At 64.4% G+C, this 83,450-nt stretch carries 82 protein-coding genes (1 of these 82 running past the window's edge); 39 read left to right on the top strand and 43 right to left on the bottom strand.

The genetic code is table 11. The annotated features are described in order from the left end of the window. Window positions 1-44 precede the first annotated feature (44 nt). Window positions 45-488 (bottom strand): hypothetical protein, encoded by a 444-nt coding sequence (locus tag ACP7B7_RS07435; protein WP_426076214.1) that lies wholly within the window; start codon window positions 486-488, stop codon window positions 45-47. 438 nt (window positions 489-926) lie between these two features. Between ACP7B7_RS07435 and ACP7B7_RS07430 the strand changes: the two genes are divergently transcribed. Together ACP7B7_RS07430 and ACP7B7_RS07425 are read left to right on the top strand one after the other, a co-directional pair. Continuing rightward, complete coding sequence (locus ACP7B7_RS07430; RefSeq protein WP_426076213.1) at window positions 927-1,373, top strand: META domain-containing protein; 447 nt, start codon at window positions 927-929, stop codon at window positions 1,371-1,373. Window positions 1,374-1,422: 49 nt separating this feature from the next. Beyond that, window positions 1,423-2,145: an HAD-IA family hydrolase gene (locus ACP7B7_RS07425; RefSeq protein WP_308921960.1), complete on the top strand. Its 723-nt coding sequence runs from the start codon at window positions 1,423-1,425 to the stop codon at window positions 2,143-2,145. Here the strand turns inward: ACP7B7_RS07425 and ACP7B7_RS07420 are convergent. From ACP7B7_RS07420 to ssuE, 5 genes are read right to left on the bottom strand one after another with little or no spacing between them, the layout of a single operon-like run. After that, a complete protein-coding gene (locus ACP7B7_RS07420) occupies window positions 2,090-2,929 on the bottom strand; it encodes an ATP-binding cassette domain-containing protein (protein ID WP_308921961.1) in 840 nt (279 codons plus the stop codon). The two genes, ACP7B7_RS07425 and ACP7B7_RS07420, sit on opposite strands and share 56 nt — an antisense overlap. Window positions 2,930-2,943: 14 nt before the next feature. Continuing rightward, the gene (gene ssuC / locus ACP7B7_RS07415; RefSeq protein WP_308921962.1) at window positions 2,944-3,732 is read right to left on the bottom strand and encodes an aliphatic sulfonate ABC transporter permease SsuC; all 789 of its coding nucleotides are present in this window, start codon (window positions 3,730-3,732) and stop codon (window positions 2,944-2,946) included. A 1-nt stretch (window position 3,733) separates the two neighbouring features. Further along, a complete protein-coding gene (ssuD, locus tag ACP7B7_RS07410; protein WP_308921963.1) occupies window positions 3,734-4,894 on the bottom strand; it encodes an FMNH2-dependent alkanesulfonate monooxygenase in 1,161 nt (386 codons plus the stop codon). A gap of 17 nt (window positions 4,895-4,911) precedes the next feature. Continuing rightward, the gene (locus ACP7B7_RS07405) at window positions 4,912-5,904 is read right to left on the bottom strand and encodes a sulfonate ABC transporter substrate-binding protein (protein ID WP_308921964.1); all 993 of its coding nucleotides are present in this window, start codon (window positions 5,902-5,904) and stop codon (window positions 4,912-4,914) included. 30 nt (window positions 5,905-5,934) lie between these two features. Then, window positions 5,935-6,579, bottom strand: a complete 645-nt coding sequence (gene ssuE, locus ACP7B7_RS07400) for an NADPH-dependent FMN reductase (RefSeq protein WP_308921965.1) — start codon at window positions 6,577-6,579, stop codon at window positions 5,935-5,937. A gap of 254 nt (window positions 6,580-6,833) precedes the next feature. Between ssuE and ACP7B7_RS07395 the strand changes: the two genes are divergently transcribed. The 8 genes from ACP7B7_RS07395 to ACP7B7_RS07360 all read left to right on the top strand — a co-directional run bounded on the left by ACP7B7_RS07395 (window position 6,834) and on the right by ACP7B7_RS07360 (window position 14,353). Then, entirely contained in the window at window positions 6,834-8,042 is a 1,209-nt protein-coding gene (locus ACP7B7_RS07395) for an acyl-CoA dehydrogenase family protein (protein WP_308921966.1), read from the top strand. Between the two features lie 29 nt (window positions 8,043-8,071). Then, the gene (locus ACP7B7_RS07390) at window positions 8,072-8,899 is read left to right on the top strand and encodes a MetQ/NlpA family ABC transporter substrate-binding protein (RefSeq protein WP_308921967.1); all 828 of its coding nucleotides are present in this window, start codon (window positions 8,072-8,074) and stop codon (window positions 8,897-8,899) included. Next, window positions 8,899-10,287, top strand: coding sequence for an LLM class flavin-dependent oxidoreductase (locus tag ACP7B7_RS07385; RefSeq protein ID WP_308921968.1), 1,389 nt, complete (start codon window positions 8,899-8,901; stop codon window positions 10,285-10,287). The genes ACP7B7_RS07390 and ACP7B7_RS07385 overlap by 1 nt, the downstream gene beginning before the upstream one ends. A 25-nt stretch (window positions 10,288-10,312) precedes the next feature. Further along, the gene (locus ACP7B7_RS07380) at window positions 10,313-11,302 is read left to right on the top strand and encodes an aliphatic sulfonate ABC transporter substrate-binding protein (protein ID WP_308921969.1); all 990 of its coding nucleotides are present in this window, start codon (window positions 10,313-10,315) and stop codon (window positions 11,300-11,302) included. Window positions 11,303-11,310: 8 nt separating this feature from the next. Continuing rightward, complete coding sequence (locus ACP7B7_RS07375) at window positions 11,311-12,132, top strand: ABC transporter permease (RefSeq protein WP_308921970.1); 822 nt, start codon at window positions 11,311-11,313, stop codon at window positions 12,130-12,132. A 15-nt stretch (window positions 12,133-12,147) separates the two neighbouring features. Next, complete coding sequence (locus tag ACP7B7_RS07370; protein WP_308921971.1) at window positions 12,148-12,882, top strand: ABC transporter ATP-binding protein; 735 nt, start codon at window positions 12,148-12,150, stop codon at window positions 12,880-12,882. A 72-nt stretch (window positions 12,883-12,954) separates the two neighbouring features. Further along, window positions 12,955-13,809, top strand: a complete 855-nt coding sequence (bla, locus tag ACP7B7_RS07365; RefSeq protein ID WP_308921972.1) for a subclass B3 metallo-beta-lactamase — start codon at window positions 12,955-12,957, stop codon at window positions 13,807-13,809. 73 nt (window positions 13,810-13,882) lie between these two features. Continuing rightward, the gene (locus tag ACP7B7_RS07360) at window positions 13,883-14,353 is read left to right on the top strand and encodes an META domain-containing protein (protein ID WP_308921973.1); all 471 of its coding nucleotides are present in this window, start codon (window positions 13,883-13,885) and stop codon (window positions 14,351-14,353) included. Here the strand turns inward: ACP7B7_RS07360 and epsC are convergent, their stop codons facing one another. Beyond that, the gene (gene epsC / locus ACP7B7_RS07355; protein ID WP_308921974.1) at window positions 14,354-15,289 is read right to left on the bottom strand and encodes a serine O-acetyltransferase EpsC; all 936 of its coding nucleotides are present in this window, start codon (window positions 15,287-15,289) and stop codon (window positions 14,354-14,356) included. It lies immediately after the preceding gene. A gap of 191 nt (window positions 15,290-15,480) precedes the next feature. On the opposite strand from epsC, the gene ACP7B7_RS07350 reads away from it, so the two are divergent. Then, the gene (locus tag ACP7B7_RS07350; RefSeq protein WP_308921975.1) at window positions 15,481-16,659 is read left to right on the top strand and encodes a multidrug effflux MFS transporter; all 1,179 of its coding nucleotides are present in this window, start codon (window positions 15,481-15,483) and stop codon (window positions 16,657-16,659) included. Window positions 16,660-16,712: 53 nt separating this feature from the next. Here the strand turns inward: ACP7B7_RS07350 and ACP7B7_RS07345 are convergent, their stop codons facing one another. Both ACP7B7_RS07345 and ACP7B7_RS07340 read right to left on the bottom strand, forming a co-directional pair. Further along, a complete protein-coding gene (locus tag ACP7B7_RS07345) occupies window positions 16,713-17,009 on the bottom strand; it encodes a hypothetical protein (protein ID WP_308921976.1) in 297 nt (98 codons plus the stop codon). A 79-nt stretch (window positions 17,010-17,088) separates the two neighbouring features. Beyond that, on the bottom strand, window positions 17,089-17,529 hold the full coding sequence (locus ACP7B7_RS07340) for a carboxymuconolactone decarboxylase family protein (protein ID WP_308921977.1): 441 nt from the start codon (window positions 17,527-17,529) through the stop codon (window positions 17,089-17,091). 96 nt (window positions 17,530-17,625) lie between these two features. Here ACP7B7_RS07340 and ACP7B7_RS07335 point away from each other — a divergent pair, with 96 nt between their 5' ends. After that, a complete protein-coding gene (locus tag ACP7B7_RS07335) occupies window positions 17,626-19,068 on the top strand; it encodes a PLP-dependent aminotransferase family protein (protein WP_308921978.1) in 1,443 nt (480 codons plus the stop codon). Here ACP7B7_RS07335 and ACP7B7_RS07330 read toward each other — a convergent pair whose 3' ends face one another. Further along, entirely contained in the window at window positions 19,069-19,656 is a 588-nt protein-coding gene (locus tag ACP7B7_RS07330) for a DUF1287 domain-containing protein (protein WP_308921979.1), read from the bottom strand. 130 nt (window positions 19,657-19,786) lie between these two features. On the opposite strand from ACP7B7_RS07330, the gene ACP7B7_RS07325 reads away from it, so the two are divergent. Both ACP7B7_RS07325 and ACP7B7_RS07320 read left to right on the top strand, forming a co-directional pair. After that, on the top strand, window positions 19,787-20,266 hold the full coding sequence (locus tag ACP7B7_RS07325; protein ID WP_308921980.1) for a hypothetical protein: 480 nt from the start codon (window positions 19,787-19,789) through the stop codon (window positions 20,264-20,266). Window positions 20,267-20,364: 98 nt separating this feature from the next. Beyond that, window positions 20,365-20,769, top strand: a complete 405-nt coding sequence (locus ACP7B7_RS07320; RefSeq protein WP_308921981.1) for a barstar family protein — start codon at window positions 20,365-20,367, stop codon at window positions 20,767-20,769. Between the two features lie 16 nt (window positions 20,770-20,785). Here the strand turns inward: ACP7B7_RS07320 and trxC are convergent, their stop codons facing one another. Then, window positions 20,786-21,235 (bottom strand): thioredoxin TrxC, encoded by a 450-nt coding sequence (gene trxC, locus ACP7B7_RS07315; RefSeq protein WP_308921982.1) that lies wholly within the window; start codon window positions 21,233-21,235, stop codon window positions 20,786-20,788. A 72-nt stretch (window positions 21,236-21,307) separates the two neighbouring features. Next, a complete protein-coding gene (locus ACP7B7_RS07310) occupies window positions 21,308-21,913 on the bottom strand; it encodes a LysE/ArgO family amino acid transporter (RefSeq protein ID WP_308921983.1) in 606 nt (201 codons plus the stop codon). Window positions 21,914-22,140: 227 nt separating this feature from the next. On the opposite strand from ACP7B7_RS07310, the gene ACP7B7_RS07305 reads away from it, so the two are divergent. Then, on the top strand, window positions 22,141-23,031 hold the full coding sequence (locus ACP7B7_RS07305; RefSeq protein ID WP_426076212.1) for a LysR family transcriptional regulator ArgP: 891 nt from the start codon (window positions 22,141-22,143) through the stop codon (window positions 23,029-23,031). An 80-nt stretch (window positions 23,032-23,111) separates the two neighbouring features. Continuing rightward, window positions 23,112-24,056, top strand: a complete 945-nt coding sequence (locus tag ACP7B7_RS07300) for an alpha/beta hydrolase (protein WP_308921985.1) — start codon at window positions 23,112-23,114, stop codon at window positions 24,054-24,056. Window positions 24,057-24,151: 95 nt separating this feature from the next. Here ACP7B7_RS07300 and phaP read toward each other — a convergent pair whose 3' ends face one another. The 7 genes from phaP to ACP7B7_RS07265 form a co-directional block, all read right to left on the bottom strand. Further along, window positions 24,152-24,775 carry a TIGR01841 family phasin gene (gene phaP / locus ACP7B7_RS07295; RefSeq protein ID WP_308921986.1) on the bottom strand — a complete coding sequence of 208 codons (624 nt, stop codon included), beginning with the start codon at window positions 24,773-24,775 and terminating at the stop codon, window positions 24,152-24,154. A 249-nt stretch (window positions 24,776-25,024) separates the two neighbouring features. Continuing rightward, on the bottom strand, window positions 25,025-25,339 hold the full coding sequence (locus ACP7B7_RS07290) for a DUF2628 domain-containing protein (RefSeq protein WP_308921987.1): 315 nt from the start codon (window positions 25,337-25,339) through the stop codon (window positions 25,025-25,027). Window positions 25,340-25,346: 7 nt separating this feature from the next. After that, complete coding sequence (locus ACP7B7_RS07285; protein WP_308921988.1) at window positions 25,347-26,621, bottom strand: YncE family protein; 1,275 nt, start codon at window positions 26,619-26,621, stop codon at window positions 25,347-25,349. A 60-nt stretch (window positions 26,622-26,681) separates the two neighbouring features. Beyond that, complete coding sequence (locus ACP7B7_RS07280; RefSeq protein WP_308921989.1) at window positions 26,682-27,530, bottom strand: creatininase family protein; 849 nt, start codon at window positions 27,528-27,530, stop codon at window positions 26,682-26,684. Window positions 27,531-27,673: 143 nt separating this feature from the next. Further along, window positions 27,674-29,311 (bottom strand): methyl-accepting chemotaxis protein, encoded by a 1,638-nt coding sequence (locus ACP7B7_RS07275; protein ID WP_308921990.1) that lies wholly within the window; start codon window positions 29,309-29,311, stop codon window positions 27,674-27,676. A gap of 73 nt (window positions 29,312-29,384) precedes the next feature. Further along, window positions 29,385-30,494 carry a patatin-like phospholipase family protein gene (locus ACP7B7_RS07270; RefSeq protein WP_426076211.1) on the bottom strand — a complete coding sequence of 370 codons (1,110 nt, stop codon included), beginning with the start codon at window positions 30,492-30,494 and terminating at the stop codon, window positions 29,385-29,387. A gap of 303 nt (window positions 30,495-30,797) precedes the next feature. Then, on the bottom strand, window positions 30,798-31,715 hold the full coding sequence (locus ACP7B7_RS07265; RefSeq protein ID WP_426076217.1) for a LysR family transcriptional regulator: 918 nt from the start codon (window positions 31,713-31,715) through the stop codon (window positions 30,798-30,800). A 105-nt stretch (window positions 31,716-31,820) separates the two neighbouring features. Here ACP7B7_RS07265 and ACP7B7_RS07260 point away from each other — a divergent pair, with 105 nt between their 5' ends. The 11 genes from ACP7B7_RS07260 to ACP7B7_RS07210 all read left to right on the top strand — a co-directional run bounded on the left by ACP7B7_RS07260 (window position 31,821) and on the right by ACP7B7_RS07210 (window position 46,871). Further along, the gene (locus ACP7B7_RS07260; RefSeq protein ID WP_426076210.1) at window positions 31,821-33,332 is read left to right on the top strand and encodes an MFS transporter; all 1,512 of its coding nucleotides are present in this window, start codon (window positions 31,821-31,823) and stop codon (window positions 33,330-33,332) included. A gap of 169 nt (window positions 33,333-33,501) precedes the next feature. Beyond that, window positions 33,502-34,722, top strand: coding sequence for a maltoporin (locus ACP7B7_RS07255; protein WP_426076209.1), 1,221 nt, complete (start codon window positions 33,502-33,504; stop codon window positions 34,720-34,722). 270 nt (window positions 34,723-34,992) lie between these two features. Next, window positions 34,993-36,006 (top strand): substrate-binding domain-containing protein, encoded by a 1,014-nt coding sequence (locus ACP7B7_RS07250; protein WP_426076208.1) that lies wholly within the window; start codon window positions 34,993-34,995, stop codon window positions 36,004-36,006. 238 nt (window positions 36,007-36,244) lie between these two features. Next, window positions 36,245-37,885, top strand: a complete 1,641-nt coding sequence (locus tag ACP7B7_RS07245) for an alpha-amylase family glycosyl hydrolase (RefSeq protein WP_426076207.1) — start codon at window positions 36,245-36,247, stop codon at window positions 37,883-37,885. 81 nt (window positions 37,886-37,966) lie between these two features. After that, window positions 37,967-39,055, top strand: a complete 1,089-nt coding sequence (locus ACP7B7_RS07240; RefSeq protein ID WP_426076206.1) for an ABC transporter ATP-binding protein — start codon at window positions 37,967-37,969, stop codon at window positions 39,053-39,055. A 101-nt stretch (window positions 39,056-39,156) separates the two neighbouring features. Then, window positions 39,157-40,377: a maltose/maltodextrin ABC transporter substrate-binding protein MalE gene (malE, locus tag ACP7B7_RS07235; RefSeq protein ID WP_426076205.1), complete on the top strand. Its 1,221-nt coding sequence runs from the start codon at window positions 39,157-39,159 to the stop codon at window positions 40,375-40,377. Between the two features lie 152 nt (window positions 40,378-40,529). Next, the gene (malF, locus tag ACP7B7_RS07230; RefSeq protein ID WP_308921998.1) at window positions 40,530-42,041 is read left to right on the top strand and encodes a maltose ABC transporter permease MalF; all 1,512 of its coding nucleotides are present in this window, start codon (window positions 40,530-40,532) and stop codon (window positions 42,039-42,041) included. 10 nt (window positions 42,042-42,051) lie between these two features. Further along, a complete protein-coding gene (gene malG / locus ACP7B7_RS07225; protein ID WP_308921999.1) occupies window positions 42,052-42,942 on the top strand; it encodes a maltose ABC transporter permease MalG in 891 nt (296 codons plus the stop codon). Between the two features lies 1 nt (window position 42,943). Further along, a complete protein-coding gene (locus tag ACP7B7_RS07220; RefSeq protein ID WP_426076204.1) occupies window positions 42,944-44,572 on the top strand; it encodes an alpha-amylase family glycosyl hydrolase in 1,629 nt (542 codons plus the stop codon). Beyond that, window positions 44,569-45,480, top strand: a complete 912-nt coding sequence (locus ACP7B7_RS07215; protein WP_308922001.1) for a carbohydrate kinase family protein — start codon at window positions 44,569-44,571, stop codon at window positions 45,478-45,480. The genes ACP7B7_RS07220 and ACP7B7_RS07215 overlap by 4 nt, the downstream gene beginning before the upstream one ends. Window positions 45,481-45,572: 92 nt before the next feature. After that, window positions 45,573-46,871, top strand: a complete 1,299-nt coding sequence (locus ACP7B7_RS07210; RefSeq protein WP_426076203.1) for an O-acetylhomoserine aminocarboxypropyltransferase/cysteine synthase family protein — start codon at window positions 45,573-45,575, stop codon at window positions 46,869-46,871. Window positions 46,872-46,875: 4 nt separating this feature from the next. Here the strand turns inward: ACP7B7_RS07210 and ACP7B7_RS07205 are convergent, their stop codons facing one another. The 13 genes from ACP7B7_RS07205 to ACP7B7_RS07145 all read right to left on the bottom strand — a co-directional run bounded on the left by ACP7B7_RS07205 (window position 46,876) and on the right by ACP7B7_RS07145 (window position 61,051). Further along, a complete protein-coding gene (locus tag ACP7B7_RS07205) occupies window positions 46,876-47,676 on the bottom strand; it encodes an SDR family NAD(P)-dependent oxidoreductase (protein WP_426076202.1) in 801 nt (266 codons plus the stop codon). Window positions 47,677-47,769: 93 nt separating this feature from the next. Next, entirely contained in the window at window positions 47,770-48,801 is a 1,032-nt protein-coding gene (locus tag ACP7B7_RS07200; RefSeq protein WP_426076201.1) for an AAA family ATPase, read from the bottom strand. Continuing rightward, the gene (locus ACP7B7_RS07195) at window positions 48,798-50,165 is read right to left on the bottom strand and encodes a capsule biosynthesis protein CapK (RefSeq protein WP_426076200.1); all 1,368 of its coding nucleotides are present in this window, start codon (window positions 50,163-50,165) and stop codon (window positions 48,798-48,800) included. The genes ACP7B7_RS07200 and ACP7B7_RS07195 overlap by 4 nt, the downstream gene beginning before the upstream one ends. Window positions 50,166-50,170: 5 nt before the next feature. Further along, window positions 50,171-50,764, bottom strand: coding sequence for a hypothetical protein (locus ACP7B7_RS07190; protein ID WP_426076199.1), 594 nt, complete (start codon window positions 50,762-50,764; stop codon window positions 50,171-50,173). 3 nt (window positions 50,765-50,767) lie between these two features. Then, window positions 50,768-52,546, bottom strand: a complete 1,779-nt coding sequence (locus ACP7B7_RS07185) for a vWA domain-containing protein (RefSeq protein ID WP_426076198.1) — start codon at window positions 52,544-52,546, stop codon at window positions 50,768-50,770. Continuing rightward, on the bottom strand, window positions 52,543-53,493 hold the full coding sequence (locus tag ACP7B7_RS07180) for a hypothetical protein (RefSeq protein ID WP_426076197.1): 951 nt from the start codon (window positions 53,491-53,493) through the stop codon (window positions 52,543-52,545). Before ACP7B7_RS07180 ends, ACP7B7_RS07185 begins: the two co-directional genes overlap by 4 nt. 3 nt (window positions 53,494-53,496) lie before the next feature. Next, entirely contained in the window at window positions 53,497-53,964 is a 468-nt protein-coding gene (locus ACP7B7_RS07175) for a hypothetical protein (protein ID WP_426076196.1), read from the bottom strand. Continuing rightward, window positions 53,961-55,541, bottom strand: a complete 1,581-nt coding sequence (locus ACP7B7_RS07170; protein WP_426076195.1) for an AAA family ATPase — start codon at window positions 55,539-55,541, stop codon at window positions 53,961-53,963. Before ACP7B7_RS07170 ends, ACP7B7_RS07175 begins: the two co-directional genes overlap by 4 nt. Window positions 55,542-55,615: 74 nt before the next feature. Next, on the bottom strand, window positions 55,616-56,230 hold the full coding sequence (locus ACP7B7_RS07165) for a DUF1906 domain-containing protein (protein ID WP_426076194.1): 615 nt from the start codon (window positions 56,228-56,230) through the stop codon (window positions 55,616-55,618). 131 nt (window positions 56,231-56,361) lie between these two features. Continuing rightward, the gene (locus tag ACP7B7_RS07160; protein ID WP_426076193.1) at window positions 56,362-57,495 is read right to left on the bottom strand and encodes an ABC transporter permease; all 1,134 of its coding nucleotides are present in this window, start codon (window positions 57,493-57,495) and stop codon (window positions 56,362-56,364) included. Further along, window positions 57,492-58,673 (bottom strand): ABC transporter permease, encoded by a 1,182-nt coding sequence (locus ACP7B7_RS07155; RefSeq protein WP_426076192.1) that lies wholly within the window; start codon window positions 58,671-58,673, stop codon window positions 57,492-57,494. The genes ACP7B7_RS07160 and ACP7B7_RS07155 overlap by 4 nt, the downstream gene beginning before the upstream one ends. Window positions 58,674-58,679: 6 nt before the next feature. Continuing rightward, complete coding sequence (locus tag ACP7B7_RS07150) at window positions 58,680-59,654, bottom strand: HlyD family secretion protein (protein WP_426076191.1); 975 nt, start codon at window positions 59,652-59,654, stop codon at window positions 58,680-58,682. Beyond that, entirely contained in the window at window positions 59,651-61,051 is a 1,401-nt protein-coding gene (locus ACP7B7_RS07145; protein ID WP_426076190.1) for a TolC family protein, read from the bottom strand. The genes ACP7B7_RS07150 and ACP7B7_RS07145 overlap by 4 nt, the downstream gene beginning before the upstream one ends. A 200-nt stretch (window positions 61,052-61,251) precedes the next feature. Here ACP7B7_RS07145 and ACP7B7_RS07140 point away from each other — a divergent pair, with 200 nt between their 5' ends. Further along, window positions 61,252-61,581: a heavy-metal-associated domain-containing protein gene (locus tag ACP7B7_RS07140; protein ID WP_426076189.1), complete on the top strand. Its 330-nt coding sequence runs from the start codon at window positions 61,252-61,254 to the stop codon at window positions 61,579-61,581. Here the strand turns inward: ACP7B7_RS07140 and ubiT are convergent. The 3 genes from ubiT to ubiU all read right to left on the bottom strand — a co-directional run bounded on the left by ubiT (window position 61,578) and on the right by ubiU (window position 64,160). Continuing rightward, entirely contained in the window at window positions 61,578-62,066 is a 489-nt protein-coding gene (gene ubiT / locus ACP7B7_RS07135; RefSeq protein WP_426076188.1) for a ubiquinone anaerobic biosynthesis accessory factor UbiT, read from the bottom strand. The two genes, ACP7B7_RS07140 and ubiT, sit on opposite strands and share 4 nt — an antisense overlap. A 16-nt stretch (window positions 62,067-62,082) precedes the next feature. Then, window positions 62,083-62,997 (bottom strand): U32 family peptidase, encoded by a 915-nt coding sequence (locus ACP7B7_RS07130; RefSeq protein ID WP_426076187.1) that lies wholly within the window; start codon window positions 62,995-62,997, stop codon window positions 62,083-62,085. A 125-nt stretch (window positions 62,998-63,122) separates the two neighbouring features. Next, window positions 63,123-64,160 (bottom strand): ubiquinone anaerobic biosynthesis protein UbiU, encoded by a 1,038-nt coding sequence (gene ubiU / locus ACP7B7_RS07125; RefSeq protein WP_426076186.1) that lies wholly within the window; start codon window positions 64,158-64,160, stop codon window positions 63,123-63,125. A 161-nt stretch (window positions 64,161-64,321) separates the two neighbouring features. On the opposite strand from ubiU, the gene ACP7B7_RS07120 reads away from it, so the two are divergent. The 4 genes from ACP7B7_RS07120 to ACP7B7_RS07105 all read left to right on the top strand — a co-directional run bounded on the left by ACP7B7_RS07120 (window position 64,322) and on the right by ACP7B7_RS07105 (window position 67,519). Next, window positions 64,322-64,735 carry a hypothetical protein gene (locus ACP7B7_RS07120; protein ID WP_308922019.1) on the top strand — a complete coding sequence of 138 codons (414 nt, stop codon included), beginning with the start codon at window positions 64,322-64,324 and terminating at the stop codon, window positions 64,733-64,735. A 122-nt stretch (window positions 64,736-64,857) separates the two neighbouring features. Then, complete coding sequence (locus ACP7B7_RS07115) at window positions 64,858-66,618, top strand: ribonucleoside triphosphate reductase (protein WP_426076185.1); 1,761 nt, start codon at window positions 64,858-64,860, stop codon at window positions 66,616-66,618. Continuing rightward, window positions 66,615-66,812, top strand: a complete 198-nt coding sequence (nrdD, locus tag ACP7B7_RS07110) for an anaerobic ribonucleoside-triphosphate reductase (RefSeq protein WP_308922021.1) — start codon at window positions 66,615-66,617, stop codon at window positions 66,810-66,812. Before ACP7B7_RS07115 ends, nrdD begins: the two co-directional genes overlap by 4 nt. Next, complete coding sequence (locus ACP7B7_RS07105) at window positions 66,812-67,519, top strand: anaerobic ribonucleoside-triphosphate reductase activating protein (protein WP_426076184.1); 708 nt, start codon at window positions 66,812-66,814, stop codon at window positions 67,517-67,519. The genes nrdD and ACP7B7_RS07105 overlap by 1 nt, the downstream gene beginning before the upstream one ends. Here the strand turns inward: ACP7B7_RS07105 and ACP7B7_RS07100 are convergent. Beyond that, entirely contained in the window at window positions 67,510-68,079 is a 570-nt protein-coding gene (locus ACP7B7_RS07100; protein ID WP_426076183.1) for a TetR/AcrR family transcriptional regulator C-terminal ligand-binding domain-containing protein, read from the bottom strand. The genes ACP7B7_RS07105 and ACP7B7_RS07100 overlap by 10 nt on opposite strands. Before the next feature lie 96 nt (window positions 68,080-68,175). On the opposite strand from ACP7B7_RS07100, the gene ACP7B7_RS07095 reads away from it, so the two are divergent. The 3 genes from ACP7B7_RS07095 (at window position 68,176) to ACP7B7_RS07085 (ending at window position 74,142) form a co-directional block, all read left to right on the top strand. Next, complete coding sequence (locus tag ACP7B7_RS07095; RefSeq protein ID WP_426076182.1) at window positions 68,176-69,336, top strand: MFS transporter; 1,161 nt, start codon at window positions 68,176-68,178, stop codon at window positions 69,334-69,336. Window positions 69,337-69,571: 235 nt separating this feature from the next. Further along, window positions 69,572-73,618, top strand: coding sequence for a Pls/PosA family non-ribosomal peptide synthetase (locus ACP7B7_RS07090; RefSeq protein ID WP_426076181.1), 4,047 nt, complete (start codon window positions 69,572-69,574; stop codon window positions 73,616-73,618). Beyond that, window positions 73,615-74,142, top strand: coding sequence for a 4'-phosphopantetheinyl transferase family protein (locus tag ACP7B7_RS07085; protein WP_426076180.1), 528 nt, complete (start codon window positions 73,615-73,617; stop codon window positions 74,140-74,142). The genes ACP7B7_RS07090 and ACP7B7_RS07085 overlap by 4 nt, the downstream gene beginning before the upstream one ends. Here the strand turns inward: ACP7B7_RS07085 and ACP7B7_RS07080 are convergent. After that, window positions 74,139-74,339 carry a hypothetical protein gene (locus tag ACP7B7_RS07080; protein ID WP_426076179.1) on the bottom strand — a complete coding sequence of 67 codons (201 nt, stop codon included), beginning with the start codon at window positions 74,337-74,339 and terminating at the stop codon, window positions 74,139-74,141. The two genes, ACP7B7_RS07085 and ACP7B7_RS07080, sit on opposite strands and share 4 nt — an antisense overlap. Here ACP7B7_RS07080 and ACP7B7_RS07075 point away from each other — a divergent pair. Next, window positions 74,338-75,246: a LysR family transcriptional regulator gene (locus tag ACP7B7_RS07075; protein ID WP_426076178.1), complete on the top strand. Its 909-nt coding sequence runs from the start codon at window positions 74,338-74,340 to the stop codon at window positions 75,244-75,246. The genes ACP7B7_RS07080 and ACP7B7_RS07075 overlap by 2 nt on opposite strands. Here ACP7B7_RS07075 and ACP7B7_RS07070 read toward each other — a convergent pair. Both ACP7B7_RS07070 and ACP7B7_RS07065 read right to left on the bottom strand, forming a co-directional pair. Next, complete coding sequence (locus ACP7B7_RS07070; protein ID WP_426076177.1) at window positions 75,243-76,022, bottom strand: ATP-grasp domain-containing protein; 780 nt, start codon at window positions 76,020-76,022, stop codon at window positions 75,243-75,245. The genes ACP7B7_RS07075 and ACP7B7_RS07070 overlap by 4 nt on opposite strands. A 67-nt stretch (window positions 76,023-76,089) precedes the next feature. Then, entirely contained in the window at window positions 76,090-76,767 is a 678-nt protein-coding gene (locus ACP7B7_RS07065; RefSeq protein WP_426076176.1) for a phosphoribosylanthranilate isomerase, read from the bottom strand. 141 nt (window positions 76,768-76,908) lie between these two features. Here ACP7B7_RS07065 and ACP7B7_RS07060 point away from each other — a divergent pair, with 141 nt between their 5' ends. Further along, entirely contained in the window at window positions 76,909-77,319 is a 411-nt protein-coding gene (locus tag ACP7B7_RS07060; protein ID WP_426076175.1) for a hypothetical protein, read from the top strand. Window positions 77,320-77,399: 80 nt separating this feature from the next. Here ACP7B7_RS07060 and ACP7B7_RS07055 read toward each other — a convergent pair whose 3' ends face one another. Continuing rightward, window positions 77,400-78,428: an RNA methyltransferase gene (locus tag ACP7B7_RS07055; RefSeq protein WP_426076174.1), complete on the bottom strand. Its 1,029-nt coding sequence runs from the start codon at window positions 78,426-78,428 to the stop codon at window positions 77,400-77,402. Between the two features lie 19 nt (window positions 78,429-78,447). Next, window positions 78,448-78,789 (bottom strand): zinc ribbon domain-containing protein YjdM, encoded by a 342-nt coding sequence (locus ACP7B7_RS07050; protein WP_065308841.1) that lies wholly within the window; start codon window positions 78,787-78,789, stop codon window positions 78,448-78,450. Window positions 78,790-79,032: 243 nt separating this feature from the next. On the opposite strand from ACP7B7_RS07050, the gene ACP7B7_RS07045 reads away from it, so the two are divergent. After that, window positions 79,033-80,478, top strand: a complete 1,446-nt coding sequence (locus ACP7B7_RS07045; RefSeq protein WP_426076173.1) for an NAD-dependent succinate-semialdehyde dehydrogenase — start codon at window positions 79,033-79,035, stop codon at window positions 80,476-80,478. 22 nt (window positions 80,479-80,500) lie between these two features. Here the strand turns inward: ACP7B7_RS07045 and dmeF are convergent, their stop codons facing one another. Next, a complete protein-coding gene (dmeF, locus tag ACP7B7_RS07040) occupies window positions 80,501-81,466 on the bottom strand; it encodes a CDF family Co(II)/Ni(II) efflux transporter DmeF (RefSeq protein WP_426076172.1) in 966 nt (321 codons plus the stop codon). A gap of 13 nt (window positions 81,467-81,479) precedes the next feature. Continuing rightward, on the bottom strand, window positions 81,480-81,758 hold the full coding sequence (locus ACP7B7_RS07035; protein WP_308922029.1) for a metal/formaldehyde-sensitive transcriptional repressor: 279 nt from the start codon (window positions 81,756-81,758) through the stop codon (window positions 81,480-81,482). Window positions 81,759-81,962: 204 nt separating this feature from the next. On the opposite strand from ACP7B7_RS07035, the gene ACP7B7_RS07030 reads away from it, so the two are divergent. Next, window positions 81,963-83,450 carry the 5' portion of a methyl-accepting chemotaxis protein gene (locus ACP7B7_RS07030; protein WP_426076171.1) on the top strand. The gene runs 81 nt beyond the window's last position, so the window shows 1,488 of its 1,569 coding nt (coding positions 1-1,488); its start codon is at window positions 81,963-81,965; the stop codon falls past the right edge of the window.

The following is an 83,450-nucleotide window of genomic DNA, read 5'->3' as shown; positions in this document are numbered from 1 at the left end:
CGATGGGGGACAGTGGGGATGCCGTTATTGTCTCAGGTCGGACCTCAGCAGGGAACGGTGCCAAATGAATAAATCAGTGCTTCCTTAGCAGTTTCAATCGGCCCGTTTCCCACCTTATTTAAATCAGCAAGATTTTGAATTCTTTCATGTGTTCGTATTAGATATTTTTCAAACTCCTCCATATGCTTATGGTAATTCGCGAATGTATTCTGGATAGAAGCTGTTCGTATTTGCTCTCTTGTTTGCTCTGACCGATGATTTTTCGCCAACAAAGCGACAACAGGGATGGACAATGCGCATATTGATATTGGTACGCCGAAATACTCAATCGCAAACTTCAGACCAACATAATCCAGCCTAAATATCATATTCTGGCCGTTTATAACCACAAAAAAAGAAAAAATAGCCGCTATAAATATCATGGCAATACTTAATCTAACCACCCCAAGATTAATCAAACTTTTATTCGGATCAAATATTTTTTCCATTATTAAATCCATTTAACAACTATTCCAGTTTAAAAATAAAAATAACCCATGTTTCAATCAATTATTTTTACTAAACTGTAAGACTACCACTTAAAGTTGGCTGACAATTCTCAGGCAACGCCATTAACGAAATTTTCCATCGCCGAAGTACAAAAAAATCGACACTGACTTGCGCAGTTTTTCAAATTAGAGCATGAACATTTCGGCCATTTTTATTTTTAAAATAATATATTAGCAATTAATAACAAGGAGACAAGGAGACAAGGAGAAACTTATTGGTTTTCGCAAAGACATAGGTGTTAGATCGGAAATTTATCTATTTGTTCTATATCTCAGAAGGTGTAAAAGGCACTTCAAGTTCCGCTCCGTCAAACCGGCGCTGAACATCCTCGTTTCTTGTTAGGCTGACCTCTCCACTATCTGACAGAAGGAAGGTCCATGTTCCCCGTTTTCAAATTTGCCCGGCTGCTGCCGCTTGCCGCCGCCATCAGCCTGGCCGCCGGCTGCGCCAGTACCGCCCCTGTCGCATCGACGGCTTCCTTGACGAATACCTACTGGAAGCTGGTGGAACTCCATGGCGCCCGCGTCGCGATGACGCCGGAACAGGAGCGCGAGGTGCGCATCACCTTGAGCGACGATGGCAAGGTCAGTGGTTTCACGGGCTGCAACCGCGTGATGGGCGGCTACACGGTGGCCGCCGATGTGCTGCGCTTTACGCAACTGGGCGGCACACGCATGATGTGCCCACCGCCCGCGATGCAGCTGGAAAGCGCCGTGCTGGCGCATCTGAACAGCGTGACCGGCTTTCGCATCGAAGGCGAGCAGTTGATACTGCTCAAGGATGGTGCGCCGGTGGCCCGCTATGAGTCCGTCTACCTGAAATAAAAACGCACTGCCGTTACAATGGCTTCCACCCTACTTTTGGAAGGAAGCCATGTCCGCCGTTCCCGCATCAACCTCCGCTGCCGTCACAAACAAGCATGGCCGCTATCGCGCTTTTCTGTTCGACATGGACGGCACGGTGATCAATTCGATCGCCGCCGCCGAACGTATCTGGGGCCTGTGGGCCAAGCGCCAGGGCCTGGACGTGGCGACCTTTTTACCCACCATCCACGGCGCGCGCTCGGTCGACACCATCGCCAAGCTGGCCCTGCCCGGCCTCGATCCGCGCCAGGAAGCGCAGGGCATCACGGATGCCGAGATCATCGATGTGGAAGGGATTATTGAAATCACCGGCGCGCAGCGCTTTTTGCAATCGCTGCCGCCCGCGCAGTGGGCCATCGTCACCTCGGCGCCGCGCGCGCTGGCCGTGGCGCGATTAAAGGCGGCCGGCATGCCGGTGCCCGCCGTGATGGTGACGGCCGAAGACGTCAAGGCCGGCAAGCCAAAGCCGGACTGCTACCTGCTGGCGGCGGAAAAACTGGGCGTGTCGCCCGCCGACTGCCTGGTGTTCGAAGACGCCTCGGTCGGCATCGAAGCCGGTGAAGCGGCCGGCGCCAAGGTGATGGTGATCACGGCCACGCACGCCCATCCGCTGGCCACGCGCCACCCCAGCATCGCCAGCTATGAAGCGATGCTGGCCACCATCGACGAAGAAGGCTTTATCGTGCTGGCGCAGTCGCCGCTGCCGCCGGCCGCAATACGCGCCCAAGAATAGTCTGCTCCAGCGCCGCGAACGCCGCGCTGCCGCGCTGGCGCGGACGCGGCAGGTCGACCTGCACGTCGAGCGTGATCTGGCCGTCCTCGATCAGCAGCACCCTGTCGGCCAGCGCCACCGCTTCGGCCACGTCATGCGTGACCAGCACGGCCGTGAAACCGCGCGCCAGCCACAGCGACTCGATCAGCTGCTGCATCTCGATGCGCGTCAAGGCATCGAGCGCCCCCAGCGGCTCGTCGAGCAGCAGCAGCTGCGGTTCGTGCACGAGGGCGCGCGCCAGCGCCACGCGCTGTTTCTGGCCGCCCGACAGGGCCGCCGGCCACTCGTCGGCCCGCTCCGCCAGGCCTACCGTCCACAACGACGCCGCGGCAGCCCCCACGCCACGCGGCAGGCCCAGCGCCACGTTTTCCAGCACCGTCTTCCACGGCAGCAGCCGCGCTTCCTGGAACATGATGCGGATATCGGGTTCAAGCTTGCCCGAGCCGACCGTGATCGATCCTTCGTCGATGCTTTCCAGGCCGGCGATCGAGCGCAGCAAGGTGCTCTTGCCGCAGCCACTGCGCCCGACGATGGCGACGAATTCACCGGCTTCCAGCTTCAGGTCGACGTTTTTCAGTACCGGCCGCGTGGTGTAGGTCTTGCTCAGGTTGATCAAGGCCAGCGGCACGCCACTGCGTTCACTGGCAGGACGGGGCGCCAGCTTCGCTTTCGCAGGCGTCGCAGAGTCATCCTGTGCGAAATGGGAAAACAAATCCGTTTCAATCTGGATCGGGGCTAGCAGCATGATGATTCCTTCTCTTATCGGTAGGCAGGGTTCCAGCGCAGGCAGTGGCGTTCGAGCCGGCGCGAGAACAGGTCGGCAAATTTGCCCAGCAAGGCGTACAGCAGGATGCCGACCAGTACGACGTCCGTTTGCAGGAACTCACGCGCATTCATGGTCATGTAGCCGATACCGGCCTGCGCCGAAATGGTCTCGGCGACGATCAGGAGCACCCACACCAGGCCCAGCGAAAAGCGCACGCCGACCAAAATCGATGGCATGGCGGCCGGCAGGATCACGTCGCGGTACAGGGGCCAGCCGGACAGGCCATAGCTCCTGGCCATTTCGATCAGGCCCTGGTCGGCCGAGCGGATGCCGTGGAAGGTGTTCAAATAAACGGGAAAGAACACGCCGACCGCCAGCAAAAACAGCTTGGCCGTTTCGTCGATGCCGAACCATAGAATCACCAGCGGAATCAGGGCCAGCGCCGGGATATTGCGCACCATCTGCAAGGTGGTGTCGAGCAGGGTTTCGGCATGGCGGAAGCTGCCCGTCAATAGCCCCAGCAGCAAGCCCAGGCCGGCGCCCACGCCAAAACCGACCGTGGCCCGCCACAAACTGGTTTTCAGGTGCAGCCACAGCTCGCCCGACTCCGCCAGGGTCCAGAAGGCCTTTGCCACCGCCCACGGTTCGGGCAGGATGCGGCTGGACAGCCAGCCCAGCTGCGAAGCCAGTTGCCAGCCCAGCAGCAGCGCCACCGGCAAGGCCCACGGCGCCAGGTTGTCGCGCCATGGATTCGGCGCAGCCTTGAGGGTAGCCGCCGCCATCTCAGGCCGCCTTTTTCTGGCTTGCCGCCGGCACGATATTGCTGGCCATGACTTCGCCGAAAGGACCGGAGAGCGACTGCTCGCCGACGGCCTTGCCCTTGCCCAGCAGCGGGAACACCAGCTCGGCGAAGCGGTACGATTCTTCCAGGTGCGGGTAGCCCGAGAAAATAAAGGTATCGATGCCCAGGTCCGCGTACTCCTTGATGCGCGCCACCACCGTTTCGGCGTCGCCCACCAGGGCCGTGCCGGCGCCGCCGCGCACCAGGCCGACGCCGGCCCACAAGTTCGGCGACACTTCGAGCTTGTCGCGGTTGCCGCCGTGCAGGGCCGCCATGCGCTGCTGGCCCACCGAATCCATCTTGGAAAACGCCGCCTGCGCCTTGGCGATGACTTCGTCGTCCAGGTGGCTGATCAGCTCATCGGCCGCGCGCCAGGCCAGCTCGTTGGTTTCGCGCACGATCACGTGCAGGCGGATGCCGAAGCGCACCGTGCGGCCTTTTTTAGCGGCGCGCGCGCGGATATCGGCGATCTTTTCGGCCACGGCGGCAGGCGGCTCGCCCCAGGTCAGGTAGACGTCCATCTGCTCGGCCGCCAGTTCATGCGCCGGCTCCGACGAGCCGCCGAAATACAGCGGCGGATACGGTTTCTGCACCGGCGGATACAGGGTTTTCGAACCCTTGACCTGGATATGCTTGCCCTCGAAATCGTAGCCAGCTGCGCCGCCCTCGCCAGCCAGGGTGGCGCGCCAGACCTTGATGAATTCATCCGAGATTTCATAGCGCTTGGCGTGGTCGGCAAACAGGCCGTCCGCTTCCAATTCGCCCTGGTCGCCGCCGGTGACCACATTGATCAGCAGGCGCCCGTTCGACAGGCGGTCGAAGGTCGAGGCCATGCGCACCGCCAGGCCGGGTGTCGACAGGCCGGGGCGCACGGCGACCAGGAATTTGAGCTTTTGCGTCACGCTGATCAGGGACGACGCCACCACCCATGCGTCTTCGCACGAGCGGCCGGTCGGCAGCAGCACGCCGTCGTAGCCCAGCGTATCGGCGGCCACGGCCACCTGGCGCAGGTAGTCGGCATCGACGGCGCGCGCGCCCTGCGAGGTGCCCAGGTAACGGCTGTCGCCGTGGGTAGGAATGAACCAGAATATATTCAATGACATGTGCTATCTCTCTTGTTTTATTTGGTGGCGACTTGCTTGGCAGGCAGCAGCGCGTCCTTGACGACGATGGGTTTCGGGATCAGCTTCAGGTTGGAAAACGCGTCGGCCACTTTTTGCTGGGCCGCGATCACATCGACCGACACCGGCTTGACGCCGTAGGCATAGCGCGAGGCGGCCAGCGCCACCACATCTTTGCTCAAACCCGTCTGCGCCGACAGGATGGTCGCCACTTCGTCCGGGTTGTTGCGGCCCCAGTCATCGACCTTGGCCACTTCGTCGAGCACGATGCGCAGGATCTCGGGATTTTTTTCAGCGTAGGTGCGCGACGCCAGGTAGAACTGGTAGTTGGCGACCAGGCCCTTGCCGTCGGCCAGCACGCGCGCACCGATCTGTTTTTCGGCGGCCGCCAGGAACGGGTCCCAGATGGCCCAGGCGTCGACGCTGCCGCGTTCGAAGGCGGCGCGCGCATCGGCCGGCGGCAGGAACACGGGCTGGATATCGGCATAGGCCACGCCCGCTTTTTCAAGCGCCTTCAACAGCAGGTAATGCACGTTCGAGCCCTTGTTCAGGGCGATTTTCTTGCCCTTCAAATCGGCCAGCGTGCGCAAGGAAGAACCCTTGGGCACGACAATCGCTTCGCTGGCCGGCGACGGCGGTTCATTGCCGACGTAGACCAGGTTGGCGCCAGCCGCCTGTGCGAAGATCGGCGGCGCTTCGCCAACGGTGCCGAAGTCGATGCTGCCCACGTTCAGGCCTTCGAGCAGCACCGGGCCGGCCGGAAATTCCGTCCATTTCACGCTCACGCCCTGCTCTGCCAGGCGTTTTTCCAGGGTGCCGCGGCCTTTCAGCAAGGTCAATGTGCCGTATTTCTGATAGCCGATACGCACCTCGCCCTTGGCTTGCGCCTGCGCCATGGTCGGCATGCCGGCCGTCATCACACCGGCGACGGCGGCAAACAGCAAGCCCACGGTGGTGCGGCGGGAAAGGCGTTTTTCTTGGCGATCGGTCATGGCGGTTTCCTGTGAAATAAAAATGGTGAATCAGGCGGTTTGCAAAGAGGCGGTGTACGGTTGCTGCTGCAGCGAGCGTTCAGGCTGGGCCGGGGTGTCGTCCACCGCCCTGTCGCTATTGGCGGCCAGCGGGCGGCGTGCGCCCTGCAGGATGAACAGGCCGGCCGACACTTCGGCGATGCCGGCCTGCACCCGCAGTTCGATCGGCGCGTCCAGGCTCAGGCCGCGCTCTTCATGCCAGTCCAGCTGCTGCGCATTGGCGTAGATGCTGGTAAACACCTGCTTGGCGCCCAGTGCGTGCAGCACCGGCCGCAGAGCATAGTCGAGCGCCAGGGTGTGGGCGTGGCCGCCTCCGGTGGCCAGCGGCAGCACCAGCTTGCCGGCCAGGCCGTCTTGCGGCAGCAGGTCGAGGAAGGCTTTCAGCAGGCCCGTGTACGACGCTTTGTAAATGGGCGTGGCGATCACGATGGCGTCCGCTTCGGCCACGGCGCGCACGGCGCCGGCGATGTCCGCATCGCTGTAGTCGGCCTGCAGCAGCGCGCGCGCCGGCAGGTCGCGTACATCGAGCTTGCTGTACGTGTGGCCATGCAGCGCCAGCTGTTCGCCGATATGCAGCAGCAAGCGGCTGGAGCTCGAAGGTATGTGCGGGCTGCCGCCCAGTAAAAGGATGCTCATGTGATGTCCGTCCCCTGAAGGTTGTCGATAGGCGTTGCTGGATATGCATGCAGCCTATCGCCATCAACGGCCGGATAAAACGAATGCTTTCACGCTTCGATATGTGTTTTTCGACTAACGCGCTACTACGCCCCGCAAACCTCACGCAATGTCGCAGGTCAAATTTTTTCGCATATCCATGTGCGCTTTTCTTCGTGTACGACGGCTGAATTCCGATGCAATACTGGCTGCATCGATTTTCTGGAATGACCGCCATGTCCGCTGCCTTTATCTATGCCACCGCGCCGCAAGCGCCTGTCTCGCCACCTGACGCCATCTCCGTCGCCACCGCCCTTGCCGCACGCCTGGCCGACACCGCCAACGCCCGCGACCAGGCCGGCGGCCATGCGGCCCAGGAGCGTGAATGGATACGCGAGTCCGGCCTGCTGACCCTGTCGATCCCCACGCAGTTCGGCGGCCAGGGCGCATCCTGGCCGCTGGTGTACCAGGTGATCCGCATCCTGGCGCGCGCCGACAGCGCGCTGGCCCACGTCTTCGGCTTTCACCATTTGCAGCTGGCCGGATTGCAGCTGTATGGCAGCGCCCAGCAGCAGCGCCGTTTGCTGACCCTGACCGTCGAAGAGCGCCTGTTCTGGGGCAATGCCCTCAATCCGCTGGACAAGCGCGTGACGGCGACCGACAGCGTCGACGGCTTTGTTTTAGAGGGCATCAAGAGTTTTTCTTCCGGCTCGGTGGGTTCCGACTGGCTGACGGTATCGGCCTGGCATGCGCCCACGCAAACGGCGCTGATCGCCGCCCTGCCCACGGGGCAGACCGGCATCACCGTGCAGCCGGACTGGGATGCGTTCGGCCAGCGCCAGACCGACAGCGGCAATGTGCATTTCGAGCAGGTGTCGCTGCCGGCGGACCTGGTGCTGCAGGCGCCCGCGCAAGCGGCCACGCCACAGGCCACCGTGCGCTCGCAGATCGCGCAGCTGATCATGACCAATCTCTACCTGGGCATCGCCGAAGGCGCCTTCGAAGCGGCGCGCGCCTACACCAGCGAGCAGGCGAAAGCCTGGTTTGCCTCGGGCGTGGCGCAGGCGGCGGACGATCCGCTGGTGCAGCACCGCTACGGCCAGCTATGGCTGCTGCTGCGCCCCGCGCAAGTGCTGGCCGACCTGGCCGCGCAGGAGCTGGACACGGTATTCCGCAAGGGCGCGCTGGTGACGGCGCAGGAGCGGGGCCAGTTGGCCGTGGCCGTGGCCGAAGCCAAGGTCTTGTCGCACAAGGCGGGGCTGGAAATCAGCAGCCAGATGTTCGAACTGACGGGCGCGCGCTCGACCTCGGCCCAATATGGCTACGACCGCTACTGGCGCAACGTGCGCGTGCATACCCTGCACGATCCGGTCGACTACAAGCTGCGCGACCTGGGGCGCTATGCGCTGTCGGGCACTTTGTCTGAGCCGACCGCTTATTCCTGATACCACCACAACCATACGGAGACACCGCCATGACCACCACCCGCCGCACCCTTCTTCTCAGCGCATTGACGCTTGCCCTGGCCACCAATTTCGCCCACGCCAAGGACCCGAAAGACATCACCATCGGCGCCAGCGCCGGTCCGTATGCGGACCAGATCAAGCTGGGCATCAAGCCCATCCTGGAAAAGCAGGGCTACAAGGTCAAGCTGGTGGAATTCAATGACTATATCCAGCCGAACTTCGCGCTGGCCGAAGGGTCGCTGGACGCGAATGCCTTCCAGCATATCGTCTACCTGAAAAAATTCGCGCTCGAGCACAAGCTGGCCCTGACGGACCTGATCCAGGTGCCGACGGCGCCGATCGCCCTGTACAGCAAGAAGCACAAGTCGCTGGCGGAAGTGAAGGAAGGCTCGACCGTCGGCCTGCCGAACGATCCGACCAACCAGGCGCGCGCGCTGGTGCTGCTCGACCAGCTGGGCTGGGTCAAGCTGCGCGAGAATATCGATCCGGTGCGCGCCTCCGAAAAGGATATCGCCGTCAATATCAAGAAGATCAAGATCCTGCCGCTGGAAGCGGCGCAGCTGCCACGTTCGCTGGGCGACACCGACTACTCCTTTATCAACGGTAATTTCGCGCTGGCCTCGGGCCTGAAGCTGACGGAGGCGCTGGTGGCCGAGAAAATTCCGCCCAACTACATCAACCTGGTGGCGGTGCGCACGGCCGACAAGGACAAGCAGTTCGCCAAAGACCTGGCGGCCGCCTACCGCTCGCGTGAATTCCTCGAGATCACCAACAAGCACTTTGCCGGCTATGTCAAACCGGACTATCAGCAGGCGCTGCAAACGGCATCGAAATAATGAGCAAAACCATCCGCTTCAACGCCTTCCAGATGAACACCGTCGGCCACCAGTCGCCGGGACTGTGGACACATGCGCGCGACCGCAGTCACCGCTATACGGACCCCGCCCACTGGACCGAACTGGCGCGGCTGCTGGAAAAAGGCCTGTTCGACGCGGTGTTCCTGGCCGATGTGCTGGGCGTGTATGACGTGTACCAGGGCAGCCTGGACGCGGCGCTGACGCACGGCGTGCAAGTGCCGCTCAACGACCCTCTGGCGCTGGTGCCGCTGATGGCGCAGGCCACCACCCACCTCGGTTTTGGCGTCACCTGCGCCCTCACCTACGAGCATCCGTATACCTTCGCGCGGCGCATCTCCACCCTCGATCACCTGACCAAAGGGCGCATAGGCTGGAATATCGTCACCGGCTACCTGGACAGCGCGGCGCGCAACCTGGGCCTGAACCAGCAACTGGGGCACGACGAGCGCTATGACCTGGCCGACGAATATCTCGACGTGGTCTACAAGCTGTGGGAAAAAAGCTGGGATGACGATGCGGTGGTGAACGACAAGGCGCGCGGCGTCTACGCCGATCCGGCCCGCGTACACGCGATCAACCACGTGGGCCGCCATTACAAAGTGCCGGGCATTCACTTGTGCGAACCATCGCCGCAGCGCACGCCCCTGCTGTACCAGGCCGGCACCTCGCCGCGCGGTACGCGCTTTGCGGCGCGCCATGCGGAAGCGACCTTTGTCAGTGGCCCCAGCAAGACGGTGGTGAAACGCTATGCGGACGACTTGCGCGCGGCCGTGCGGCAAGCCGGGCGCGACGGCGACGCGCTGGTGATCTATGCGCAGGCGCTGATTATCACGGCCGCCACCGAAGCCGAGGCGCGCGCCAAATACGAGGACTACGCCAGCCATATCAATATCGAAGCGGCGCTGGTGCTGCTGTCCGGCTGGACCGGCGTGGATTTCAGCCGCTTTCCGCTCGACGCCACCATCGAATATATCGACTCGGAAGCGGGCCGCTCGGCGCTGGCCTCGTTCAGCCAGGCCGACCCGGACCGGACCTGGACCGTGCGCGAAGCGGCGCAGTATATCGGCCTCGGTGGCCGCGGCCCCGTGATTGTCGGCGACGCCGTGCAGGTAGCGGACCAGCTGGAAAGCTGGCTGGAGGACACCGGCATCGACGGCTTCAACCTGGCGTTTGCCGTCGCCCACGACAGCATGGCGGACGTGGTCGAACATATCGTGCCCGAACTGCAGCGGCGCGGGCGCTACCGCACCGAATATGACGAGGGCAGCCTGCGCCACAAGGTCTTCGGCCAGGGTCCGCGCCTGCCGGTCAGCCATGCGGGCCGGCAGGTCAGCATCACGAACGACACCGCCGCGCTGGCGGCCTGACTTTCCATTTCTACCCAAGGACTTCATGAAACGCAGAACCGTATTACAGCTGGCCGCGGCCGGCGCCGCCATCGGCAGCTTGCCCAACCTGGCCCGCGCCGCCGCGCAGGCGCCGCTCAAAGAACTGCGCCTGGACTACGCCTACTATTCGCCCACCAGCCTGGTGCTGCGCCGCTTCGGCTGGCTGGAAGAAGCGTTCAAAGGGGACGGCACCAGCATCAAGTGGGTGCTAAGCGCCGGCAGCAACCGCGCATTGGAATACCTGAACGCCAACAGCATCGATATCGGTTCGAGCGCCGGCCTGGCCGCCCTGCTGGCGCGCGCCAACGGCAATCCGATCCGCGCGCCGTATATCTTTTCGCGCCCCGAATGGACGGCGCTGGTGGTGCGCAAGGACAGCCCTATCCGCAGCATCGCCGACCTGAAAGGAAAAAAAGTCGCCGCCACCAAGGGTACCGACCCGTATCTGTTTTTACTGCGCGCCCTGAAAACGGCGGGCCTGAAACGCAATGACATCGAACACGTGGGCCTGCAGCATGCCGATGGACGCGCGGCGCTGGAACAGGGCAAGGTCGATGCCTGGGCGGGTCTCGATCCGCATATGGCGGCCAGCGAACTGGAAGCGGGCTCGCGCCTGATCTACCGCAACGTGGCCTTCAATACCTACGGTTTCCTGAACGTGCGCGAAGACTTTTTAGCCAGCCGGCCGGCCGAAGTGGGCAAGGTCATCCAGGCCTATGAACGGGCGCGCGCCTGGACCATCGCCAATCCGGCCGAAGCGGCAAAAATCCTCGCCGAGGAAGCCAAGGTCAGCCTGCCGGTGGCGCTGCTGCAAGTCAAATTGCGCAGTGACTTCAGCAATCCGCAGCCGTCGACCGAGCATGTAAAAGCCTTGCTGGTGGCCGCCCCCATCCTGGTCGAAGAAGCGCTGGTCAAGCCGGGCGCGGACCTGAACCGCGCCATCACGGACCTGGTCGATACGCGCTTTGCCATCCCCTATATCAAGAAGGCATAGGACCCGTCATGGCCAGAGACACGCTCACCGCACCGGCGTCCGAATCTGATACCGGCGCGCGCCGCACGCTGAGATTGCCACGCGCGGCGGTTGGCCTGCTGCTGCCCCTGCTGGCCTTGATCGCGGCGGAAGCCGGCGTGCGCACGGGCCTGATACCGGCCAATCTGCTGCCGGCGCCCTCGGAGATTGCCGCCACCATCGCCGGCCTGGCGCAGCAGGGACTGGCCGGCCATGTGCTGGCCAGTACCGTGCGCGTGGCCATCGGTTTTACCGGTGGCGCGCTGCTGGCGATACTATTGGGCGCGGCAGTGGGCCTGAACCGCACGGCGGAAGCGCTGCTGGACCCCACCTTCCAGGCGCTGCGCGCGATTCCGTCGCTGGCCTGGGTGCCCTTGCTGCTGCTGTGGCTGGGCATCGACGAAGCGCCCAAGCTGGTCCTGATCGGCATCGGCGCCTTTTTTCCCGTGTATATGGGCGTGGCCTCGGGCATCCGCGACGTCGACCGCAAGCTGATCGACGCGGCCCGCATGTACCGCTTGAGCCGGCCCGCGCTGGCGCGGCGCGTGTTGCTGCCGGCCGCCCTGCCCGCGATTTTCACGGGCCTGCGCAATGGCCTGAGCCTGGCCTGGATGTTCATGGTGGCGGCCGAACTGATCGCCGCCAGCCAGGGCCTGGGCTATCTGCTCAGCGACGGGCGCGAAACCAGCCGCGCCGATATCGTGCTGGCCGCCATCGTGCTGCTGGCCCTGCTGGGCAAGGCCAGCGACAGCCTGATGCAGCGCCTGGAAAACCGCTTGCTGGCCTGGCGCGACAGCTATGCCCCTGCCTGAAGAAAGCCTCGACACATGACCGCACTGCTCGACATCACCATTCATGAAAAGGCCTATGGCGCGCGCCGCGTGCTGCATAACCTGCAGCTGCAGCTGCGGCAAGGCGAGATCGTCAGCCTGATCGGCGCCAGCGGCTGCGGCAAGAGCAGCCTGCTGTCCATCGTGGCCGGCCTCGATGGCGACTTTCGCGGCAGCTTGCGCCTGGACGGCAAGCCGCTCTCCGGCGTGCATGGCGATATCGGCCTGATCTTCCAGGAACCGCGCTTGTTCCCCTGGCTGACGGTGGCGCAAAATATCGCCTTTGGCCTGGGCCCGAAAGGCGAGCACGATCCGAAGGTGGCGCAACTGCTTGACGAAACGGGCCTGCACGGCCTGGCAAACAGCCTGCCCAAGCAACTGTCGGGCGGGCAGGCGCAGCGGGCGGCGATTGCGCGCGGCCTGTTCGGCCAGCCGCGCATCCTGCTGCTGGACGAGCCGTTTTCCGCCGTCGACGCGTTTACCCGCATGAAGCTGCAGGACCTGCTGGCCGATGTCGCCGCGCGCCACGGCTTGACGGTGCTGCTGGTGACGCATGATATCGACGAAGCGCTGTACCTGAGCGACCGCATCGTCATGCTCGATACGCGCGCCGGCCCGCCGCGCGCCCATTACGACGTGACGGCGCCCCGCCCGCGCTCGCGCGCCCCTGCCGCGCAGGCCGCGCTGAAAGACGCCATCCTCGGCGAACTGCACGCGGCGCACGCGATCTGAACGGGCGCCGCATTTGCGCGGCGCCCTTTTCCATGTCAGCATAGGCCACCCTGGCCACTGACAAGGACCGCAATGCCCCCTTTCCTTCCACGCCTGCTTGCGCTGTTGCTGACCGCGCCACTGGCTGCACCGCTGCCGGCGCAGGCGCAAAGCCTGGCGCCGTTTCGGCTGTACGCCAATACCTATTATGTGGGCACGCAGGATGCCAGTTCCGTGCTGATCACCTCGAACGAAGGCCATGTGCTGATCGACGCCGGCCTGCCCGAGTCTGCCGGCACCATCATCGCCAATATCGCCGCGCTGGGCTTTCGCATCGAAGACGTCAGGATGATCATGAATTCGCATGGCCATGCCGAGCATGCGGGCGGCCTGGCCGAACTGCAGCGGCGCAGCGATGCGCTGGTCTTTGCCAGCCCGTCGTCGGCACTCGACCTGGCCGCCGGCGAGGTGGGGCCGGACGATCCGCAATACCATGCGGCCGCCACATTCCCTCCCGTGAGCGACATGCGCCTGGCGCGCGACGGCAACCATTTTACGGCGGGCCCACTCAAGCTGACGGCGCATGCCACGCCCGGCCATACGCCGGGCGGCCTGTCGTGGAGCTGGCAATCGTGCGAGGCCGGCCGCTGCCTGGAGATGGTGTATGCGGACAGTCTGGAACCCGTGTCGCGCCCCGGCTTCAAGTTCAGCGCCAGCAGCGAATATCCGAACGCGCTGGACGACTTCGCGCACAGTTTTGACCTGCTGGAAAAGCTGCCCTGCGATGTGCTGGTGTCGGCGCTGCCGCAAGCATCGACGCTGTGGCAAAGGCTGGCGGCGAGCGCCGACAAAGGGGTTGACGCGTTTGTCGATGCCGGCGCCTGCCGCGCCTATGCGGCAGCCGCGCGCAGCGCGCTGGCCACGCGCCTGGACAGCGAAAAACAATAAGCGCCGGGCAAGCGTACGCACCTGCAGGCGCACTTCTGCTAATCTGCCGCCATTCTTTACACTGAGGACCGCCATGTTGACGTTTTCCCGCACCCTGTCCCTGCTTGCCGCAGCCGCCCTGATCGCCGGCTGCGCGCAAACCCCGCCCGCCGGCCAGGCCGCCGGCGCGCCTGTCGCCAATACTCCCGCCAAGCCGGCGCCGCCGCTGGCCGGCACCATCTGGAAGCTCAAGCAGTTCAATGGCCAGCCGGTGACGCGCACGCCGCCGCGCCAGCGCGACGTGACCATCGTCTTCAACGACGGCCGTGTCAGCGGCCACAGCGGCTGCAACCAGATGATGGGCGCCTACGGCACCAACGGCAGCAGCACGCTGACGTTCTCGCAGTTCGCCGGCACCATGATGGCCTGTGAAAAAGCCGACATGGACCTGGAAAACCAGCTGCTGAAAAGCCTGGGCACCGTCAATGGCTACCGCTTTGACGGCCAGCAGCTGCTGCTGTTGAAGGATGGCGTGGCGGTGGCGCGCTATGAGGCGGTGAAATAATCAATCATGCCGTGACTGGGCCTGCGACACATTGCTGTTCGCCGGCACGCTATGCGTCAGCCACACATTGCCGCCCACGGTGCTGCCGGCGCCGATCGTGATGCGCCCCAGCACCGTGGCGCCCGCGTAGATCACCACGTCGTCTTCGACGATGGGGTGGCGCGGCGTGCCCTTGATCAGCACGCCCGATGCGTCGGCCGGGAAGCGCTTGGCGCCCAGGGTCACGGCCTGGTACAGGCGCACGCGCTCGCCGATGATGGCCGTCTCGCCGATCACCACGCCGGTGCCATGGTCGATGAAGAAGCTCGCGCCGATCCGCGCGCCAGGGTGGATGTCGATGCCGGTCAGGGTATGGGCGATATCGGCCACCAGGCGCGCCAGGAACGGTGAGCCGAGCGTGTGCAGCCGGTGCGCCAGGCGGTGGTACAAGATGGCGATGGTGCCCGGATAGCACAGCATGATCTCGGCCACCGAGGTGGCGGCCGGGTCGCCCGCGTAGGCGGCCTGCACGTCGGACACCAGCAGCGCGCGTATGTCGGGCAGGCTGGCGGCGAACTCGCGCGTGATGTCGCGCGCTTTTGATGCCAGCGCGTCGTCGCTGGCCTCGGTGTGTGGATCCCCCGGCGCCACGGAAAACAGCAGGCCGCGCCGCACTTGCTCGCTCAAGCGGTTGAGCGTGGTGTTGAGCGTGTCGCCGACAAAATAATCGATGCTTTCATCGGTCAGGTTGGGCCGCCCGTAATGGGTGGGAAACAGCGCCGCCGACAGGCCGTTGACGATGGTGGTCAGGGCCTCGCGCGACGGCAGTTCGCGCACGCGGCCATTGTGGCGGATCTTGTGCTTTTCTTCGCGCGACACGCGCAGCGCGGCGATCACGGGACCTAGGTTCCACTGGACCGTGTCGTCGACGCCGGCCGGAGTATCAATGCTGTGCATGGCTGTTCATTTCAAATAAAACGGCGCGCAGGCCGGGTCGCCCCAGCTTAGCGGCTGCGGGCCGCAAGTCCAAGGAAGCATTTCATGCATCGATATGCGAAAAACGCATATCGGCAGCCGGAACAAGGCGGCCGCCAACAGCATCCGGCCCGCTAGCGTAAAATGGCGGACTAACAAAATCACTGTAGAACATGACTAAATTATTAACCTGGATACTGGCGGGCCTGGCGATGGTCGGACCGCTGGCCATCGATACCTATCTGCCGTCTTTCCCCGCCATCGTCCACGACTTCAACGCCAGCCCCTTGCTGGTGCAGCAGACCCTGAGCTTTTTCCTGTTTTGCTTTGCCTTCATGATGCTGTTCTACGGCACCCTGTCAGACTCGTTCGGCCGCCGCCCGGTGATCCTGGTGTCGCTGGTGCTGTACGTGATCGCCTCGGTCGGCGCCGCGCTGGCGCCCTCGCTGGGCGCTCTGCTGGCCTGGCGCGTGCTGCAGGGCCTGTCGGCCGGCGCCGGTTCCGTCATCGGCCGCGCCATCGTGCAGGACCGCTACTCGGGCGCCGAAGCGCAAAAAATCCTCTCGCACATCATGATGGTGTTTGCGCTGGCGCCGGCGATCGCGCCCGTGCTGGGCGGCTGGCTGCAGGTGGGCCTGGGCTGGCGCTGGATCTTCTGGTTCCTGACTGCCTTCGGCGTGCTGATGTTTGTCGTCGTCTGGCGCGCCCTGCCGGAAAGCCTGCCGAAGGAACAGCGCCACGCCTTCCACCTGGGCAGCATCGCCGTCAACTACTGGAATGTGCTGCGCCACCGCCAGTTCCTGCTGCTGTCGACGGCCATCGGCGCGGCCTTCGGCGGCTTCGCCCTGTATATCGGTTCGGCCGCCTACTTCATCATCAATATCCTGCACCTGCCGGAAACGGCGTTTGCCTGGCTGTTCATTCCCTTGATCAGCGGCATGGTGTTCGGTTCGGCCCTGTCGAGCAAGGTCGCCCACCGCTACAGCCAGCGCCAGATGGTGTGGGCCGGCTTTGCCCTGATGCTGGTGGCGGCCGCCGTCAATATCGTCTATAACTATTTCTTTGCCGCCGAAGTGCCATGGGCCGTGCTGCCCTTGTTCTTCTACTCGTTCGCCCTGTCGCTGGCGATGCCGCCGATGACCCTGATGGCGCTGAACCACTTCCCCAACAACAGCGGCCTGGCGTCGTCGATGCAGTCATTCATCCAGATGCTGCTGTTCGCGCTGGTGTCGGGATTGGTCGCGCCGCTGCTGTTCGACAGCGCCTTGAACCTGGCGTATGGGGTGATGGGTGGACTGGTGGTGGCGCTGGCGTGCTGGGTGCTGGCGCAGGGAATGCGTAGGTCGGATTAGCGCTACGCGCGTAATCCGACAACATTGTTAACGCGGCCAACGGTGGTGTCGGATTACGGCCAGGGCGCCGGTGTCACATCGCGGTACTGCGCCCCGCCATCCTCCGGCTCCGCTTCGCCCTGTTGCGACGGCTGGCCCAAGGGCCCGGCCGGCGAGCGCAGGCCGAGGATTTCCTTGCGCGACTCGACGAAGTCGGCCGAACTCAGGGGATGCTGCTGGTCGGGCCAGTGGCCCACCGCCCATTCCTGCAAGGCTTCGAAGCGCCGCCACAGTTCGGCGATGAACTCGCGGCGTGCCGCTTCCTGCTGCTCGGACGTCTTTTCGGTAACGTCGCCCACATTTGCTTCCATGGCTGCTCCTGGCTGATAAGTCGTGCCCTCAGCTTAAGCACGGCCACGGCCAGCGTCTGTACGCGAACGAACGCTCAGCTTATGCCGGCATCTTGCCGAAACCCACGGCCAGGCGATTCCAGGTATTGATGGCGCCGATGGCCAGGGTGACGTTGACCATTTCGGCCGGCGTCAGTTCGGCCGCCAGCGCCGCATACGCCTCGTCGGACGGATGGGCTTGCGCGATCAGGGTCTGCGCTTCGGTCCAGGCCAGCACCGCCCGTTCGCGCGCGGTGAAGAACGGCGTTTCGTGCCAGACCGAGACGGCGTACAGGCGACGCTCGGTTTCGCCGGCCTTGCGCGCGTCGTTGGTATGCATGTCGACGCAAAAGGCGCAGCCATTGATTTGCGAGGCGCGCAGGCGGATCAGTTCCATCAGCGAATGCTCGATACCGAGTTTGGCGATGGCCGCTTCGAGCGCATACATGGCCTTGTTGGCGTCGGGCGAAGCCTGGGCAAAATCGTGTCGTTGCTGTGTCATGATGGCTTTCCTTGATAAAGTAGAGATGCACCATTGTAGAAGCGCGGCCACTGGCCGCGGCAGGCCAATTTCCCCTGAAAACAGCAGACCATCACCATGGAATTACATATCAGCCTGGAAGGCAGGCGCGACCTGGGCGGCCAGTTGTACCGCCAGTTGAGCGAGGCGATACGCGGCGGGCGCCTGGCCGACGGCCAGCAACTGCCGCCGTCGCGCCTGCTGGCCAGCCAGCTGGGGCTGTCACGCAAGACCGTCTCGGACGTGTATGACAGGCTGGGCTATGAACAGCTGCTGGTGGGCAAGGTCGGCGTCGGCAGCTTCGTGCAGGCGCCGCCAGCTTCACCGCCGCCCCGCCCTTCCGGCGCCCCGCTTGCCAGCAGCGCACGCCTGGCGCACTGGGACGCCATGCCGCTGCCGCTGGTGCAGGGCCCGCGCAGCGAATTTCCGCGCTACACCTTTATCGGCGGACGCGCCACGCCGGCCCTGTTTCCGCACGACGAATGGCGGCGCTGCGTGCAACACGCGCTGCGCGAGGAGCGCGGCGAGCGCGGCAACTACGCGCCGGTGGCCGGGCTGCCGGTGCTGCGCACGGCCATCGCCGGCCACGCGGCATTCAGCCGCGGCATCGTCTGCACTCCCGAACAGATCGTGGTCACCAATGGCGCCCAGCAAGCCTTGTCGCTACTGGCACAGGCCCTGCTGGAAGCGGGCGACATGGTGGTGGTGGAAGAGCCGGGCTATCCGATGGCGCGCCAGCTGTTCGAGGCCATGGGCGCGCATGTGGTGGGCGTGGAGGTGGACGAGGAAGGCATGGTGGTGGCGCAAATTCCCGATGGCGCCAGGCTGATCTATGCGACGCCGACCCACCAGTTCCCGCTCGGCATGCCGATGAGCACGGCGCGCCGCCAGGCGCTGCTGGCGCGCGCGGGCGAGTTGGGCGCCATCATTATCGAAGACGATTACGACAGCGCCTTCCGCTACGAAGGCCGGCCCACCGACGCGCTGCAAAGCATGGACCGCCACGGCCTGGTGGCCCATGTGGGCAGTTTTTCCAAGACCATGCTGCCGGAATTGCGCATGGGTTATGTGGTGCTGCCGCCAGCGCTGGTGCGCGCCGTGCAGACCGTGAAACACCTGACGGACTGGCACACGCCCAGCCTGGTGCAACTGGCGCTGGCCCGCTTTATCGAGGACGGCCACTTGCTGCGCCATATCCGCCGCTGCCACGATGTGTATGCGGGCCGGCGCGAACGGCTGCGGCACTGGTTCGACGGCCCGCTGGCGCCGTGGTTTGCACTGGTGCCGGCCACGGCCGGCTTTCACGTGGCCGCGCTGGTCAACGAACACGTGCCGCTCGATGTGGCGCAACTGCTGCGCCGCGCGCGCCGGGACGGCGTGGGGCTGCTGTCGATCGCGCCGTTTTATCACGGCGTGCCACACCGGCAAGGGCTGTACCTGGGTTATGGCGCCATCGACACGCTGGACATCGATGCGGCGCTGGGCATACTGATGGGCATCTTGCAGGACATGGCGCCCTGATTATTTGCCCTGCCAGCGGTAATGGCCGGTGACGGGATAGGCGAACAGGATGTTTTCTTCCCTGGCGCCGGCGCCGATATTGTGGATCACCAGCGGCACGCCGCCAGCGGCCTGTTTGTCGCTGACGATGCCGATATGCGTGAGGTTGCCCGGCAACATCCAGGTCACGATATCGCCCGGCTTGTAGTTGCCGCCATCCTTGCTGACCGGCAGGCTGCTGCCGTGGCGGCCGAAAAACGTCGCCAGGTTCGGTACGCGGCGGTGATCGATATTGCGGTCCGGCGCCTTCATCTGCCAACGCCCCTTCTTCTGGTAGACCTCCCACGCCTGTTTCATGTCCTGGTGCACCAGCACCTGCAAGTCGGCCCCCAGCTTGCGGTAGGCGCGCACCACCACGTCGGTGCACACGCCGCGCTCGAGCGGCACGTCGCCACCCGGATAGGCCAGCCGTTCGTAGCGCGGATCGTAAGACAGGGTCACGCCGACCTGGCTGCGGGCGGCGGCCACCAGGCCAGTGGCGGAGGTGCTTGCCAGCGCGCCAGACGACAGCACTGCCAGCAGGATCATCGGTAACAGTTTGACGCGCATAAATGTGCTTGACCGGTAAAGGAAACAGGCGGACTGTACACCATCGGCCCGGCATGCGGCGCACCACGCCAGCCCGAGGCGCCTGGGCTATACTCCCAGCCTTTACTTCATGCCAGAAAGTTTTTCACCCATGTCAACAGCGGCCGAATTTTTCCACGCGATACTGCGCGCGGCGATCGACGATATCAAGTCGCGCAACGTCCCCGTGTACACCTTTGCGTTTTACCATGACCATGCAGCGCGCGCCGTCTCGGTCTGCGTCGATACGAAAGCGAGCTCGCAACGCGCGGTGCAGGAATCGAACTCGGTCAGCCTCGAGTATTTCCTGGAAGCGCTGGCCGACGGCGACCTCAAGGAGGCAAGCCAGTGGCCGGCCAATGGCGGCAGAAGCCTGACGCTGGGCGACTTCGCCCTGGTCAATGTCGCGCGCCAGGAGATCGTCGACCTGCGTGTCAACAAACAGTTTCATGGCCAGATGATACGGGCGGTGATGGCGTTCCAGGATGAAATCGCCACCTTGTCGCAGGAACCCGCGGAGCTGCTGCTGACATGCTCGGGCGTTGACGAAGAAGTCGAGTATGTCTGGTCGCTGCCGCCGGCCGGCCAGTAATGGCTGGTCCCTGCGCAGGCAGTGATGCCGGCCAGGGCACGGATACGGCCGACAAGCAGGCCTTACACACACACTGCATGTCCAGGAAATGAACACCCATGAAACCCGCTATTTATATCGATGGCGAACGCTTTTCCACGCTTGACGAGTTTTTCAGGCATTTTCAGGAGCAGGCGCTGGGAGGCGCACGCTGGGGCAGCAATCTCGATGCGTTCCACGATGTCCTGCGCGGCGGCTTCGGCACGCCTGAAGACGGCTTTTTGCTCATCTGGAAAAACCATCTGTTATCCGGAAGCCGTCTTGGATATGCCGAGACGCAACGGGTACTGCGGCGGCGGCTCACGACCTGTCATCCAGCCAATCTTGACCATGTGCAGGCAGAGCTGGCGCTCGCGGAACAGCATCAGGGGGAGACTGTGTTCGACTGGCTGGTGGAGATCATCAGGATGCACGGCCCTGGCGGGTTGGAACAGGAAGACGGCGTCGAACTATTCCTGCAGTGAATCACTCCGGCCATGCCTACCGCGCCTTCGACCGTGCCCAGCTGATGATGGTATTGGCATCGACCGCCCCGGGCTGGCGCGCCACTTCCATGCCGTTCTGAAACAGTGCCAAGGTGGGAATGCTGCGGATGGCGAAGCGGGCGGCGATATCCTGCGACGCTTCGGTATTGACTTTGACCACGCGAAAGGCCGGCTCCAGGGTCTTGGCGGCCTGGGCGTAGAACGGGGTCATGGTGCGGCACGGGCCACACCATGGGGCCCAGAAGTCGACCAGCACGGGAATGTCGGTGCGCTCGATATGCTTCAAAAAGCGTGCGCTGGACAGGTCGACCGGCAGGCCGGTGAACAGGTCCTTCTGGCATTTGCCGCAGGTGGGCTGTTCACGCAGGCGCGCCGGTGGCAGGCGGTTGACGGCGTCGCAATGGGGGCAGACGATATGCAGGGCTTCTGGCGGGGTCGGGGTCATGATAATGGAGCCGTTGGCTGATTCATAAAACCCTACCTTAGCAGAAATCCCTGCCGCCTTCCGCAGGCGTGCTTACAGGAACAGCGAAGCGGCAATCGCCCACATCACCAGCGCGATGATGCCGTCGAGCACGCGCCAGGCCACGGGCTTGGCGAACACGGGCGCGAGGTAGCGCGCGCCAAAACCCAGCACGAAAAACCACAGGGCCGAGGCCATGATGGCGCCGCCGGCAAAATACACGCGGCCGCTGCCTTCGTGCTGGCCGCCGATCGAACCGAGCAAGATCACCGTGTCGAGAAAGGCGTGCGGGTTCAGCAGGCTGAACGCCAGCGCCGCGCCGATCACGGCCCAGTAGCCGTCCGGCGCCTTGGCGGTCGAGGCCGTCAGGGCGGCGGGACGCCAGGCCGATTTCGCCGCCCGCAGCCCGTAGGCGATCAGGAAGGTGGCGCCGCCAGCCTTGGCCCACAGCAGGAAGCTGGGGTTGTTGGCGATCACCGTGCCCATGCCGGCCACGCCGGCCGAGATCAGCAAGGCGTCGCACACCAGGCAGACCAGGATGCAGGTCAGCACATAATGGCGTTTCAGGCCCTGTTTCAGCAAGAACGCGTTTTGCGTGCCGATGGCCACGATCAGGCTGGCGCCCAGGCCCATGCCTTTCAAGAAGATTGCGCTATCCATGATAATTCCTTTATCGATGCTTTCCCCTGGCGCGCAGCTGCCCACGCCCGGCCGGCAAGACGCTCGGCGAGGCTGTAAAAGGTAGAAGACGGTGGGCGCGAATGTCAGCGTTGCCGGCAGTGCCGGCGGTGCCGCGCGCGGAGGAAGTTGTTACCCTAAGACAGCAGTGTAAAGAAAAAGTAAATATAAGTATAATCAATGATTCTAACTATATATAAGAGATACTTATGCGCGTGGTCGATTACCGTGGGCTGGCGGCGCTCGACGCCGTGATCGGCCTAGGCAGTTTTGAAAAGGCCGCGCAGTCGCTGGCGATCAGCCAGCCGGCCGTGTCGCAGCGCATCCGCACCCTGGAAAACCTGGAAGGCACTTTGCTGGTCATCCGCAGCCACCCGCCGCTGCCGACCGAAGCGGGCCAGCGCCTGATCGCCCACTACCGCCAGGTCAAGCTGCTGGAGGCGGCGCTCGACGCCCAGCCCGGCCCCTCTACCCGCTTGCCCGAGCTGGCGATCGCCGTCAACGCCGACAGCGCCGCCACCTGGATACCGGAAGCGCTGGGGCCGCTGTTGACGCCGCCATCGTGCCTGCTCGATATTCGCCTCGATGACCAGGATCACACCCTGAGCCAGTTGCGCGAGGGACGCGTATTTGCCTGCGTTACCAGCGCCACCGACCTGGTGGCGGGCACCACCGCCACCCCGCTGGGCGGCATGCGCTATCTGTGCGTGGCCGCGCCCGCGTTTGCCCAGCGCTGGTTCGGCGACGGATTTACCGCCGAGGCCGTCAGCCAGGCGCCCGCCATCACCTTCGGCAGCAAGGACGCGCTGCACGAGCGCTACCTGGAACACCGGCTCGGCTATACGGGCCGCTACCCGCACCATGTGCTGGGCTCGGCGCGCGACTTCGTGCGCCTGATCGAAATGGGCTACGCCTATGGCATGGTGCCGCTGCTGCAGGCGGAAACGGCGCTGGCCGCCGGCCGGCTGGTCGACGTGGCGGCCGGCCAGGCGCTCGACGTGCCTTTGACCTGGCATGCCTGGGATATCCAGACGCCGCTCACGCGCACCCTGTCCGACGCGGTGATCGTCACGGCCCGCAAATGGCTGCTGCAACCGTGAGTGTGCAGTATGCCCAGCAGTGTGCGCTTGCGGCCCCGCTTGACCTACACTGAGGCAACAATGACAAACAGGCGGATCCCATGAGCATTGCGCGCACCTCCATGCTGGCTTTGCTGGCCATCCTTCCCCTGACGGCCAGCCTGGTCGCCTGTACACCGCTGACCGCCATCAACGCGCTGTCCTCCAGCAGCGAGTCGAGCGTCACGCCTGAGCTGCCGTACGGCCCCCTGCCGCGGCAAAAACTCGATGTGTATGCGCCGAAAAGCCATGCGGGCCTGGCACCGGTGGTGGTGTTTTTTTACGGCGGCAACTGGAGCACCGGCGAGCGGGCCGACTACGCCTTTGTCGGCCATGCGCTGGCCTCGCGCGGCTATGTGGCCGTGATCGCCGACTACCGTTTGTATCCCGAGGTGCATTACCCGGAAATATTGCAGGACGCGGCGCGCGCGGTGGCCTGGACGGCGGTCGAAGTACGCCGTTATGGTGGCGACCCGGCCCGCCTGTTCGTGATGGGCCATAGCGCGGGCGCCTATAACGCGGCCATGGTGGCGCTCGACGCCAGTCTGCTGGGCCGCCACGGCATGCGCCCGCAAGACTTGCGCGGCTGGATCGGCCTGGCCGGCCCGTATGACTTTTTGCCGATCGAAAACCCGGACGCCAGGCCCGTGTTTTTCTTCCCCGACACCCCCGCTTCCTCGCAGCCGATCAACCATGTGACGGCGGGGGCGCCGCCGGCGCTGTTGATCGCGCCCCAGCCCGGCCACGACAAGCTGGTCAATCCGCAGCGCAATACCGGTGGCCTGGCCGCCGCCCTGCGCGCGCAAGGCCGGCCCGTGACGGAACAGTATCTCGATGGCGTCAGCCACGCCACCCTGGTCGCCTCGCTGGCCAGTCCCCTGCGCATGCTGGCGCCCACCCTGGACCGGGTCAGCACCTTTATCGACGCCAACAGCACACCCGAGGCGAACGCCGGCAACAGCACCCTGGCCCAGCCGGCGCCGCAAACAAAAACGCCCGTCCGGTAAGGGACGGGCGTACGAGGTCAGGCATCGCCTATGGACTTGCACCGCCAGTCCGGGTCTCGGCCCCCGTGCAGGCGGTTCAGTCCTGGCCGGCAGGATTACTCCTTGCGGCTGCTGGCCTTGCTTTGCGTGCCGGTAGCCTGGCTGGCCGACGCTTGCGCACCTTCACTGGCCGACTGGGCGCTGCCCTGGCTGCCGCTTTGCAGGCTTTGACCTTCACGGCCCTGTGCGCCGCGCTGGTCACGGCTGAAGCCGTTGCCATTCTGGAAGCCCTGGAAAGGCTCGGCGATGCGCTGCATGGTTTCCTGCTGCTTGCGCAGGTTTTTTTCCGTTTCTTCCGATGCCGTACGGGCTACTTCCTCGGCCAGCGCCTTGGCCGTGCGGCTGGTTTCGGACACATGCTGTTCAGCCACATTGGCCAGTTCCACCTGGGCGTCGGCAGCCACGCGCGACAGTTGTTGCTGATACACACGCAGCTGTTCGGCGGCCGGCTGGCCGGCGGCGGCGGCCACGCGGAACGCATCTTCCGGACGTTCCACCGTGATCAGGTTATGCGTGGCGATGGTGGCTTCTTCCAGCAGGCTTTGCGCCAGTTGCACATGCAGGTCGCTGATTTGCTGCACCGAATGGAACAACGATTTCGAGATACCGTTAAAGAACGACAATTGGGCTTCCAGGTGGTTTTTGGCGGCAGGGGTGACATTACGCGAGTATGGATACATGGAGTTTCCTTTAACGTGAACATGGGGTTGAGATGCCAAAGCGGCATCAGGCAATACGCGAGAAACATGACTGCTGTTGGAGGACAGCTGCTTGGCAACGCGAGTCCCAAGGCTACGTGAGCACGACTGGCGCGGGATGATCTATATCAAAGATGCGCAGGGCTGCGCAAAGAATGTTGAGGAGGCGGCACGCCCTTGGCGCGGCGCAAAATAGTGGAGGAGAAACTATGCGAACCGGGTAGAAACTTCTCAGGCGACCCGCGTGTAGCCCTGGCGCATGAGTGATGCTTCCAGCCAGCGGTTGCCATACCAGCCGCGCAGCAGCAGGTAGGACAGTTGCACGCTGCTGGCCAGCAGCATCGCCGCCTCCCTGCCCTGGATGTCGGCCAGCCCGCTGCAGGCCGACAAGGCCAGGTCCAGGCACAACATCGGCAGCAGCCACCACCAGCGCCGCTTGGCGATCGCCCACAGGGTGCCGAGGAAAAACGCGGGCCAGGAAAAGCCCGCGTGCACATAGGCATAACGGCCGGCGCCGTCAGCGTACAGGGTACTGCCTGGTTTCATGCCATCCTTAACGCAGGTTGCCCGTATGGCCCAGCGAATAGCGGCCCGGCTGCGGCCACACGGTCAGGCCGTGCGGCTCCTGGCCCACTTTCACTTTCGACACCTCGCCGCTGGTGGTATTGATGCGGTAGACCACGTCGTCGAAGCGGCCGGACAGCCACAGGTATTTGCCGTCGGCCGACACATTGCCCATGTCGGGACTGCCGCCGCCCGGGATCACCCACTGCGTCACCACTTTTTCGGTGGCGAAATCGATCACGCTGACGCTGCCCTTGCCATTGCGCTTGCCATGGATGCGGTGCGTGCCGCGGTTGGCCACATACAGCTTCTTGCCGTCGCGGCTCGGGTACAGGCCGTGCGCACCGACGCCGGTCTGGATAAAGCCGATTTCCTTCAGGGTGGCGCCATCGACGATGTGCACGCCGTCGGCGTCCATGTCGGCGATAAAGAATTTCTTGCCGTCAGGCGAGATGCGTATGTCTTGCGGCATGCCCTTCTTGACGCTGCAGATTTCATTCGCCGGGCCGCCCACCGGGCCGGACTCGGCAAAACGCTTGGCCGGCATCTGCAGTTTCAGGTAGCCATCGACCTTGCGATTGACCAGGTCGATCTTGGCGATGGTGCCGTCGAACTCGCAGGTAAACATGGCATAGCGGCCGTCGTTCGAGAAATCGGCATGGTTGATGCCGCCGCACTGGGGCGTGTCGATCGAATACTGCACTGCCATGGTCTTCGGATCCCTGAAGTCCAGGCGGTGGCGCGCTTCGGCCACCACGATGGCCGACTTGCCGTCCGGCGTGTAATACATATTATACGGGTCGTCGACCGCCACTTCCTTGCCGTGCTTGCCCGTCAGCGGGTCGATCGGCGTCAGGCTGCCCTTGTCGGTACGCTCGGCATTGTTGGCCACCCACAGGGTGCGCAAGTCCCACGACGGCACCACGTGCTGCGGGCCCAGGCCGACCTTGAACTTGTCGACCACTTTCAGGCTTTCCTGGTCGATCACGTACACATCGTTCGAACGCAGGTTGGGCACATAGACGCGCGGCAAATGGTCCTTCACCACGGCGCTCATGTTGGACGGGCCGATGCTGCCGTAGACATTTTTCGGGTCGACCAGCGGCGGCATGCCGGGCAGCGGAGAATAGGCTGGCGCGGCGGCAGGCGCCGCTGCAGGCCCGGGAACCGCCGCGCCGATGACCTGGCTGGCCACGCCCAGGCCGGCGAGTGCGGCGGCCAGGGCGGAAACGGTGACGATGGTGCGTCGTTGGAGTGTTTTCATGTCAGTTCGCGTGTTTTCGTTGCAAATGCCGGACGCCCACTGGCGTCCGGGTGGAAAAAGTTATTTGTGCTGCAGCAATTGCTTGATGGCCGCCACCGAGGTGTCGACCTGCAGCTTGATGCCGATCTGGCCCAGTTCGGCCGTGGCCCGCGTGGCGTCGCCGCGCACGCCGTCGGCCACGCCTGGTTTGATGCCATGGGCCATGGCCTCACTGCGCACCATGGTGGGATCGGTTGCCAGCATCAGCGCCGCGTCGGCCAGGCCCGCATGCAGGCCGATGTCGGCCGCGCTGAAACCGCGCTTCTGCAGTTCGGCAATATATTTTGTCTGGGTAATGTCATAGTAGTCGAGCAAGGCCCAGGCGCGCGCATCTTGCCCTTTGCCGCCCTTGCTCCAGGCACGGTTCAGTTTGGCGGCGACATTCTGTTCGTTCTTCTGGTAGCCGCCATGGTCGCCGATAAAAATAATGTCGCGAAAGCCATGCTGGCGCAGGCTGGCGGCCGCGCCCTCGAGCACGGCCTCAAACGCGGCCGGCGGTATCGAGATGGTCCCCGCATGGCGCATATGGCCGGCCGGCGGGGAAATGCCGCCTTCCGGCACGTAGCTCACGACCGGCGCGACGATGGTATTGCCCAGCTTTTGCGCGATCTGGCGCGCCAGCATGCCGGCACGTACATTGTGCTTGCCCAGCGCGATATACGGACCGCTCTGCTCGACGCCGCCGATCGGAATCAGCACCGTGGTGGCGCCGTGATTGATGCGATCGCGCAATTCGGTACTGGTCAGTTCTTCCAGCACCACGCTGGACGACGGCGCGGCCAGGCACGACAAGGGCAAGGCAAAGGTCAGGGAGAGGGCAAGCAGGCAGGCGCGTGGCGCCAATGGCAGGCGGTACTGCAAATTCATCATCAAACTTCTTTCGTGGTCATCAAGCGTGACGCCCTGCCTGGCGAGACCAGGCAAGCTGCTGCCACGAGGAATTGTATTCCATCGGGGCAGCAACAGCACGTTAATTTGACACGATTTGGTGCGAATTGACTACAGGCAAACTTTTAGGCCAGCAGGCGCTGCGCAGGCTCCGAGGGACGGCGTGGCGCCTGTTGCTCCGGCAAACCACCCGCCACGCTCAGCTTGCGGCCACCCGCTTCGCCGCGCAGGCGGAACACGGCCACCACGTCGACCAGTTCCACGGCGCGATCCTGCAGCGAAGCGGCGGCAGCGGCGGCCTCTTCCACCAGCGAGGCGTTCTGCTGGGTGACCTGGTCCATCTGCGAGATGGCCTGGTTGACCTGCTCGATGCCGGCGCTCTGCTCGTGGCTGGCGTTGGCGATCTCGCCCATGATATCGGTGACGCGGCGGATGCTGATGACGATCTCTTCCATCGTGGCGCCGGCCTGGTCGACCAGCGCGCTGCCGGTGTTGACTTTCTCGACCGAATCCTCGATCAGTCCCTTGATTTCCTTGGCCGCCGCCGCGCTGCGCTGCGCCAGGTTGCGCACTTCGGTGGCGACCACGGCAAAGCCACGGCCCTGTTCGCCGGCTCGCGCCGCTTCGACCGCCGCATTCAGCGCCAGAATATTGGTCTGGAAGGCAATGCCGTCGATCACGCCGATAATGTCGGCGATCTTCTTCGCCGACGCGTTGATCGAGCCCATCGTGCCGACCACTTGCGCCACCACGGCGCCGCCCTTGCTGGCCACTTCCGAGGCCGACACGGCCAGGGTATTGGCCTGGCGCGCATTGTCCGTGTTCTGGCGCACGGCCGAGGTCAGTTCCTCCAGGCTGGACGCGGTTTCTTCCAGCGACGAGGCTTGCTGCTCGGTACGTACCGACAGGTCGGCATTGCCGGCCGTGATCTGGCCGGCGGCCACGCTGACCGTATCGGCCGAGGTGCGCACGGTGGCGATCACGTCGACGATGCGCTCGAGGAACTGGTTGAAGGCGGTCGCCGTGCGGCCCACTTCATCCATGCGCGCCACGGGCATGGCCGACGACAGGTCCAGGGTCGAGCTGACGCGCTCGAGCGTGCTCTGGATATTGCCCAGGCCGCCACTGATGGTGCGGTAGATATGCCAGGCCAGGGTGCCGGTCAGCAGCATGGCCACGGCCAGCACGGCCAGCATGGTGTACAAGGAGGTATCGTAGGCGGCCAGGCTTTCGGCCTTGACGTCCGACACCAGTTTGTTGTTGTAGGCAATATGATCATCCAGGCTTTTCTTGGCGGCGGCGGCCGTCAGGGCCAGCGGCGTACCGGCGAGCAAGGTGGCGCGCACGCCCTCGATGTCGTCCGCATAGGCGGCGGCAAAGAACGGCACCAGCGCGCGGCGATACGCTTCCATCGCGGCCTGGTCGGCGTCGAGCATCTTGCGGTCGGTTTCATCGTAGATGCGTTCGGCGCGGTATTTGGCGACCAGGTCGTCGAAATCCTTGTTGGCGGCGGCCAGCGACTTGTCCAGCGCGGTCTTGTCGGCCAGGTTCGAAAACACCGACAGGCGGTAGCCGGCCAGGCGCGAGTCGGTCAGAGCGGCCTTGGCCGCGTTCAAGCCCTGGATGCTGGGAATAATGCGGTTTTGCACGGTGTCAAAACGCTCTTGCGCGCGCTTGAGCTGGACGGCGCCGCCGGCGCCCAGCAACAGCAGGGCCAGCAAGGCGATGGATAAAGTCAGTATTAATTGCTTGGTGATATTCATGGTGTGCTCATCAGTGAAGCAGAACTAGGTAAATGAAGTAACTACGTAAAGTGACTCAGTGACATTGAATGCATCATGCCGCCAGCGCCGAGTCTTCGGCTGTGCGGCGCAGCAGATCGCCATGTTCGCGGCAGAAGGCGGCGCCCGCCTTGTAGCCCACGTCGAACAGCAGTTGCATGTTCGAACTGGACCAGTCCAGCGTATCGGGCCAGTGCTGTTCCGGGATGCCGCCCATCAGGTCGAGCTTGAGCAGGCGGCGCTTGGGCTGGCCCGTGCGCGCGTCCGTGTTGTGCTCGAGCTCGAACAGGCGCAGCTCGGTCTTGGAAATTTTCACCAGGGGCGTGATGATGGAACGCACCCAGGCGTCATACAGGTTGCGCGGCTTGCGCAACAGGCGTTCATCGCCGAGGATATCGAGGATGACCAGGGTATCGGCGTCGTGGTGTTCGCCTTTGCCTTCGATAAAAGGGTCGAAATTGAGCGTGTCGAGCGCCGCGCCTTCGATATAGTCGCTGCCGGCGATGTTGGTCGGCGCGTACAGGAAGGGAAACGACAGCGCCGCGCGCACGTGCTCGGGGGCGATTTCATGCTTGCCCCAGTTCTGCATGCGGTGTTCGGTCAGGTTGTAGGCATTGATGTAGAACTGCGGGCGCATGGTTTTCACGCCGGAAAAATCCACCGCCTTTTCCAGGAAGGGCAGATGCGCGCACAGGCCCAGGCTTTTCGACGACAGGTCCGATGGCGACAGCGACGACAGCATCAGCTTGCCCCAGTCCGACCAGGCCGTCGGCGCACCCGCAAACGTTTGCTTGAACGCTTGCACGAAGGGGTTGCTGGCCGGTGGCTGGAACGCGTCGCGGAAGGTGCTTGCCTGCATGCCCGGCTTCTGGAAAATCTTGTAGTTAATCGGGATCATCTTGTAGATGCTGTCGGCCACGCCCGTATCGGCCCAGCTCTGCAGCGCCTGGCGTGGCGTGGCCTCGTGCGGCGTGGTGTACAGCAAACCCATCAACACGCCCGCACCCGAGGCCGAAATCACGTCGAACTCCAGGCCGTCGTCGACAAAGGCGGCCAGCGCACCGGCGATCAGGGTGGAATTGGGCGCACCACCACCGAGCAGCAAACCGGTCTTGCGGGCCGGCATCGAGCTCACGGCGGGGGCTTTTACATTGACTGATTTCATGCACACTCCTGTATGGCGGAGCAGACCTGCGCCCCTGGGATCAAACATCGCTCGACTTGTACACCACATTATTCCAGCGGAACAATGTTGCAAAATGAGATATTAAATTAACATAAATAAATTCCACATGGCAATTTAGTTAACGTATATGTGACATTCAGAAAGGACATAAGTCGTGCCCATGCGGCTTGCGGGTGCTGCGGTGCAGCAAAAAAAAATTATAAAAGACTGATAATAAGTGTTGCTACATAGAAAATTTAACAACTTCGGGCAAGCACGCGAACGTGGTGTCGGGACACCGCCTCAACGACGGGCGGAAAAATGCAGATGGGTGCACAGGAAGTCGACAAAAACCCGCAACTTGGGCGACAGGTGACGGCTCGATGGCCACAGTACCCAGAATTTGCTCGACGTTAGCAGATATTGTTGCAATACAGGCTGTAGTTCGCCGCGCGCGACGGCGTCCGCCACGATAAAGTCGGGCAGGTAGGCCAGGCCGACGCCCTGGCTGGCCGCGCCGATCAGCGCCTCGATATTGTTGCAGGTGAGCGCGGTACGCAGGCGCAACTCCGGTGCGCCCGCGCTTTCCGCATCGCCCTGCCGCAGCGCCCACTCCTGCAATTTGCCGGTACTGGGAAATTTGTAGCGCACGCAGGCATGCGATTCCGCTTCCAGTGCCTGCGGCGTGGCCGGCACGCCATGGCGGGCAAAATAGGCCGGGGAACCGACGATGGAAAACGCGAACGGCCCCAACTCGCGCGCCATCAGGCGCGAATCGGTCAGGGTGCCGCTGCGCACGGCCACGTCGACGCCCTCGGCCACCACGTCGACCAGGCGGTCGTTGAAATCGAGGTCGAGTTCGATCTCGGGATACTGGCGCGTAAATTCGGCCAGCAGCGGCAGGATGATGCGGTAGCCGATCACCGGCAGGCTGACCTTGAGCTTGCCGCGCGGCGCCTCGGCCAGGTGCGACAGTTCCGCCTGCGCGTCGTCGATATCGGCCAGGATGCGCAGGCAGCGCTCGTAGAACAGCGCGCCTTCATTGCTGAGACTGATCCTGCGCGTGCTGCGGTTGAGCAGCCGCACGCCCAGCTTTTCTTCCAGCCGCGCCACGCTCTTGCCCACCGCCGAGGCCGATACACCAAGCAGGCGCCCGGCCGCCACAAAGCTGCAGGTCTGCGCCGCCTGCACGAAGGCGGCAATGCCGTTGAGCTGATCGATTGCCATGATTAGAGCGTTTTTGTCCGTTATGAGTGGATTTACAGCCACTTTTTCTATGATTCCAGCCATCCTATCATGGAATCCCCCTCTTACCGGATGTTTCCCATGACCCATATTTCCCACAAGGCGCGCCGCCTGCTGGTGCTGGCCGCCGTCTGCCTGGCCGCGCTATGCATGCCGTTCAGCTTTACCGGCCCCGCGATTGCCATCCCGGCGATTGCCCTTGACCTGCACGGCAGCCCACTGGCGCTGGCCTGGATCAGCAATGCCTTCATGCTCAGCTTTGGCGGCTGCCTGATGGCGGCCGGCGCCCTGGCCGACCGCTATGGCCGCAAGCGTTTGTTCCTGCTCGGCTTGTCCGTATTCACCGCCGCCGCCCTGGCCCTGGCGTGCGCGCCGACCATCGAAGCGCTCGGCCTGCTGCGCGCGGTGCAAGGCCTCGGCTGCGCGCTGGCCCTGTCCAGCGGCCTGGCGGCGCTGGCCCAGGAATTCGACGGCGCGGCCAGGGCGCGCGCCTTCAGCCTGATCGGCACGGCGTTCGGCGCCGGCCTGGCCTTCGGCCCCATCGTCGCCGGCACCCTGGTTGCGGCCAGCGGCTGGCGCAGCCTGTTTGCCGTCACGGCGCTGGTGGGCCTCTCGGCGCTGCTGCTGGCGGCACGCACCCTGCGCGAATCGCGCGATCCGCATGCGGCCGGGCTGGACTGGGCCGGCGCGCTCGGCTTTACGGGCGCCCTGTCGCTCCTGACCTATGGCCTGCTGCAGGCGCCGCACAGCGGCTGGACCAGCCTGGCCAGTTGTGCCCTGCTGGGCGGCGCGGCGCTGCTGCTGGCCGTTTTTGTCGCGCTCGAAAAACGCCAGCCGCAGCCCATGCTGGACCTGTCGCTGTTCCGCCTGCCCGCGTTTGCCGGCGTGCAGCTGCTGGCGGCCGCGCCCGCGTTTTCCTATGTGGTGCTGCTGGTGCTGCTGCCGGCGCGCCTGATCGGCATCGAAGGCTACAGCGCAACGCAGGCCGGCGGCATGATGCTGGCCCTGTCGGCGCCGATGCTGGTGCTGCCGATGCTGGCCGGCCTGGCAGCGCAACGCATCGCCGCCGCCCATATCTGCGGCGCCGGCCTCCTGATCACCGGCGGCGGCCTGCTGTGGCTGTCCCACTGTGCGCCGGGCCTGCCCGCCACTACCCTGCTCGGCCCGCTGCTGCTGATCGGCGCCGGCATCAGCCTGCCCTGGGGCCTGATGGATGGGCTGGGCGTCAGCGTGGTGCCGGTGGAACGGGCCGGCATGGCGGCCGGCATCTTCAACACCACGCGCGTGGCTGGCGAAGGCATTGCGCTGGCCATCGTCGCCGCGCTGCTGGCGACATTGACCGTGACGGCACTGCACGCGCTGCCCGGCGTGACGGCGCAGGACGCCACCCTGGCGGCGCCCTTGCTGGCGATCGGCGAACTGCGCCAGGCTGGCGTGCTGCTGCCGCACGCCAGCGTGCAGGAGCTGTCGCAGGCCTATGGCGCGGCGTTTCGCCAGTTGCTGCAGGTGCTGGCAGGCATCAGCACGGCCTCGGCGCTGCTGATCCTGGTCTTCCTGCGCCAGAGCGCCGGCGCCCCGGCCACCGCGCGCTGACGTTTCTTCGCAACACGCATCGCAATCTCCGGGCTTAAACGAGTTTACTTATCAAAGCGCTTTGAACTATACTCCAAAGCGCTTTGAAACATAACTAAAGCGCTTTGGCTACGCCAGTTCATGCAATGAACGGCGCCGGCCCTGCCCCTATAAAAATACTGGAGATACGATGAACAAGCATTTCTTGAAAACCTTGCCGGCCGCCGTCGCCCTGGCCCTGAGCACCTCCGCTGCCCAGGCCGCATTGCCGATCGATTTCGGCGGCTACTTCCGCTCGGGCTTCGGCACCAGCAGCGAAGGCGGCAAGGAATCATGCTTCGGCCTGGCCGGCGCCTCGTCGAAATACCGCCTGGGTAACGAGTGCGAAACCTACGGCGAATTGAAATTCGGCGGCGAAGCCTTCAAGGCCGCCAACGGCACCACCTTCCGCATCAATACCCTGGTGGCGTTTTCCGTCAACCAGAACTTCGACTGGGAACAATCGGACCCGGCCTGGCGCGAAATGAACGTGGTGGCCGACAAGATCGGCACCGGCGCCTTCGCCGAAGCGCGCGCCTGGGTCGGCAAGCGCTACTACGACCGCCAGGACGTGCATATCACCGATTACTACTTCTGGAATAACAGCGGCCCAGGCGCCGGCCTGGAAAACATCGACCTGGGCGCGGCCAAGCTGGCCTACGCCATCGTGCGCACCGCCGACGACACCGACAGCAAGCGCATGGCGCTGTCGCACGACCTGCGCTTTTCCGGCATCAAGGTCAACCCGGACGGCGAGCTGACAGTCGGCGCGCAGTTCAACCAGAAGCGCAACGCCGACGGCGCCGCGCCGGTCGCCAGCGGCCATCTGCTGACCCTGATGCACACGCAGGGCAATCTGCTGGGCGGCTACAACAAGGTCGCGCTGCAGTACGGCAAGGGCAGCGGCGCCAACACGGGCGGCGCCACCCTCTCCGCCAACCGCGACGACAAGGTCGTGCGCCTGACCGAGCAACTGATGGTGCAGCCGAAAGGCGCCTGGTCCGGCATGGCCACCTTTGTCTACGAAGACAAGGAAACGGCCGGCGTCAGCAGCAAATGGACCTCGCTCGGCGCGCGTCCGATCTACCACTTCAGCGACAACTACAGCCTGGCGGTGGAACTGGGCCATGACATCGTCAAGCCGGAAGGCGACAAGACGCGCAATCTCACCAAGCTGACCATCGCGCCGCAACTGTCGGCCGGCAACAGCTTCTGGTCGCGCCCGGTGCTGCGCGCCTTCTACACCTATGCCAAATGGAACAAGGCGGCCCAGTCGGCGGCCGTGGCCGAGTCCGCCCTGTCGTCGACCGGCGTGTTTGGCGGCAAGACCAATGGCAGCTCGATGGGTTTCCAGGTCGAGAGCTGGTGGTAAGAACACAGGCCGCGTTTTCATAAGCGGCCAGTGGCAGCAACACCGCAGTCACCGGAACCACCATCGCAACGCTGCATGCCATGGCCGGCAGTTTCATTGTAGTGATTCAGCAATCCTCTTTTTGCGCGGGCGCCCTCGGGTTGGCCCGCGTTTTTTTTTGCGCCCGCCTCTGCAACGGTTCCCTGATCACGCGCGCCATTATCAGATAAACTACCTGCCATTCCACCGCGCCGGCCACCGGCCGCGGCATTCACCCCTGACGCAGCATCCATGAACCTCAAAAATCTCGCCAAAACGCTAGGAATATCCGAAACCACCGTCAGCCGCGCCTTGAATGGCTATCCGGAAGTGAGTGAACGCACGCGCGAACGGGTGCTCGCCGCCGCGCAGGCGGCCGGCTACCGGCCCAATCCGATGGCACGCAGCCTGGCCGTGGGCCGCACCAATATCGTCGGCATCATCTACCCGCTGCTGCCGAACGACCTGGCCGACCCGATGTTCATCGATATCGTCGGCGGCATGTCGGAAGCGCTGGAAGCGCAGCAGATGGACATGATGATCTCGCCCGCCTCGGCCACCAACGAGTTCCATACCTATGAACGGATGGTCAAGGGCCGCCGCATCGACGGCCTGATCGTCGGGCGCACCAAGCCGTTCGACGAGCGCATTGCCTACCTGGCGCAGCAGAACATGCCGTTCGTGGCCCACGGCCGCACCCAGCTGAACCAGCCGCACGCCTGGTTCGACTACGACAACGAGGCCGGCATGCGCCTGGCCGTCGAACGGCTGATGTCGCTGGGGCATCAACGTATTGGCCTGATCAGCGCCACGCCGGACCTGAACTTCGTGCGCCAGCGGGTGGAGAGCTTTCAACATGTGATGCGCGACGGCGGCCTGGCGGTCGATCCCGACAACCTGGTCGACAATGCCCACGACCGTCGCGCCGGCTACCAGGCCATGCAGCGCCTGCTGGCCCGCTCGCCGCGCCCCACCGCCATCATCGTCGACAACCATATGTCGGGCGTGGGCGCCGTGCGCGCCCTGCTCGACGCCGGCGTGGCCATCGGCAGCGACATGTCGCTGATCGTCTGGGGCGTGATGGAGGATTCCCTGGCCGGCCACAACGTCACCACCGTGGTCCAGCCCGACCCGCGCGGCGCTGGCGCAAAGATGATACAGATGCTGCTGGCCCTGCTGGACGGCACGCCAGCGACCGACTTGCAGGAGCTGTGGCCTTGCGAGTTGCTGCCGGGGGAGTCGGCGGGAGCTGTCGTAAAAACCTGATTTACCTCTTCACTGCGAAACCCGCGAACAGCCGGGGTCGGACCCTAGGGACTAGGCGTCCCCGTCCGGCCCCAGTCTTCGTTCAGGGTTTCGACTTACCATCATCTAAAAATTTCCCAAGTTCTGGTACCTATTCGCTTTACTTTTCAAAGCGCTTTGAACTATACTCATTTCACACCCAAAGCGCTTTGAATTTATAATAAGACGCCGCCTTCCAACCAGCGTTCAGAAATCATCCATGCCGACCATCAAGAACAATCTCGCCAACCTGCCCGCCGACTGGTGGCGCAGCGCCGTCATCTACCAGGTGTATCCACGCAGCTTCCTCGACAGCAATGGCGACGGCATCGGCGACCTGCCCGGCATTACCAGCAAACTCGATTACATTGCCGCCCTGGGCGCCGACATTGTCTGGATCTCGCCCTTCTTTACCTCGCCGATGAAGGACTTCGGCTACGACGTGGCCGACTTCTGCGATGTCGACCCGATGTTCGGTACCCTGGCCGACTTCGACCGCCTGGTGGGGCGCGCCCATGAACTGGGCCTGAAAGTGATGATCGACCAGGTGCTGTCGCACTCGTCGGACGACCACCCGTGGTTCGTCGAAAGCCGCGAAAGCCGCGACAATCCCAAGGCCGACTGGTATGTCTGGGCCGACCAGCAAGCCGACGGCACGGCGCCGAACAACTGGTTGTCCGTGTTTGGCGGTTCCGCCTGGCAATGGGAGCCGCGTCGCGGCCAGTATTTCCTGCACGACTTCCTGGCCAGCCAGCCCGACCTGAATTTCCATAACCCGGCCGTGCAGCAGGCGCAGCTGGACAACCTGCGCTTCTGGCTGGAGCGCGGTGTCGACGGTTTCCGTTTCGATTCCTGCAATTACCCCTACCACGACCAGTTGCTGCGCAATAATCCGCCGGCCGTCCAGCGCGATGCCAGCACCGTCTCGGCCATCAATCCGTATGGCATGCAGTCCCACGTGTACGACAAGACCCAGCCGGAAAACATCGCCTACCTGCAGCGCGTGCGCGCCGTGCTCGATGAATACCAGGCCATCTCGATCGGCGAAGTGGGCGACGACGATGCGCTGACCACCATGGCCGCCTACACCACCGGCGGCGACAAGCTGCATATGGCCTACAGTTTCAACCTGCTGACGGCCGAATTTTCGGCCGCGCATATCCGCAAGCAGGTGGAAGAATTCGAAGCCAAGGTCACCGACGGCTGGGCCTCCTGGTCGGTGGGCAACCACGACAGCGTCCGCGTGATGACGCGCTGGGGCGGCAGCAACCCCGCGCCATCGCTGGCCAAGGTGGTGCTGGCGGTGCAGGCCGCGCTGAAAGGCACGCCCTGCCTGTACCAGGGCGACGAACTGGCGCTGACGGAAGCGGACATTCCTTTCGAGGCCTTGCAAGACCCGTACGGCATTCCGTTCTGGCCGCAGTTCAAGGGCCGCGATGGCTGCCGCACACCGATACCCTGGGTTGCCGATGCCGCCAACGGCGGCTTCAGCACGGCCAAACCGTGGCTGCCGGTGCCGCCGGAACACCTGGCGCGCGCAGCCGATGTGGAAGAAAGCGACGCCGCGTCGCCACTGCAATTTGCACGGCAGATCCTGGCCTGGCGCCGCACCCAGCCGCAGCTGCTGCGCGGTGAAATCGCATTCTTCGACGCGCCGGAGCCGGTGCTGGCCTTCAGGCGCGACCTGGACGGCCACCCCGCCATCCTGGCCGCCTTCAACCTGGGCACCGAGGCCGTGACGTTCGACTGGCCGGCCGCTGCCGCTGCGACTGAGCTCGCCGGCCACGGCCTGGCGGGCGGCGCGCAAGGCGCCAGCATCACCCTGCCGGCACACGGTGGCTGGTTCGGCACGCTGGACTGAAGACACCTTGGCGGCAGGGCCGCCGACTACAATAATGAGCCCCGCGTTTCAGCGGGGCCGGATTGACATAGTGAGGACGACATGGCTGGACTGAAATTAACGGGCTTGAAAAAAGCCTATGGCGACGTGCAGACCTTGCACGGCATCGACCTGGAGATCGCCGACGGCGAATTCATGGTCTTCGTGGGGCCGTCCGGTTGCGGCAAATCGACCCTGCTGCGCAGCATCTGCGGGCTGGAGGAAATCAGCGGCGGCGACCTGTATATCGGCAAGACGCGCATGAACGACGTGCCGCCCGCCAAGCGCGGCATCGCCATGGTGTTCCAGAGCTACGCGCTGTACCCCCACATGAGCGTGGCGCAGAACATGGCCTTCGGTCTGAAACTGGCCGGCATGAACAAGGTGCAGATTGCCGACGCCGTGCAGCGCGCGGCGCAGATCCTGCGCATCGAGCCGCTGCTGGAACGCAAACCGAAAGACCTGTCCGGCGGCCAGCGCCAGCGCGTGGCCATCGGCCGCGCCATCGTGCGCAAACCCGACGTGTTCCTGTTCGACGAGCCGCTGTCCAACCTGGACGCCTCGCTGCGCGTGCAGATGCGCATCGAACTGGCGAACCTGCACCGCGAACTGCGCTCGACCATGATCTACGTGACGCATGATCAGGTCGAAGCGATGACCTTGGCCGACCGCATCGTGGTGCTGAACGCGGGACGCATCGAGCAGGTGGGCGCACCTCTGGAACTGTATCACCACCCCGCCAACCTGTTCGTGGCCGGCTTCCTCGGTTCGCCGCGCATGAATTTCTTGAAAGGCAAAATCCAGTCGCACGCCGATGGCGTGGCGACGATTGCCACCACGGCCGGCGGCCTGCTGCAGGCCAACCTGGCGCAGCCGCTGCCGAACGGCGCGGCCGTGACGGTCGGCGCGCGTCCCGAACATGTGCAGGCCTGCGCGCCGGGCACGGTGGCCTCGGCCATCACGGCGCAGGTGCAAGCGGTGGAAAAACTGGGCGATATCAGCTACCTGTATGTGGCGGTGCCGGGTAGCGACGAGCCGCTGGTGGTGCGCGCCGACGCCGAAACCGACTGGGCCATCGGCCAGCAGGTGGCGCTGCAGGTGGCCGCCTCGCGCGTGCACGTGTTCGACGAACACGGCCAGACGCGCACCTGATTTACCTCTTTTCGGGCCGGGCACCATGGGCGCCGCCTGGCCGGTTTTATTTCAGCCTTGATGTAACTTGACACACCATAAAAACAGCACTGGAGATCGACATGTCCTTACAGAACACCAAACGCAGCCTCATCAAAACCACCCTGCTCGCCGCCGCGCTGGCCGGCATCGGCAACCTGGCCACCGTCACCATGGCCCACGCGGCCGAAGCGGGCACCCTGCTGATCTGGATCAATGGCGACAAGGGCTACAAAGGCCTGGCCAAGGTCGGCGAGGAATTCACCAAAAAGACCGGCGTGAAAGTCGTGGTCGAGCACCCGGAAGACGCACCGAACAAATTCCAGCAGGCCGCCGCCGCCGGCAAGGGTCCGGACATCTGGATCTGGCCGCATGACCGCCTGGGCGGCTGGATCGACGCCGGCCTGCTGCAACCGGTCACGCCAAGCAAGGACGCGCGCGCCGCCATCCTGCCGCTGGCGTGGAACGCCTTTACGGTCGGCGGCAAGACCTGGGGCTACCCGATGTCGATCGAAGCGGTGGCCCTGGTCTACAACAAGGACCTGGTGCCGACCCCGCCAAAAACGTTTGAAGAAATCGCCGCGCTGGACAAAAAATTGTCCGCGCAGGGCAAGAAAGCCATCCTGTGGGATTACACGAACACCTATTTCACCTGGCCGCTGCTGGGCGCCGGTGGCGGCTTCCCGTTTGAAGTCAAGGCCGATGGCCGCTACGACGCGTCGAAAACGGGCGTCAACAACGCCGGCTCGGTGGCGGGCGTGAATGCCGTCATGAACCTGATCAACAGCGGCGCCATGGCCAAGGGCGCCGGCTACGCCGAAATGGAAGCGGGCTTCAACCAGGGCAAGATCGCCATGATGATCAACGGTCCATGGTCGTGGGACAATGCGCGCAAATCGAAGATCAACTTCGGCGTGGCGACCATTCCTACCGTGGCCGGCAAAACCGCCACGCCATTCGTGGGCGTGCTCGGCGCGATGATCTCGAAAGCCAGCCCGAACAAGGACCTGGCCGTCGAATTCCTGGAAAACCAGATGTTGCAGATCAATGGCCTGAAAACCATCAACGCCGACGTCCCGCTGGGCACGCCCGCCAACAAGGCGCTGTTCGCGGAACTGAAGTCGAATCCGAACATCCAGGCCACCATGGAAAGCGCGCAGGCCGGCCGCCCGATGCCGAACAACCCGGAAATGGGCCGCTTCTGGTCGTCGATGCAGTCGGCGCTGGAAAATATCACGCAGGGCCGCCAGTCGACCAAGGAAGGCCTTGATGCGGCGGCGAAGCGCATTACCACCGCCAATTAAGACATATTTTGATTGAGCGTAGGTCGGATTAGCGCGTAGCGCGTAATCCGACATGTGCCGCCAACAATGTTGTCGGATTACGGCCCTTCGGGCCTAATCCGACCTACGCCAAAACGCATCATATTCAGCACCATTCTCACAGGTATCCCATCGTGCGCAAGTTTATCGGCCCTACGGTACTGACCATCAGCATGGCGCTGGGTCTGTACCTGCTGTTCCTGTTGTATCTCTCCGGCCAGACCATGCTGGCCGCCGTCTTCCTCGGCCTGCTGACCCTGACGACGTTTGTCTTCACGTCGCCGCGGGCCTATGCCTACCGCTATCTGTTCCCCGGCATCACGGCGGTGATCGTCTTCGTGCTGCTGCCGCTGGTGTACACGGTGTCGATCGGCTTTACCAACTTCAGTTCGCGCAATCTGCTGACCTACGAACGCGCCACGCAATACCTGCTGGACGAAACCCAGCGCGTGGAAAGCGCCGGCTATGCGATGACGGTGCACCGCGACGACAATCAATACCGTTTGCGGCTGGAAAGCCCGGACACGGGCGAAGTGCTGCTCACCGCCCCGCTGGCGCTGAAGCGCGCCGTGCCACTGAACGTGGACGTCGCTCCTGCCGATCCTGTGCAAGCGCCCGTGCTGGCCGAGCCGCTGGGTATCAAGGACATTATCGCCCTGCAAAAAGATTTGAAGATGCTCACCTTGGTCTTGCCCAACAAGATAGAGCTGCGCATGGTGGGCCTGCGCGAATTCGGCCCGGTCGCGCATGTCTACAAGCAACTGCCGGACGAGACCCTGAAAAAAGTCGCCACCGGCGAGCTGGTCAAACCCAATTTCAAGACGGGTTTTTATGAAATGCCGGATGGCACAAAACTGGAGCCGGGCTTCAAGGTCAATGTGGGCTTCGCCAACTTCGTCAAGATCTTCTCGGACGAAGCGTTCCGTGGCCCCTTCCTGCGCATTTTCGTGTGGACCATCGTGTTCGCCCTGATCAGCGTGGCCACCACCACCGGTCTCGGCATGGTGCTGGCCGTGCTGCTGAACTGGGACGCGCTGCGCTTCCGTGGCCTGTACCGCACCCTGCTGTTCCTGCCGTATGCCGTGCCGGGCTTTATTTCCATCCTGGTGTTCAAGGGCCTGTTCAACAATAACTTCGGCGAGATCAACCTGGTGCTCGACGCCCTGTTCGGCATCAAGCCGGCCTGGTTCTCCGACACCACCCTGGCCAAGGCCATGATTTTGATCGTCAATACCTGGCTGGGCTACCCCTACATGATGGTGGTGTGCATGGGCCTGATCAAGGCGATTCCGGCCGACCTGTACGAAGCGTCGGCGCTGGCCGGCGCCGGGCCGCTGACCAACTTCTTCAAGATCACCCTGCCCCTGATCATCAAGCCGTTGATGCCGCTGATGGTGGCCAGCCTGGGCTTCAATTTCAATAATTTCGTCTTGATCAGTTTGCTCACCGGCGGCCGCCCCGACTTCCTCGACACCACCCTGCCGGCCGGCACCACCGACCTGCTGGTGTCCTACACCTACCGCATCGCGTTCGAGGATTCGGGCCAGAACTTCGGTTTGGCCGCCGCCATCTCGACCCTGATTTTCTTCCTCGTGGCCGCGATTTCGCTGGTCAACATGCGCCTGACACGCATGAACAAAGCATAAAGGACAGCATATGGCTATCGTTGTCGACCGTTCCAACCGCTGGCGCATCGTCGCGGCCCACGTCGCCGTGATCGCGCTGATCGCGCTGGTGATGTTTCCCTTCCTGATGATCCTGTCGATCTCTCTGCGCCCGGGCAATTTCGCCTCGGGCAGTTTGATCCCGCCCGAGATCAGCTTCGAACACTGGCGCCTGGCGCTGGGCATGTCCTACCAGGCGCCCAACGGCACCCTGGTCGAACCCGACTTCCCTGTGCTGCTGTGGCTGTGGAATTCGATCAAGGTGGCCACCATGAGCGCCACACTCACCGTGCTGCTGTCGACCACCTGCGCCTATGCGTTTGCGCGCATGCAGTTCCGCTTCAAGTCGCAGACCCTGTCCGCGCTGCTGCTGTTGCAGATGTTCCCGGCCGTGCTGGCGCTGGTGGCCATCTATGCCATTTTCGACCTGCTGGGCAGCTATGTGCCGTGGCTGGGCATCGACCACCACGGCAGCCTGGTGCTGGCCTACACGGGCGGCATCGCCATGCATATCTGGACCATCAAGGGCTATTACCAGACCATCCCGATCGAGATCGAGGAAGCGGCCAAGGTCGACGGCGCCTCGCAGTGGCAGGCCTTTGTCTACGTGCTGCTGCCGATGACGGTGCCGATTTTGATGGTGGTGTTTTTGCTGTCATTTATCGGCGCCATCATCGAATACCCGATCGCCTCCGTGCTGCTGCATGAACAGAACAACCTGACCTTGGCGGTCGGCTCCAAGCTGTTCCTGTACGAGCAAAAATACCTGTGGGGCGACTTCGCCGCGGCGGCCATTTTGTCCGGCCTGCCGATCACGGCCGTGTTCCTGCTGGCGCAGAAATGGATGATTTCCGGCCTGACGGCTGGCGGCGTGAAAGGCTGACATGAAGACCGTCCTGACCACCCTCGCCGTCCTGCTTGCCAGCCTGCCGGCGCAGGCGGCCAGCTTCTCCGACAATCCCATCGTCTACTTTGCGGTGACCGACCGTTTTGCCAACGGCAATCCCGGCAACGACCATGCTTATGGCCGCAGCGCGGACCCGGAAGGCGGCGATATCGGCAGCTTCCATGGCGGCGATATCGCCGGCATCACGGAGAAACTGAAAGCTGGCTGGTTCAAGGAGCTGGGCGTCAACGCGCTATGGATCACGGCGCCGTATGAACAGATCCACGGCTGGGTGGTGGGCGGCAAGCAGCAATTCAGGCACTATGCCTACCATGGCTACTGGGCGCTCGACTACACCACCATGGACGCCAATATGGGCACGCGCGAAGAACTGCGCGAGATGATCAATACTGCCCATGCACAGGGCATCCGCGTGCTGTTCGACGTAGTGCTCAACCACCCCGGCTACGCCGACCTGCGCACCCTGGCCGAGTACAAGGTGCCGGTGCTGTGGCCGGGCCACGAGCAGGCCACCCTGCGCGACTATCACAGCTTTATCGACTATAACAATTTCGAGTTCAAACAATGGTGGGGGCCGGACTGGGTGCGCGCCGGCCTGCCCGGCTATCGCGAGGGTGGCCAGGATGACTATACGATGCAGCTGGCTTACCTGCCCGACTTCCGCACGGAGAGCGGCAAGGCGGTCGACCTGCCGCCCATCCTGCAGCGGAAAAACGATACCCGCGCCGTGGCCAGGCCTGATACGACCGTGCGCTCTTACCTGGTCGGCTGGCTGGCCGACTGGGTGCGCGAATTCGGCGTCGACGGTTTCAGGGCCGACACCGTCAAGCATGTGGAACCGGCAAGCTGGCTGGCCCTGCGCGCGGCCGCCACCGAAGCGCTGGCCGACTGGAAGGCGCGCCACCCGAAACAGGCCATCGATGATGCGCCGTTCTGGATGACGGGCGAAGCCTGGGGCCATGGTCCCGAGCGCAGCAGCTGGCACGACGCCGGCTTCGATTCGATGATCAATTTCGACTTTCAACACCGCGCTGGCGGCGGCTGGAAAGCCATCGACGGCGTGTATCGCCAGTATGCGCAGCTGCTGGGCCAAGGTCCTCGGTACGATATCCTGTCGTATATCTCCTCGCACGACACCAGCCTGTTCCCGCGCGATCAATTGAAGCATGGCCTGTCGGCCCTGCTGCTGGCGCCCGGCGGCGTGCAGCTATTCTATGGCGATGAAAGCGGCCGCCTGCCGGGCACGGCGCCTGCGGGCGACGAGCAGCAGGCGACCAGGTCTGACATGAACTGGACCTCACTCGACAGCGCCATGCTGGCCCATGCCCACAAACTGGGCCAGTTCCGCCTGCGCCATGCTGCGCTGGCGCGTGGCGAGCATCGCTTGAACAGTGAAGCGCCGTATGCGTTTGCCCGCGTGACGGCCGATGACCGCGTGATCGTCGCGCCCGACGCGCAGGGCGCCATCACGTTGAAAGTGCACGGCGTGTTCGCCGATGGCGCCACCGTGCGCGATGCCTATTCCAATCAAATCTACACCGTAAGCAACGGCGCCGTCGCCATTAACGCGACCGGCACCGTCCTGCTGGAGACAACAACACCATGAGCAACTACGATATTTTAGTGGTCGGCGGCGCCGGCATCGACACCATCGTGCGCGTCCCCGACCTGCGCCTGCCCGTCACCGACTCCGTGCATGTGCCGCCGATTATTGATTACGTGGCCCATACGGGCAACGGCGTGGCGCTGGCCAGCCATGCGCTGGGGCTGCGCTGCAAATTCATCGATTTTATCGGCGACGATGCGCAGGGCGCAGCCATCCTGCGGCGCTACCAGGAGGCCAGGCTCGATTTCAGCCATCTGGTCGAACCGTCCGGCACGCGCCGCAGCGTCAACCTGGTCGATCCGCAAGGGCGGCGCTTGTCGCTGTACGACGGGCGCCATCCCGATGATCTGCGCATGCCGGCCAACTTCTACCTGCCCTACCTGGGCCCGGCGCGCCATGCGCACTTTTCCATCATGGCGTGGGTGGCGCATCTGTATGACGATGCTGTGGCCAGCGGCACCACCGTCTCGACCGACCTGCACGACTGGGACGGCCTCAACCCGCACCATCGGGTGTTTGCGCTGCGCTCGGACCTGGTCTTTCTCAGCACGGCGGCATTGGGAGAGCGGCGCGACGAGGTCATGCGCAGCATCGTGGACCAAGGCCGTGCGCTGGCCGTGATCGCCATGGCCGGCGGCGACGGCGCGTATCTGCTGGAACGCGGCAGCGATACGGTACGCCATTTTCCGTGCGCCGACCTCGGCCTGCCGGTGGTCGACACGAATGGCGCCGGCGACTCGTTTGTGGCCGCCTTTTTGCACGCCTGGCTGGCTGGGGAAAGCGTGGACACGGCCATGCGCCAGGGCGCCATCGGCGGCGCGTTTGCCTGCGCCCAGCATGGCACGCATGAGCGTTTCCTGACCGGATCTGAAATGGTTCGCTTAGATCAAGACCGCACTAGCTTATGACTTAAAATTCTATCAAGCATGGCGGCATGCTAACGCCCTCATGGCACAATGGCTGCGGATTTCACCACCTTAGACTTGAAACCGGAGACCCCATGAGAATCGAAACCCTGGCCGTGCATGCCGGCTATTCCCCCGACCCCACCACCAAGGCCGCCGCCGTCCCCATCTACCAGACGGTGGCCTATGCCTTCGACAATGCCCAGCATGGCGCCGACCTGTTCGACCTCAAGGTCGCTGGCAATATCTACACGCGCATCATGAACCCGACCCAGGACGTGCTGGAAAAGCGCGTCGCCGCGCTCGAAGGCGGCGTGGCGGCACTGGCCGTGGCGTCGGGCATGGCGGCGATTACCTATGCGATCCAGACCATCGCCGAAGCGGGCGACAATTTTCTGTCCGCCAGCCAGCTGTACGGCGGCACCTACAATCTGTTTGCCCATACGCTGCCGCAGATCGGCATCGAGGTGCGCTTTGCCGATGCGCGCCAGCCGGAGACTTTCGCCGCGCTGATCGACAGCCGCACCAAGGCGATTTTCTGCGAATCGATCGGCAACCCGCTGGGCAATGTGACCGACGTGGCCAAGCTGGCCGAGATCGCCCATGCGCACGGCATTCCGCTGATCGTCGATAACACCGTGCCGAGTCCCTATCTGTTCCGCCCGATCGAGCACGGCCCCGACATCGTGGTGCACTCGCTGACCAAATACCTGGGCGGCCATGGCACCACGGTGGGCGGCGCCATTGTCGACAGCGGCAAGTTCCCGTGGGCCGAACATAAAGAGCGCTTCAAGCGCCTGAACGAACCGGACGTGTCGTATCACGGCGTGGTCTACACGGAAGCGTTCGGCCCGGCCGCCTTTATCGGCCGCGCCAGGGTCGTCCCGCTGCGCAATATGGGCGCGGCGATTTCGCCGCTGAGCGCCTTCCAGCTGATCCAGGGCATCGAAACCCTGGCCCTGCGCATGGACCGCATCTGCGGCAACACGCTGGCGCTGGCCAAACATCTGAAGCACCATCCGAAAGTCGCGTGGGTCAACTACGCCGGGTTGGAAGACCATGCCGACTACGCGCTGGTGCAGAAATACATGCAGGGCCGGGCCTCGGGCATCCTGTCGTTCGGGCTGAAACTGGCCGGGGGCGCGAATGTCAACCCGGACCCGCGCGCGGCCGGCGCCCGCGTGCTCGACGCGCTGCAGCTGTTTACGCGCCTGGTCAATATCGGCGACGCCAAGTCGCTGGCCACGCATCCGGCATCGACCACCCACCGCCAGCTGAACCCGGAAGAACTGGCCAAGGCGGGCGTGTCGGAAGACATGCTGCGCCTGTCGGTCGGCATCGAGCATATCGACGATCTGCTCGAAGATCTGGAACAGGCGCTGGCAGCGGCGTAAGGCTTTACTTCACCCCATAGCGCGATGCCGGCTTGCAGCGCATCGCGCCCGCAAACAGCGCCAGCCGGGCCGCGTCAAACTGTTCCCACAAGGCCTGGTCTTCCACCGATGGCAGCGTGACCAGCTCGCCCTGGTCCAGGCCCGCCAGCGCCGCATCCACGCAGTCTTCCGCAGCCATGACGGTTGCCGGGTCGAGCTGCGTCAACGGCACGCCGCTCAACTCCCAGATTTCCGTCGCCGTCGATGCCGGCAGCACCAGCTGCACCGTCACGCCCGTCCCCGCCACTTCCTGCTGCAGGCCCCGCGTAAAGTTCATCACATACCCCTTGGTGCCGCTGTAGACCGTGCTGGTCGGCAGTACATGGAAGGACAGCACCGAACCGATATTGACAATGGCGCCGCGGTCGCGCTGCAGGAACGCCGGCAGCGCCGCATAGGTCAGGGTGGTCAGGGCCGTGACGTTGACCGCATCCATGGCGGCGATCGCCTGGCGGCTGGTGGTGGCCACCTGCCCCATGGTCGATACGCCCGCATTATTGACCAGCATGGTGATGCCCGCATTCGACGACAGTTCTTCGGCCACGCGCTGCAGGTCGGCAGGCAGCGACAGGTCGGCGCCGATGGTGCGCACCTCGACGCCGTATTTGCCCGCCAGCGTGGCGGCAAGCGCATCGAGCCGTTCGATGCGGCGGGCAACCAGGATCAGGTGGTAGCCGCGCGCGGCCAGGCGGTCGGCGTAGATGGCGCCCAGGCCGGAAGAGGCGCCGGTAATCAGGGCCGTGCCCAGAGTCGTGGTGATGGTCATGGTGGTTCCTCGCAGGGTATCGGTTTTGATGACTTAATGATGACGATCATAATATATAAAGTCAACAGATTTTTCAGCGAGGCGCATCGCCGCCTAGGCCAGCACGCACACGACCTGTTCGATCCGCTGCGCCACACTGCCCGTCACATCGACATATGCAATCCCCCGCCGCACCAGTTCCGCCTGGTACCACGCATGCTGGCGCGCGCGGAAATCGTCGTCGCGGCGGGTGCCGTCCTGGACAAACGGAAAGTCCGGCGCGCACAGCAGCACCAGGTCGTAGCGGTGCTCGGCCAGCTGCGCCAGTTCCGTCTCCGCCTTGCCGAACATCTCGACGCAGTAAAAATAGGTGGTCATCGGCGAGGTGTCGCAGAACAGCCAGCGCCGCGCCTGCCCTGCCGCTGCCGCCTCACGGACCAGCTGTTCGCGGCCGATCTTCAGCAAGTCATCGTAGGCCAGCACCCCATCCTGGCTTTCCCACAATTCACGGCCGTATTCGGCCACCCAGGCGGTGTCGAAATGCGCGGCCAGCGCGGCGGCGAGCGTCGTCTTGCCGCTCGACTCGCCCCCCAGCACGCAGATGCGCGTGACCAGGCTGGCGTAGACCAGCGGCGACAGAAAGGCGCGCTGTCCATGCGGATCAAAGCGCACCGCCGTGCCGGACACCGGCACCAGTGTTCTTGCCTGGTCCACGCTGACATGCGCCACTTTTGAGCTGGCATAAAACTCGCCCAGCACCTCGGCAAAACCGGGACCATAGTCCTCGCTGCTAAATACCACATCGACCGGCAGCTGCAGCACCGTCCAGCACAGCCAACCCATGAAGTGCCGATGCGCGTCGCCGTCATCGAGGTCATTGTGCGGCAAGGTGCGGGCCTGGACGCCACGTGCCGCGCACAGTGCCGCCAGGCGCTCATCGTCCAGCACGACGATGGTTGATCGTGGAAACAGCGCGCGCAGCCAGTCCTCCCGGCGTGCCGGCTGCAGGCCGGGAAATTCGGGTTTGGTATAGCTGACGATCAGCAGTTCTTCGCTGCCGTCCTGCGCGCGGCCAAGCAGCAGCTCATGGCCCCGGTGCAGCGGGCAGAACTTGCCCACCACCAGCGCACGCTTGAATTTTTTCATGCCAGTGCTTCCTGTAAATCCGATGTGTATTGAATGATCTTGTCCTCCGCCAGCAGCACGTCCACCGTGATGTCGCCGAAAAATGGCGCCAGCAAGGCGCAAGCCTGTGGCGCCTGCGCCATGGCGCCGGGCGCCAGCCGCAGCACGATGGAACCATCCTGCCGCTGGTGCACGCCGAACAGCGCGATGGCCAGCGGTTTCAGCGCGTGCGTGATATCGATATTGTTAATCCAGGCGCCGCTGCTGCTGCGGTAGCGCAGCGGGCTGCGCCCGGCCAACCCCACCAGCACCGGGCCATGCGGGCCGTGCGCCAGCGAGGCATGGTCGCCGGTGCGGTAGCGCAGCAGCGGCAGGCAGAAATTGAAGCCACCGGTGACCGTGATTTCGCCACGCACGCCATCGGGCACCGGCCTGCCTTCACCGTCGAGGATTTCCACATACAGCCGGTGCTGCAGCAGCAGATGGCCGCCGGCCGCCTCATCGTACACGGCCACCGGCCCCACTTCATTGAGCGAATAGATATCGAGCACGGGGCAGTTGAAGCGCTGTTCCAGCCGCGCGCGCATGCCCGGCAACAGCATCATCGAGACCGACATCAGGGCGGACGGGCGGTGCGTCATCGGCAGTGTCAACAGCTCGGCAAACGAGATCGGGTCGCCGGCGATCAGCTCGGGCGCCATCGCGTCCAGGTACCTTGCGCGGTCATCGGGATGGCGCCAGTCGTCCACGTGCAGGTTCAGCTTGGCCAGCCCCGATTCGCCCATGGTCGGTGTCACCGAAACATAGGTGAAGCAGCGGCGCTGGTGGCCCAGCAGCATCACGCCCACCTGTCCCGCGCCATGGCGCAGTGTCACGCCAAAGCGGCGCAGTGCGCGCTTGTGGAAGGCCAGGTAGCGCCCCGCCACCACCGGGTGCGAGGCGATCAGGAGCGGGTGGCCCGTCGTTCCCGTGGTGTGGAAGTTGATCATGCGCGCCAGGTCCGCGTCGTCCGGCACGAATGCGGCGATATCGTGCGACAGGTCGGCCCGGCTGATCGGCGGCACATCGAGCAGCCGCGCGGGTGGCGAGCCGCAGGCGCGGTAATGCGGCACGGTGGTCCAGGCATGGCGCAGGAACGCCGCCATCCAGCCTGGCGGCTGGTCCGGTTGCCAGCCGATGACGGCGTCCATCACTTCCTGTTCATACGCGCGCAAGGCGTCCACCTCGCCGGCCAGCAGCTTGTTGCCGCTGCGGTTGCTGTAAATCGGCGCCGCCGGGTGGCTGCGCAAGTGGGCCAGCATGCGCCTGCCCGCCTGCGTCAGGGTGGGACAGTAATCGAGATCGCTGTCCCAGGCGCCGGCAGGCAGGTTTGCGTCACTGTGCAAGGACGTCATTCGCGCGACCATTTGTCGGCCGATTCCTGGGCCGCTTTTTTGGCCAGCGCTTCGCGGATCTCGCGCGAGCGCTGTTCCGCCACGCGGCTCGCCTCCAGCAGGCGGCGCCGCTCGGTGCCGCTGATGGCCGACAGCCGGTCGACGGCTTGCGCCTCGCTTTCGTCACGGGGACGAAAGCCCAGGCGCGCCAGCACGATGCGCGCCAGTTCCTCGCGCCGCTCGGGGTCCTGCGTGTATTGATGCGCCGGCGACGCCGCCGCCAGCTCGCGCGCGGCCTCGCCCAGCACCTGCAGCACATCTTCCTGCGCCAGCTGTTGCGCGACAAACCAGTCGTCGGCCAGCAGCCAGCACATGATCATGGCCAGCGCCAGGCGGTTGCGGTCGGCCTTGACCTGGGCGCCGTGAAAGCCCTGCAGCGAGGGGGCCGGTGCGCGCGCGCCGTGCAGCAGCAGGATATCGTTGACCAGCGCGGCCACCGCCACGGCTTGCGGATTGTGCACGCCGGCGATGCGCGGCTCGCGCAGGAATTCCGCGGGCGTGTCGGCCAGGCGGTGGGTTAATACTTCAAGGTGGGGGCCGGAGTGATTCATGCGTTAACTCTTCATATAGTGACGCTGACTGAACAGGCGCGCAAACTCCAGCAAATCCTCGTACTGCGCCACGGCGTGGATATCCCAGCCTTGCTCGTCACGCGCGCGTTTCAGGTCGCCGAAGATTTTCTGCATCCAATGGGCGCCGCCATCCTGGTCCCAGCTGGTCGAGATATTGAGCGCCATGGTGCCGCCGGCACCGCCGCTCTCCATCGCTTTGGCCGAAATATCCCAGCCACTGTTACCCAGTTCGTCGTTATCGAACATGGTGGTGATGCCGTCGTCGGAAATCATCAGGATATGCGTGGGCCGCTTGCGCTTGGCGGCATAGGTCTCGCGCAGGCAGTGGATGGGAAATGCCGTGCCGCCGCCATAGAAATCGGTCAGCACGCCGAGTATCATGTCTTCGTCGCGCACGAAACCGGGAGTGCGCATCACCTCGTGCTTGCCGCTCCATAAGGTCACCTGTACGGTCGAACCGGCGCGCAGCGCGGACAGCGCGATCACGGCGCCAGCCAGGGTCAGCCAGGACGTGTGCTGCTGCGGGTTGGGCATGGAGCCAGAGCTGTCGACATACATGTCCAGGTCGACGGGCATATGGTCGGCCTCGCGCGCTGGTTCCCGCCCATATTCGCGGCGCACGGTGGTCACGCCGGGGATGGGCCGCGGTGACTGCATCACCGATTGCAGCCAGTCGATGTCATCGAGCGGGTCGCCGATATCCCATGGCGACAGGCCTTCCATCTGCGGCTCGGTCGATTCCGGCGCCGGCCGCGAAGGAAAGCGCACCAGGTGCGGCAAGGCCCGCTCGCGGTAGTAGCGGATGGCGATTTCATGGTCGGTGAGGTCGATGCCGGACGCTTTTAAAATGTCGCCCAGCTCGAACGGTTCGCGCAACTGGCCGCCGCCCTGCTTCTGTGCTTTTTCCTCCGGTTCCTCGCCCACGGCATCGTCTTGAAGTCCCGAGATGCGCTTGTCGTGCACCGGGTGGATGGCGCCGTTTTCCTCGTCATCCTCGATCTGCTGAGCGCCATAGGTCTGGCAGCCGCGCGCCGCGTCGCGGGTGTCATGGAAATAGCGGCTCGGGTCAATGCCCTTCAAGGCGCCCGTATCGTCCACCAGGTAAGGCAGCAGCAAGGTGGCAAATCGCCCGGCCGCGAGCATCCAGTCGTTGGCGTAGACGCGGATCAGGCGCGCGCCCAGCCAGGCGTCCGTATCGAGCCGTTCATCGGCTGCGCCACCGCCCAGGTCCCCCTTGGGCAACTGCCACAGGTTTTCATAGATGCGCATATAGAGCAGCCAGACCTTGCCGGACGCCGGGCTGTCTTTTGCCTTGCCCTGTTCGAGCTTGCGGTAAATATCGGCCATGCGCAGGCTGGCCTGGCGCTGCAGGCGGTCGTTGATGAACAGGTCGGTGTACAGATTGGCCACCATGGGCGCATGCTGTTCCAGTGTCGGCAGGGCGCGGCGCATGCGCGCCAGCAGGCGGAACTGGTCGCCGGCGCTGCCGGGCGCCAGGATATGGTGGCCGATCTCGTGCGCCAGGATTTCCAGGCCATAGTCCTGCAGCCCCAGCTCGGCCACCAGCGGCAGGTCGACCACCACGCTTTGATCCAGCAAACGGATCATGGCAAAACTGCCGCTCAAGCCTTCCTTGCTGGCGGCCACGCGGCTGGCGCACAGGGCCGGGTCGCGCAGGCGCGTGAATTTGCTCCACACGTCCAGCGCCTGCGGCCAGGCGGCGCACCATTGCGCTATCAGGTCGGCATGCTGGCCTCTCATGGCAAGGGCAGCAGGCGGATCGCATGCGTGTAGGGCGAGGTGATGGCCAGCGTGTGCGCATTGGCGGCCAGCGCGATCTCGCCAGCCGGCAGGCCCGGCGCCAGCTGACGCGCGCCGGCCTGCACGGTGGCGGAGACATCACCCGACGCCTGTGCAAATTCGTCCGCGGTCGCGCCATGCAGCACGGCGCCGTGGGCATCGGCCACCAGAAAATAAAAGCGCTCGCCGGCGCTGACGACAAACCCGTCGGCGCAGGCGCGCGCCACGGGCGGCGTGTCGAACTGGCCGCCGAGGCCGGCAAATGCGCCAAACTCGATGCCATCCGCATTGCCGCGCCAGGGCTGGTTCAACAGTTGCGCGCGCAAGGCCGGCCAATCGAGCTGCGATTCGCCGCATGCCGCCAGCGCCAGCGCCGGTGGCAAGGTATCGGCGGCGGCAATCGCCCCCAGGCGAAAGTGCGCCACGCCGGCGCGCCAGGCCAGTACCTGGCCGACGGCACGCAACTGCCCCAGGGTAGCCACCTGCGGCGCGATGGCGGCCATCTCTTCCTGCCACTGGCCCGTGCGCGCGCCAGGCACGCCGCCCAGGTGAATGGCCGCGTTGCTCAGCATGCCCAGGCCATCGACGGGAGCACCGGCCAGCAGCGGCGCATAGCGCGGCGCCAGTTCGCGCCAGACGATGCTCAAAAAGGGGCTTTTCGCGGCCGGACCGGCCAGGCCATGGCCGACCAGTTCCAGCGCCATGTCGTAGGCCGCCAAAGTAAAGCTGCCGGCGCGGTCGGGGGCAACGGCCGCCACCGCCTGCACCACCGGGTCGACGCCGTCCTGCAGGAAGGCGCCAAACGCCTGCATGTCGAGCGACGTGAAACGGCGTCGTGCTTCCACGGCGCGCGCATTGAATTGGGCGCGGCCACTGGCCAGGATCGCGGCAAAGGACGATGAAATCATGGCTTAATCACTATGCGAAAAATGCAGCAGATAGCGTTCGGCGCCACGCACAAACGCGATCTCGTCCCAATGGATGGCATACCACATGGGCGGCGCCATGGTCACCGAATGAGCGTCGAAGCCGTCCAGCGCCTGGTCCAGCGCTTCCAGAAACGCCGCGGCCAGATTGGTGCGAAACTGGCCGGCAGGTGCCACCTGCATGTGCTGCGACGAAAAAAACCAGCGCTGGCACACCTGCTGCAACTGCGCGCGCGGCATCGGCGTGGTGGCGATCTGCCACAGCGGCGCAGACAGTTCGCGCGAGGGACTGATCTGGTTCAGCGCATGGTCTTCCACGCGCAGGCCGAGCGCCGTGGCGAGATCGGGCGCGTCGGGCAGGCGCACGATCTCGTAACTGGCGCACAGGTCGCTCGCCTCGGAGTTGAGCAGCGCCAGCGCGTCAAGAAATCCCTGGCAATAATCGAAGCTCATTGCGAACGCAGCCACGTGCGGTAATTGGTGTAGCGCTGGTGCAGGTATTTCAGTTTCAGCAGGTCGTCGTACAGCGGGCCGTATAGCTTGCGTCCCTTGGTCCGTTCGCCGATCAGCTTTTCGATGCGGTTCAGGCGCGCCAGCGTATCGCGCTCGCTCAGGCCATCGAGACCGAGGTCGAATTCGGCGGACAGCACGCCGACCGGATCGTCGCGGTCCAGGTCCAGGCGGTTGAATTCATCGTTGGACAGGTCGAACAGCCGGCGCAGCCAGCCCAGCCTGTCGCTGCGGTAGGCGGCGTTTTCGGGCAGCGCAAAGAACGGCGCGTCGAGGTCCGGCTGCAGCTTGTTGTGCAGCACGAACGGCAGCACCTGGCGCAGGTCTTCCAGCGCCACTTCGCCATTGCCGCGAAAATAAGCCATGGCCTTGGCGTAGATCAGCAGCGCCATCAGGGTGCGCACCGAGATGCCGTTCAAGGTCTGGCAACCGAGGTCCTTCAGGCGGTCGCGCCCGTTGTCGGCCGCCTGCGCGGCGTTGCGGTCGGCGCCGGACAGGCGCGCCGTATCCTTGGTCATGTATTCGAACTGGCCGCCGGCCGTCTCGAACAGCTCGAACTGGCTGGCGAAAAATTCCAGCCGGCGGCGCACGGCGTCGGGCACTGCCACCTGGCGGATATCGTTGCCGATCTGGTCCACTTCGCTTTCCGTGAAGATGATATCGGGCGGCACCAGCTCCTCGGGCCGCACGTTTTCTTCCACGCGCAGCAGCAGTTCGTTCAGGAAGCGGGGGTTGAAGGCCAGCGCCTGCACGGTGACGTCGACCCGGTCGCGCAGCGCCTCGATCACCTGGTAGGTGCCGCCGCCCTGGTCGTCGTTGGCCGTCAGATACCAGGCAGCTTCCGGACATTCGTAGATATGGTTCAGCACTTCCGCGTAATTGTCGCCCATCACGGTCAGCAGCGCGCTTTGCGTACGCGTGGGGATGCGGTTGTATTCGTCGACGATTTTCACGCGCATGCCCAGCCAGGCACGCCAGGCGATGCGGATCTCGTCCATGCTTTGCGCGTTGACCAGGTCGGCGGGCAGCGGGTTGCCCAGCAAATCGGCGATCGTCATCTGCGGATGGCCATGCTGCATCGCGCGTTTCACTTCTTTCACCGATGATCCAGCCAGGACTCCCATCAGCAAGGCGCTGGCCGTCTTGCCGCGCCCCGGCCCACCGACAAACAGGCACTTGCGGCGCGTGGCAAACGTCAGCAGCGGCAGCAGGATAAAACTCGAATAGCTTTGCGCCGACGGCAGATTCAGGGTGCGCCGGCTGTCGCCCACCATATAGGTTTGCGACGGCCCGTCGTTGTATTCGATATCGTAATGGGGGCTGATAATGGCGTGGTTGACGATCCAGAAATAGGCCTGGCGCAGCTTCTCGTCAAACGGCCGCGCCGTACTCTCACCCTCCCCGCTCAGCGCCACCGGCCCCTGGTACAGGTCCGCCACGTCGAACTGCCGCGCGGCGGGCGCCGCCTTGGGTTTGGTGGGGGCTTGCGAGAGGCGCTGGAACAGATTGAAAGGCGACATGGCAATATTCTTCCGTTAAGGAAATGAAATTATTGCACAACACGCCAAGAAGCACTGTTCGGATGGAAGGCCGTTCAGCCCGCCCTGGCCCACCACTGCGGCACGCCGCCCAACTCATCCACCATGGTGGTATCGACATCGATCGACAGCCCATTGACGATACCGGACTGCGGCTTTTGCATCATCTGGTAGCCGCGGCCGGGAATTGCCGGCACGGTGTTTTCCGAATGCCAGTAGTGCTGGAACGGCAGGTCGTACAGGTGCTGGCCGTCCAGGCCGCAATTGGCGCCGACATACAGTCCCGGCAAGTAGTCCTTCACCGACACCTCCTGGAACCAGCTGGTGCAGTAAGCGATCACGTCCTGTGGAGTCGCCCCGGCGTTGACGCCTTCGAGGTCCAGCCAGACATTGACTTGCGGCGGCACGCCGATGGCCAGCGCCTGGGCCGCGGCGTTGGCGCCGTGTTCCTCGCCCAGCTGCGCCGTGGGCGTCCAGCCCGGCTCCAGCACATGCTGCACTGGCATCAGCGCCAGGCCGCCTTCGAGGATGCCTTGCGCTTCGGCTGCCGTCAGGTCGCCCGGGGCGGTGCTTGCCTGCAGGGACAGGTAGCGTACGCAAAAACGGTAACCCTGGCCGGCGAAAGCCTGCGCCGTGCCCTGGCTGATGGGGGAGTCGGCATCGAAGCCCAAGGATTGGTCCGGCGCCGGCTGGACGGTTCCAGGGGAAGTTGTAAGGGACGGGTTAACTGGCATGGCTATCCTCGCAAAGATGATTGATCGGCCATTGATCGTACCATCTGCCCGCCAAAAATAAAGCCCGGTCAGCTGGTTTTTTCTTCCATGCGCCAGCGCCGCCATCCCAGCGCCAGGCAGGCTGCCAGCAAGCCCAGCAGCCCAGCCACTTCATGGCGTATTTCGTAGACCGAGGCGCCCATCTGGTTCAGCGCGACAAAACCCTGGATGCCGGCCGTCGATGGCAGCAGCCAGCGCAGCCATTGCAGCACAACCGGCATCGAGCTGACGGGCCAGGTCAGGCCGGCCAGGAACAGGACCGGCATCGAGGTGGCGATCATCAGCTGCGTGCCCCGCTCACGCGTGCGAAACAGCATCGCCAGCAGCATGCCGAAGGCCGCCACCGTCAGCGAAAATAGCGGCAGCAACAGCAGCAGGCCGGCAAAATTGCCGCCGCGCGGATAGTCCTGGAACCAGAACACGAAGCCGAAGAAATAGCAGCAATTCAGAAAAGCCACCGAGGCGAACGCCAGCAGCATGCCCAAGTAGCCCCTTGCCGTGCGCGGGCCGGGCAAGGGAAACGTCTTGCGCTGGTACCAGGTGCCGAACAACATGGTCATGCCGATCAACAGCGTCTGCTGCACGATCAGGGTGGCCACGCCCGGCACCACGTAGGCGCCATAGCCCTCCTTCACATTGAACAAAGGCACGGCGTCGAACGCGATTGGCGCGCGCTGGCCGCTCGCCTGGTAGTTCGATGGCGTGGCGGCCGCCAGGCGTTTCAGTTCGATGCCGGCAGAGACCGTGCCCACCACTTCGGCCAGGCCGTTCAGGGCCACCTTGTTGAGCATCAGGTACAAGCCGTTGCCAGCCACTTGGGCCTGCGCCGCGCGGCCGGCCAGCACCTTCGTCTGCAAGCCTTCGGGGATGATCAATACGCCCATGACGTCACCGCGCCACAGCAGGTCCTGGGCGGCGTGCAGCTCGGGGGTGACGGCCACCACTTGCAAGGCCGGATGGGCCATGGCAAAGCGCGTCATCTGGCGCGACATGCTGCTCCGGTCCTGGTCGACCACGGCCACCGGCACGCGCTGCACGATCTCTTTGGTATACGGCAGCGGATAGAAGAAGGAATATAAAACACCGCCGACGAACAGCAGGGTCAAGGCGCCCTTGTCCATCAGCATGGCGCGCCAGGTGGCAAGGAAGGACGTCCACATCATGTACGCCCCCAGGCAGCGGGCGCATTGGCGCGGCGCGCCAGCAGCAGCAAGCCCAGTGCGCCGCAGCCGATGGCAAAGCCGGCCAGCACCAGCAGCTGCGCCGTGCCATAGCGCCACGGCGCGCCGCCCAGCCAGTACGTCGTCTGCACTTCCAGGTAATGCGTGAGCGGCAGCGCTTGCGCCCAGGCGCGCGCCGCCGGCGGCATCGCCATCAGCGGAAAGGCCTGGCCGGCAAACGCAAACGCCGGCGCGGTAATAAAGGCCGTACCGGACAGCGACAGGCGCAGCGACAAAGTGGACGCGATCAGCAGCAGGCCCAGGGCGCAATACGCCAGCACCAGCAGCAGCATGCCCAGCACCAGGCCGGGCAAGCTGCCGGCCACCGCCCAGCCGCGCACCAGGCTGAAAAACAGCAGGTACAGCAGCGCCAGCGCCGCATACGCGAGCAGGGGAAACAGCAGCTTGGCGCCCACCGCGCGCCACCAGCTGCCCCTGGCGGAGGCCAGCCATTGCGGCACGGTGCCGTCGCGCAGTTCGCGCCCGACCGTGGTCACCACCGCGATCACGATAAAGATCTGCAGCATGGACGGCATCAGCGCCAGGGTCAAAAACGCCTCATAGCTGATGTTCTCGTTATACAGGCTGTTCAACTGCGTGCGCACCGGCTCGAACTGGGCGGCCGCCTGCACGCCGGATACGCCCTTCTTGCCGCGCGCCGTCATCTCGACGCCGGCCGACAAGGTGGTCGACACCGTGCGCACGTCGCGCAACAGCGCGCCCGCATGCGAGGAAAACTGCGCGTTGTACAGCCATTGCACGGTAGCCTGGCGCCCTTGCGACAGCTCTTTTTCAAAGCCGTCGGGTATCACCAGGTAGCCAAACGCCGACCGCTCGCGCAGCAGCGCCAATGCCTGGTCGCTGGAACCCACCTTGGCCGCGACCAGGACGCCGGGCGAGGCGTCGAGCCAGCGCGTGAGCTGGCGCGACAACGCCGAGTTGTCGCGGTCGATGACGACGATCGGCAGGTCGCGCGCGATGCCGGCCGAAAAAATCCACCACAACAGGCCGCACAGCAGCAGCGGTATCCAGCTCAGCATGCCGAAGTCCCAGAAGTCGGCGCGCAGCCGCGTCCACTCGCGCGCCAGCGCCGACGGCTGCTGCCTGATCGCTTCAGTCATGCCGGTTCACAGCGGTGGAAACACGACCGACATGCCGGGACGCAGGCCCTCGACCCTGATGGCCGGACGCAGGCGGATCTCGAAGGTGCGCAAGTCGGTGCCGCCCGGGCGCGCCGCGCGCCAGGTGGCAAAGTCCGGCATCACGGCCACCGAGCTGACCTTGAAGGTCAGCTGCTGTCTCAGCGCCGGCACATTGGCCGTGTGCGTGCTGCCCACGGCGAACGCCGCCATCTCGTCTTCGCGCACCTGCAGCACGGCCCAGGCGTCAGCCAGGTTGACCAGGGTCATCACGGGAAAGCCCTGCGGTGCCAGCTCGCCGGGCTGGATCTGGATCTTGCTGACCTGGCCGGCCACGGGCGCGGCGATTTTGGTCTCCGCCAGCGCCACCTGCGCTTCCGTCAGCACGGCGCCCACCTGGCGCGCCTGGGCGTTGGCGGCATTCTTGTCCTCGGGCCGCGCGCCCGCATTGGCCATGTCGTACTGGGCGCGCGCGGCCTGCGCCTGCTGCTCGGCGGCGCGCCACTGGGCTTCGGCCTCGTCGCGCTTCTGGCGCGCGATCACGCCTTCCGCGAACATGTTATTGACCCTGTCGTACGTGGTCCTGGCGATGGCGGCGCCGGTCTGCGCGCGCTGCCAGTTGGCTTTTGCCGCCCGCACCTCCTCGGGCCGCGCGCCGGCCTGCGCTTTCTGCGCCACGGCGTCGGCCGCCTGCGCGGCGGCGGTGGCCTGCGCCACCTTGGCGTCCACTTCGGGGCTGGTCAGCTGGAACAGCAGCTGGCCCTGGCTGACGGTGTCGCCCAGTTTCACATTGACCTGGCCGACCCGGCCCGCCACCTTGGACGAGACATTGACTTCCTGCGCATCCATCTGCCCCTGCAAGGGCAGGCGCTGCGGCAGGAAAGCCTGGTACAAGCCCCAGGCGACAAAGATCAACACGATGATGCCGAGCAGCGCGGCCAGCTGTTTCTTGAAGGTGCTCATGGTGCGGTATCCAGAGGTAAGTGTATGTCGGCCGATGCCGCCAGGCTGCCCAGGCGCTGCGTCTCGCCGGCCGCTTCCAGCAGCTGCGCCAGGCCCAGCACATAGTTGTAGGCGGTCTGTGCGCGCTGGGTTTCGATCTTCGCCAGGTTCAGGCGCGCATCGACTACTTCCAGCGACGTCACCTGCCCCTGCTGGAAGGCGACCGTCTGCAGGCGGATATTTTCACGGGCCAGCTCCACTGAAGACGTGGTGGCGAGGAACTGGATGCGCGCGTTTTCCACCGTGCGCCAGTTCTTTTCGATCAGGGTGGGAATATCGCGTCCGGCCTGGCGCGCCGTCACTTCCACCCGCTCCTGGTCCAGTTTTGCCGCTTCGATCAGCTTGCCCGTATTGATGCGATGTACCAGCGGGACCGAGACCACCACGCCGACCGCCCAGTTCGAGCGCACCACCCGTTCGCCGCCCCGGTTCAGATTGTAGTTACCGACGGCGAACACGGTGGGGCTGTACTCCTTGCCGTGCAGGCGCAGCGCCTGTTCCGATTGAAAGCGTTTGCTGGCGATCTTTTTCCAGGCCGCGTTCTCGCGCATGCCGGTGTCGATGAACGATTGCAGGCTGCCCACCGGCAGCGAGTTGACGAACAGCGGCGTGGCGGGGCGCACCTGGGCGCCCGTGTTCAGCAGCCGGTCCAGCGCCACTTGCGCGATTTCCGCGTCGCTGCGCGCCTGCGCTTCCTCGCTGCGCGCACCGTCGAGCGCCACGTCGGCGCGCAGGCGTTCGGCGCGCGAGATCAGGCCGCCCTTTTCCAGCCTGGCCGCGTCGCGCTGGTGTTCTGTCACGCCCGCCGTCACTTCGGCGCGCACGGCCACCACCCGTTGCGCCAGCAGCAGCTGGAAATAGCGCTGCGCCACCTGGGTAGTGAGTTTTTCCTCGGCTTCGACCCGCTCGGCATCGGCCTCCTGCGCCATGCCGGCCGCCACGCCCTTGACGGCGTCGAGGCGCCCCGCCGTGTAGATCGGCCACATGCCGACCAGGCCGAACGAAGTGAGATTGGTCACCACTTCGCGGTCCAGCGAGTTCGGGATTTCCGGTATAGGCAAGTTCGGCAGCGCCGCGCCGATGCCGCCCGCCACGCCGGAGAGGCGGCGGGTATCGAGACTCAGGTCGGTCGACAGCCGGCCGCGAAAGGCCGTCAGGTCCAGCGAGGGGCCGTCGATATTCGACAGGGCCTGCGCTTTCAGGGTCTTGGCGCGCACGTCCAGCGAGGCGCCCTGCACGGCGCCCGAAGCGCCGGCCGCCTGCCGCAGCGCTTCGTCAAAGCTGACATGCTGTGCCTGCGCGGGGAGCGCCAGCGCCATGGCACTGGCGGTTAATAAAAATACAGCGGTGGGGCCCATGTGGTGTCCTGTCCATAAAAAAGCGAAAGCACGGGATGGCCATGTTTTTACTTTCACAATAGCAATTATAGGCAAGGATGTCCACGCCAGCCTGCACGGTTGAACCGGGTGGCAGAGGCGTCACAAAGCAGCGCTGATTGGATGCAGATCAAGGAATCGTGAAAAAGCAAACAAACCGGGCGCGCTGCTCTGGACGGAGCATGGCGCCCTCGCCTACGCTGTTTTTTTATCTGAAAAGCAAGAGGGAAGCGATGCAAACAGCGCGATTGACAATTACCGGCATGGACCATGAGGGCTGCGCCGACGCACTGACGGAAGTACTGGAAAATATCAAGGGAGTCGAAACGGTGTGCGTATCGCTGGCGCGCAATGACGCCACGGTACAGTTCGACGAAACGGTGGCCGCGCAGGAGGGCCTGCTGGCCGCCGTGATCGATGCCGTCAACGGCGCCGGCTTTATCGGCGAGATGGCACAGGCGCAGGCACCGATTCCCTGCACCGGCGCCTGCGGCCACTGCCACCGCAGCTAAGTTTTTTCTACCTTCCCGCACAGCTGCGCCAGCACGCGGCGCGGATGCAGCGACTGCATGTCGAACGGTGGCAATTCCAGCGCATCGAGCGTGTTCTTGAACAGCAGGCCCAGCTCCGTATCGCCTTCGAGCAACAGGCGGCGGCTGAAGAACAGGGTGTCCGGGTCTTCCTGGCGCCGCGCCAGCAGCAGCAAATCATGCGCGCTGGCGCCGATGGTCAGGTCGGGCGCCTGGCCATGGCGGGCCGGCGCGAACTGCCCTCCCTGCCAGCAAAAATCCACCGCCACACCGGCGTCGAGCACGCGCAGGCGCAGACTGCGTCCTTGTAACAGCGCGCACACATCGCCGGGCAATTGCGGCGCCAGCAGGCGGTTCAGGCCCTGCACGAAGGCCCAGGAAGCGGGGTATGGCGGCAGCCTGGCCAGCAGCGCGGCCAAGGGCACCGGCAGCCGGAATGGCGGCAGTGTTTCTATCGTGTTCAGCATGTGATTCCCGTGAGGTTCAATGGAGCGCTTCGTGAAGCGCATGCGCCTGGCTGTGCATGCCCGGCTGGCCATGCCAGTAGCCGTCGCATGTACCGGCCGCATGGCAGGCCGCCAGTTGCGCCTGCGCGTCGCCGGCGGAAAGCAGGCCACGCCGGGCCTGGTTGAAGATGGCGATCACTTCCACCGTATGGTGTTCCTGCGGGCTGAGGCGGGCCACGCCCACGCCCAGCGCGGCCATCGCACCCAGTTCGCGCACCAGGTTATACACCAGCGCCGACTGCGTCTGCGTGCCGTTCAGGACCAGGAAGGGCTGCGCATCGCGCGTGCGCAGCAACAGGCCGTCGGGCTCCTGCAGGCAGCTGTACTGGCAGTCGTCTTTGGGCAGGTTGCGGTTGCGCGCCGTGAAGCAGCGCGCGGAAAACGCCAGCGGCATGCGGCCATACGAAAACACTTCGGTCTCGATGCCGTCCGGCGCCTGGCGCTGCAGTTCGGCCAATGCATCCTGGCTCATTTCCAGCGGCATCACCCAGCGCCGCGCGCCGAGGCCGGCCAGCAGTTGCAGGCTGGGGCCGTTGAACAGGTTCAGGTGGGGGCCGGCGACGAAGGGTTGACCCTTTTCCAGGCAGTGCACGGCGCCGAAGTCGTTCGCCTCGACCGCATAGCGTCCATTGCCGGCGATGCGGCGCAGGGTAGCCAGCTCGGCGCCGGATTCGATCAGGGCCTGGGTCGACAGCACCACTTCCTTGCCGGCGGCTGCCAGCAGGTCGGCGATATCGAGCCAGTCCGAGAGGCGCAGTTCATGGCGGCGCGAACAGACCGTCTCGCCCAGGTAGACGATATCGACGGCGGTGTCGGCGACCTGCTGGTAGAACTCGAAGACGGTGGCGCGCGGCCAATAATAGAGCAGCGGTCCCAGTGACAGTTTTAGCATACCTGTTCCTTCATTTTATAGTTACACAACCGTAGCGAGCGGCTCGCGGCGTGGCCGAGAAGCGCAGCTGTGCTTGAGCACAGTGAGCATCGCAGGCCGCGCCCCGGGTCGCGCAGCAGGTTTTCTTATTTCCAGGAGCGGTGATAGGCGCCCAAAGTGTGCTGCTGGCCCTCGGCCAGCTTGTCCATCGCCGCCATCCAGCCCGGCTTGACGGCGTAGCGCTGCTGCCCTTCCCGGCACGCGTCAATCGCGTCGCGCCAGACGCGCGTCACCTGCGCCACATAGGCGGGGCTGCGCTGGCGGCCTTCGATTTTGACCGCCTTGACGCCCATGGCGATCAGCTGCGGCAGCAGCGCCAGCGTGTTCAGGCTGGCCGGTTCCTCGATGGCGTAATACTGTTCGCCGTCGACGTCGAAACGGCCCTTGCACAGGGTCGGATAGCTGGCGTTTTCGCCGGGGGCGTAACGGTCGATCAGCACGCCGTTCAGGCGCGACTCCAGGCCGCCTGCGGTTTCCACCCAGCGCACGGCCTTGGCGGGAGAACACACGCCGTGGGTATTGGGCGCTTCGCCGGTCGCATACGACGACAGCGCGCAGCGCCCTTCGACCATCACGCACAGGCTGCCGAAACCGAATACTTCGATCTCGACCGGCGTCTTGGCGATCAGCTGTTCCACCTGCGTCATCGACAGCACGCGCGGCAGCACGGCGCGCGAGACGCCGAAGTGTTCGTGATAAAAATTGATCGCTTCGTAGTTGGTGGCCGAGCCCTGCACCGACAGGTGCAGCCGCAGCTGCGGATGATGCTGCGACGCGTACGCCATCAGCCCCGGATCGGCAACGATAATGGCGTTCAGGCCTGCGTCCGCCGCGCGGTCGATGGCGCTGCGCCAGACCATCCAGTTGTGCGGCTGCGGATAGGTATTCAGCGCCAGCAGCACCTTGCGGCCGTGCTGGTGGGCGTAGTGCACGCCTTCGGCAATCGCCTTTTCGTCGAAATTGAGACCGGCGAAATTGCGCGCATTGGTGGCGTCGCGAAAGCCGAGGTAGACGGTGTCGGCGCCATTGTCGACCGCCGCTTTCAGGGCCGGCAGGCTGCCGGCCGGGCAGACCAGTTCCAGCGGTCCGGCCACGCGCTGGGCGGTGGAATGTTCAAGCTTCATGATGGGGACTTTCTGTATCGGCTCAGGGTCGAGACTATAGCCCCGCGCCATGTGGGGAGTCCTTGACGCAGGTGAAGGAATGCATGCATCGGCACCCCTCCTTGCGCTGTAGAATGCGGCACTGCCATCGTGCCTAACTCCTATTCATTCCAGCCATCGCCATGACCCGCAAACCCCTGCTGATACTGCTCCTGACCCTGTTCCTGACCGCGCTGCAAGTGCAATGGGCGTCGCCCGTCGAAGGCCATGACATCAACAGCACGCACATGTTTTCGCCCGAGATTCTGGGCGTGTATCCGGGCGTGGTGCTGCTGTTCCTGCTGGCCGTGTTTGCGCGCCGCCAGGTGCCGCTGCTGCGCCAGAGCGCCATCTGCACCGCCATCCTGGCCGCGTACTGGCTGCTGGCCAACTACATCACGTTTGATATCCGCGTGGCCAGCTGGAGCACCTTTTCGCCGGCCGAAATCTGGATCCATGTGCTGCCCGCCTCCGTCATCAGCATCGTCGCCTGCGGCGGCGCATTCTTCGGCACCACGTACATGATCCTGCGCGAAACGCGGTGGGACAAAAAGTGATGGCTGCGCGATTTTCACCTGGATCAAGGTTCCGCCAATCGCTTGCACGCGCCCTTTGACGGCACTACATTTAGTCGATAACCTTCAATAAAACACCGCATGTTGTGGTTATTGGAGGTTTCATGTCAGCTAGCGCACTACCCGTCACAGCGTCGAAAAAACACGGCCAGGTCGACGTCGCCGCATCCATCAACGAGTACCTGGAACGGCGCGACTGGCGGGTCAACGCCAACGCCAACCAGGGCTATTCGCTGGGCGGCCTGATACTCAATGTGTCGGGCAAGGTGATCGCCAACTACTGGCTCGACCAGGTCTATCCGCCGGAAGTGGGCGCGGCCCACCGCGAGGCGGCGCTGCATATCCACGACCTCGACATGCTGGCCGGTTACTGCGCCGGCTGGTCGCTGCGCACCCTGCTGCATGAAGGCCTGAACGGCGTGCCGGGCAAGGTCGAGTCGAGCCCGCCGAAACACATGTCGTCGGCCATCGGCCAGATCGTCAATTTTCTCGGCACCCTGCAGAACGAGTGGGCGGGGGCACAGGCCTTCAGCTCCTTCGACACCTATATGGCGCCATTCATCCGCAAGGATGGCCTGGCCTATGCCGACGTGCTGCAGTATATGCAGGAGCTGATCTACAACCTCAACGTGCCGTCGCGCTGGGGCACGCAAACGCCGTTCACCAACCTGACCTTCGACTGGGTCTGCCCGGAAGATTTGCGCGAGCAGATACCGGTGGTCGCCGGCGTCGAAATGCCGTTTTCCTACGGCGAGCTGCAGCTTGAAATGGACATGATCAACCGCGCGTATATCGAGATCATGATGGCAGGCGACGCCAAGGGCCGCGTGTTCACCTTCCCGATCCCGACCTACAACATCACCGAGGATTTCGACTGGCACAGCGAGAACGCCGAACGCCTGTTCGAGATGACGGCGCGCTATGGCCTGCCCTACTTCCAGAATTTCATCAATTCGGAACTGAAACCGAACATGATCCGTTCCATGTGCTGTCGGCTGCAGCTGGACCTGCGCGAGCTGCTCAAGCGCGGCAATGGCCTGTTCGGTTCGGCCGAGCAGACAGGGTCGCTGGGCGTGGTGACCATCAACTGCGCGCGCCTGGGCTATCTGTGGCGCGGCGACGAAGCGGCCTTGCTGGCCGACCTGGACCGCCTGCTGGAGCTGGGCAAGACCAGCCTGGAAATCAAGCGCGCCACCATCGAGGACCTGATGCAGCAAGGCCTGTTCCCGTACACGAAACGCTATCTGGGCACCCTGCGCAATCACTTTTCCACCCTGGGCGTGAATGGCATCAACGAGATGATCCGCAATTTCAGCGGCAACGAATACGACATCACCAGCAAGGAGGGTCATGCGCTGGCGATCCGCCTGCTCGACCATGTGCGTGCACGCATGATCGCGTTCCAGGAGCAGACGGGCCATATGTACAACCTGGAGGCGACGCCGGCCGAAGGCACGACCTACCGCTTCGCGCGCGAAGACCGCAAGCGCTATCCGGCCATCCTGCAGGCCGGCACGGTGGACAACCCCTACTACACGAATTCCTCGCAGCTGCCGGTCGGCCATACCGAAGATCCGTTCGAGGCGCTGGAATTGCAGGACGCGCTGCAGCGCAAATACACGGGCGGCACCGTGCTGCACCTGTACATGACGGAAGCGCTATCGGACGCCAACGCCTGCCGCGAACTGGTCAAGCGTGCATTGAGCCGCTTTTCTCTGCCGTATATCACCGTCACGCCCACCTTTTCGATCTGTCCGCGCCACGGCTACTTGGCCGGAAAACACGAGTTTTGCCCCACCTGCGATGCGGAGCTGATCGCCCGCAAGCAGGCCAATTTGAACGCCATACTGGAGGAAACACCATGAACGCACGTCCCAACCTGACACCCGCGATTGAACTCGACGACAGCGAACGCCAGCGCTGCGAAATCTGGACCCGCGTGATGGGCTATCACCGCCCCGTCGCCTCGTTCAATATCGGCAAGCAGGGCGAATTCCACGAGCGCCAGTATTTCAGCGAAGCGTGCGCCTCGGTCTCGGGCCCTTTGACCTGCCGCTAATGGCCAGGGAGCTCAAGGTGGGTGGCATCACGCCGTTCTCCGCCACCGACTATCCCGGCCAGCTGGCGGCCGTGGTGTTCGTGCAGGGTTGTCCCTGGCGCTGCGGCTATTGCCACAATCCGCATCTGCAGCCGCGCTCCGGCGACGCCCTGACGCCATGGGCCGACGTGATGGCGCTGCTGCGCCGCCGCGTGGGCCTGGTCGACGCGGTGGTCTTCAGCGGCGGCGAAGCGTGCATGGACCCGGCCTTGAAACACGCCATGCTCGCCGTGCGGGAACTGGGATTCAAGGTGGGCCTGCATACGGCCTGCATCTACCCGCAGCGCCTGCGCGAAGTGCTGCCGCTGGTGGACTGGGTGGGTTTCGATATCAAGGCCCCTTTTACACACTATCGCGCGATTACCGGCGTGGCCAACAGCGGCGACCCGGCGCGCATCTGCCTGGAAGCCATCGTGGAAAGCGGTGTGGCCCACGAATGCCGCACCACCATCCACCCCGCGCTGCTGCCCGACGCGGCGCTGCTGGAACTGGCTGAAACGCTGGCAAAAAAAGGCGTCACCAACTATGTGCTGCAGCAGTTCAGCGCCGAAGGCTGCACCAACGCCCATCTGGTCAACGCCGCCTTGCACGGCTACCCCGCGGCGGCCACGCTGGCACAGCTAGGCGCCCTGTTTCCGCGCTTTGCTTTCCGGCATCCTCAGAACTGAACGGCCGCTTGCGCCACGCAGTTGTCGACCATTGCCCGCACCTGCTCGCGTGACACGGGCGTGGCATTGAACAGGGCGCGATAGATGATGGGCGCCACCACGGCGTCCATCACCGCGTCCACCTCCGGCACGGGCTGCTGGCGGGCGATGCCACGGTCGAGGATGATCCTGATTTGCGCGGCCACGTGGACGCTGCACTGGCAACTCATGTCCGCCCGATTGCTGGCCAGCACATCGTGCATCATCGCCAGGCCGACCGGCGACGTCATCTCATCCAGATATTGCTCCGCCCACGCCTGCAGATCATCACGCACGCTGCCGGTTTCCAGCGGTGCGGCGTCGGCGCGCAAGCGGTCCAGCGCGACGTCGGACAATACGTCAGCCAGGCTGCCCCAGCGCCGATAGATCGTCGAGGGCGTCACGCCGGCGCGCTCCGCAATCAGCGGCACCGTGAGGTCGGCCCGCGCCATTTCAGCATCAAGTTCTTGCACGGCCCGGTGCACCGCCGCCTGCACGCGGGCGCTGCGTCCGCCCGGGCGGGGAGTTATTCGTGAGTTCATGCCCACATTTTAAAGCAAACTATTTGCTTTAGTGGCCGATTTGGTGTCTACTCTCACAAAAGCTAATTTTTAGCTTTTGTATCGAATCGGACTGTCATGAACCCTGTTTCTTCCATCGGCCCGGCCCAGCCGGCACGCCGGCAACTGAGTCCGCGTGCCTCGCTGTGGCTGCTGGCCAGCATCCTGGTCGGCTTTCTTGCCGCGTCCAGCGCACCGTCGCCGCTGTATGCCATCTATCGCCAGGCGTGGGGATTTTCCGCGCTGACCCTGACGATCGTGTTCGCCACCTACGCTGTCGCGCTGCTGGGCGCGTTGCTGGTCTTCGGCGCGCTGTCGGACTACCGCGGCCGGCGCGAAGTGATACTGCTGGCACTGGGCCTGGAGCTCGCTTCCCTCGCGCTGTTCCTGGATGCCGGTTCGGTCGCCGCGCTGATCGGCGCGCGCGCCCTGCAAGGCCTGGCCACGGGCTTGGTCACCAGTGCGCTCAGCGCGACGCTGATCGACATCGATCGCGTACATGGCGCGCTGGCGCAGTTTGCGCCGGCGCCGACCAAGGTCGTGTTCGTGTTGCTGCTGCTGGTCTTCATGATGCAGATGGCCGCCGTCTGGTTCCTGCCCGAGACGGTCCTGCGCCGGGTCGGTGCCTGGCGCTCGCTGTGGCCGAGGATTGCGATTCCCCACCAGGCCCGCGCCACGCTGTGGCAGGTGTTGCCGGTCAATACGGCGCTGTGGGCACTCGGTGGTTTTTACCTGTCGCTCGGCCCCACACTGGCGCGTATCGTCACCGGCGACCACTCCGCGCTGATGGGCGGCGCTGCGATTGCCGCACTGGTATTTACCAGCGCGGCTGCCATCCTGCTCGTCCGCACACATCCGCCGCGTTCGGTGCTGATCGGCGGTAGCGCGACGCTCGCCGCTGGCATGGTGGTCACGCTGGCCGGCATCGCCGGCTACTCGGCAGCGGCATATTTTGCCGGCACGGCGATCATGGGCGCCGGTTTTGGCGCCGGCTTCAACGGGTCGCTACGCAGCCTGGTCGGGCTGGCCCGGCCCGAAGAGCGTGGCGAGCTGATGTCCGGATTTTTCGCCTTCAGTTATTTTGCGCTCAGCCTGCCGGCGATTCTGGCAGGGCTGGCGGCCGGTCACTTCGGCCTGTATGCCGCCGCACTGGGATTCCTGGCCGGCATACTGCTGCTGGTGCTGGTCGCGCTGGCGTACATGTTCAGGCAAACGCGGCATGCCACCGTTGCACCGTGAGCGTGCGAGCGCGTGACACTGCGTGCGCACCGCCACCGATTGGCGCCATGTTTCCGCGATTTACATTCCGTAATCATGGCAATGGACGCCCGGCCTGCGCAATTGCTTAAAAAATATTTAAAGTCCCCGTTCTGCAACGCTGAAACGTCTTGCTTGCTGTAATGTATCAAACTGCGCCACGCACCAAGTTGGCGCAAGTTTGATCTTTCACCCAGCATCACAGATAAGCGTCATCATGAACGATTTCACCGCCGATAGCCCCACCCTCCATACCGATATCCTGCATGGCCCACACCGACCGGATCTGCTGCAAGACGAGGTGCTGGCCGACCTGCTGGAGGCCACCGCGCGCCGCTGTCCCGACCAGATTGCCCTGATCAACGGCGAGCGCAAGCTTACTTACGCCGAAGTCGATGCGCTGGCCAGCCTGGCCGCCTCGCGCCTGGTGGCGGCCGGCGTGCGCCCCGGCGATATCGTCGGCCTGTGGCTGCCGCGCGGCGCCAACCTGCTGTTGACGCAGGCGGCGATTGCCAAGGCGGGCGCCGCCTGGCTGCCGGTCGATGAAGATACGCCGGTCGAACGGCTGCAGGTGTGCCTTGATGACGCCAATGGCGCGGGCATTGTCAGCTGCGCGCAGTTCGCGCCACGCCTGGCGGACGCTGGCGTCACGCGCCCCGTCTGGACGGCGGAGTCGCTGCTGGCGCCGCGCGCTGCCGGAGAAGTGCTGAACACGCGTCACGAGACAAAGCCGGAACACCCTGCCTATGTGATCTACACTTCGGGCTCGACCGGCAAGCCGAAAGGCATATTGATCAATCAGCGCAGCATCTGCCACTTCCTGCGCAGCGAGAATGCGGTACTGGGAGTCACGCAAGGCGACACCGTCTACCAGGGCTTTTCGGTCGCCTTCGACATGTCGTTCGAGGAAATCTGGATCGCGTACCTGGTGGGCGCCACCCTGTGGCTGGGACCGAAGGAAATCTCCGGCGACCCGGAAGCGCTGCCGCGCGCGCTGGCCGTAAACCAGGTAACCGTCCTCCATGCCGTGCCGACCCTGCTGGCGCTGTTTGCCGAGGAAGTACCGAGCCTGCGCCTGATCAACCTCGGTGGCGAGATGTGCCCGGAATCGCTGGTCGAGCGCTGGTCGCGCCCGGGCCGCGCCATGTTCAACACCTATGGCCCGACCGAGGCGACCGTCTCGTGCAGCCTGGCCCGTTTGCTGCCGGGCCAGCCGGTGACCATCGGCACGCCGCTGCCCAACTATGGCCTCTTGGTGCTGCAGGTGGCGGAAGCAGGAGAAAACCGTCCCTTGACGCTGCTGCCGCGCGGCGAAACGGGGGAATTGTGCATTATCGGCCCGGGCCTGGCCGAAGGTTATCTGGGCCGGCCCGACCTGACGCTGGAAAAATTCCTGCCCAATCCCTGGAGCACGGGGCCGGACGACGCGCGCCTGTATCGCACCGGTGACCTGGCCCGCATCGATCCGGACGGCCAGGTACTGTGCCTGGGCCGCGCCGACGACCAGGTGAAAATACGCGGCTTTCGCGTGGAGCTGGGCGAGATCGAAGCCGTGCTGGCGCAGCAGCTGGGCGTGGGCACGGTGGCCGTCCTGCTGCGCAAGGATGACGGCATCGACCAGCTGGTGGCGTATCTCGTCGGCAGCGACGATGCGGGCGACGACGCCCTGACGGCCAAGACCCTGCGCGCGGCGCTGAACCTGCATCTGCCGCCGTATATGGTGCCGGGCAGGTTCGAGCTGCTGCCGCTGATGCCGCGTCTCACTTCCGGCAAGATCGACCGCAAGGCCCTCAAAGCCATGTCCCTGTCCGCGCCGCCGCCTGGGGAGGCGGGTGAATCGGACTTGCCGGAAACGCCGGCCGAAGCGGCCCTGTTCGCGGCGCTGGCGCAGCTGTTCCCGGGCCAGCCCATACTGCGCCAGGCCGATTTTTTCAGCGACCTGGGTGGCCATTCCTTTCTTGCCGCGCGCCTGGCATCGAGCCTGCGCGCCGATCCCCGTTACGCCCATATGACCGTGCGCGATATCTATCACAATCGGGAAGTGGGAAAAATCGCCGCCGTGCTGGGCGAAGCGCCGGCGCTGGCCGTGCAGGAGGCCGACTGGACGCCACCGTCGCGTGTCAAGCGCTGGGCCTGCGGCGCGGCCCAGGCGGCGGCCGTGCCGGTGCTGGTCACCCTGCGCATGGCACAGTGGCTGGCGCCCTTCTTCACCTATCACTACTTTACGGGCGACCCGGGCGACACCGTGGCGCGCGCCGTGGCCGCCTCGATCGGCGTGTTTTTGCTGGCGACGCTGGGCGAGTTTGCCATCGCGATTGCAGGCAAATGGCTGATCGCCGGGCGCCTGAAAGCGGGCAGCTATCCGCTGTGGGGCGTCACCTATTATCGCTGGTGGCTGGCCGACAGGCTGGTCGAATCGGCGCCCACCTATCTGCTCAGTGGCTCGTCACTCAATAGCTGGTGGCTGCGCGCGCTCGGTGCGAAAGTCGGCAAGGAAGTGGTGATCGGTTCCATGACCCTGCGCGCGCCTGAGCTGCTGTCCATCGGCGACAACGTCAGCGTCGGCAATGCCGTCAACTTCGAAAACGCGCGCGTCGAGCGGGGCCGTTTGCTGCTGGGGCATATCAGCATCGGCAATGACGCCTGCATCAGCTCCTACGCGATTTTGGAAGGCAACACAAAGGTCGGCCACTTTGGCCACCTGGAAGGCCAGTCCGCGCTGGCCGATGGCGCATCGGTGCCCGCCGGCCGCATCTGGACCGGTTCGCCCGCGCGCGATATAGGCGCGTTCGACCCGGCCAGCCAGCCGGCGCGGCCCGCCGTCAGCAAGGTCCGCCTGAGCGCCGAAATGCTGTTCTTCTGCTTCGGCATGGTCTTGATCGCGGTGCTGTTCTTTATGCCCGTGTTCCCCAGTTTCGTGCTGATCGACTGGTTCGACGAACGCGAAATGATGCCGTGGCTGCAGGGGCGCGACCCGACCACCCAGCTGGCGCGCTACTTCATCCTGGCCTTCCCGGCCAGCGCCGTGCTGATCGTGCTGACGGCGCTGCTGTCGGCCGCCATCCGCTGGGGCGCGCTGCCGCGCCTGAAGCCTGGTGTGTCTGCAGTGCACAGCAATATCTATTGCGCCAAGTGGCTGGTCAGCCATATCCAGGAGTCGAGCCTGAACGTGCTGCACGGCATTTACGCCACCGTCTTCGCACCGTACTGGTACCGCCTGCTGGGCGCCAAGGTCGGCAAGGGCGCCGAGATTTCCACCGCGCTGGGCGTGGTGCCCGACATGCTGACCCTGGGCGACGACACTTTTATCGCCGACGCCGTGATGCTGGGCGACGAGCAGATCGACGGCGGCTGGATGACCATGCGCCCGACCGTGATTTCGCACCGCAGCTTTGTCGGCAATGGCAGCTATATCCCCGACGGCACCGTGCTGCCCGAGCATGTGCTGATCGGCGTGCACACGCATGCGCCGCGCAATGAGCAGATGCATGGCGGCGACACCTGGCTGGGCTCCCCGCCGATGCACCTGCCGGCGCGCGAACAGGTCAGCGGCTTTGCCGAACACCTGACCTTCAAGCCCTCGCCACTGCGCCGCCTGGGCCGCAGCCTGATCGAAGCGTTCCGCATCGTCGCGCCGCACGCGCTGGTGATCGCCGTCGGCTACACGCTGGTGCTGGACGTGATGCCGCTGGCTGGCGCCGGGCGCTGGGGCGAAGTGGTGGCCGACCTGGCGATGGCCGGCATCGCTTACGGCATCGGCAATTTCCTGCTGGTGGTGCTGCTCAAATGGCTGCTGCTGGGACGCTACCGCAAGCACGCCGCGCCGATGTGGACACCGTTCGTGTGGCTGTCCGAAGGCGTGACGAATCTGTACGAAGGCATCGCCGTACCCAACTTCATGCGCTACCTGCGCGGCACACCATGGCTGCCGATGGCCTTCCGCCTGTTCGGCTGCAAGATCGGCCGCGGCGTCTACATGGACACCACCGACATCACCGAATTCGACTGCGTGCATATCGGCGACCACAGCGAATTGAATGCCTTGACCTGCCCGCAGACCCACTTGTTCGAAGACCGCGTGATGAAGATCGATCATGTGGAAATCGGCCAGCGCGTCTACATGGGGCCGCGCAGCTCGGTGCTGTACAGCGCCAAAGTGGGCGACAACGCGCGGCTGGGTCCCTTGACCCTCGTGATGAAGGGCGAACATATCCCGGCCGGCAGCAACTGGGCGGGATGCCCGGCGGCGCCGCTGCGGTCATGAGTTTTACACGGTACTGGCAAGGCGATGGCGTGCTGGTGATCGGCATTGCCGGCGCCTTGCCACGTACCGAGGCGCGCCAGCGTACTCGTCTTGCCGTGCGCGAGGCGGTGGCGCAGTGGCTGAATATCGCCATCGATGGCATCAGTGTGCAATCGCAGCCTGGCCATGCGCCGCGTTTGCTGCTGGCTGGCCGGGCGGCCTGGCTGTCGATCAGTCATGACGAAGGGTTGTCCCTGGCCGCCGTTCATCTGCATGGACCGGTCGGCATCGATGTGATGCGACTAGTGGAGATTCCGGACTGGTTTGCCGTGGCGACGGACTACCTGGGGCCGCAAGTGGCGCAGTCGCTTGCGGCCTGCGCCGAGGCGCAGCGTCCGCTGGCTCTGGCGCAGGCGTGGACGGCGCGCGAGGCGGCGCTCAAGTGCGCTGGCCGGGCACTGGGCGAATGGGATGGCGCCGCCATCGATTGCCGCTTGCAGGCACTGCCCATGCCGGCCCGATTCGTGGCGACGCTCGCGTATTAATCCTCTTGTTTGCCTGCGCGTCCGCAAACCTGGACAAAAATCAGTTTGACGATAATACTGACGAGCACTCCCAGTACTCCGATCAATTCCAGCATGGTGTTTCCCTTGCAGTGGTGACGACCAGGCCACTGTAACGTGCATGGCTGGCCACGGCCAATATCAAATATGGCGCCCTGCGATCTCGAAAAGGCATCCATGATCTCTCTCAAACAGTTCCGCTACTTTGTCGAAATCGTCGAGGCGGGCAGCTATTCGCGCGCGGCGGAAAAACTGTTTATTGCGCAGTCGGCCCTGAGCCGGCAGATCAAGGAACTGGAAAACGAGGTGCAGGCGCTGCTGCTCACCCGTGACGCGCGCCATATCGAGCTGACCGCCGCCGGCCAGGTCTTTTATGACCGCGCAAAGCGCATCCTCGACGATATCGAGGAAACCGTGCGCCAGACGAGCCATGTGGGCCAGGGTTCGGCCGGCATCATCCGCCTGCTGCATTCGAGTTCCGTCACGCTGACGCCCGCCATCGGCGCGGTGCTCAAGCGCCTGCTGGCGCAGTTTCCCGGCGTCTCGCTTGATGTGTCGAAAGGCTCGTCGGAAAACCAGGCGGCCGATATCGAAGAGGGCCGCGCCGACCTGGGCCTGGTACGCCTGCCTACCCTGCGCAAGCACGCCAATATCGTCGTGCGCGAGCTGTACAGCGAAAAGCTGGTGGTGGCGGTGTCGAAGGATTCGCCGCTGGCCGCCTACACCAGCACCACGATTGCCGCGCTGCGCGACGAGGCGTTCGTGTCGATTCCGCACAAGGATCGTGGTGGCTTGAGTGACCTGGTGGCGGGCCTGTGCCTGGCCCAGGGTTATTTCCCCAAAGCGGCGCGCGCGCTGTCGCGCAAGACCTCGCAGCTGAACCTGATCGAGGCAAACCTCGGCATCGCCATCGTCCCCGACAGCATGCGCCTGGCGGCACCGCCGGGCGTGCATTTTCTCAACCTGCCCGACGAAGTATCGCCCACCGTGGTCGGCCTGGTCTCGCCGCGCGCGGCCAGCGGCATGGTGGCGGCGTTTGCGCAAGCGCTGGTGCGCGAGATGCACCATCCGGGCACAGCGGATTAATCCTGTGCCAGCATCGCCAGGAACCGCGCTGCCGGCCAATGCTTGCGGTCCGACACCTGGCCGTCACCCAATTCGATCAGGCGCAGTTGTCCGGTAGCGGAGCTGACGACATCGATGGAGAAAAATGGACTGTCGATACGCGCGGCAACCGCCGCGACCAGCGCAGGCACGCTGCCATCGCGGCCGTGTGCGCGTCCATGCCAGACAAAATAGCGCTCCTCCGTGTCGTGCAGTAGCTGCTCGTAGCGGCGGATGCAAACGCCACCCTCGATTTCGCCGCGATACTGTTCGATCAGATCCACCACCGAAGCGATATCTTGCGGCGTATCGGCAACCGAGCCGCGCGTGCTGCTCAAGGATTTGACGTAATCCTTGACGAAATAAGCAGGCCAGTCCTTGCCGGCGACGGCGGCGACGAAATCCGCATCGCGCGCGGTGAATACCGTCTCCGGCGTAGCGCCCGCACAGACGGCGTACCACTCGGGCAGGTAATGGCAATGACGGTACTGCGCAGCGCTGGTGAGCGATTTTGCGCCTTGCGCTGCGCAGGCATCAACCAGCGCCGCATAGCGCCCTGGCCGCAGCATCCAGCCGCGATACACGATCGTTTCGCCAGCGGCCAACGCCGGCCTTGGCCGGAACACGCCGTCCTCGAAATCCTCGAATGAAAACAGCGAGCACGCCACGCCGATGGCTGCCGCAGCGTGCCACTCGTCGATGTAGTTTTCATCGACGGCGGATTTGTTGAAGGGATCGCAGGGGAACAGCAGGCGCATGGCAAAAACTCCGGTAGACATGACGGCCATGGATAGCCGCCGACTGCGGCATCATAACCGCATGGCATCACCCTTCCGCATAAAGCAGCGCATCGGCCTCGCGCACGGCCGACGTGAGGAGCGCCAGCTTCATGATATCGAGGTGGCCATCGGTGCGCACGCGCGAGCACAGGTCGATGCCGTAGGGGCGTACCTGGCGCAGGGCCGCGGCAATATTGCCGGCGTCGAGGCCGCCGGCCAGGAACACGGGCACGGGGCTGGCGCGCACGAAGCGCGCGCTGATGCCCCAGTCGTGGGTGCGGCCGGTGCCGCCCAGTTCCGGCACCGCGCCGCACGGGCGACCCGAATCGAGCAGGAAGGCATGCACATGGGGGGCATAGGCGGGGATCAGGCCGAGCGCGTCGTCGCCTTCCACATGGATCACCTGCACCCGTTTGACATGGGGAAGCAGGCGCGCCAGTTCGGCCAGTTCATGCAGATCGATATGGCTGACGATCTGCACCGTGGTCGGTTGGGTGGCGGCGATATGGCCGGCGATGCGCGCCGCCGTGGTCTCGGCCGTCAGCAGAAAGGTGGACACGGGCGGCGGCGTCCAGGCGGCGATCTGCGCGATGCGGGCGTCGGGAATCACGCCGGGGCCGGACGGCATGGCAGCCACCAGGCCCAGCGCGTCGGCGCCGGCAGCGATTGCCAGTTGCGCTTCGTCGATGGAGGCGACGCAGCAGATCTTGATGCGGGTTCTCATGATGGCCAACATTACAACACGGGGCGGCGCCCAATGCCAGCCGCGCGGTCAAGCCGGCGCACTATCGTGCATCCGATTGACAGGCGGCGGACGGCGGTCGATACTGGTTCGTCCCCTATTGCGCGCACAGGAAGCAGGCTCATGGCCGATTTTAAAATCCGCAAGGAATGCCCGCCGCAGCTGTGCGACTGCGAACGCGAACGGCTGCTGGGCGGCGAGCAAGCCGAGCTGGCCATCCTGCGCCTGAACCTGACGGAAGAAAAGCGCCTGCTCGCGCATATAGAAACCATCGCCACGTACGAACAGCTGAAAAAACTGGAAAAGAATTTGCAGAAAAACCTGGGCGTGGTGCTGCGCATCGCGCCCGGCAGCGGCGAGGTACGCACCGTGCGCGGCTTCCAGATTCAATTGCTGGAGCAGCCCGGCCTGTGCCGCAAGACGCGCGCGGCGATTCCGGCAGCGGTGCGGCGCTGTTTGGCCAGGCATCCGGAGATCGCGTTTGCGATCCTGGATGAACATGATTTGTTGGGCAGAATCGGTAGGTCGGATTAGCGCGCAAGCGCGTAATCCGACAACACCACGATCGGCGCCAACAATGTTGTCGGATTACGGCCCTGCGGGCCTAATCCGACCTACGCGGCCCGTATTTCAATTACTTTTCTGCCCTTGGCCTCACGCGCCCGCAACTGCCCGCAGCCGCCCTCCACATCCTGCCCGGCCGAATCGCGCAGCTTGGTCAGCACGCCGCGCTCGTGCAGGCGGGCGGCGATCGCGCGCGCCTGGTCCCAGCTGGGGCGCTTGAACGGCAGGTCGGCGATGGTGTTATACGGGATCATGTTCAGCACCGCATATTTGCCCTTGAGGAGCTCCACGATGCCGTCCAGTTCATCGTCGCCATCGTTGATGCCTTCCATCAAGGTCCACTGGTATTGCACCGGATAACCGGTCAGGCGCGCATACGACTCGCCGAACGCCACCAGCTCGCGCGGAGACAGTTTGGGTGCGCGCGGCAGCAGCTGTTCGCGCAGGTCCGGCTTCGTGGTGTGCAGGGACAGGGCCAGCGCCGGTTTGACACGTCCCTGCGGCAGGCGTTCGAAGGCGCGCGGGTCGCCGACGGTGGAGAACACCAGGTTCTTGTGGCCGATATTGCCTTCCGTGCCCAGCAGCTCGATCGCTTCCATCACATTATTGAGGTTATGGGCCGGTTCGCCCATGCCCATGAAAACGACTTTTTTCACCGGCCGCATGGTCCGCGCCAGCACCACCTGCGCGACGATTTCGCCGCTGGTGACTTGCCGTATCAGGCCGTCGCGGCCCGTCATGCAGAACTGACAGCCGACGGCGCAGCCCACCTGGCTCGACACGCACAGCCCATCGCGCGGCAGCAGCACGCTTTCCACCGTCTGCCCGTCGTGCAGACCGACCAGCAGCCGCGCCGAACCATCGGCGCCGGGGTGGGTGCTGAGCAGCTTGAGCATGCCCTGCAACTCCAAGTCGAGCGCCGGCAAGGCCTCGCGCACCGGCAGCGGCAAGAAATCTTCGGCGCGGCGCCGGCCCTGGTCGTGCGGCTGCGCCTGTATCCAGTCGCGCAGCACGCGCTGTTCATGCAGGGGCTTGGCGCCCAGCGCGCGCAGGCGCTGGCGGATGGTATCGATTTGCATGGGGATGAACTGAAAGCGATCAGACCTTCTTGACGAACTCGGTCTTCAGGCTCATCTGGCCGAAACCGTCGATCTTGCAGTCGATATCGTGATCGCTGTCGACCAGGCGGATATTCTTGACCTTGGTGCCCATCTTGACGACGCCGCCGCCACCCTTCAGTTTCAAATCCTTGATGACGCTGACCGTGTCGCCGTCCTGCAGGATATTGCCGGCCGCATCGCGGTAGACTTTGGCGCCCTCTTCCACCGCTTCACCGGCCGTGGCCGACCATTCATGCGCGCACTCAGGGCAGACGAGGTTGCTGCCGTCTTCGTAGGTGTATTCGGATTGGCATTGCGGGCATGGAGGTAATGTGCTCATTCGTTTCTCTGTGTGGTGGACGGCGCCTGGCCGTAAAAGCCGACATTATAATTGCTACGCCGGCCATCGGCGGGCTTTTTTACGCCTTCATGCCAGCGGCCCGGCGACAGCAAACCTTCGCCCCTGCCGCTTTTCCGGCACGGTAGTACACTTGCACTCTTTCGGCTGCCGACTATCGCCCCTGCCAGGCAAGGCGCCCGGCCGGCAGCAAGACCGACTCACCACCGACAGGAGCCCCAAGCAATGACCCTCTCCAGCTATCCCGATACCCGTTTGCTGATCGCCAATCAATGGGTGGACGCCACCGGCGGCAAATCCATTCCCGTGCTCAACCCCGCCACCGGACAGGCGATCGGCACGGTCGCTCACGCCAGCATCGCCGACCTGGACCGCGCGCTGGCCGCCGCCCAGCAGGGTTTCGAGACGTGGCGCGCCGTGCCGGCCGCCGAACGGGCCGCCATCATGCGCCGCGCCGCATCGCTGCTGCGCGAACGCGCCGTCGACATTGCGCAGCAGATGACCCGGGAGCAGGGCAAGCCGGTGGGCGAAGCGAAAGGTGAAATTCTGGCCGGCGCCGACATCATCGACTGGTTTGCCGCCGAAGGCATGCGCGTGTATGGCCGCATCGTGCCGTCGCGCAACCCGGCCGCGCAGCAGCTGGTGCTGAAAGAGCCGGTCGGCCCGGTCGCCGCCTTCACGCCGTGGAATTTCCCGATCAACCAGATCGTGCGCAAATTGTCGGCCGCACTGGCCACCGGTTGCTCTTTCCTGTGCAAGGCGCCGGAAGAAACGCCGGCTTCGCCGGCGGCGCTGATGCAATGCTTCGTCGACGCCGGCCTGCCGCCGGGCGTGGTGGGCCTGGTGTTCGGCGACCCGGCCGAAATCTCCGGCTACCTGATCCCCCACCCGATTATCCGCAAAGTCACGTTCACCGGCTCGACGCCGGTGGGCAAGCAGCTGGCCGCGCTGGCCGGCGCCCACATGAAACGCGTGACGATGGAACTGGGCGGCCACGCCCCGGTGATCATTGCCGAAGACGCCGATGTGGCGCTGGCCGTCAAGGCCGCCGGCGGCGCCAAGTTCCGCAATGCCGGCCAGGTATGCATTTCGCCGACCCGCTTCCTGGTGCACAATGCCGTCAAGGCCGAATTCACCAGCGCGCTGGTCAAACACGCCGAAAGCCTGAAGCTGGGCGACGGCCTGCAACAGGGCACCACGCTGGGGCCGCTGGCCAACGCGCGCCGCCTGAGCGCCATGGCCAAGGTGGTGGAAGATGCGCAGGCGAAGGGCGCCATCCTGGCCACCGGCGGCGGCCGCATCGGCGACACCGGCAACTTTTTCGCGCCGACGGTATTCGCCGATGTGCCGCTTGACGCGAGCATCTTCAACGACGAACCGTTCGGCCCGATCGCCGGCATCCGCGGCTTCGACAGCCTGGAAGAAGCCATCCTCGAAGCGAACCGCCTGCCGTTTGGCCTGGCCGGCTATGCCTTTACGCGCTCGATCAAGAACGCCCACCTGCTGATGAACCGCATGGAGGTGGGCATGTTGTGGATCAACCAGGGCGCCGCCCCGAGCGCCGAAATGCCGTTCGGCGGCATCAAGGATTCGGGCCATGGCACGGAAGGCGGGCCGGAGGCGCTGGAATCGTACCTGAATACCAAGGCCGTATCGCTGGTGGGCGTGTAAGCCGGCGCCGGCAGCGCGTGGCTCAGGTCCGCCGCACGATCTCGATGGTGCTGTGGACGATTTCCTCGTGGATGCTGATACGGGCGCGCAGCCGCGCCGCCGTCAGGGTGGGGCCGCGGCTGACCACCGACAGCGCGCACGCATACAGCTGCTTGCCGACGCGCCAGACGTGCAGGTCGACGACGCGCGGCGTGTCGCCGCCCTCTTCCACCTCCACCGCCTCGCGGATTTCCCGCACCACCGGGTGGTCCATCTCGCGGTCCAGCAGGACCGTGCCCGTCTGCTGCGTCAGCTTTTTCGCCCACAGCGCCACCAGCACCGCACCGGCGATGCCCATCACGGGGTCGAGCCAGTTCCAGCCATAAGCCCACGCGCCGGCCAGCGCGACGATGGCCAGCACCGAAGTGGCCGCATCGGCCAGCACATGGACATAGGCGGCCTTCAGGTTCAGATCTTCACCGTGACCATGGTGGTGATGATCGTGCTCGTGATGGTCGTGGCCGTGCTCATGTCCATGATCGTGGTGCCCGCCCAGGATCAGCGCGCAGACCAGGTTCACCGCCAGGCCGAAACCGGCCACCGCCATGGCCTGCGGATAATGAATCGCCTGCGGCGCGAACAGGCGCTCGACGGAGGCGGCCACCATCAGCACCGCCACGCACAGCAGCAGGATGGCGCTGGTGTAGCCGGCCAGGATTTCGATCTTCCAGGTACCGAAGGCAAAGCGCGGGTCGCGCGCATGGCGGCGCGAAGCGGCATAGGCAAACGCCGCCAGGCCGATCGCCAGCGCGTGCGAGCTCATGTGCCAGCCGTCGGCCAGCAGCGCCATCGAGTTGTACCACCAGCCGGCCACGATCTCGAGCGCCATGGTGGCCAGGGTGATCCACATGACGATGCGCGCGCGGCGCTCGGCCTTGCCATCGCTGCTGTCGAATACGTGCTCATGGGTCCAGGCGGACAGGTCTTCCGCTGCTTGTGCTTGCGTCATGATGGTCTTTCGCTTATTTGAGATAGGTGCGCAGGATGGCGACGATCTCGTCGGCGCCCTTGGCCCGCTCGGCGTCGCTGGCGATCGCGGGGCTGGCCACGTGTTCGCGCAGATGCTCTTCGATCACCTCGGCCATCAGGCCATTGACCGCGCCGCGCACGGCCGCGATCAGCTGCAGCATGTCGCCGCAGTCGCGCCCTTCCTCCAGCCCCCGCTCGATGCCTTCCACCTGGCCCTTGATGCGCTTGACGCGGTTCAAGAGCTTGTCCTTGTTGTGCGAGATATGTCCCATGCCTGCCTCCAATAAATACCATAGGGGGGTATGGTAACAGATTCGTCGCTGTTATTGAAAAAGTTGCTACCCTGACTCATACCGAAATTGATATTAGGCACTAATAATTATTGATTGGATAAATAACCGGGCGCGCTCTACCATCATCCAACCACAGGGGCATTGCCACCGCGCGGACCATAAAAATATCAGGAGACTTGTCACATGAAATTCAATGATTTGAAAATCGGCCGCCGGCTGGGCGTCAGCTTTGGCGCCATCATCGCCCTGCTCCTGATCCTGGCGCTGGTGGCGATTACCCGGGTCAGCGAACTGGGCAGCGAAATTCGCCGCATGAACGAAGACAATTATCCAAAAACCGTGCTGGTGCACGCGATCAAGGACGATGTGAACGAAACCATGCTCGCCATGCGCAATATCTTCCTGACCGTCGACGCCGAACTGGCCGCCAAGGAAGTGCAACATGTGGACCAGATCGCGCGCCGCATCGACACGGTGGTTGGCAAGCTGGAACGCTTGCCGGCGTCCGCCGAGGGCCGCAGCCGCCTTGCCCGGCTGAACACGGCGCGCCAGCAATTCGACGCCGTCAGGAAAGACGTGCTCAAGCTGGTGGCGGAAGAGCGCAAATTTGAAGCCAAGAGCCTGATGCTCAAGCAGTTGCAGCCGCGCCAGCAAGCCTATTTTGCCGCGCTCGAACAGCTGGTCAGCTACCAGACCGGCCTGATGGAATCGGCCGGCCAGGCCTCGGTACAACAGGCCGAGCAGACCCGTTTGATCATCATCTTGCTGTCCGCCGGCGCGGCGCTGGCCGGCATCCTGCTGGCGATCCAGGCCAGCAACAGCATCACGCGCCCCTTGCTGCAGGCGCTGGGCGTGGCGCGGCAGGTGGCGGCCGGCGACCTGACCAGCACGGTGATCGTGGGCGCGCGCGACGAAACGGGCCAGCTGCTGCAGGCCCTGAACGCCATGAACACCAGCCTGCAGGACATCGTCGGCCAGGTGCGCGGCGGCACCGACACCATCGCCGACGCCTCGCAGCGCATCGCCAGCGGCAACCTCGATCTGTCGGCCCGCACCGGCCAGCAGGCGGGATCATTGCGCAACACGGCCGACTCGATGGCGCAGCTGACGTCGACCGTGAAACAGAACGCCGGCCATGCCCGCCAGGCCAACCAGATGGCGGCGCTGGCCTCCGAGGTGGCGGTGCGCGGCGGCGCCGTAGTGGCGCAGGTGGTCGGCACCATGGGCGCGATCAACACCTCGTCGAAAAAAATCGTCGATATTATCGCCGTGATCGACGGCATCGCCTTCCAGACCAATATCCTGGCACTGAACGCGGCGGTGGAAGCGGCGCGCGCCGGCGAACAGGGGCGCGGCTTCGCGGTGGTGGCGTCCGAAGTGCGCAACCTGGCGCAGCGTTCCAGCCAGGCCGCGCGCGAGGTCAAGGCGCTGATCGACGATTCCGTCAGCCAGGTGGCGGCCGGCAGCAAGCTGGTCAACGAAGCGGGCGCCACGATGGACCAGATCGTCGACAGCGTGCGCGGCGTGACCGACATCATGGGCGACATCAATGGCGCCAGCCAGGCCCAGGAGGCGGGCATCGAGCAGATCAACCTGGCGATCGCCGAAATGGACAAGGTGACGCGCCAGAACGCCGCCCTGGTCGAACAGGCGGCGTCGGGCGCTGAGTCC

This window comes from Janthinobacterium sp. PSPC3-1, assembly GCF_049896105.1.
Lineage (GTDB): Bacteria > Pseudomonadota > Gammaproteobacteria > Burkholderiales > Burkholderiaceae_D > Janthinobacterium.
Note: the sequence above shows the minus strand (reverse complement) of the source record. Positions and strands in the feature narration are given on the sequence as shown.

Bases quoted from the DNA above. Each gene is read 5' to 3' on its own strand.
- ACP7B7_RS07435 (WP_426076214.1), bottom strand. From the start codon at position 488: ATGGAAAAAATATTTGATCCGAATAAAAGTTTGATTAATCTTGGGGTG.
- ACP7B7_RS07430 (WP_426076213.1), top strand. From the start codon at position 927: ATGTTCCCCGTTTTCAAATTTGCCCGGCTGCTGCCGCTTGCCGCCGCC.
- ACP7B7_RS07425 (WP_308921960.1), top strand. From the start codon at position 1,423: ATGTCCGCCGTTCCCGCATCAACCTCCGCTGCCGTCACAAACAAGCAT.
- ACP7B7_RS07420 (WP_308921961.1), bottom strand. From the start codon at position 2,929: ATGCTGCTAGCCCCGATCCAGATTGAAACGGATTTGTTTTCCCATTTC.
- ssuC (WP_308921962.1), bottom strand. From the start codon at position 3,732: ATGGCGGCGGCTACCCTCAAGGCTGCGCCGAATCCATGGCGCGACAAC.
- ssuD (WP_308921963.1), bottom strand. From the start codon at position 4,894: ATGTCATTGAATATATTCTGGTTCATTCCTACCCACGGCGACAGCCGT.
- ACP7B7_RS07405 (WP_308921964.1), bottom strand. From the start codon at position 5,904: ATGACCGATCGCCAAGAAAAACGCCTTTCCCGCCGCACCACCGTGGGC.
- ssuE (WP_308921965.1), bottom strand. From the start codon at position 6,579: ATGAGCATCCTTTTACTGGGCGGCAGCCCGCACATACCTTCGAGCTCC.
- ACP7B7_RS07395 (WP_308921966.1), top strand. From the start codon at position 6,834: ATGTCCGCTGCCTTTATCTATGCCACCGCGCCGCAAGCGCCTGTCTCG.
- ACP7B7_RS07390 (WP_308921967.1), top strand. From the start codon at position 8,072: ATGACCACCACCCGCCGCACCCTTCTTCTCAGCGCATTGACGCTTGCC.
- ACP7B7_RS07385 (WP_308921968.1), top strand. From the start codon at position 8,899: ATGAGCAAAACCATCCGCTTCAACGCCTTCCAGATGAACACCGTCGGC.
- ACP7B7_RS07380 (WP_308921969.1), top strand. From the start codon at position 10,313: ATGAAACGCAGAACCGTATTACAGCTGGCCGCGGCCGGCGCCGCCATC.
- ACP7B7_RS07375 (WP_308921970.1), top strand. From the start codon at position 11,311: ATGGCCAGAGACACGCTCACCGCACCGGCGTCCGAATCTGATACCGGC.
- ACP7B7_RS07370 (WP_308921971.1), top strand. From the start codon at position 12,148: ATGACCGCACTGCTCGACATCACCATTCATGAAAAGGCCTATGGCGCG.
- bla (WP_308921972.1), top strand. From the start codon at position 12,955: ATGCCCCCTTTCCTTCCACGCCTGCTTGCGCTGTTGCTGACCGCGCCA.
- ACP7B7_RS07360 (WP_308921973.1), top strand. From the start codon at position 13,883: ATGTTGACGTTTTCCCGCACCCTGTCCCTGCTTGCCGCAGCCGCCCTG.
- epsC (WP_308921974.1), bottom strand. From the start codon at position 15,289: ATGCACAGCATTGATACTCCGGCCGGCGTCGACGACACGGTCCAGTGG.
- ACP7B7_RS07350 (WP_308921975.1), top strand. From the start codon at position 15,481: ATGACTAAATTATTAACCTGGATACTGGCGGGCCTGGCGATGGTCGGA.
- ACP7B7_RS07345 (WP_308921976.1), bottom strand. From the start codon at position 17,009: ATGGAAGCAAATGTGGGCGACGTTACCGAAAAGACGTCCGAGCAGCAG.
- ACP7B7_RS07340 (WP_308921977.1), bottom strand. From the start codon at position 17,529: ATGACACAGCAACGACACGATTTTGCCCAGGCTTCGCCCGACGCCAAC.
- ACP7B7_RS07335 (WP_308921978.1), top strand. From the start codon at position 17,626: ATGGAATTACATATCAGCCTGGAAGGCAGGCGCGACCTGGGCGGCCAG.
- ACP7B7_RS07330 (WP_308921979.1), bottom strand. From the start codon at position 19,656: ATGCGCGTCAAACTGTTACCGATGATCCTGCTGGCAGTGCTGTCGTCT.
- ACP7B7_RS07325 (WP_308921980.1), top strand. From the start codon at position 19,787: ATGTCAACAGCGGCCGAATTTTTCCACGCGATACTGCGCGCGGCGATC.
- ACP7B7_RS07320 (WP_308921981.1), top strand. From the start codon at position 20,365: ATGAAACCCGCTATTTATATCGATGGCGAACGCTTTTCCACGCTTGAC.
- trxC (WP_308921982.1), bottom strand. From the start codon at position 21,235: ATGACCCCGACCCCGCCAGAAGCCCTGCATATCGTCTGCCCCCATTGC.
- ACP7B7_RS07310 (WP_308921983.1), bottom strand. From the start codon at position 21,913: ATGGATAGCGCAATCTTCTTGAAAGGCATGGGCCTGGGCGCCAGCCTG.
- ACP7B7_RS07305 (WP_426076212.1), top strand. From the start codon at position 22,141: ATGCGCGTGGTCGATTACCGTGGGCTGGCGGCGCTCGACGCCGTGATC.
- ACP7B7_RS07300 (WP_308921985.1), top strand. From the start codon at position 23,112: ATGAGCATTGCGCGCACCTCCATGCTGGCTTTGCTGGCCATCCTTCCC.
- phaP (WP_308921986.1), bottom strand. From the start codon at position 24,775: ATGTATCCATACTCGCGTAATGTCACCCCTGCCGCCAAAAACCACCTG.
- ACP7B7_RS07290 (WP_308921987.1), bottom strand. From the start codon at position 25,339: ATGAAACCAGGCAGTACCCTGTACGCTGACGGCGCCGGCCGTTATGCC.
- ACP7B7_RS07285 (WP_308921988.1), bottom strand. From the start codon at position 26,621: ATGAAAACACTCCAACGACGCACCATCGTCACCGTTTCCGCCCTGGCC.
- ACP7B7_RS07280 (WP_308921989.1), bottom strand. From the start codon at position 27,530: ATGATGAATTTGCAGTACCGCCTGCCATTGGCGCCACGCGCCTGCCTG.
- ACP7B7_RS07275 (WP_308921990.1), bottom strand. From the start codon at position 29,311: ATGAATATCACCAAGCAATTAATACTGACTTTATCCATCGCCTTGCTG.
- ACP7B7_RS07270 (WP_426076211.1), bottom strand. From the start codon at position 30,494: ATGAAATCAGTCAATGTAAAAGCCCCCGCCGTGAGCTCGATGCCGGCC.
- ACP7B7_RS07260 (WP_426076210.1), top strand. From the start codon at position 31,821: ATGACCCATATTTCCCACAAGGCGCGCCGCCTGCTGGTGCTGGCCGCC.
- ACP7B7_RS07255 (WP_426076209.1), top strand. From the start codon at position 33,502: ATGAACAAGCATTTCTTGAAAACCTTGCCGGCCGCCGTCGCCCTGGCC.
- ACP7B7_RS07250 (WP_426076208.1), top strand. From the start codon at position 34,993: ATGAACCTCAAAAATCTCGCCAAAACGCTAGGAATATCCGAAACCACC.
- ACP7B7_RS07245 (WP_426076207.1), top strand. From the start codon at position 36,245: ATGCCGACCATCAAGAACAATCTCGCCAACCTGCCCGCCGACTGGTGG.
- ACP7B7_RS07240 (WP_426076206.1), top strand. From the start codon at position 37,967: ATGGCTGGACTGAAATTAACGGGCTTGAAAAAAGCCTATGGCGACGTG.
- malE (WP_426076205.1), top strand. From the start codon at position 39,157: ATGTCCTTACAGAACACCAAACGCAGCCTCATCAAAACCACCCTGCTC.
- malG (WP_308921999.1), top strand. From the start codon at position 42,052: ATGGCTATCGTTGTCGACCGTTCCAACCGCTGGCGCATCGTCGCGGCC.
- ACP7B7_RS07220 (WP_426076204.1), top strand. From the start codon at position 42,944: ATGAAGACCGTCCTGACCACCCTCGCCGTCCTGCTTGCCAGCCTGCCG.
- ACP7B7_RS07215 (WP_308922001.1), top strand. From the start codon at position 44,569: ATGAGCAACTACGATATTTTAGTGGTCGGCGGCGCCGGCATCGACACC.
- ACP7B7_RS07210 (WP_426076203.1), top strand. From the start codon at position 45,573: ATGAGAATCGAAACCCTGGCCGTGCATGCCGGCTATTCCCCCGACCCC.
- ACP7B7_RS07205 (WP_426076202.1), bottom strand. From the start codon at position 47,676: ATGACCATCACCACGACTCTGGGCACGGCCCTGATTACCGGCGCCTCT.
- ACP7B7_RS07200 (WP_426076201.1), bottom strand. From the start codon at position 48,801: ATGAAAAAATTCAAGCGTGCGCTGGTGGTGGGCAAGTTCTGCCCGCTG.
- ACP7B7_RS07190 (WP_426076199.1), bottom strand. From the start codon at position 50,764: ATGAATCACTCCGGCCCCCACCTTGAAGTATTAACCCACCGCCTGGCC.
- ACP7B7_RS07185 (WP_426076198.1), bottom strand. From the start codon at position 52,546: ATGAGAGGCCAGCATGCCGACCTGATAGCGCAATGGTGCGCCGCCTGG.
- ACP7B7_RS07180 (WP_426076197.1), bottom strand. From the start codon at position 53,493: ATGATTTCATCGTCCTTTGCCGCGATCCTGGCCAGTGGCCGCGCCCAA.
- ACP7B7_RS07175 (WP_426076196.1), bottom strand. From the start codon at position 53,964: ATGAGCTTCGATTATTGCCAGGGATTTCTTGACGCGCTGGCGCTGCTC.
- ACP7B7_RS07170 (WP_426076195.1), bottom strand. From the start codon at position 55,541: ATGTCGCCTTTCAATCTGTTCCAGCGCCTCTCGCAAGCCCCCACCAAA.
- ACP7B7_RS07160 (WP_426076193.1), bottom strand. From the start codon at position 57,495: ATGATGTGGACGTCCTTCCTTGCCACCTGGCGCGCCATGCTGATGGAC.
- ACP7B7_RS07155 (WP_426076192.1), bottom strand. From the start codon at position 58,673: ATGACTGAAGCGATCAGGCAGCAGCCGTCGGCGCTGGCGCGCGAGTGG.
- ACP7B7_RS07150 (WP_426076191.1), bottom strand. From the start codon at position 59,654: ATGAGCACCTTCAAGAAACAGCTGGCCGCGCTGCTCGGCATCATCGTG.
- ACP7B7_RS07145 (WP_426076190.1), bottom strand. From the start codon at position 61,051: ATGGGCCCCACCGCTGTATTTTTATTAACCGCCAGTGCCATGGCGCTG.
- ACP7B7_RS07140 (WP_426076189.1), top strand. From the start codon at position 61,252: ATGGCGCCCTCGCCTACGCTGTTTTTTTATCTGAAAAGCAAGAGGGAA.
- ubiT (WP_426076188.1), bottom strand. From the start codon at position 62,066: ATGCTGAACACGATAGAAACACTGCCGCCATTCCGGCTGCCGGTGCCC.
- ACP7B7_RS07130 (WP_426076187.1), bottom strand. From the start codon at position 62,997: ATGCTAAAACTGTCACTGGGACCGCTGCTCTATTATTGGCCGCGCGCC.
- ubiU (WP_426076186.1), bottom strand. From the start codon at position 64,160: ATGAAGCTTGAACATTCCACCGCCCAGCGCGTGGCCGGACCGCTGGAA.
- ACP7B7_RS07120 (WP_308922019.1), top strand. From the start codon at position 64,322: ATGACCCGCAAACCCCTGCTGATACTGCTCCTGACCCTGTTCCTGACC.
- ACP7B7_RS07115 (WP_426076185.1), top strand. From the start codon at position 64,858: ATGTCAGCTAGCGCACTACCCGTCACAGCGTCGAAAAAACACGGCCAG.
- nrdD (WP_308922021.1), top strand. From the start codon at position 66,615: ATGAACGCACGTCCCAACCTGACACCCGCGATTGAACTCGACGACAGC.
- ACP7B7_RS07105 (WP_426076184.1), top strand. From the start codon at position 66,812: ATGGCCAGGGAGCTCAAGGTGGGTGGCATCACGCCGTTCTCCGCCACC.
- ACP7B7_RS07100 (WP_426076183.1), bottom strand. From the start codon at position 68,079: ATGAACTCACGAATAACTCCCCGCCCGGGCGGACGCAGCGCCCGCGTG.
- ACP7B7_RS07095 (WP_426076182.1), top strand. From the start codon at position 68,176: ATGAACCCTGTTTCTTCCATCGGCCCGGCCCAGCCGGCACGCCGGCAA.
- ACP7B7_RS07090 (WP_426076181.1), top strand. From the start codon at position 69,572: ATGAACGATTTCACCGCCGATAGCCCCACCCTCCATACCGATATCCTG.
- ACP7B7_RS07085 (WP_426076180.1), top strand. From the start codon at position 73,615: ATGAGTTTTACACGGTACTGGCAAGGCGATGGCGTGCTGGTGATCGGC.
- ACP7B7_RS07075 (WP_426076178.1), top strand. From the start codon at position 74,338: ATGATCTCTCTCAAACAGTTCCGCTACTTTGTCGAAATCGTCGAGGCG.
- ACP7B7_RS07080 (WP_426076179.1), bottom strand. From the start codon at position 74,339: ATGGATGCCTTTTCGAGATCGCAGGGCGCCATATTTGATATTGGCCGT.
- ACP7B7_RS07070 (WP_426076177.1), bottom strand. From the start codon at position 76,022: ATGCGCCTGCTGTTCCCCTGCGATCCCTTCAACAAATCCGCCGTCGAT.
- ACP7B7_RS07065 (WP_426076176.1), bottom strand. From the start codon at position 76,767: ATGAGAACCCGCATCAAGATCTGCTGCGTCGCCTCCATCGACGAAGCG.
- ACP7B7_RS07060 (WP_426076175.1), top strand. From the start codon at position 76,909: ATGGCCGATTTTAAAATCCGCAAGGAATGCCCGCCGCAGCTGTGCGAC.
- ACP7B7_RS07055 (WP_426076174.1), bottom strand. From the start codon at position 78,428: ATGCAAATCGATACCATCCGCCAGCGCCTGCGCGCGCTGGGCGCCAAG.
- ACP7B7_RS07050 (WP_065308841.1), bottom strand. From the start codon at position 78,789: ATGAGCACATTACCTCCATGCCCGCAATGCCAATCCGAATACACCTAC.
- ACP7B7_RS07045 (WP_426076173.1), top strand. From the start codon at position 79,033: ATGACCCTCTCCAGCTATCCCGATACCCGTTTGCTGATCGCCAATCAA.
- dmeF (WP_426076172.1), bottom strand. From the start codon at position 81,466: ATGACGCAAGCACAAGCAGCGGAAGACCTGTCCGCCTGGACCCATGAG.
- ACP7B7_RS07035 (WP_308922029.1), bottom strand. From the start codon at position 81,758: ATGGGACATATCTCGCACAACAAGGACAAGCTCTTGAACCGCGTCAAG.